The organism is Leclercia sp. EC_58 (genome assembly GCF_019584355.1).
Lineage (GTDB): Bacteria > Pseudomonadota > Gammaproteobacteria > Enterobacterales > Enterobacteriaceae > Enterobacter.
The window spans coordinates 2359982-2475324 of record NZ_VDAM01000001.1; the positions used below are offsets into that span (position 1 = coordinate 2359982).

The following is a 115343-nucleotide window of genomic DNA, read 5'->3' on the forward strand; positions in this document are numbered from 1 at the left end:
GACGCGCCGCCTGGGGGTAAAACACATTGTTAATCAGCTCCCCGCGCCAGATCTTATGGCTGGAGAGGTCTTCCATCACCATCACCGCCAGATCCGGGTCGAAGTGGTGGATTTTTACCGTGTGCTGCGGGCTGTGCTGATAGTGCTCCACCAGGGTTTGCGCTTCGAGGCGGGCGCGATCCAGCGTCAACGGCCAGGATTCCCCCACACAGCGCACGTAGGGCAGGGCCTGCTTTACGATGATGCGGCTGACGCCTGCGTTATCGAAAATTTTGAACACCAGATTGAGGTTACCGTCGCCTACCTCCTGCGCCTCCACCAGCGAGGTGGGATCGTCGAGGCCGCCAAACTGTTGGGCATACGCTACGGCGTCCTGAGCGGTAAAGGTATGGTATTGCGACATTGCCTGTTCCTCATCTGTTCCGGTAATAAAGACATTTGGACGTCTATACATCTGAATTTTATCCTGACACAATGTGCTACAACAACGCAACAGAGAATTAACGACATGCAGAGATTACAGACGACCAGCCTGCGGGTGACGGAAAATCAGCTATTTATTCTCGACCAACAGGCGCTTCCGCAGGAGAAACGCTGGCTGGATGCGACAACGGTAGAGGCGCTGGTGGGACATATTCACGCTCTGCGCGTGCGGGGCGCGCCGCTGATTGGGCTTTCTGCCAGCCTGCTGTTGGCGCTGCTGGCGGAAAACGGCCACAGCCGGGATGAACTGGCGGTGGCGCTGGAGACGCTGCGCGCCTCGCGTCCGACCGCGGTCAACCTGATGAACAATCTCGACCGTATGAAACTGGCGCTGTGGCAGGAGGATTTTGTCCCGGCGCTGGTGGCAGAGGCGCTGCGCCTGATTGAAGAAGACAGGCAGCTCTGCGACGCGATTGCCCATGCAGGCAGCGCGCTGGTGAAGCCCGGCAGCCGCCTGCTCACCCACTGCAATACCGGTGGCCTGGCGACCGCCGGTGTGGGCACCGCGCTGGGGGTGATTGCCCTTGCCCATCAGCAGGGCAAGGTCAGCAACGTCTGGGTGGATGAGACCCGTCCGCTGTTGCAGGGCGGCAGACTGACGGCCTGGGAGCTGGGTGAACTGGGCGTGCCGTATAGTCTTATCACCGATTCAATGGCGGCCAGCCTCATGGCGAAAGGCCAGGTGGACGCGGTGTGGGTGGGGGCGGATCGCATTGCCGCTAACGGCGATGTGGCGAATAAAATCGGCACCTACTCCCTGGCGGTGCTGGCGAAATTCCACGGTATTCCGTTCTATGTAGCCGCCCCGCAAACCACGCTCGATCCGAACTGCCCGAACGGGGAGGCGATCCCCATTGAACAGCGCGATGCCCGGGAAGTGACCGGCGTGGCGGGGAGCTTCGGTGCGGTGCAGTGGGCGCCCACTGACGCACAGGTCTATAACCCGGCGTTCGACGTCACGCCAGCGTCACTGATAAGTGGGTGGGTGCTGGATACGGGCGTGGTGCGGCCGGAAGAGGTGGCGAAGGGATTTTTTGGCAAGGGTGCGGTCTGAATAATGCCGGGTGGCGCTAACGCTTACCCGGCCTACAACCGTTTGTAGGCCCGTGCAAGCGCAGCGCCGCCGGGCAGGGCAATGGGCTACGGCAACCTCGGATAGCTATCTGCTATCGCGTCGCCCGTAAACTGCGCCACCCAACCTTCCGGGTTATCGAAAATCCGGATCGCGGTAAAGTTCGGTTCAGAGCCCATATCAAACCAGTGCGGCGTGCCGGCGGGCACCGAGATCAGGTCGTTTTTCTCGCACAACACCTGATACACCTGGTCCTCAATGTGCAGGCAGAACAGCCCGGCACCTTCGACAAAGAAACGCACTTCATCTTCACCGTGGGTGTGTTCATTGAGGAATTTCGCCCGCAGGGCCTCTTTTTGCGGATTATCCGCGCGCAGGCTGATGACATCCCAGCTCTGATAGCCCTTTTCCGCCACCAGCTTATCGATGGCGTGCTGGTAGGCATTAATGACCGTCTCCGGTGACGGATCGCGGCCCAGATCGCGGTCGGCTTCCCAGCGCTCAAAGCGAACGCCGCGGGCGTTCAGCTGCTGCTGGATCGCCTCAGCATCGGTACTGTGCCACTGCGGCTGGCTGGCTTCTTTATCTGAATAAATGGTCAATGCGCTCATGAAGGGATCTGCTCCGGATTGATGTCGTCAAATTGATGCACCTGATGGTGGTGGCTGGCACCGTCCTCATCGCCGCGAATCAGCTGCAGGGTGCGAAAACCGGCCTGTTCCGCAGCGTCCAGCTCCTGATGAATATCCGACAGGAAGAGGATCTGCGAGGGGGCTGCGCCAATCTGTGCCGCAATATTCTGATAAGACTGCACGTCGCGCTTGGCACCGATGTGGGTATCAAAATAGCCGCTGAACAGATGAGTAATATCACCTTCGTCGCTGTAGCCAAATAACAGTTTCTGCGCCGCCACGGAGCCGGAGGAATAAACATAGAGATCAATGCCCTGCGCTTTCCATTTTTCGAGAGAGGGCAGAACGTCCGGATAGAGATGGCCGGTGAAGTCGCCGTTGACGTAACCCTCCCGCCAGATGATCCCCTGCAACGCTTTTAGCGCTGTCGATTTGCGGTCTTCGTCCATAAAGGCGAACAGGGTGTCAATCAGATCCCGGGTGCTGGCCTGCGGCCGGGCAATCTCTTCGCGCAGATTGTCCAGAATGGTGTTGACCGGTTCGGCATACTGCTGGGCGTTGACAAAGGCCGCCAGCCGCTCGCGCGCATAAGGGAACAGGACATTGTGGACAAAACGAATATCGCTGGTGGTGCCTTCAATATCCGTCACAATCGCGCGAATCATACTCTCTCCAGTTGTCGTAAACGCATCTCGCACTCGAACAGGAATTCGAGGCCTTCAAGGTGACGCCGGGCTTCGGCCACGTCGCGTCCCCAGCAGGTTAAGCCATGACCGCGCAGAAGAAAACCATAATTCAGCGGACGTTCCTGGGCGTAATGGGCGATTCGCGAGGCCAGGGCGTCGATATCCTGGTCGTTATCAAACACGGCGATGGGCACCGTATCGAGGTGGCTGGTCTGGCCGCGGAGTGATTTCTGCATCTCAAAGCCGCTGAGGTATAGCTCCGGTGCTTTAACCAGCCGGGAGAGCACCGTGGCGTTAACCGTATGCACATGCAGCACCGCGTTAGCCTCCGGGAAGAGGCGATAAATCAGAGTATGCAGGCCAGTTTCTGCGGAAGGTTTACGCCCGGAGGGGGCGCGGTTGGTGGCGATCTCAACCTGCAGGAAGTCAGCGGGCGTCAGGCTGCCTTTGTCTTTACCGGATTCGCTGAGCCAGCACCAGGTGTCATCCTGCCGCACGGACATGTTGCCGCCGGTGGCGGGCGCCCAGCCTTTTGCGCCGATCCAGTGGCAGGCATCCACCAGGGCTGTGAGTTGCAGGTTGTCTGTCATCTTCCTTTATTACCTCTTCGGCCAGGAATATCATTATGATTTAGACGTCTAAGCGTCTTGATTGCCAAATACTAGCATCGTGTTATAGTGGCAGCAACATTTGTATTACATACAGGTCCGTCGATATGCGTAATAACCCCTTGATTCCGAAGAGTAAACTCCCAGCTCTCGGCACCACGATCTTCACGCAAATGAGTGCTCTGGCGCAGCAATGCAACGCCATTAATCTGTCGCAGGGTTTTCCTGATTTCGATGGCCCGGACTACCTTCAGCAACGTCTGGCTTATCATGTGGCGAACGGCGCAAACCAGTATGCGCCGATGACGGGGGCGCAACCGCTGCGCGAAGCGATTGCCGATAAAACCGTGGAACTGTATGGCTATCAACCGGATGCCAACAGCGATATCACCGTCACCGCTGGGGCGACCGAAGCCCTGTACGCCGCGATCACCGCCCTGGTGCGTACCGGCGACGAGGTGATCTGCTTTGACCCAAGCTACGACAGCTATGCCCCGGCGATTGAATTATCAGGTGGCGTGGTGAAGCGCGTGGCGCTCCAGCCGCCGCATTTTCGCCCGGACTGGCAGGCCTTCGCGGCGCTGCTGAGTGACAAAACCCGGCTGGTGATTTTGAATACGCCGCACAATCCTTCTGCCACGGTATGGCAGCAGGCGGATTTTGCCGCGCTCTGGCAGGCCATTGCGGAACGCGAAATCTATGTGTTGAGCGATGAAGTGTATGAGCATATCTGCTTTGCAGAAGCGGGGCATGCCAGCGTGCTGGCGCATCCACAGCTGCGGGAGCGGGCGATTGCCGTCTCATCGTTTGGTAAAACTTTCCATATGACCGGCTGGAAGGTGGGGTACTGCGTGGCGCCTGCGGCCATTAGCGCCGAACTGCGTAAGGTGCATCAGTTCCTGACTTTTGCGGTCAATACCCCGGCACAGCTGGCGATTGCCGATATGCTGCGTAACCAGCCGGAACACTACCGCGAGCTGCCGGACTTTTATCGTGCCCGTCGGGATCTGTTTATCGACGCGCTGCGAGACAGCCGGCTGGAGATTTTGCCCTGCGAAGGCACCTATTTCCTGCTGGCGGACTACAGTGCGATTTCCGATCTGGATGATGTCAGTTTCTGCAAATGGCTGACGAAAGAGGCGGGGGTAGCAGCTATCCCTCTTTCGGTATTCTGCGCCGACCCATTCCCGCATAAATTAATTCGTCTCTGTTTTGCTAAACAGGAAAGCACTCTGCTGGCCGCGGCAAAACGACTTTGCGCATTATAAGTCTGCGAACTAAATAACTGGATTCAATATGCCAGAATTATTAATTCTGGCATATTTATAATGACGCAGGTGATCATTACCAGCATTAATCATACTTAAAGCCATCTGAGCTGAGTTGCTCAATAAAACTCGAAAAAACCTTACTTGTTACTGAAGTGCGGTTATACATCATATAAATGTTCAGATCGGGCAGCGCAAAAGGAACGTTGACTTTTCTGAGCTTAAGGGTTTCGCGGTATTGGTTATAGGCAATTTCAGGGATGTAACCCAGCAAATTGGAAGAGCTGATCATGTTAATAAGCGAGAAGAAAGAGTCGCTACGGAAACCATATTTTCTATCCGGGAAATGTTGATGCGATTCTGCACGGAACTGGTTTATCCCAGATTCATTGGTCATGAAGTAGGTAAACTTCTCTTCGTTCAGCTGCTCTAAGGTTGCCGACTCGCCGATGCGGGGGTGCGTCTGCCGACAGACCAGCACAACGGGAACAGTGACGAAGTGACTACAGATAACCGAACGATTGTTTACAGGGGAAAAGGAGAAGACCAGATCGGCTTTGCGATAGGCCAGCAGATCGTCAGCGCTCTCTTTACACAATAACAGATCGTGGTACTCAATCTCATAATTGTGTTCACGAATCAGCAACTTCATGGATCCGAATAGCCGGTCCGGCGTCAGCACTTGCGGTGCGTATACCGCCAGGCTCTTTTTGAGCGCGGAGGAGTGCATGATGTTGATGGTTTGCTCAATCTGGTTCAGGTTCTCTTCCAGATGTTTATGCAGGTTAATGCCAACGGTGGTTGGGGTAATGCCTTTTCCCGCCCGGATGAAGAGCGGATCGTTAAGCTGGTTTCTCAACCGCTGCAAGGACTGGCTGACGGCGGAAGGAGTAATAAAAAGCGTCTCCGCAGCCTTACTGATACTAAGATGTTGATATATACACTCAAAAATCACCAGAAGATTTAAGTCAAATTTTTTGAGGTCATAAAGATTAGCCATAACTCGTCCTGATAAGCTGTTTGCCATAAGTGGCATCGATAATATAACTATAGAAGTTAGCCAGATATTCATCATCCATTAGAATGGCTGACTTAACGACGCTTGAATTTCTACTTAATATATCATGGTTGCAGATTAATTGAATAAACAAGCTGGCCCAGAAGTGAATAATTTTAGTCAAATAAAATGGGGGGGAATATTGATATTCCCCCTTGACTCTTTGTCAGGTGCTGGCACGCGTTAATTTGCGTTGCTCAGCATTCAGTAATCCTGCGGCTCCCTGTCATTTATTCCATTATTCATGTAATAGATAGCTGAAGGGACCGCGGCATCAAGAGCATCATTAATGGCTTCGTGACCTTTCAGCTTTTTTAAACGTAAGGATGTCGGGGCTGGGGGAGTGTTCAGGAACGTTTTACCGCTGGAATGAGCATAATCGCGCCAGGTGGTGGCAGAGCCTTTGGCGGCGAAAAGCGGTAACGGTGCGGGTTACTCTCCAGCATGGGCGAAAAATGGCGAGAGCGTGAGAGGCGCATTTTAAATGCTCATAAAATCAATAATAAAGAGATGATTAGATAAAACCTATCACAGCCATAGGTATTACAACGTCTATCCTAATTGCCCTTTGCTGGGGTGGGTGGTGTAATCCTCCTCGCTGTTACGGCCTTGCTAAAGGTCATGTAGAGCGCAACACATCGCCAGCGTGGCTGGCACCGAAAAGCCCTCGGGTTAGTCGGGTATCAGGGCCGCCGTCAAGGCGGCCTTTTTACTTTTTTAGTTCACGCAGTTTCTTGTGCAGGGTTGTTAGGTATCGCTGATTGATTTGATAATGCAAACGCATTGGCTCGGATCGGCAAAGTTAGGTACCTTACACCTCAACGAAAACACGGAGGAAGTACAGATGTCTTTAATTAATACCAAAATCAAACCTTTCAAAAACCAGGCGTTCAAAAACGGTGAATTCATCGAAGTTACCGAGAAAGATACCGAAGGTCGCTGGAGCGTCTTCTTCTTCTATCCAGCTGACTTCACCTTCGTCTGCCCGACTGAACTGGGTGACGTTGCTGACCACTACAGCGAGTTCCAGAAGCTGGGCGTAGATATCTACTCTGTCTCTACTGACACCCACTTCACTCACAAAGCATGGCACAGCAGCTCTGAAACCATCGCGAAAATCAAATATGCGATGATCGGCGACCCAACTGGCGCCCTGACCCGTAACTTTGACAACATGCGTGAAGATCAGGGTCTGGCAGACCGTGGTACCTTCATCGTTGACCCGCAGGGCATTATCCAGGCGGTAGAAGTTACAGCTGAAGGCATCGGTCGTGACGCATCTGACCTGCTGCGTAAAGTGAAAGCGGCTCAGTACGTTGCTTCTCACCCAGGCGAAGTTTGCCCGGCGAAATGGAAAGAAGGCGACGCGACCCTCGCACCTTCTTTAGACCTGGTTGGTAAAATCTAAGTCTGCAACGCCCGGCGGCGCTGCGCTTGCACGGGCCTACAAAACGTAGGCCGGGTAAACGAAGTGCCACCCGGCATTCAATGGGCGCATCCGCGCCCATTTCATTCCAGCACCATGATGCAAGTTGCACTCAGGCAGCCAGGATTAGGCCGCTTGCATGATGATGTTTTTTAAGCAGGAGATAAAGAATGCTCGACACAAATATGAAAACCCAGCTCAAAGCCTACCTTGAGAAGCTGACCAAACCTGTTGAGCTGATTGCCACGCTGGATGACAGCGCTAAATCGGCAGAAATCAAGGAACTGCTGGCGGAGATCGCCGACCTGTCCGAAAAGGTCACTTTTAAGGAAGATAACGCACTTGCGGTGCGTAAACCCTCTTTCCTGATCACCAACCCAGGTTCAACCCAGGGGCCGCGCTTTGCCGGTTCTCCGCTGGGACACGAATTTACCTCACTGGTGCTGGCCCTGCTGTGGACCGGCGGTCATCCGTCGAAAGAAGCGCAGGCATTGCTTGAGCAGATCCGCGATCTGGACGGTGATTTTGAGTTCGAAACCTATTACTCGCTCTCCTGCCATAACTGCCCGGACGTAGTGCAGGCGCTGAACCTGATGGCGGTGCTGAACCCGCGCATCAAACACACCGCCATCGACGGTGGGGTGTTCCAGAACGAAATCACCGATCGTAACGTGATGGGCGTTCCGGCGGTATTTGTGAACGGTAAAGAGTTTGGTCAGGGTCGTATGACGCTGGCTGAAATCGTCGCTAAAGTGGATACCGGCGCTGAAAAACGTGCGGCAGAAGAGCTGAACAAGCGTGATGCCTATGATGTGCTGATCGTCGGTTCCGGCCCTGCGGGTGCGGCGGCTGCGGTTTACTCTGCCCGTAAAGGTATTCGCACCGGTCTGATGGGCGAACGCTTTGGCGGCCAGGTACTGGATACAGTAGATATTGAAAACTACATCTCCGTACCTAAAACCGAAGGTCAGAAACTGGCTGGCGCCCTGAAAGCGCACGTCAGCGAATATGAAGTGGATGTGATCGACAGCCAGAGCGCCAGCAAACTGGTGCCTGCGGCGCAGGAAGGCGGCTTCCATGAGATTGAGACAGCGTCTGGTGCGGTGCTGAAAGCGCGCAGCGTCATCATTGCCACCGGTGCCAAATGGCGCAACATGAACGTGCCTGGCGAAGAGCAGTATCGCACCAAAGGGGTGACCTACTGCCCACACTGCGACGGCCCGCTGTTTAAAGGCAAACGCGTGGCGGTAATTGGTGGCGGTAACTCCGGTGTGGAAGCAGCTATTGACCTGGCCGGTATCGTGGAGCACGTTACGCTGCTGGAGTTCGCGCCGGAGATGAAAGCCGATCAGGTTCTGCAGGATAAAGTGCGCAGCCTGAACAACGTCGACATCATCCTGAACGCCCAGACCACCGAAGTGAAAGGCGATGGCAGCAAAGTGACCGGTCTTGAGTACCGCGACCGCGTGAGCGGCGATGTGCACAGCGTAGCGTTGGCCGGGATCTTCGTTCAGATTGGTCTGCTGCCGAATACTACCTGGCTGGAAGGCGCCATTGAGCGTAACCGCATGGGCGAGATCATCATCGACGCCAAGTGTGAAACCAGCGTGAAGGGCGTATTTGCGGCGGGCGACTGCACCACCGTACCGTACAAGCAGATCATCATCGCCACCGGCGAAGGGGCGAAAGCGTCACTGAGCGCCTTTGATCATCTGATTCGTACCAAAACAGCATAAGAACGTAAGACAACACCTGCACTGTAAAGAGGCTACCCTGAGGTAGCCTCTTTTTTTTATCTCACGACCAGCACCGGCACAAAGGCGTGGCGAATCACGCTGGAGGCGTTCGACCCCAGCAGATGGGTGGAGATTGAGGGGTTACGCGACCCGATCACCACGATATCGGCTTTCAGCTCGCTGGCCATCTCATTCACTACGTCACGCACATTACCAAAACAGACATGGGTTCTGAGTCGTGATGAGTCGATGCTGAAGTGGCCGATCATGGTCTTTAACCGGGCTTGTGCTTCTTTTTCGATATGCTCTTCAAAGCGGCGCATGTCCGCGGCGAAGCGATGCAATCCGAAGGTGGCAGATCCCGGTAAAACATGCAGTAAGTGAATAATACCATCCTGTTGCGCCAGGAATTCAGCATGGCGAATCGCCTTGTCGCTCAATTCCATCTCAAAAACATCCACCGGCATAATAATCGTCTGGTACATAACCGTTTCTCCCTGTTTATTTACGCTTAATCCATTAAAACACAAAATATAAGCAAATTCTGATAGCTGGCAGGCATTTTTTAATATCGTCCCGCTTGTTGCTGTTCTGCCGTCGCGCTTGCAGGCCAGGAATAATCCCAAAGCCGTGCATTTTCCCGGTATATCCCCGCTGATGGCTACCCTTTTAAGGTAAGCCCGCATTTTTTCTCTGAATCCGGAGGTCGAATGAAAGCATTGACGTATCATGGCCCACATAACGTTAAGGTTGAAACGGTACCCGATCCAGCCATCGAACAAGCTGACGATATTATCCTGCGCATCACCGCCACCGCGATCTGCGGTTCTGATCTGCACCTCTATCATGGGAAGATTCCGAAGGTGGAACATGGCGATATCTTCGGCCATGAGTTTATGGGGGAAGTGGTGGAGACCGGCCGAGAGGTGAAAAACCTCGCTAAGGGCGATCGCGTGGTCATCCCCTTTGTCATTGCCTGCGGCGACTGCTTTTTCTGCCGCATGCAGCATTATGCCGCCTGTGAAAATACCAACAGCGGGCGCGGTGCCTCCCTGAATAAAAAACAGATCCCACCTCCGGCTGCGCTTTTTGGCTATAGCCATCTTTACGGTGGTGTGCCCGGCGGCCAGGCGGAATATGTCCGCGTGCCAAAAGGCAACGTCGGCCCCTTTAAGGTGCCGCCGCTGCTGTCAGATGATAAGGCCCTGTTCATGTCGGACATCCTGCCCACCGCCTGGCAGGCCGCCAAAAATGCTCAGATCACTCAGGGCAGCAGCGTCGCGGTGTTTGGCGCCGGGCCAGTAGGCCTCCTGACCGTTGCCTGCGCACGTTATCTCGGGGCCGAGCAGATTTTTATTGTCGATCATCACGACTACCGACTACGCTTCGCCCAGGACCGGTACGGCGCTATCCCGATTAACTTTGATCGCGACGACGATGCCGCAGAAAAAATCATTGAGCAGACCCGGGGCCAGCGTGGGGTGGATGCGGTTATCGATGCGGTAGGTTTTGAGGCGAAAGGGAGCACCACGGAAACGGTGCTGACCAATCTCAAGCTCGAGGGCAGCAGCGGTAAAGCCCTGCGGCAGTGTATTGCTGCGGTACGGCGCGGTGGGATCGTCAGCGTGCCGGGCGTCTATGCCGGCTTTATTCATGGTTTCCTGTTTGGCGATGCCTTTGACAAAGGGCTCACCTTTAAAATGGGGCAGACTGACGTTCATGCCTGGCTGGGTGAACTGTTGCCGCTGATCGAGCAGGGGCTGCTCACGCCTGAAGAGATCGTCACCCACTATATGCCGTTTGAAGAGGCGGCTCGCGGGTATGAGATCTTTGATAAGCGTCAGGAAGATTGCCGGAAAATTATTCTGGTGCCTGGTGCACAAAGCGCGGAAGTGGCAAAAGAGCGGGTCACGGGGCTGGTCAACCCTATGCCTGGCGGCGTGATCTGATAGCGGAAGGCCGGAAAGAGGATGCCCGGGCATCCTCTGGGTTAAGCGCGTAAACGCTTATTCAGATGGGCTTAGCGCAGGTATTCGCCTGCCGCTTCAGGCTGCCAGAGCAGTTCCAGCACCTCCAGATGCGTGGCGGTACCGCCTGGCAGTTCCCAGTGGATAGTGTCGCCGGTACGCAGGCCAATCAACGCGGCCCCCACCGGTGCCAGGACCGACAGTTGCGTGCTGCTGTCGGTCATCTGCGCCGGGTAGACCAGCGTGCGGGTACGCACTTCTCCGGTGGTCAGATCGCGGAATTTCACCTGGCTGTTCATGGTGACCACGTCAGACGGCATGTCCTGCGGGGCACACATCTGGGCACGATCCAGTTCAGCGTTCAGGGCATCTGCGACGGGCAACGATGCAAAGGCCGGTTGCTCCAGCAGGCGGTCGATACGTTCAGCATCGAGTTCGTTAATGATAATGGTGGGTCTGGACATTATTTACTCCATGTCGTTAATGCTGCGACAACCGCAGAAGATGCCAAAAGAAAACCCTCGCCATCCGGTAGCGAGGGTTTAACGTTAACTGATAATACTGAGTCTGCGCCCGGGTTTGAAGTGATGGCTGTCACATTCATGGCGTGGATTGAGTTCCGGGCTGTCATCTGCCTCGATAGTATGAATTTTGTACGAAAAACGTGATCGTTCGTCGATTTGGATTATTCTTTTTATGCGCCCTTACAAAGTGAGCGCCGCTGATAAGCGTCGATAAACGACACATATTCATTCTTCATTTCATGCGGATTGCGTTACGCTGATCCTCTTGGGGCAGGGGGATGAGCGAAGCGTAATCCGTGCCTGCCGGTTTACATTCCAAACCTGTTCAGAGAGCGCTATGTACTTTTATCAACCTTCCCAGGGACACGGCCTGCCGCACGATCCACTCAATGCCATTGTTGGCCCACGTCCGATTGGCTGGATTGCCTCGTGCGATCCTGAAGGACGCCCCAATCTGGCCCCCTACAGCTTCTTCAACTGTTTTAATTACCATCCGCCCATCATCGGTTTTGCCAGCACCGGCTGGAAGGACAGCGTGCGCAATATTGTCGAGACCGGGGAGTTTGTCTGGAATCTCACCACCCGTGAGCTGGCCAGCGCCATGAATGAGACCTCTGCCAGCCTTGCGCACGGGGAGGATGAATTTTTACGTGCCGGGCTGACCAAAGCGGAGAGCCAGGTGGTGAAGGTGCCGCGCGTCGCCGAAAGTCCGGTCAATTTTGAGTGCCGCCTGTCCCAGTGTATCCAGCTGACTGCCGCCAGCGGCGCTCCGATCGATACCTGGCTGGTGCTGGGGGAAGTGGTGGGAGTCCACATTGACGAAAACCTGCTGCTGGACGGGATCTATCAGACGGCGAAAGCGCAGCCGGTGCTGCGCGCCGGTGGCCCGACGGCGTACTTCGCCATTAGCGAGGATCAACGCTTTGACCTGGTCCGCCCGGACGCGCGAAAAGGGTAAGATCTCAGTAACCGATTTTGTCGATCACGAACTGTTTGCCACAGTTGCCCGGATGCGGCTGTGGCACAAATGAGGAGGTTGCCAGCGGGGCGTTGATGCTGGCCGCGGTGAGGGAAAGCTGTACTTCCGTGAGATAGGCCGGATTACCGCTGCAACTGAGCTTGACGGCTTTCACCGTCGTCGGCCCCCAGCTTCTGGCGACGGCGGCGTCAAAAGCGCTGCGGGTGACGGTTTTGCCATAGTTGGCCGCGAGGAACTGCCCCAGCGGGCTGGCTTTGACTTCCTGGTTCATGCGCACCATGGTGCCGAAATAGGCGTCGGGATCGAACCCAAAGCAGACGCCGTGTTTGGCATATTCGTAACGTTCGAGGCAGGAGTTGCCACCTGCGCCGGGCATCACTTCGTTCAGCTTCGCGGCACCGGTCAGCGACAGGCCGGTCTCGGCGGCGTCGCATTTACGGCTGGCTTTTGCCTCCGGCATATTGGGAATGGGGCGGGTGGCGCAGCCATAGCGCATCCAGCGGCGATCGTCGACGCCGCGGGCGGCGATAGATTTCGGCAAGCCCGGCCACAGGCCATGAACGGTGAGGATCGTCGTTTTGTCGTCACGCTCTTTTTGCAGGCGGCACTCATCTGGCGCTGCGCGGTTGCGGTCATGCAGGCTCTGGCAAAAACCAGATTGCCATGAGAGCGCCAGCACATAGCGATCGAAATCCGCGTATTGCGTCGCCTGAAGCGGGGCGGCCTGCGCCGGGAAAGCGCACAGCGCAACTGCGGTTACGCTGACAGGCAAAACGAAATCCTTTCTGAACATGTCAATTCCTGATGGTTGAATGCAAAATATTGCTGGTGCTTATTAAAGCACAAAAAGCGCCCGCAGGCGCTTTATGCTATGGCGTGGCTTAGCCCACGGCGGTGCCAGGCACCAGTACTTCCGTGGCAATAATCACGATAATCAGTCCAACCAGCACCGGAACCGAGGTGCGTTTTACCACTTCGAACGGCGAAATCTTTGCCATCCCGGCAACGGCAACCACCACACCGGAAACCGGGGAGATGGTACGTCCCAGGTTAGAGGCCTGCAGCATCGGGATGGTGAGATAGGCCGGGTTAATACCGGACGAATGCGCCAGTTTCGGGATCATCTCCACGAAGGCGTAGAACGGCGCATTACCGGAGCCGGTGGTCATCGCCGCCAGCATGGTCAGAACGACCAGCACCATCATCAGGATGATACTCGCTGAACCAAACGAGGTGGCGATAGAGATCAGGCTCTGGATAAAGCCGATAGTGCTCAGCCCCTGGGCAAAGACCCCGGCCGCGACCAGCAGCATCACCACCCCGGCGAAGGCATCCGCCATGCCGCGGTACGCCACTTCCAGGCCGCTAAAGACCTTCTGCGTATTGAAGCCGCGAACAAATTCCAGCAGCGCGGCAATCAGCATGCAGAGCACCAGAATGGTGATGATATGCAGTTCCGGGCCCCATTTGCCGTCGAAAATCAGCACGCCGACGATGGGCGTAAACGGCAGAATGGCATAGAAGGAGGGGGCCGTGGTGGTGATTTCGCTGACGTCGAGGCGTTCGTGCGAGATGTTCTCTTTGTTATCGAGGTAGCGCTGCCAGAAGAAGTGCGCAATTGCCATGCCGATAATGGCGGCAATAGAGATTGGCAGGGTGGTTTTAAAGGCGAAATCGATCAGCGGCATCTCGGCGGCTTTAGCGGCCAGCACCACGTCACCGGAGGTGGGGGAGAGAATAATCGCTGCCGGGGAGGCACAGATGGCTGCCGCCGCACCGCGACTAATCCCCACGTTGACCATTACCGGGAACAGGGTTGCCATCAACAGTACGCCGAGGCCCGTCGCTGACGATACGGCCAGTGACATCAGGCAGGCGACAAAATAGGCGGCAATCATCAGCAGGTAAGGGGAGTTGATATAGCTCAGCGGCTTTGAGGCCAGCTTAACGACCATATCGTTGGCGCCGATGTGGGTCATATAGGCGGCAAAACCACAGAGCATCATGATCATCATCCCCAGATCGCCACCGCGGCTCATCAGCAGGATTTTGATGTATTCAATGATATCGGTTGCGGTGTAACCGGTGCTGGTGGCGCTGGATGGCAACACCTTGTGACCCATCAGGGCACTGACAATCAGCAGAGTCAGACCGCCGACAAACAGCACCCCGGTAGCGGAGTAACCCTTAATGATGTAGCGCGCGACGCCGACAATGACAACCACCCCGATCAGGAGCTCGATAAACGTTAGCATGGTTTCCTCTGTTTCCCGACGCCCCCAGAGCGAAGGATAAGTAGCAATGAAAATAAGGTGACAAAATGTGCCGAAATAATGGCCCGGTCTCGCTGACTAAAATCAATAAATCGGCTACTAGAGGGGCAATGTTTCCGATTTTGCTGTGGCCGGGCTCATTCTCTTCGCCGATGGTGCCTGCGCGTGTGCGCAAACGCGATTGCGGTACGAATGTTAAACCGTTATGAGGCTTGCGTCTGCGCTTTTTAAAATCGCTTGTGTAAAAGGTTTCACTGCCGGTTGTGCATAAATCGTCTCTGCTGCCGGAGAAAAAGCAGCGGGTTCAGACTGTCGTAAAAACACCCTGGTTTAACGCGGGTAATAATATTTACGCTCGTTAGCTGGATCTTTAAAAATAATTAAATGTAATTGCAGAATTATTGTCTGTTGTGGCTTTTGGGTGTGCCGGGAAATAGAGCGCTCAGGAAAGCAATAGCGGAAAAACGATATCAATGAAGGCTCTACTGGAAGAGGCTGTTCTGCGTGTGTGCGCTGCTGCAACGACCGCGGCTCCCCTGTTGCGCTGCGGTGCCGGGGCCGTAGCGGCTTACCAGGCTGTATTATCGATTTTAATTATTTCGGCGGTATATAAACTGCCGCCTCAGTATTAGTTTTGCTTAATTTCTGTTTAATTAATATCAGGTGCAAGCTATTTCCAGGATTTTATTATGCGGCGTTAATAATTAATAAAGTAAAAGGGCATACCTCGCGAATATCAATGAGCATATTCTGTGCGCAAACATGCAGTGAATATATAATTGGTAATAATATCGTGAGAGTTGTTAATAAATTTATTTTAATTTTTTCTGTTATTTTGGCTGAGGTCTCTTTTTCTACTGTAGCGACAGCACAAGACGTAACGTCCTCCGACAGTTGGGTGAGCACCTTTACGAATAATGTAAAACAAACCTGGCAAAAGCCGCAGCATTACGATCTCTATGTGCCTGCCATAACCTGGCATGCCCGCTTCGCTTATGACAAAGAGAAGACCGATCGCCACAATGAGCGCCCTTGGGGGGCAGGGTTCGGACAGTCACGCTGGGATGAAAAAGGTAACTGGCACGGCCTCTACATGATGGCGTTTAAGGATTCCTACAATAAGTGGGAGCCTGTAGCGGGTTACGGCTGGGAAAAAACCTGGCGTCCGCTATCGAATGATAAGGTCCATCTGGGGCTTGGCTATACCACTGGCGTGACGGCCCGCGATAACTGGAATTACATTCCCATTCCGGTGCTCTTGCCGCTGGCTTCTGTGGGATATGGCCCGGCAACCTTCCAGATGACCTACATCCCCGGCACCTATAACAACGGCAACGTTTACTTCGCCTGGATGCGGTTTCAGTTTTAACTGAAAAAACTTTACACGCTGGTGATTTAATAGCCAGTTATTGAATAGTAAAGGATAAAAATTGGGGAGGAAAAATTAACGCGACTTTTGTCACTTTTCTTCAAAAAGCCACTGGACAAAACCGCTAACAATTGTTGTACTGATACCCGACACAGCATTTGTGTCCAATTTTCATGTAAAGGTAATTTTGATGTCTAAGATTAAAGGTAACGTTAAGTGGTTTAATGAGTCCAAAGGATTCGGTTTCATTACTCCGGAAGATGGCAGCAAAGACGTGTTCGTACACTTCTCTGCAATCCAGAGCAATGGTTTCAAAACTCTGGCTGAAGGTCAGCGCGTTGAGTTTGAAATCACTAACGGTGCCAAAGGCCCTTCTGCTGCTAACGTAATCGCTCTGTAATTCAGACGAGACAGCAAGAATTCCAAAACCCGCTCATTGAGCGGGTTTTTTTCGTTTCAGCTCAGCTAAACATATACAGTTTCAGAAAGCTGGCGATTATCAGTATGCCCAGCATCACCGCCCCTGCGCTTGTCATTTTCTCTTTCATTCCCACGCCCTCTCAGTCAACTGCCTCAAGGGTGCCTGAGAAAAATTAAGCCAACATTAAGGGCCGCCTTTTTAATGCGCGTTAATCGCAGAAACTAACCAAAATGCGAGCGCGGTCATCATTAGCGAGCCCAGCAGATTGACCGCAATGTTCAGCAGCGCCCAGGCGGCGCGGCCATCCTGCAACAGGAACACCACTTCCGCCGAAAAGGTCGAGAATGTTGTGAGCCCGCCGCAGAAGCCGGTAGTGATCAATAATTTCCAGACCGGATCGATGTGGGTCATCCTGTTGAACCACGCCAGCCCCAGGCCAATGATAAAGGCACCCGTGAGATTCGCTGCCAGCGTGCCGAACGGGATTTGCTGATGCAGGGGGTTAAACCGCATGCTTAACAGCCAGCGCGCCACGCTTCCTGTGCCCCCACCGATAAAAACGGCTAAAAGTAGTTGAAACACGAACAATACCTGCTGTTTGATGTGTAGGGCTATGAGTGTAACGCCGTTTGATGCAGGGGGAAAATATGTACGTTGCGGTTGGACAATTTGCAGTAACAGCGGACTGGCAAAAAAATGCCGAAACCTGCGTGACGCTGATGGCGCAGGCGGCAGAGCAGGGGGCATCGCTGCTGGTGCTGCCCGAAGCGCTGCTGGCGCGCGATGATAACGATCCCGACCTCTCCGTAAAGTCCGCTCAGCCGCTCGACGGTGGCTTTATGACCCGTCTGCTGGAGGAGAGCGCGCATAATCACCTGACCACAGTACTGACCGTGCATGTTCCTTCAACCGCAGGCAGAGCGATTAACACCCTTGTCGCCCTGCGCGACGGCAGGATCGTTGCCCAGTACGCCAAACTCCATCTCTATGATGCGTTCAGTATTCAGGAATCCCGTCTGGTTGATGCGGGCTCGGTTGTGCCGCCCCTGATTGAGATCGACGGCATCCATCTGGGGCTGATGACCTGCTACGATTTGCGCTTCCCGGAGATGGCATTGAATCTGGCGCTGGCGGGAGCAGAAGTGTTGGTTTTACCTGCGGCATGGGTCAGAGGGCCGCTCAAGGAGCACCACTGGTCAACGCTGCTGGCGGCCCGGGCGCTGGACACAACCTGCTATGTGATCGCAGCAGGCGAGTGCGGCAATAAGAACATCGGTCAGAGCCGCATTATCGACCCCCTGGGCGTGACCATTGCGGCTGCGGCTGAAGGCCCGGCACTGTTGCTGGCTGAAATCGACCGTGAGCGTATCACCCATGCGCGCCAGCAGTTGCCGGTCCTGCGCAACCGACGTTTCGCGCCACCGCAATTATTGTGAGTTTTTTAAACAACGCTTGATTCACCTTGTTACAGATTGCTATTGTGTGCGGGCGCTAAATGACCGTTAATAAGGTCGGGTTTTTAAGGCGCGAAATGCAGCCTGTTTACGTCAAGAAGGTATCTATGGGTGAGATTAGTATTACCAAACTGCTGGTGGTAGCCGCACTGGTTGTCCTGCTGTTTGGTACCAAAAAATTACGTACGCTGGGCGGAGACCTGGGTGCTGCCATCAAAGGCTTTAAAAAGGCGATGAACGAAGATGATGCAACGGCGAAAAGAAGTGCCGATGCAGATATCACTGCCGAGAAGCTCTCTCACAAAGAGTAACGGCAACGCGTTAAAGCGTTTGATAAAAAAAACCGGCCTGTAAGCCGGTTTTTTTATGGGTGAACTGTAAACTTTTGTGACGGGTTTACTTCACTTCTTCGCCTTTCGCCTGCATATCGGCGTGGTAAGAGGAACGAACGAACGGACCGCAAGCAGCATGGGTGAAGCCCATTGCCATCGCTTCGGCTTTCATCTCGTCAAACTCTTCCGGACTCACGTAACGCTGCACCGGCAGGTGGTGACGGCTTGGCTGCAGATACTGGCCCAGCGTCAGCATGGTGACGCCATGACGACGCAGATCGCGCATCACTTCAATGATCTCTTCGTTGGTTTCACCCAGACCGACCATCAGACCCGATTTTGTCGGGATATCCGGATGGGCTTCTTTAAAGCGCTCCAGCAACTTCAGTGACCAGTTGTAATCTGCACCCGGGCGCACCTGACGATAGAGGCGCGGTACGTTTTCCAGGTTGTGGTTAAAGACATCTGGCGGGTTGGCGTTGAGAATTTCCAGCGCGCGATCCATACGGCCACGGAAGTCCGGAACCAGGGTCTCAATCTTGATGGATGGGCTTTTCTCACGGATGGCAGTGATGCAATCAGCAAAGTGCTGAGCGCCGCCGTCGCGCAGATCGTCACGGTCGACGGAGGTGATGACCACATAGCGCAACGCCATATCGGCAATGGTCTGCGCCAGTTTCTGGGGTTCATTGGCGTCCGGGGCAACAGGACGTCCGTGGGCAACGTCGCAGAATGGGCAACGGCGGGTACAGATAGCGCCGAGGATCATGAAGGTCGCGGTGCCGTGGTTAAAACATTCAGCGAGGTTCGGGCAGGAGGCTTCTTCACAAACGGAGTGAAGGCCGTTTTTGCGCATCGCCGCTTTGATTCCCTGAATACGCGAAGAGTCCGCCGGAAGTTTGATTTTCATCCATGCCGGTTTTCTTAACAGCGCTTCGCGCTCCGTAGCCACGTTTTTAACCGGGATTAGGGCCATTTTATCGGCATCGCGGTATTTAACACCGCGTTCCATCACAATGGGTTTACTCATAGCGTGCGTCTTCCAGTTGCGAATATCGAAGGAAAGCGTTTCAATTCAAGGGAATGTTGTATTTATCAACTATTTTTGAACGAACGACAGGCAGTATATCATTGATACGGACGATAAAGCAGCCTGCCCGGTCGCCAAATTGTAAAATAGTTGTTGTTTTAAGCCTTTTGTGCGGCATAACCCGGTTTTATAGATAAGAGTGAAGCTCAAAAAGCCTGGCGGATGATAGTAATCATATTTTCAAGGACCGGATCCCGCAGGCTCAGCTTGTTGTAATACAGCGAGATTTCAACGGATTCAGCATTGAGCGGGGCAAAGGGGATCTGGTCCACCGGCCAGCAGTGACGAACCTGGTCAAACAGGCGCTCCGGGATGATGCCCAGCAGGTCGCTGCTGCCAATCAGCGCGGCAATGGTAAAAATATTGTAACTACTAAAATTGACCAGACGTTCCGGGAAAATGTCATTAATGCGCTGGCGCAGCCCGTTGAGATTTTGACCCTCCATCAGCAGCAGCGTTTGCTCGTAGCGCTGGAGATTTTCAACCGTGGCAGGCTCGTGCAATGCCGGGTGATTTTTACGACAGACCAAAAGCAGCTTATCCGCAAAAAGTACATTACGGCTTAAGGCCCGGGCGTTCAGGGCGTTGCTGTCCACGATAAGGTCGGTCTGAAACTGGCTGAGCTGTGCCTCGGCGTCACTGACCGGGATATTACGCAGCATCAGCTGTGGCGCGTGGGTCTTCACGGCATGGTAGATCATCGGCATCACCAGGGCGCCCACGGAGGGGGTCGTACCAATAGTGATGATGCGCTGCTTATCGTAGCTGCCAGTTAAATCCAGCGCGCCGAGAATGGATTCCAGCCCCTGGCTAATGTACTCATGCAGGTGGGTGGCATAGGCGGTAGGCGTTACGCCCTGGCCTTTACGAATAAACAGGGGATCGGGAAGAATTGTCCGTAATTTTTGAATGGACTGACTAATTGCCGAGGGAGTGAGGTTCAGAATTTTCGCAGCATTAACGATCCCCTTATGAACATATACCGCCTCAAAAATCGTCAATAAGTTGAGATCGATATTACGTAAAGTCCGAAAAATTTGCGGTTTTGCATCACTTCCGGTTTCACTCAAGCGCTTTTCTGGAAGTTTATTATTATCCACGCTATCCCTCCGTATTTATTCACGATATAAATAATAGTTGAATTTAAATAATGTGCTTATTGGGTAATGACTCCAACTTACTGATAGTGTTTTATGTTCAGATAATGCCCGATGACCTTGTCATGCAGCTCCACCGATTTTGAGAACGACAGTGACTTCCGTCCCAGCCTTGCCATTACGCACCACGCCTTCAGTAGCGGAGCAGGAAGGACATCTGATGGAAATGGAAGCCACGCAAGCACCTTAAAATCACCATCATACACTAAATCAGTAAGTTGGCAGCATTACCCCGACGCTGGAAAACAGGTGAAACGCGAATGTGCAGACGTGTTGCAGGCTTTTTGAAAATATAGAAATCAGAGATTGTTGTAAAGGATAAATGGTATGAAATAAGAATGGCTCATCCAATAAATGAGCCAGACGGGGAGGAGAATTAAGCAGTAATATATTTGTGTGGTGGATTGTTTAGCAGTGCTAAAAAAGAGTTTACCAAATGTGGACGTGCAATCTCAGGCGTAATGTCATCAACCCACTGGCGCATTTGTGCCATTTCCATTCCCGCATAACCGCAAGGGTTAATACGCTGGAAAGGCGAAAGATCCATATTGATGTTTAATGCCAGACCGTGAAAAGAGCACCCCTTACGAATGCGCAGACCGAGTGAACATATTTTCCTTTCACCGACATAGACGCCGGGGGCGTCAGCCCGCGGGTGGGCTTCAATATCAAATTCAGCCAGCGTGTTAACCACCGTCTGTTCCAGCAGCGTTACCAGCTCGCGCACGCCGAGCTTCCTGCGTTTCAGGTTGAGCAGAACATACATCACCTGCTGGCCCGGCCCGTGGTAGGTAATCTGCCCGCCACGATCGCTCTGGATAACCGGAATATCGCCAGGCATCAACAGATGCTCAGCTTTGCCTGCCTGGCCCTGGGTAAAGACGGGGGGATGCTCTACCAGCCAGATCTCATCCGGCGTGTTCTCGTCACGTTTGTCAGTAAATTCATGCATAGCCTGGGAGACAGGCTCATAGGGCTGCAGCCCAAGCTGGCGAACGAGAAGGGTGTCCTGATACAAAACGATCTCTCCGAACGAAGGAACAAACTGTAGCGGGGAGTATATCACAGAGGGGAAGCAGGTTACCCGGCGATGCGGGTAACCGAAAGGCGTTACAGCACCATACGAACGATATCGATATTGCCGAGCTCTTCGTACAGGGTCTCGACTTGTTCAATATGCGTCGCCGTGATGGTGATCGACACGGAGTGGTAGTTACCTTTGCTGCTTGGTTTTACCGTCGGAGAGTAGTCACCTGGCGCATGGCGCTGTACCACCTCAACCACCTGATCAACCAGCTCAGGCAACGCCTGCCCCATTACTTTGTAAGTAAAAGGAGTAGGGAATTCAAGCAGTTCGTTAAGTTTGGTTTTCATGGGAGCTCCGGCAGTACGTCAAAAAAATAATAACTCCCACATCAGGTGGGAGTTATCAGGTTACATAGTATATGGGGACAGAAATCACACTTTCAAGTGTTCAATTCTTAACCAAACCAGTGATGGAACATCAATTTAATGTAATCAATGATTTTGCCGAAGAAATTGCCTTCAGGGATTTCATCCAGCACCACCAGTGGGCGCTGATCGATGGTTTTACCATCGAGCTGGAAGTTGATGGTGCCGACAACCTGGTTTTTCTTCAGCGGAGCGTGCAGCTCGCTGGCGTTCAGCACATAGCTGGCCTTCAGGTCTTTCATGCGTCCACGAGGGATGGTCAGGTAGAGATCTTTATCAACACCCAGGGAGGCACGATCGTTATCCCCGAACCAGACCGGCTCGGAAGCAAACTCTTTACCTGCTTTCAGCGGGTTAACGGTTTCGAAGAAGCGGAAGCCCCAGGTCAGCAGCTTCTTGCTCTCAGCCTCGCGTCCTTTAAAGGTACGACCGCCCATCACGGCAGAGATCAGGCGCATCTGGCCTTCAGTAGCAGAAGCGACCAGGTTGTAACCGGCTTTTTCAGTGTGGCCAGTTTTGATGCCGTCAACGTTCAGGCTGTTGTCCCACAGCAGGCCGTTACGGTTGGTCTGACGAATACCGTTAAAGGTGAACTCTTTCTCTTTATAGATGGTGTATTCGTTCGGTACGTCACGGATCAGCGCCTGACCAATCAGCGCCATATCGCGCGCAGAGCTGTACTGACCTTCAGCATCCAGGCCGTGAACCGTCTGGAAGTGGCTGTTTTTCAGACCCAGCGCGCTCACGTAGCTGTTCATCAGGCCGACAAAGGCATCCTGGCTGCCAGCGGCAAAGTCTGCCATCGCCACGCAGGCGTCGTTACCGGACTGCAGGTTGATGCCGCGGATTAGCTGAGAGACAGGAACCTGCATACCTGGTTTCAGGAACATCAAAGATGAGCCCTTAAATACCGGGTTGCCGGTGGCCCACGCATCGTTACCGATGGTGACCAGGTCGGTCTCTTTGAATTTGCCTGCTTTCATGGCCTGACCGATGACATAGCTGGTCATCATTTTGGTCAGGCTGGCCGGGTCGCGTCGTGCATCAGCGTTCTGTTCAGCCAACACTTTGCCGGAGTTGTAGTCGATCAGGATGTAGGATTCCGCGTCGATCTGCGGAACGCCCGGGATCATGGTCTTGATATTCAGGTCATCGGCGTGAGCAACAGAGAGCGTGGCTGCGCAAAGCGCCGTAGTGAGCGCCATGCGCTGCATAAAACGAGCGGAGAAAGTGGTCTTCATGGTCAGAACAACGACATCCGTGATGGAATTAAAAAAAGTGCCTTACTATAGCAAATGCTATACAGGCAGGCATCCGACTTTCAGCATGAGAATGTGTATCAACATGACAAATACTGACAATTCGGATACCGCCGATTATCATTTTGCAACAGCAATAAACGATTGTAACTGCGCCTCATTCTGCAGGCGCTGCTGCAACGCAGCGGCTTCAGATTTGCTGGCAAACGGGCCTAACTGGATACGCCAGACTGCGCCATTTTGCTCAACGCGACCCGGAACGCCAAACTGCTGGCCGAGACGCTGCTGATACTGTTGCGCACGTGCCTGATCGCTGACTGCGCCAACCTGCACGACAAAGCCACCGGCCTGGGCAGGGGCGGAAACGGGGGCCGTAACCGGCGCCTGAGTCGGAGCGGAAACTGGCGCAGTAACCGGAGCTGTCTGGTTCACCGGCGCGGTGACGACCGGCTGTGGCGCTGGCGGTTCGCTGCCTTCCAGTACACCTGGCGCAAGCGTGGTGGGTGCGCCGAGGAAACCGCTGCTGCTCACCGGTGCGCCCATGGTGTCTTCGCTTTTCAGCGTATCGTTACTGATGGGGCGCACGTCACCCTGCGGCGCAGGTTCGGAAACGGACGACGCGCTACCCATACCGCCGCTCAGATCGGGGCGCGCGGGCAGGGCATAAGTCTGTTTTGCCACGGTGGTACAGGCCATACCCGGGCCGGAGAGCGAGCCGTCCTGGGCGACAATAATCGGGTCGATCCGCACTTTGGTGTTGTTTGACGTGTTCAGGCGGTCGGCCGCGGCGCGCGAAAGCGAGATGACGCGATCGTTGCCGTAAGGGCCCCGGTCATTAATACGCACCACGATCATCCGGCCATTCGCCAGGTTGGTGATACGCGCATAGCTCGGGATCGGCAGGGTCGGATGCGCAGCCGTAAGCTGCATTGGATCAAACACTTCACCGGATGCGGTCAGGTTGCTTCCTGGCTCGGCATCATAAATAGCCGCCAGGCCTGCCTGACTGAAGCGGGAAAGATCCTGGACGATTTTGTAGCTTTTACCGTCTCGCTCGTAATCCTGGTTCGCGGTAGCGCTGAGCGGTTCAAAACGCGGATCGGCTCCGCTGATCTCAACCACCGGACCATTACATACTGCCGGCTGCGGCGGTGCGACGGTCGCTTGCTGCTGACCATCGTCACTTGTACAGGCTGCCAGTAAACTCACTGCGATGCAGATCCCAGACCACTGCTTACGCATTGCGTGCCCCTTATACGCTTTTTGACAACATTTTTCTGTGTGTGTGGATCGACATGACGATCCCGAACCCGGCCATCAGAACAATCAGGGCCGAGCCTCCGTAACTCACCAGGGGAAGCGGTACGCCTACCACCGGCAGAATACCGCTCACCATACCAATATTTACGAAAACATAAACGAATAAAATCAACATCAAGCCACCGGCCATCACGCGGCCAAAGGTGGTTTGCGCCCGGGCGGCTATCCACAATCCACGCATGATCAACAGCAGGTAGAGCGCCAGCAGGATCAGAATCCCCACCAAACCTAACTCTTCAGCAAGCACCGCAAAGATAAAGTCGGTGTGACGTTCAGGCAGGAACTCAAGCTGCGACTGTGTACCGTGCAGCCAGCCCTTACCTCGCAGGCCGCCAGAGCCGATTGCAATCTTCGACTGTATTATATGATAGCCTGCCCCGAGCGGGTCGCTCTCTGGATCCAGCAGCATCATCACGCGCTGGCGCTGATAATCGTGCATCAGGAAGAACCATAGAATCGGGATAAAGGCGGCGACCAGCACCACTGCAATGCCGATAAGCCGCCAGCTCAGGCCGGAAAGGAAGAGCACAAACAGGCCGGAGAGGGCGATCAGAATTGAGGTACCGAGGTCTGGCTGCGCCGCAACCAGCAGCGTCGGCAGGAAGATCAGCACCAGCGCGATAGCGGTGTTTTTCAGCGACGGCGGGCAGACGTCACGGTTAATGAAGCGTGCCACCATCAACGGGACGGCGATTTTCGCAATCTCCGAGGGCTGGAAGCGCACAATACCGAGGTCGAGCCAGCGCTGCGCGCCTTTCGAAATCGCCCCGAACGCATCGACCGCCACCAGCAGGATAATACAGAAGATATAAAGATAGGGTGCCCAGCCTTCGTAGACGCGCGGCGGGATCTGCGCCATCACCACCATGATGATCAGACCCATGGTGATCTGGCCGATCTTGCGTTCGGTCATCCCGAGGTCCTGGCCGCTGGCGCTCCAGATGACCAGAGCGCTATAAACCAGCAGCGCCAGCAGGATCAGCAGCATGGCCGGGTCGATGTGGATCTTGTCCCACAGCGATTTTTTATTCGGATTATCCGTCACGATTATTGGTCCTCCGCGCCGGCGGCAGCCGGGCTCTCGCTCGGCAGGTCAGTGTTGTTGTCACCCAGCATAATGTGGTCAAGGATCTGGCGCATAATGGTACCGACCGCCGGGCCGGCACCGCCGTTTTCCAGAATGATCGACACGGCAACCTGTGGGTTCTCATAAGGGGCAAACGCAATCATCAGCTTATGGTCACGCAGACGTTCAGCAATTTTGTGTGCGTTATAGGTTTCGTTCGCCTTCAGGCCGAAGACCTGCGCGGTACCGGATTTCGCTGCAATTTTGTACGGTGCGCCGGCAAAGTACTTATGCGCCGTCCCGTTCGCGCGGTTGGCGACGCCGTACATCCCGTCTTTGGCAATTTCCCAGTAACCGGAGTGAATGTCTCCCACCGGCGGTTCATGGGGCTGCGCCCACGGCACTTTTTTGCCATCTTCGACGGTGCTCATTAGCAGGTGCGGCACTTTCACCACCCCGTCGTTGATAAGGATCATCAGCGCTTTGTTCATCTGAATCGGGGTCGCGGTCCAGTAGCCCTGGCCGATACCTACCGGAATGGTGTCACCCTGATACCACGGCTTTTTAAAGCGTTTCAGCTTCCATTCGCGGGTTGGCATGTTACCGGAACGCTCTTCGGCCAGGTCGATACCGGTGTAATGGCCATAGCCAAATTTGCCCATCCATTCCGAGAGACGGTCGATGCCCATATCGTAGGCCACCTGGTAGAAGAAGGTATCCGCCGACTCCTCCAGCGATTTGGTGACATTCAGATGCCCGTGGCCCCACTTTTTCCAGTCACGGTAGCGTTTTTCAGAGCCCGGCAACTGCCACCAGCCCGGGTCGAAGAGGCCGGTATTGCGGGTGATCACCCCTGCGCTCAAAGCAGAGACCGCCACGTACGGTTTCACCGTTGACGCAGGCGGATAGACCCCCTGGGTCGCGCGGTTGACCAGCGGCGTATTCGGGTCGTTGAGCAGGCCAGAATAGTCTTTGCTGGAGATGCCATCCACAAACAGGTTCGGGTCATAGCTTGGGGTTGAAACCAGCGACAGAATGCTGCCGGTACGCGGATCGGTGACAATCACCGCCGCACGGCTGCCGGCCAGCAGGGTTTCGATATACTGCTGGAGTTTAAGATCCAGCGTCAGATAGATGTCATGTCCGGCCTGCGGCGGCACCTCTTTCAGCTGGCGGATCACCCGGCCCCGGTTGTTAACCTCAACCTCTTCGTAACCGGTCTGGCCGTGGAGAACGTCTTCGTAATAACGCTCAATACCCAGCTTGCCGATATCGTGCGTTGCCGCATAGTTGGCGAGCTTGCCATCTTTATCCAGCCTGTCGACATCTTTATCGTTGATTTTAGAGACATAGCCGATAACGTGGGTCAGGGCAGAGCCGTACGGATAGAAGCGGCGCTTGTAGCCTTTAACTTCCACGCCGGGGAAGCGGTACTGGTTCACGGCGAAGCGGGCCACCTGCACCTCGGTGAGGTTGGTTTTGACCGGGATCGAGGTAAAGCGGTGCGAGCGCGAGCGCTCTTTTTTGAAGGCGGCGATATCGTCATCAGTGAGATCAACCACGCTGCGCAGTGCATCAAGCGTCTGCTGCACGTTATCGACCTTCTCCGGCATCATTTCGATCTGGTAGATGGTGCGGTTCAGCGCCAGCGGCGTACCGTTGCGGTCATAGATGATGCCGCGACTGGGGGCGATAGGAACAAGTTTGATGCGGTTTTCGTTGGAGCGGGTCTGGTAATCAGTAAAACGGACAATCTGCAGATTATAGAGGTTGGCGATCAGCACGCCAGTCAGCAGCAAAATCCCCAAAAAGGCGACCAGCGCCCGGCGCACAAACAGCGCGGACTCAGCCGTATAGTCGCGAAAAGAATTCTGTAGTTTCATCCGCTGCTTAATTTATCCAGGACTTAATCATTACTCACGGTGATAAGGGTGGTTGGTTGTGATGCTCCACGCGCGATAGAGGCTTTCAGCAACCAGAACCCGAACCAGCGGGTGGGGGAGCGTCAGCGCGGAGAGAGACCAACTCTGCTCTGCTGCCGCTTTGCAGGCGGGGGATAATCCCTCCGGTCCGCCAATTAACAGGCTGACGTCGCGACCGTCCTGCTTCCAGCGTTCCAGCTCAACCGCCAGTTGCGGCGTATCCCAGGGTTTGCCCGGAATATCGAGAGTGACGATGCGGTTTTTACCGGCAGCAGCCAGCATCTGCTCACCCTCTTTATCGAGAATACGTTTGATATCCGCGTTTTTACCGCGTTTGCCCGCGGGGATCTCCACCAGCTCGAACGGCATGTCTTTTGGAAAACGACGCAGATATTCAGTAAACCCCGTTTGTACCCAGTCGGGCATTTTTGTACCGACGGCTACCAGTTGCAGCTTCACGCATTAACCCCAGAGTTTTTCCAGCTCATACAGGCGACGGCTCTCTTCCTGCATGACGTGGACAATCACATCGCCAAGGTCAACAACGACCCAGTCAGCGGTCGCTTCGCCTTCAACGCCGAGCGGCATCATGCCGGCAGCGCGAGACTCCTGAACCACATGATCGGCGATGGAGGCAACATGGCGCGTAGAAGTGCCGGTGCAGATAATCATGCAATCGGTGATGCTTGATTTGCCCTGAACGTCGATGGCAATGATGTCCTGACCTTTCAGATCATCAATTTTGTCGATAACAAAATCCTGGAGTGCTTTACCCTGCAAGTTTTCCCCCTGGGAGAGTGAGATTGAACAACTATAAATTCGTAGCCAGACAGTATACCTGAACTGGCTGCAGTGTCGGGACAAATGTCACCGGACGGGCATGAGAAGGCGGGTATCATCCCACCCTCAGCCGAAGATTGCATCGCCATTTTTGTAAAACAGTTTTTGTAAAACAGTGCTGGCGGGAAGTCTGGCAGCGGAGGATATCAGCCTGGACGGGGGTGTCAATGGCGAGAGCGCGAATGGCGCGCTTTTTCTCCCGGGCGCCAGTCAGTTGCTGCTTTTCTGATACAACCCCTGCTGTTGAATATAACGCAACACCGGCATCGGTAACATCTCATCACAGGGGAGCCCCTGCTGCAGACGCTGGCGGATAAGCGTGGCTGAGATATCAAACCAGGGCGTCTCCGCGAGGTAAATTTTGCCGGCAGGCTGGTTGTGCAGATCTTCAGATTGATAAGTGAGATGCTGTTCCAGCCACAGCTGATGCTGCTCCTCTTTCATCGCCAGGGGATAGCCTGGCCGACGGCAGACGATTAAATGGCTATTATCGAGGATTGTTTCGTACTGATACCAGCTCGGGAAATTGAGCAGCGAGTCCTGGCCGATAATAAAGGCCAGCGGCTTCTCCGGCCCCTGTTCGCGTCGCCACTCCTCTAGCGTCTGCGCCGTATAAGAAGGACTATCCCGGCGCAGCTCGCGCTCATCAAGAACAAACAGCGGTTTATCGGCGATCGCCAGCTCCAGCATCTGTTTGCGCTGGGCGGGGGTGGCCTCGGGCTGCGGGCGATGCGGCGGCACGTTGTTCGGCATAATAGTGACGCATTGCAGGCCAATCTGGTTGGCCAGGATCTCGACCGGTTTCAGATGCCCATAGTGGATGGGGTCAAAGGTGCCGCCATAGAGTGCCTGTAGAGAGTGCATCTCTTACCCTTCTATAAAAATGTCCGCCAGCGCCTTGTGGCACAGCAGCAGCGAGAGACTCTCCAGCTCAGACCAGATCGACTGACCGTAATCCTGCTTCAGGGTCAGCTCGGTGCGCGTCAGAAGCTGAACGGCCTGGCGCAGCTGTTCCGGACTCAGCCGGTTCAGGGCTTCGGTGGTCATAACGCGGCGGTTCTGCCAGACCCGGTGTTTATCAAACAGCGCGCGCAAAGGCGTATGCGCTGACTGACGTTTAAGCGTCACCAGCAGCAGCAGTTCCCGCTGTAAGGTTCGCAGCAGAATCACCGGCTCGCTGCCTTCGAGACGCAACTGCTGCAGGATATGCAGAGCGCGTTTGCTCTTAGCGGACAGCAGGGCATCGACCCAGTGGAAAGGGGTAAAGTGCGCCGCGTCGTTAACTGCCTGCTCAACGCGCGGTAAGGTCAGTTTGCCATCGGGCCAGAGCAGCGCCAGTCGCTCCAGGGCCTGGGCCAGGGCGAGCAGATTGCCTTCGTAACAGTAACAAAGGAGCTGATTGGCCGCGTCATCCAACTGCAGATTGCGCTGCTTTGCCCGGGCTGCCACCCATTTTGGCAGATGCGCCTGCTCCGGTGTCTGGCAGGTCACCAGCACCGAATGGTTTGCCAGTGCCGTAAACCAGGCGGCATTTTCCTGCGCTTTGGTCAGTTTGTTGCCGCGAACGAACAGCAGCAGATCGCTGTGCAGCAGGCTAACCAGCGTGGCAAGCTGTTCGTTGATCGCCGCGTTAGGGCCGTTTTCCGGGAGCTGGATAAGCAGCGTTTGCCGGGCAGCAAACAGGCTCATGGCCTGGCAAAGGGAGAAAATCTCCTGCCAGTCGGTGCTGTTATCCAGAGTGAAACTGTGGTGCTCCTCAAAGCCCTGAGAGGCCGCAAAGTGACGCACGGCGTCCTGGCTTTCCTGGAGCAGCAGCGGATCGTTTCCGAGAAGCAGATACGCCGCGCGCAGCCCTTCATTGAGCTGCGCGCGGAGTTGTTCAGGGTACAACCTGAGCATTACTGACCCAGCGTCGTGGAGACGCGCGAGGAGGATGCCGTTGGCTGAGCAGCAGGCTGAGCTTTCAGGTCATTCTCTTTTTCAGCAGTCTGGACGCTCGGCAGCTTACGGATCAGCTGTTCCGCCGCCTTGTCGTACATTTCGTTGATGATAATGGTCTGCTCAGCGTCTTTCGCCAGTGCCGTCTGCGGGTTATCGAAGAACGAACGGTAGACCTTGGTGCTGATAGGGTAAATATCGCTACCCGGGATCAGTACCGCAGCGTGCACTTCCATCACCATCTGGTATTCCGCAGTACGACCATCCTGGAAGATGGAGGCGGTATCCTGGCTCAGGGTAGAGCTCAGGATGCGGAACGATGGGATGTCCTGGCGCAGCGTACCTTTTTCGATCAGTTCAACGCCGTTAAGACGCAGCTGGTTACGAATGGCACGGCTAAGCGGACCATTTGGATCGCCCGAATCGAAAATCATCGTTTTCATCTGCTCCGGCACCTGTGTGGTGTTACGCAGATGCCAGCCACATCCGGCGGTGACCAGCACCGCCAGCGATAACAGTAATGTTGCCAGTTGTCGCACGCTTCCTCCCGCGCTTAGCCAACGACCAGGTTCAGCAGTTTACCAGGCACGTAGATCACTTTACGTACGGTAACGCCATCAAGATACTTCGCCACCAGAGTTTCCTGGCCAGCACGCTCGCGGACCTGCTCTTCGGTTGCATCAACCGGAACAGTAATCTTACCGCGGACTTTACCGTTGACCTGCACGACGACCAGCGTGGTGTTTTCCACCATTGCGGATTCATCAGCCACTGGCCACGGCGCATTGTCGATATCGCCTTCGCCGTTCAGCTCCTGCCACAGGGTGAAGCTGACGTGCGGGGTGAACGGGTTCAACATACGTACCACAGCCAGCAGCGCTTCACGCATGATGGCGCGATCCTGCTCGCCCTCCTGCGGGGCTTTCGCCAGCTTGTTCATCAATTCCATAGTAGCCGCAATTGCGGTATTGAAGGTCTGACGACGGCCAATATCATCGGTCACTTTGGCAATCGTTTTATGAACATCACGGCGCAGCGCCTGCTGATCTTCAGTCAGTGCCGCGGCGTTCAGTGCCGGAGCCTCACCCTGAGCGGTGTGCTCGTAAACCAGTTTCCAGACACGTTTCAGGAAGCGGTTAGCCCCTTCCACGCCGGACTCCTGCCATTCCAGAGTCATATCCGCCGGAGAGGCGAACATCATAAACAGACGCACGGTATCCGCGCCGTAACGCTCTACCATCTCCTGCGGATCGATGCCGTTGTTTTTGGACTTGGACATCTTGCTCATGCCGGTATAGACCAGCTCATGGCCTGCCGCGTCCTTCGCCTTCACGATACGGCCTTTCTCGTCGCGCTCAACGATCGCGTCTTTCGGCGAAACCCAGTTACGTTCGCCGTTTGCGCCCACGTAGTAGAAGGCATCTGCCAGCACCATGCCCTGACACAGCAGCTGTTTTGCTGGCTCGTCAGAGTTCACCAGGCCCGCGTCGCGCATCAGCTTGTGGAAGAAGCGGAAGTAGAGCAGGTGCATGATGGCGTGTTCGATACCGCCAATGTAGATATCTACCGGCAGCCAGTAGTTTGCGGCTTTGGAATCCAGCATCCCTTCCTGATGCTGCGGGCAGGTGTAACGCGCATAGTACCAGGAGGACTCCATAAAGGTGTCGAAGGTGTCGGTTTCACGCAGCGCAGGCATACCGTTTACGGTAGTCTTCGCCCACTCAGGGTCGGCTTTGATTGGGCTGGTGATGCCGTCCATGACCACATCTTCCGGCAGGATCACCGGCAGCTGATCTTCTGGCGTTGGCATAACGGTGCCATCTTCCAGGGTGACCATCGGGATTGGCGCGCCCCAGTAACGCTGACGGGAAACGCCCCAGTCGCGCAGACGGTAGTTAACTTTACGCTCGCCGACGCCCAGCGCGGCCAGTTTGTCAGCAATGGCGTTAAAGCCCTCTTCAAAGCTCAGGCCGCTAAATTCACCGGAGTTAAACAGGGTGCCTTTTTCGGTCAATGCCTGTTCAGACAGGTCAGGCTCGCTGCCATCTGCTGCCAGGATAACCGGCTTAATCGCCAGGTTGTATTTGGTGGCAAACTCGTAGTCGCGCTGATCGTGACCCGGAACGGCCATCACCGCGCCAGTACCGTATTCCATCAGTACGAAGTTGGCGACCCAGACCGGGATCGCTTCGCCCGTCAGTGGGTGTTTGGCATAGAAACCGGTGGCAACGCCTTTTTTCTCCATCGTTGCCATGTCAGCTTCGGCGACTTTGGTGTTGCGGCATTCGTCGATAAAGGTCGCCAGTTCCGGGTTGTTCTCTGCCGCTTTCTGCGCCAGCGGGTGACCTGCGGCCACGGCCAGGTAGGTCGCACCCATGAAGGTGTCCGGACGGGTGGTGTAGACGGTCAGCGGCTGATCGTAGTTTTCAACGTTGAAGGTGATCTCTACCCCTTCAGAGCGACCGATCCAGTTACGCTGCATGGTCTTCACGGTATCTGGCCAATGGTCCAGATTATCCAGATCGTTCAGCAGTTCGTCGGCGTAAGCGGTGATTTTGATAAACCACTGCGGGATCTCTTTGCGCTCAACTTTGGTGTCGCAGCGCCAGCAACAACCGTCGATAACCTGTTCGTTCGCCAGAACGGTCTGATCGTTCGGGCACCAGTTAACGGCGGAGGTTTTTTTGTAGACCAGCCCTTTTTTGTAGAGCTCGGTGAAGAATTTCTGCTCCCAGCGGTAATATTCCGGGGTGCAGGTCGCCAGCTCGCGGCTCCAGTCATAGCCAAAGCCCAGCATCTTGAGCTGGTTTTTCATGTAGGCGATATTGTCGTAGGTCCATGGCGCTGGCGCAGTGTTGTTTTTCACCGCGGCACCTTCTGCAGGCAGACCAAACGCATCCCAGCCGATTGGCTGCAGGACGTTTTTGCCCAGCATGCGCTGATAACGGGCGATCACATCACCGATGGTGTAGTTACGCACGTGGCCCATGTGTAGTCGGCCAGAAGGATAGGGAAGCATCGACAGGCAGTAATACTTCTCTTTGCTCTCGTCTTCGGTGACTTCAAAAGTGCGCTTCTCGTCCCAGTGTTGCTGGACTTTCGATTCTATCTCTTCCGGGCGGTATTGCTCTTGCATGGCAGCCAGTGGTCCTGTGTTCAATACAGCTACAAATGTAGCCAATGGATGTGGTAATTCAGATCCGCATAGCATAGCCCAAACGCCCGCGTCAAAACAGCCTTTACCACTAAAAGCGCCTTGCAGGAATTTACGTAGAGTGTGGATGACCTGACAAAGCGGGGCGCAAATAAGGTCTATCATTAGAGAGGTTTACTTACCCGGGAGGCAAAATGATGAACAAGGTTGCTCAATTTTACCGTGAACTGGTCGCCACATTGACAGAACGTCTGCGGAATGGTGAGCGTGATATTGATGCGCTCGTCGAGCATGCACGCGTTAAGGTGATGCAGACGGGTGAGTTAACGCGCACCGAAGTGGAAGAGGTGACCCGCGCGGTTCGCCGCGATCTGGAAGAGTTCGCCCGTAGCTATGGCGAAAGCCAGGACGAGGCCACCGACAGTGTATTTATGCGGGTGATTAAAGAGAGCCTCTGGCAGGAGCTGGCGGACATTACCGATAAAACCCAGCTGGAGTGGCGTGAGGTCTTTCAGGATCTGAACCACCACGGGGTGTATCACAGCGGTGAGGTTGTCGGGCTGGGGAATCTGGTGTGCGAGAACTGCCATTTCCACATGGCGATTTATACACCGGAGATGCTGCCGGTCTGTCCTAAATGCGGCCACGATCAGTTCCAGCGTCGGCCATTTGAACCCTAATGTTGTCGTAATATAAGCTGGCACGGTGATGCCAGCTTTTTCAGCACAAAAGTGGTGCGTGGCGTTAAGCGTAAAACGCCAGCCGTTCGGCTAATAAATCAACAAAGGCTTCACGGTTAATGTTTGTCATAACAGTGGTATTCGGCCTGTTATCCGTCAGGAAGTAATAGTCCACCACCGTCATTCCCTGAGTGTATTTCCCCTGCGTTTCCACGCCTACCCAGCGCTCCACGGTGGTAAATATCTCCGGTTTCAGTAGCCAGGCGATGGTACAAGGGTCATGCAAGGGTGCCCCCTGGAAACCCCATTTCTCGGTTTTATGGTACTCCATAAAGAAGTCGAGCAGCTCCGCCACGGTGGTTGCCACGGGATTGCCGATCCGGCGAAAACGTTCGATATCTTCCGCCATAATTTGCGCCTGATGCGTCACATCCAGCCCGGCCATGACCACCGGAATGCCGGACTGAAAGACGATCTCGGCCGCCTCTGGGTCAACAAAGATGTTGAATTCCGCCGCAGGCGTCCAGTTACCCAGCCCCATCGCACCGCCCATGATCACAATCCGGGCGATTTTCGCATGCAGCTCCGGGTGGCTGTTCAGCAGCAGGGCGACGTTGGTTTGCGGACCGGTAGAGACCAGCGTCACCGGCTCGGCGCTTTCGCGCAGTACGTTTGCCATCAGCTCCACTGCCGTGCATTCCTGCGGCGCAAAATCTGGCTCGGGCAGGGCAGGGCCGTCAAGGCCGCTTTCTCCGTGTACATTGTCGGCAATGATCAGATCGCGCATCAGGGGCTTAACTGCGCCGCCTGCCACCGGAATATCGCTGCGTTTCAGCAGGGTAAGCATGCGCAGCACATTGCGCAGGGTTTTGTCAGGGGTCTGGTTACCGGCAGAAGAGGTTACAGCCTTGAGGTCAAGCTCAGGTGAGGCGAGGGCAAGGACGAGTGCTATCGCGTCATCATGACCCGGATCGCAATCGAGGATAATGGGCAGTGCCATAGAAATCTCCATTTCTTAGTGTTGTTTGGCGACAAGGCTAACGCTGATGGCAGAGGCAGACGAGATAAAGAGATAAAAAGCGTGAAGCGGTGCGCAATCTGAGCGATTGCGCACCGGGGAGATTAATGCAGGATTTTGGCGAGGAAGTCTTTCGCGCGTTCAGACTGCGGGTTATTAAAGAACTCTTCTTTCGCCGAGTCCTCGACGATTTTACCCTCATCCATAAAGATCACGCGGTTTGCGACTTTACGCGCAAAGCCCATTTCGTGCGTGACCACCATCATGGTCATCCCTTCCTGCGCCAGTTGAACCATAACATCCAGCACTTCATTGATCATCTCCGGGTCAAGCGCGGATGTTGGCTCATCAAAGAGCATCGCGACGGGATCCATACAGAGCGCGCGGGCAATCGCCACGCGCTGCTGCTGGCCGCCGGATAACTGCGCCGGGAATTTATCAGCATGGGCGGAGAGACCCACGCGCTCCAGCAGTTTCAGCCCTTTCTCACGTGCGGCCGCCTTATCGCGCTTGAGGACCTTCACCTGCGCCAGGGTCAGGTTCTCAATGATCGACAGATGCGGGAAGAGTTCAAAGTGCTGGAACACCATCCCGACGTTGGAACGCAGCTTCGCCAGATTGGTCTTCTTGTCATTCACCCTGGTGCCGTTGACGATGATCTCGCCCTGCTGCACCGGCTCAAGACCGTTCACGGTTTTGATCAGCGTGGATTTACCCGAGCCGGACGGCCCGCACACCACTACCACTTCGCCCTTTTTCACTTCCGTGGAGCAGTCGGTCAGCACCTGAAAGTGCCCATACCATTTAGAAACATTTTTCAGGGAAATCATTACACTGTCCTTTTCTTCAGCCAGCTGACCAACAGCGACGCGCTTAAACTAATTGCAAAATAGACCGCACCTGCGAACAGGATCATCTCAACCTGGGTACCATCGCGCTCGCCGATGGTGGAGGCGGTACGGAAGAAGTCTGCCAGGCTCAATACATAGACCAGCGAGGTATCCTGGAACAGCACGATGCCCTGGGTGAGCAGCAGCGGAACCATGGCGCGGAATGCCTGCGGCAGAATGATGAGCTTCATCGACTGCCAGTGGGTCATGCCTAACGCCAGGGCGGCGCTGGACTGTCCGCGGGAGATACTCTGGATCCCGGCACGAATAATTTCTGAATAGTAGGCCGCCTCAAACATGGAGAAAGCCACCATCGCGGAGATCAAACGGATATCGGATTTCGGCGACAGGCCTAAAACGTTCTGCAGGAATCCAGGAACGATCAGGTAGAACCACAGCAGCACCATCACCAGCGGGATGGAGCGGAACACGTTGACGTAAGCGGTCGCAAACCAGGCCACAGGCTTAAAGCTCGACAGACGCATTACCGCCAGCAGGGTGCCCCAGACAATCCCGACAATCACCGCCGTCAGGGTAATCTTCAGCGTGATGATCAGGCCATCGATCAGGTAGGGCAGGGAGGGAACAATAGAGCTCCAGTCAAATTCGTACATTATTTGCCCCCCAGGTTGCCCGGCAGGCGAACTTTACGTTCAACCAGGTTCATCACCAGCATAATCACAGCATTAATCAATACGTAGGCCAGGGTAATGGCGGTGAAGGATTCCCACGCATGGGCGGAATAATCCAGCAATTTGCCCGCCTGCGCGGCCATATCCACCAGACCGATGGTGGAGGCGATGGCCGAGTTTTTCACCAGGTTCATCATCTCCGAGGTCATCGGCGGCACAATCACGCGGTAGGCGTTTGGCAGCAGGACGTAGCGGTAAGCCTGTGGTAGCGTAAGACCCATCGCCAGCGCCGCATTTTTTTGTCCCCGTGGCAGAGACTGAATAGCCGCACGCACCTGCTCGCACACGCGGGCGGCGGTGAACAGACCCAGACAGAGCATCGAGGAGACAAAGAACTGCACGTTTGGATCCAGTTCCGATTTGAACCACATGCCGATATCTTCCGGCAACAGTTCCGGGATGACCAGATACCAGGTAAAGAACTGCACGATTAACGGAACGTTACGGAACAGTTCGACGTAGCAGGTGCCAATGGAAGAGAGAAAACGGTTAGGCACGGTACGCAAAATACCGAACAACGAGCCGACAAGAAACGCAATAATCCAGGCGGTGATCGACAGCGCGACCGTGACCTGAAAACCGCTCCACAGCCAGCCAAGATAGGTGGTGTTGCCGAACGGGGCTTGCTGCAGGAAAATGCCCCAGTTCCAGTCAATTGACATAGTAAACTCCAGAAAAAAAAGGGTAGCAGCGCTACCCTCGAAGATTGGTGAGAAGCTTTAATATTCGCGCTGAGTGGGGAACGACCACTCAACGTTTAGTCTGTCCGCGCTTCCCGACAATCGAGAGGGCAGGAGAACCCGCCCCTTAGTGGTTCTAATTAGTTAAGTGCCTTGTCATTCGGTTCTTTAAACAGCGCTTTCATATCGTCAGACAGTTCAAAGTTCATGTTGAGATTTTTTGGTGGGATTGGGTTTTTAAACCACTTATCGAACCATTTCTCTGCTTCACCGGAGGTCTGAACCTGAGCGATGGTATCGTCGACGAGTTTCTTAAATTCCGCGTCGTCTTTACGCATCATGCAGCCGTAGGCCTCTTTGGATTGCGCGGTGCCGACGATTTCCCAGTTATCCGGTTTCTTCGCTTTAGCACGCTCACCCGCCAGCAGAGCATCATCCATCATAAACGCGACGGCGCGGCCGCTTTCCAGAGTACGGAAAGAGTCGCCGTGGTCTTTGGCGCTGATGATACGCATGTCCATTTTCTTCTCTTCATTCAGCTTATGCAGCAGAACTTCAGAAGTCGTCCCGGAGGTCACAACCACCGCTTTGCCTTTCAGGTCGGCGAAATCTTTAATATCGCCGCCTTTTTTGGTCAGCAGACGGGTACCCACCACGAAGATGGTGTCGGAGAAGGCAGCCTGTTTCTGACGCTCAAGGTTGTTGGTGGTGGAGCCACACTCAAAATCAAAGGTGCCGTTTTGCAGCAGTGGAATACGGTTTTGTGAAGTGATTGGGATCAGCTTCACTTCCAGATCCGGTTTGTTCAGCTTTTTCTTCACCGCGTCGACGATCGCGTTGGAGTAAGCCTGTGAGTAGCCCACGACTTTTTGCGTGTTGTCGTAGTATGAGAACGGAACAGACGATTCACGGTGGCCGACCACAATCACGCCGTTTTTCGCGATTTTTTCCAGGGTACCGCCCGCTGCCGGAGCAGCATCTTCAGCGTGTACGACGCCTGCGGACAATCCCATCACCAGCATTGCTGTGGCCAGTTTACGTAATTGCATATCCAACTCCTTTATTATCAGCGCCAGAGACGCATTGATATTCGGTGTGATGTTGTTATAGCTCGCGCGATACGAGTGCAGTGTTATACCTGTTTGTTAACATTTAGTTTGGCTTAATGTAAAGATTTTGCTGCGTTATTGTTTATTTTTGCGAAGCGCGCCGCACCATTCAGAGGCATAAATCTTCCGTTGCACCGTTTCGGTGCTACTGATGAGCTACGCTGGTGCGACCGGGTTGCACAGTAAGCCAAATCGCGTTTACGTAAATAGATAAAGCAATAGCCGTGCCAGAATTGTGTCGCAGTGAGAATTGGCGGGTGGCGGCTTCGCCTTACCCGGCCTACAAGATCGTAGGCCCGGCAAGCGTAGCGACGCCGGGCAAAGAGGGGAGGGAACTACTTGCGGCGCTGGCGCAGACTCATCAGCACTGCGCCAAAACCGAACAGTGCGGTGAGGATCCACAGCGGCCAGTTGCCGGTGCGGGCATAAGGGGTCAGCCCGGTCGTCGGCGTGACTTTTGCGGTCAGCACGTCGCGGGTGAATTGCGGCAGCATAGCCTGAATTTCACCCTGCGGACCAATCACGGCGGTAATGCCGTTGTTGGTGCTGCGCAGCAGAGGGCGCGCCAGCTCCAGGGAGCGCATCCGCGCCATCTGGAAATGTTGCCACGGGCCGATCGACTTACCGAACCAGGCATCGTTGGAGATGGTCAGCAGATAGTCGGTGTCCGGACGGAAATTATCCCGCACCTGCTCCCCGAGAATAATCTCGTAGCAAATGGCGGCGGTCAGCAGGAAGCCGTGGGCGCTCAGCTGAGGCTGAACGTACGAGCCCCGGCTAAACGAAGACATCGGCAGATCGAATAACGGCGCCAGCGGGCGCAGTATCGACTCCAGCGGCACAAACTCACCAAACGGCACCAGGTGATTCTTGTTGTAGCGGTTCGCCGACTCATAGCTGTAAGGATTATCTTTCCCCAGCGTGATGATGGTGTTGTAAGTGTCGTAGCGGTTCTGCTTGTTCAGACGCGCGTCAACGATCCCGGTGATCAGCGTAGAGTTTCGCGCCCGCAGCAGATCGTCCATCATGGTCAGAAAACGCTGCTGGTTGATCTCCAGATCCGGGATTGCCGACTCGGGCCAGATAATTAGCTGGGATTTGCCCATCTCTTTCTGGGTGGCATCCAGATAAATTTTCAGGGTGTTGATCAACTGACCTTCATCCCATTTCAGCGACTGGGGAATATTACCCTGCACCATCGATACCTGGGTGGCGCGTTCCGGCTCAAGGGTGAACCACTGGATATAACGCAGCGGGAAAGGAAGGGCAAAGAGGACCAGAGCGACTGCCAGCGCTCGCCCGTTGCGCTGCACCAGCGCCAACACCAGCAGGCCGCTGACTACCATCAGCAGGAAGTTAATCGCCTCGACGCCCATCACCGGCGCCAGGCCCTTCAGCGGGCCATCTATCTGGCTATAGCCGAACTGCAGCCACGGAAAGCCGGTCAGCACCCAGCCGCGCAGGAACTCGGTAATTTGCCATACCACCGGGGCGGCAATCGCCACCCGCAACCAGCTGGTTTTTGGCCACAGGCGCGACAAAATACCGGCAAACAGACCGGTATAGAGCGAGAGGTAGGCCGCCAGCAGCACCACGAGGAAAACATTCACCGGGCCTGGCATGCCGCCAAACTGGGCAATACTGACGTAAACCCAGTTAATACCGGAGCCAAACAGGCCCAGCCCCCAGAAATAGCCAATCGCCGCCGCCTGAACAGGGCGTCGGTTAAGGGTCAGCCCCTGAAGTCCCATCAGGGAGAGGAGGGCCGCTGGCCAGAAGTCATAAGGGGAAAAAGCCAGCGTACCGCTGGCTCCGAAGATCAGCGCCAGCAGCAGACGCGTGCGCTGGCGTTCAAGCAAGGGGGCAAATGCCATTTAAATCAATCATCCAGTGTGGGTTGCGGAGCATCGTCCGGCATTCTGACATGAACCTGAATAATACGTCGACTGTCGGCCATCGCCACCTTGAACTGATAGCCGTCAATTTCCACGGTTTCGCCACGCGCCGGCAGGTGACCAAAGGCCTGCATCACCAGACCACCGATGGTATCCACCTCTTCATCGCTGAAATGCGTGCCGAAGGTGTCATTGAAATCTTCGATAGGGGCGAGCGCACGCACGGTCCAGGTGTGGCGGCTCAACTGACGGAAGTCGATATCCTCTTCTTCGTCATATTCATCTTCAATTTCGCCGACAATCAGCTCAAGAATATCTTCGATGGTGACCAGGCCCGAAACACCGCCAAATTCATCGATAACAATCGCCATGTGGTAGCGCTGAGAGCGGAACTCTTTCAGCATGCGGTCTACCCGCTTACTTTCCGGAACAACCACCGCCGGACGTAACACTTTTTCCATGCTGAAGGCTTCGGCATCGCTGCGCATAAACGGCAGCAGATCCTTGGCCATCAAAATTCCTTCGATGTGGTCTTTGTCTTCGCTAATCACCGGGAAACGTGAGTGAGCGGATTCGATAATGACATCGAGGCACTCATCCAGGGTCTGGTTACGTTTCAGGGTAATCATCTGCGAACGGGGGATCATGATATCGCGAACGCGCTGGTCGGCGATGTCCATTACCCCTTCAAGCATCTCGCGCGTATCTTCATCGATAAGCTCGTTCTGCCCGGAGTCACGGATAAGCTCCAGAAGGTCATCACGGTTTTTAGGTTCACCGTGGAACAGCTGGCTCAGAAGGAGGGAGAAAAATCCTTTTTTGCTGTTTGGTGTGTCGCTACTGTGTGAATTGTCGTCGCTCATGGCGTTTGTTAAGGGTTCTCATGTTGGTCTGTTGACTGCCGTCGCGGACTTTTGTCATACGCAACGGCACATTATGCCAGTAAGGCGCAAACGCGCCCTACAGACTACTCTTTCTCGGCAATGTACGGATCCTCATAGCCCAGAGCAAGCATTATCTCTGTCTCAATGGATTCCATCTCTTCCGCTTCGTCATCTTCAATGTGGTCGTAGCCCAGCAGATGCAGGCTGCCGTGCACCACCATGTGCGCCCAGTGGGCCTCGAGGGGCTTCTGCTGTTCCTTCGCTTCCTGCTCAACCACCTGGCGGCAGATGATCAGATCGCCAAGCAGCGGCATTTCGATACCCGGCGGCGCTTCAAACGGGAAAGAGAGCACGTTGGTTGGCTTATCTTTCCCGCGATAGGTCAGGTTCAGGTCGTGGCTTTCTGCTTCATCCACCAGGCGAATCGTGACTTCTGACTCTTCCTGAAACTGCGGGATGACGGCATTCAGCCACGCCTGGAACTGGCTCTCTTCCGGCAGGCCGGAATTGTCTTCACAGGCCAGCTGTAAATCGAGGATCACCTGACTCATTTCTGCTCTTGCTCCTGGGCTTCGCGTTTACGTTCCGCGGCCTGTTCTGCTTTACGTTTTTGATCTGCGGCTTCCCACGCTTCATATGCCGTGACGATGCGGGCAACCACCGGGTGGCGCACCACGTCTTCACTGTGGAAGAAGTTGAAGCTGATTTCGTCCACTTCGGACAGGACTTCAATAGCGTGACGCAGACCCGACTTGGTGCTGCGTGGCAGGTCGACCTGGGTGATATCGCCGGTGATCACCGCTTTGGAGTTAAAGCCAATACGGGTCAGGAACATCTTCATCTGTTCGATGGTGGTGTTCTGGCTCTCATCCAGGATGATGAACGCATCGTTCAGGGTACGGCCACGCATATAGGCCAGCGGAGCCACTTCGATGACGTTACGTTCAATCAGTTTTTCGACCTTCTCAAAGCCGAGCATCTCAAACAGCGCATCGTACAGCGGGCGCAGGTAAGGATCGACCTTCTGGCTCAGGTCACCAGGCAGGAAGCCCAGCTTCTCGCCCGCTTCAACGGCCGGACGGGTGAGCAGAATGCGGCGGATCTCCTGGCGCTCAAGGGCATCTACGGCAGCAGCCACCGCAAGGTAGGTTTTACCAGTACCTGCCGGGCCGACGCCGAAGGTGATGTCATGATCGAGGATATTGGCGATGTACTGCGCCTGGTTTGGCGTGCGCGGCTTAATGACGCCACGCTTGGTCTGAATGTGGATAGCCTTGCCGAATTCCGGCACGCTCTCCGCGCTCTGCTCCAGCACTCGCGATTCTTTGATCGCCAGATGGATCTGTTCCGGCTCAATATCTTGGGTTTCACCGCGCATTGGCGCGGTATCAACGTACAGACTACGGAGGATATCCGCAGCGGCATTGACGCAAATTGCACGTCCGGTGAGTTTGAACTGGTTATCGCGACGATTAATCTCGATACCCAGACGTCGCTCCAGATGTTTGATGTTGTCATCAAACGGCCCGCACAGGCTCAGCAGGCGAGCGTTGTCTGCTGGCTCAAGGGTAATTTCACGTGTGTCTATATTCAAACCGTTCCTCTTAATGTCTCGGGTGTCATAGGGCAGTGGGTCTGTCTTATGAAAGTATTCACGCCACGGAATAAAGGCGCAAGCATTGCGAAGGATATGGGGGAGAGCAGGGGGAAATACAAGGCCTGCCAGAAACGACAGGCCCGAAGGATCACGGCTGATAAACGCTGACGCCGAGATCGTTTTCTTTACGGGTACGGGCAATCACCGATTCCGGCGACTGGGCGACGCGCAGGCCCATTTCATCTTCGGTGCGCACCAGTTTGCCACGCAGGGAGTTGGTCAGTACCTCGAGGATCTCAATATCGACGAACTTGCCCACCAGATCCGGCGTACCTTCGAAGTTCACCACGCGGTTGTTCTCCGTACGGCCAGAGAGCTCCATGATGCTCTTACGTGAAGTGCCTTCTACCAGTACACGCTGCACGGTGCCGAGCATCCGGCGGCTCCAGGCGTTGGCCTGCTGGTTGATGCGATCCTGCAGAATATAGAGACGCTGCTTTTTCACCTCTTCCGGCACGTCGTCAACCATATCGGCGGCAGGCGTCCCCGGACGCGCCGAGAAGATGAAGCTGTAACTTACGTCGAAGTTCACATCACCAATCACCTTCATGGTGCGTTCAAAATCGTCGTCCGTTTCACCCGGGAAGCCAACGATAAAGTCAGAGCTTATTTGAATATCCGGGCGCGCTTCACGCAGCTTGCGGATAATCGATTTATATTCCAGCACGGTGTGGGTGCGGCCCATCAGGTTCAGCACGCGGTCAGAACCACACTGGATCGGCAGATGCAGGAAGCTCACCAGCTCTGGCGTATCGCGGTAAACCTCGATGATGTCATCGGTAAATTCGATCGGGTGGCTGGTGGTAAAGCGGATGCGGTCGATACCGTCAATCGCCGCCACCAGACGCAGCAGTTCAGCAAACGAGCCGGTGCTGCCGTCATAGTTCTCGCCGCGCCAGGCGTTAACGTTCTGCCCGAGCAGGTTCACTTCGCGCACACCCTGTGCCGCCAGTTGGGCGATCTCAAACAGGATATCGTCGCAAGGACGGCTGACTTCTTCGCCGCGGGTATAAGGCACCACGCAGTAAGTACAGTATTTATTGCAGCCTTCCATGATGGAGACGAAGGCGGTCGGGCCATCTGCGCGCGGTTCCGGCAGACGGTCAAATTTTTCGATTTCCGGGAAACTGACGTCGATGATCGCCTTGCGCTGGCCGGTTCCGCGCACGGAGTTGATCATCTCCGGCAGACGGTGCAGGGTCTGCGGACCAAAAATAATGTCGACGTAGTGGGCTCGCTGACGAATCAGCTTCCCTTCTTGCGAGGCAACACAGCCGCCGACGCCGATGATGATATCCGGGTTTTTCTGCTTGAGGAGCTTCCAGCGACCTAACTGGTGAAAGACTTTTTCCTGCGCCTTCTCACGGATTGAGCAGGTATTCAGCAGCAGCACATCTGCCTCTTCCGCCACGTCGGTGAGTTGATACCCATGGGTGGCATCCAGCAGATCGGCCATCTTGGATGAATCGTATTCGTTCATCTGACAGCCCCAGGTTTTAATATGGAGTTTTTTTGTCATCGACTTGCTCATGCTCAGGATTGCAGGGCGCGTATTGTAATGCTTTGGTGCGGTTGTGACCAGTATGAAGGTTGTCAGCCTCAAGGCTACAAAAATCCGGTAAACTTAAGAGATTATCAAATAAGGACAAATGACCATGACTATCCAACAAGCCGGGATCGCCGTCGTCGGCGGCGGTATGGTCGGCGGGGCGCTGGCGCTGGGGCTGGCGCAACACGGGTTCGACGTAACCGTTATCGAACAGGCGCCACCTGCTGCTTTTGACGCGTCACAGCAGCCGGATGTACGCATTTCGGCGATCAGCGCCGCGTCAGTTGATCTGCTTCGCGGGCTGGGAGTATGGGACGCGGTGCTGGCCATGCGCGCGCATCCGTATCGTCGCCTGGAGACCTGGGAGTGGGAAAACGCCCACGTGGTGTTTGACGCCGCAGAGCTGAAACTCCCGCTGCTGGGTTACATGGTTGAAAATAGGGTGCTGCAACAGGCGCTCTGGCAGGCGCTGGAGGCGCATCCGCAGGTGACGCTGCGTGTACCTGCGTCGGTAAAGGCGCTCCACCGCCATAACGATCAGCATCTGATTGAGCTGGATAGCGGCGAGCAACTGGCGGTAAAACTGCTGGTTGGGGCCGACGGCGCAAATTCCCGGGTGCGCGAGCTGGCCGGGATCGGCATTCACGCCTGGCAATATCAGCAATCCTGCATGCTGATCACCGTCGCCTGTGAGAACGATCCGGGTGACAGCACCTGGCAGCATTTCACCCCGAACGGTCCGCACGCCTTTTTACCGCTGTTTGACCGTTGGGCATCCCTGGTGTGGTATGACACGCCAGCAAGGATCCGCCAGCTGCAGGGGCTCTCTATGGAACAGCTGCAGCGCGAAATCGCCCACCATTTCCCGTCGCGTCTGGGCAAGGTCACGCCGGTCGCTGCAGGGGCATTCCCCCTGACGCGTCGTCATGCGCTGAAGTATGCCCGCGAAGGGCTGGCGCTAGTCGGCGATGCGGCGCATACCATTCATCCGCTGGCGGGGCAGGGGGTTAACCTGGGCTATCGCGACGTAGAGGCGCTGCTGGACGTGTTAAGCAACGCCCGCAGTCACGGCGAAGCCTGGGCCAGCCATCAGGTGCTTAAGCGTTATCAGACGCGACGGATGGCAGATAACTTTATTATGCAGTCAGGGATGGATCTCTTTTACGCCGGGTTCAGCAACGATTTGGGGCCGCTGCGCATCCTGCGTAATGTGGGATTGATCGCGGCACAGCGCGCCGGTGGATTGAAACGTCAGGCGCTGAAGTACGCCTTAGGGCTCTAGACGTTCCGTAGGCGGGGTAAGGCGAAGCCGCCACCCGGCTTATTTAGTTCGGAAACGCAGAAAAGCAAAAAGCTCGCCGAAGCGAGCTTTTTTTATGTGGCTGGGGTGCAGGGATTCGAACCCCGGAATGCTGGTATCAGAAACCAGAGCCTTACCGCTTGGCGACACCCCAATTGCGTTAAACAAACAGCTTAACGACTTTTTAAATTGGCTGGGGTACGAGGATTCGAACCTCGGAATGCCGGAATCAGAATCCGGTGCCTTACCGCTTGGCGATACCCCAACAATTTTTTTGCTTTACCGACCGGAATCGATACAAGCTGATATGGTGGCTACGACGGGATTCGAACCTGTGACCCCATCATTATGAGTGATGTGCTCTAACCAACTGAGCTACGTAGCCAGACTGCATTCTTCGATGGCTGGGGTACCTGGATTCGAACCAGGGAATGCCGGTATCAAAAACCGGTGCCTTACCGCTTGGCGATACCCCAATAACCGCGGAGAACCGCAAAATCGAAGAAATATGGCTGGGGTACCTGGATTCGAACCAGGGAATGCCGGTATCAAAAACCGGTGCCTTACCGCTTGGCGATACCCCATCCGTGCAACGCTTACCTGGGAATGGTGCGGGAGGCGAGACTTGAACTCGCACACCTTGCGGCGCCAGAACCTAAATCTGGTGCGTCTACCAATTTCGCCACTCCCGCAAAAAAGATGGTGGCTACGACGGGATTCGAACCTGTGACCCCATCATTATGAGTGATGTGCTCTAACCAACTGAGCTACGTAGCCATCTTTTTTTCGCGTTACCTTATCGGCGTTGCGGGGCGCATTATGCGTATAGACCCTTGCAGCGTCAACACCTTTTTCAACGAAAATGTCTGGAATGTGACTGTTTGGTTAGGTTGCGAACAGCGTGGCCGATTATTCGGCAATTATTGGTTATTAATCGATTTTGTCCAGCGAAACGTGAGGCAAAAAAAGAGGCCCCGAAGGGCCTCATGACGATCTGGCTGATTACTTATAAGCGGACTGATGTACACCCACGGCACGACCTGATGGATCGTTCATGGTTTTGAAGGCTTCATCCCACTCAATGGCTTTCGCCGAGGAGCAGGCGACGGAAGGACCGCCAGGAACACACTCTGCTGCGCTTGGCAGCGGGAACAGCTCTTCGAAGATTTCACGGTACAGATAGGCTTCTTTCGAACCCGGCGTGTTGTACGGGAAGCGGAAGCTGGCGGTTTCCAGTTGCTGATCGGAAATCTGCTTCGCTGCCACTTCTTTCAGGGTGTCGATCCAGCTGTAACCTACGCCGTCAGAGAACTGCTCTTTCTGACGCCACGCCACGCTTGCAGGCAGGTAAGATTCGAAGCATTCGCGCAGAACGTGTTTCTCCATCTTGCCGTTGCCGCACATTTTGTCCTGCGGGTTGATACGCATGGCCACGTCGAGGAATTTTTTATCCAGGAAAGGCACGCGCGCTTCAACACCCCATGCAGACATCGCTTTGTTGGCACGGGCGCAGTCAAACATGTGCAGGGCCTGCAGTTTACGCACGGTCTCTTCGTGCAGCTCTTTGGCATCCGGCGCTTTATGGAAGTAGAGGTAACCGCCGAACACTTCGTCAGAACCTTCGCCGGAAAGCACCATTTTAATGCCCATCGCTTTGATTTTACGGGACATCAGGTACATCGGCGTTGACGCGCGGATGGTGGTCACATCATAGGTTTCAATGTGATAGATAACGTCACGGATCGCATCCAGCCCTTCCTGCACCGTAAAGTGAATTTCATGGTGCACGGTGCCCAGGTGGTTTGCCACTTCCTGCGCGGCTTTCAGGTCCGGGGATCCTTCCAGGCCGACGGCGAAGGAGTGCAGCTGCGGCCACCAGGCTTCGGAGCGCTCCTGATCTTCCACGCGACGTGCGGCATACTTTTTGGTGATCGCCGAGATAACAGACGAGTCCAGACCGCCTGAGAGCAGTACGCCGTAAGGCACGTCCGACATCAGGTGGCTTTTCACTGAATCTTCCAGCGCCTGACGCAGTTCGTTTTTATCGGTGACGTTGTCTTTAACGGCATCGTAATCGAACCAGTCGCGCTGATAGTACTGGCGAATTTCGCCATCCTGGCTCCACAGATAGCTGCCTGCCGGGAACTCTTTAATGGTGCGGCAGACCGGCACCAGGGCTTTCATTTCAGAGGCAACATAGAAGTTGCCGTGCTCATCATGGCCCATATAGAGCGGGATAATCCCGATATGGTCGCGGCCAATCAGGTATGCATCTTTTTCGCTGTCGTACAGCGCAAAGGCAAACATACCCTGCAATTCGTCAAGGAACTCCGGGCCTTTCTCCTGATAGAGGGCCAGGATCACTTCGCAGTCAGAACCGGTCTGGAAGGTGTAGCGATCGCCGTACTCCGCGCGCAGCGCCTGGTGGTTGTAGATTTCACCGTTCACCGCCAGCGCATGGGTTTTTTTCTCGTTATATAACGGCTGGGCACCGGCATTGACATCCACAATCGACAGACGCTCGTGCGCCAGGATGGCTTTATCGCTGGCGTAGACACCGGACCAGTCCGGGCCGCGATGGCGCATCAGACGGGACAGTTCCAGTGCTTTTTTACGCAGTTCGCCTGCGTCAGTTTTGATATCCAGTACGCCGAAAATTGAACACATAACCTTCTCCATTAACCCTGTTGCAGTGTGATGTTGCTTGCTTATGAAAATGCCGTAAAAGCGGAGGGGCGGCAAGCGATTTGCCGGGTAAAAAGAAAAAAGTGCAATACCTGTTGATGAATGTTGAAAAAAGCGTACGCCTTAAGCTGGATTATTGATGTTTATTCAGTAAAAGGCGTTTTTTATTAGATGGGTTTCTGTTTTTGATCAGCCAAAATGAAAAAACCACGTCCGGGGACGTGGTTTTGGGTTACAGGACATCAATTTCCGCGACCGAGGGGTAAATCCAGCTTGGTCGAAACGGCATCGAATCGATATCGTCCAGGGTGGATACCCCTGACAGCACCAGGATGGTTTCCAGCCCGGCCTGGAAGCCCGCCAGAATATCGGTGCGCAGGTTATCACCCACAATTACCGTATCTTCCGAGTGGGCCTGCATTGTGTTGAGTGCCGCACGAATGATCCACGGGCTGGGTTTACCGACATAAAACGGCATGCGGCCAGTCATCTTCTCGATACCGGCACAGAGCGCGCCACAGGCGGGGTAAAAGCCGCGGCCATGGGTATCCGGGTTGGTGGCGATAAAGCGGGCGCCGTTGGCGACAAAGAAGGCCGCCTTGTGCATCATCTCCCAGTTATAGGAGCGCGTTTCGCCAACGATAACAAAGTCGGGGTTGACGTCGGTGATGGTAAAGCCCGCTTTGTACAGTTCATGGATCAGTGCGCCTTCACCGACCACGTACGCTTTTTTGCCCTCCTGACGCTTCAGGAAGTCTGCGGTGGCCATTGCCGAGGTATAGAACACGCTGGCGGGCACATCGATACCGGCGGTGGCAAAACGGTTCGCCAGATCCTGCCCGGTCTGTGACGGAAAGTTGGTGAGCAGCACCAGCGGCATGCCCTTTTCCATGATGCCGTTAAGAAACTCTGCAGCGCCCGGCACGGCAACGTTGTCGTGCATCAGCACGCCGTCGATATCACAAATTACATTCTTAATGGTCATGGACTTCCCGACATCAAAAAAAGAAGGCGTCACTATAAAGCGCTGTCAGCTTTCCAGCAAACGCTGCAACAGGATACCGTTAAGCATGGCGCGTTTTACCAGGGCAAAAGCGCCAATCGCGGAACGGTCGTTCAGCGCGGAGCGAACAACCGGCAGGTTCTGGCGAAACGCCTTCAGCGCCTGGGTATTGATGCACCCTTCGATGGCGGGCAACAGCACTTTTTCAGCCTCGGTAATTTCACCGGCGATCACCACTTTTTGTGGGTTAAACAGGTTGATGGCGATGGCAATGGTTTTACCCAGATGACGGCCAACCTGCTCAATCACTTCACTGGCTAACGCGTCGCCTTTATTGGCCGCCCGGCAGATGGCGTTGATTTTACAGTCATCGAGCGTGACGCGGCTCTGATAACCCTGCTCCAGCAGATGACGGACTCGTTGCTCAATGGCGGCATTGGCAGCGACGGTTTCCAGACAGCCAAAGTTGCCGCAGTGGCAGCGCTCACCCAGCGGGTCAACCTGAATGTGGCCAATCTCGCCCACGTTACCGTTACGGCCAATAAAAATGCGGCCATTAGAGATAATACCGGCGCCCGTACCGCGGTGAACGCGCACCAGAATTGAGTCTTCACAATCCTGACTTGCACCAAAGTAGTGCTCCGCCAGCGCCAGGCTGCGGATATCGTGACCCACAAAGCAGGTCACGGCGAAACGCTTCTCCAGCGCGTCGATCAGCGCCCAGTTTTCGACCTGAATATGCGGCATATAGCGGATCACACCGCTTTCCGGGTCGACAAGCCCGGGCAGGATCACCGAAATGGCAATCAGCTCGCGGATTTTGCGCTGGCAGGATTCGATAAACAGCTCGATGGCGTTAAGCAGCGCATGTTCGAGGGTCTCCTGAGTGCGTTCCGGCAGGGCATAGTGCTCTTCAGCAATGGCCTTACTGCTCAGATCGTACAGCGTCAGGGTGGCGTCATGACGACCAAGGCGCACGCCGATGGCGTGGAAATGACGGGTTTCGGTAACAATCGAGATAGCGCGACGGCCTCCGGTGGAGGCCTGCTGATCCACTTCTTTAATCAGCCCGCGCTCAATAAGCTGACGGGTAATTTTCGTCACGCTGGCGGGGGCAAGCTGGCTCTGTTCTGCAATCTGAATCCGCGAGATAGGTCCGTGCTGGTCAATCAGTCGATAAACCGCCGCACTGTTCAGCTGCTTTACCAGATCAACGTTGCCAATTTGAGCTTGTCCGCCAGGTGTCATACTTTCGCTTACTCTGTAACGACCTCGTTACCATTAACGATGGTCTTGATGATTTTATAATCGTGTGTGAATGCGGTGAGGTTAGCGACCATCCCCGGTGCAATACTGCCCAGCTGTTTGTCTACGCCAATCGCGCGTGCCGGATAGAGCGTTGCCATACGCAGCACTTCATCGAGGGCAATGCTGCAATGTTCAACCAGATTGCGCACGCCTTCGATCATGGTCAGAGCCGAACCGCTTAACGTTCCGTTCTCATCCACACAGAGCCCATTCCGGTAGTATATTGTTTTACCAGCAAAAATGAACTGTTCAATATTTGCCCCTGCCGGTGCCGTGGCGTCGGTAACCAGGCAGAGTTTGTCACCTTTCAGGCGTTTAGCGTTACGCACGTTGGCATAATCGACGTGTAAACCGTCGGCAATGATGCCGCAGTAAACGTCCGGTTCGTCAAAGATTGCCCCGGCGAGACCGGGTTCGCGTCCGGTAATATAAGGCATGGCGTTATAAAGATGGGTCGCGAAGGTGATACCGGCGCGGAAGCCCACTTTGGCCTCTTTCAGCGTGGCGTTGGAGTGCCCTGCAGAGACCACAATACCTGCGCCCGCCAGCTTGCGGATCACTTCGGGATCGACCATTTCTGGCGCCAGGGTTACTTTGGTGATCACATCCGCGTTGGCACAGAGGAAATCAACCAGTTCATCGTCAGGTTTACGGACGTAATCAGGATTATGGGTGCCTTTCTTGACGATATTCAGCCACGGTCCCTCAAGGTGCAGACCCAGCGCCTGGTGTGGATATTTCGCCAGATATTCACGCATCACGCGAACGCCTTGCTTCATCAGGTCGTCGCTGGTGGTGATAAGCGTCGGCAGGTAGCTGGTGCAGCCCGATTTTTCATTAGCACGCTGCATAATTTCCAGCGTTTCAACGGTGACAGCGTCGGCGGTATCGTTGAACTGCACGCCGCCACAGCCGTTAAGCTGCACGTCGATAAAACCGGGGGAGATGATTGCTCCATTGAGCGAGCGTTGTTCAATGTCCGCTGGCAGTTCAGCCAGTGGGCAGACACGTTCAATCAGGCCATTGGCGATAACGATCGCATGGTCATCCAGAATTTCATGGCCGGTATAAATCCGACCGTGGGTTAAAGCGTACATAACGACCCCCGGTTTAAAAATAGCATGCCGTCTCTGCAGGCAGAGACGGCGTCACATTACAGACCTTTAATGTTTTCTGCTTCTAATTCGTTGAAATATTTCAACGTCTTCACTTTCAGTTCCATGGTAGACGGTTCATCGCATACCACAACCGCTTTCGGATGCAGCTGCAGGCAGCTGATGGTCCACATGTGGTTGACGTTGCCTTCTACCGCCGCCTGCAGCGCCTGCGCTTTCACGCTGCCCAGCACCAGAATCATTACTTCTTCCGCATCCAGCAGGGTACCCACGCCAACGGTCAGGGCATATTTTGGCACCTGGTTAACGTCACCATCAAAGAAACGGGAGTTTGCCACACGGGTGTCATGTGTCAGGGTTTTGATACGGGTACGGGAGGCCAGAGAAGAGGCAGGTTCGTTGAAAGCGATATGGCCGTCGTTGCCGACGCCACCCATGAACAGGTGGATTTTACCGTACGCGCGGATTTTTTCTTCGTAATGACGGCACTCTGCATCGATATCCGGTGCATTTCCATCCAGCAGATTAATATTTCCCGGTTTAATATCAATATGATCAAAGAAATTCCGGTGCATGAAGCTATGGTAGCTTTCCGGGTGATCTTTTGGCAGGCCAACGTATTCGTCCATGTTGAAGGTAACAACATGTTCAAAGCTAACCTGGCCCGCTTTATGCATCTCAACCAGTGCTTTATAGGCGGTAAGAGGTGTGCCACCGGTCGGCAGGCCGAGTACAAAAGGACGATCGGCTGTCGGTTTAAACGCATTGATACGTTGTACGATATGGCGAGCAGCCCATTTACCTACTTGTTCTGCGGTTGCCAGGGGGATCAGTCTCATTATTCACCTCTGAAGTTTTAGTAAAAGTTGGCGGATTGCTTGTCGGGGCATGCTATAAGCCTAACCTGGTTCACACCGAGAGGGGGCAATCCGTCTTGATTTTTCGTATCATAAAATAAGTTTTCCCTGTTTGCCAGTGCAGGGGAGGGGGATAAACAATATTTGGTGACAAAACTCACAAAAAGTACGCGTTTAATTTGCGATACGAATTAATTTTCCACACACTCTCAAAGCCAGTGAATCATCAACTGTATTTACAAGTTAGTGACACAATAAAAACACAGCTGAGAACATACCGTTATAGGGGTCTCATAGGGGGAACAAATTGAGCATTTTAGGTTACTTACAAAAGGTTGGCCGCGCCTTAATGGTGCCGGTCGCCACGCTGCCAGCGGCGGCAATACTGATGGGTGTCGGTTACTGGATTGACCCGGTGGGTTGGGGTGGAGACAACGCGTTAGCGGCGTTCTTCATTAAATCCGGTTCTGCCATTATCGATAACATGTCCGTACTGTTCGCCATTGGTGTGGCTTATGGTATGTCCAAAGATAAAGATGGCGCTGCAGCGCTGACCGGCTTTGTGGGCTTCCTTGTGCTGACCACGCTCTGCTCCCCGGCTGCGGTTTCTATGATCCAGAAGATCCCCGCCGACCAGGTGCCGGCTGCGTTCGGTAAGATCAGCAACCAGTTCGTGGGTATCCTGGTGGGTATCATCTCCGCTGAACTCTACAACCGCTTCAGTGGTGTTGAGCTGCCAAAAGCGCTCTCCTTCTTCAGCGGCCGTCGTCTGGTGCCGATCCTGACCTCCTTTGTGATGATCGTTGTGGCCTTCATCCTGATGTACATCTGGCCGGTGATCTTCGACGGTCTGGTGAACTTCGGTGAACAGATCCAGAAACTGGGTTCTGTCGGTGCGGGCGTCTATGCGTTCTTCAACCGTCTGCTGATCCCGGTCGGTCTGCACCACGCGCTGAACTCCGTATTCTGGTTTGACGTTGCCGGTATCAACGATATCCCTAACTTCCTCGGCGGCGCACAGTCCATCGAAGCAGGTAAAGCGGTTATCGGTATCACCGGTCGCTACCAGGCGGGCTTCTTCCCAATCATGATGTTCGGTCTGCCGGGTGCTGCGCTGGCTATCTACCACTGCGCGCGTCCTGAGAACAAAGCGAAGGTACTGGGTATTATGATGGCGGGCGCATTCGCGGCCTTCTTCACCGGTATCACCGAGCCGCTGGAATTCTCCTTCATGTTTGTGGCGCCTGTGCTGTATGTGATCCACGCCGTACTGACCGGTATCTCTGTATTCATTGCAGCAAGTATGCAGTGGATCGCGGGCTTCGGCTTCAGTGCTGGTCTGGTGGATATGGTGCTCTCTTCCCGTAACCCACTGGCGGTTCACTGGTACATGCTGATCCCACAAGGTCTGGTGTTCTTCGCTATCTACTACGTGGTGTTCCGCTTCACCATCACCAAATTCAACCTGATGACCCCGGGCCGTGAGCTGGCGGTTGCCGGTAGCGAAGCAGATGGTCAGGATGTGAATGTCAGTGCTGCAACCAATGAAGACGTTTCCGGTCTGGCGCGCCAGTACATCGCGGCAGTTGGCGGCTCTGATAACCTGACCGGTATCGATGCCTGCATCACCCGTCTGCGTCTGAACGTGAAAGACTCTTCTCTGGTCAACGAAGCGATGGCGAAGCGCCTGGGCGCATCTGGCGTCATTCGTCTGAACAAAACCAGCGTGCAGATTATCGTTGGCTTCGTGGCTGAGAAAATCGCCAATGCGATGAAAACTACCGGTCCTGTTGCCGCTGCTGAAGCGACATCTGCGCCAGCTGCCGCACCTGCGGCTGTTAAGCCACAGGCTGTTGCCAACGCGACCACCATCGCAGCACTGGTTTCGCCAGTCACCGGCGACGTAGTGGCTCTGGAGCAGGTTCCTGATGAAGCCTTCGCCAGCAAAGCTGTCGGTGATGGCGTGGCGGTAAAACCAACGGATAAAACCGTGGTCTCTCCGGCTGCCGGTACCATCGTTAAAATCTTCAACACCAACCACGCGTTCTGCCTGGAAACCGAGAAAGGCGCGGAGATCGTTGTCCACATGGGCATCGATACCGTAGCGCTGGGTGGTCAGGGCTTCAAACGCCTGGTCGAAGAGGGTGCGGAAGTGGTTGCGGGTCAGCCGGTCCTGGAGATGGATCTCGACTTCCTGAACGCCAACGCGCGCTCGATGATTAGCCCGGTTGTCTGCAGCAATATCGACGACTTCAGCGGCCTGGTCATTAAGGCGCAGGGTCAGGTTGTTGCCGGCCAGACGCCTCTGTATGAAATTAAAGGCAAATAAGTGCTCCTGAGTAAGCGTTAGTGCCTGAGCGGCGGGGATATCCCCGCCGCTTTTTTTTGCAGCAATCGCCCTCATAATTCTCTTCAGAGACCGTTTTTTGCGTAACTAAAGGTTGTCACTACGCCCGGCTTATAAGATCATATGCCGTTATACGTCGTTTACGCTTTGAGGAATCCACGATGAGTGAGGCTGAAGCCCGCCCGAGCAACTTTATCCGTCAGATCATTGATGAAGATCTGGCCACTGGTAAGCACACCACAGTTCATACCCGTTTCCCGCCGGAGCCGAACGGCTACCTGCACATTGGTCATGCGAAATCGATCTGCCTGAACTTCGGCATCGCGCAGGACTACCAGGGTCAATGCAACCTGCGTTTCGATGACACCAACCCGGTGAAAGAAGATATCGAATACGTAGAGTCCATTAAGAACGACGTGCAATGGTTGGGCTTCAACTGGTCTGGCGACATCTGCTACTCCTCCGACTATTTTGACCAGCTGTATGCTTACGCCGTAGAGCTGATCAACAAAGGTCTGGCCTACGTTGACGAGCTTTCCGCTGACGAAATCCGCGAATACCGCGGTACGCTGACCGCGCCGGGCAAAAACAGCCCGTACCGCGATCGCAGCGTGGAAGAGAACCTGGCGCTGTTTGAAAAAATGCGTGCCGGTGGCTTCGAAGAGGGTAAAGCCTGCCTGCGCGCTAAAATCGATATGGCCTCGCCGTTTATCGTGATGCGTGACCCGGTGCTGTACCGCATTAAGTTTGCCGATCACCATCAGACCGGCAGCAAGTGGTGCATCTACCCGATGTACGACTTCACCCACTGCATCAGCGATGCGCTGGAAGGCATTACTCACTCCTTATGTACGCTGGAGTTCCAGGACAACCGTCGTCTGTATGACTGGGTGCTGGATAACATCTCCATTCCGGTGCATCCGCGTCAGTACGAATTCTCTCGTCTGAATCTGGAATACACCGTGATGTCCAAGCGTAAGCTGAACCTGCTGGTGACCGACAAGCATGTTGAAGGCTGGGATGACCCGCGTATGCCAACCATCTCCGGTCTGCGTCGTCGTGGTTATACCGCCGCATCTATCCGCGAGTTTTGCAAACGCATCGGCGTGACCAAGCAGGACAACACCATCGAGATGGCGTCGCTGGAATCCTGCATTCGCGAAGATCTGAACGACAATGCGCCGCGTGCCATGGCGGTCATCGATCCGGTGAAACTGGTTATCGAAAACTACCCGCGGGGCGAAAGCGAGCTGGTGACCATGCCTAACCATCCGAGCAAGCCGGAGATGGGTAGCCGTGAAGTGCCGTTCAGCGCAGAGATCTGGATCGATCGTGCCGACTTCCGCGAAGAAGCGAACAAGCAGTACAAACGTCTGGTGCTGGGCAAAGAAGTGCGCCTGCGTAATGCCTACGTGATCAAAGCTGAGCGCGTTGAAAAAGACGCTGAAGGCAATATCACCACCATCTTCTGCACCTACGATGCCGAGACCCTGAGCAAGGATCCTGCCGATGGCCGCAAGGTGAAAGGCGTTATCCACTGGGTCAGCGCGGCACATGCGCTGCCGGTTGAGATCCGTCTGTACGATCGCCTCTTCAGCGTGCCAAACCCGGGTGCTGCTGAGGACTTCCTGGAGGTGATTAACCCGGAATCGCTGGTGATCAAGCAGGGCTTTGCGGAGCCATCCCTGAAAGAGGCTGTTGCCGGTCATGCGTATCAGTTTGAGCGCGAAGGTTACTTCTGCCTCGACAGCCGCTACGCCACTGCGGACAAACTGGTATTTAACCGTACCGTCGGACTGCGTGATACCTGGACGAAAGTCGGTGAGTAACTGATTATTTTTTGATAAACGCCGCGTATAGCGGCGTTTTTTTTGCCCCGCAAGCAAGCCATTAACCAACAATATGTTCGCGTTGCGAATTAATCCCATTTCTTAAAACGATTCGCTTTCTCTTCCCTTTCACAAATTCACGATAATAGCTATCGAACTGGCCTTGAAATAGCTATCTGTTAAAAATAAGCCGCTAATTACGTGCGTTATTTTAATTAAAAATTCTTTTCAGTTTTAATTGTTACAAATAGCAATCAAATATGTGCGCTTTGTCATAATCCTGACTTTTGATCGCTGAAAAGCATTGATAATTCGCGTCGCGAAAAATAGTCTACAGACAGGAGATGTAAGCGGGTATTTCTGGTTACCTCCATTTTTTTACTTTTTTGTTTTTCGCCGTTTAAGGCGCTTTAAATACGTCAAAGAGGATTAATTATGCGTACGTTCAGTGGCAAACGTAGTGCGCTTGCGCTGGCTATTGCCGGTGTAACAGCAATGTCAGGCTGGATGGTTTCTCCGAAAGCCCAGGCCGAAGGTTTTATTGATGATTCCACGCTCACGGGCGGTATTTATTACTGGCAGCGTGAACGTGACCGCAAAAATGTCGAAGCAGACAAATACGAAACTAACCTGGCTCACTCCACCTGGAACGCCAACCTTGATTTCCAGTCCGGCTATGCCGCCGACATGTTCGGTCTTGATCTCGCTGCGTTCACAGCCATCGAAATGGCGGAAAATGGCGACAGCGGCCACCCGAACGAAATTGCATTCTCCTCCAGCAACAAAGCCTATAAAGAGGACTGGTCCGGTGATAAGAGCGGGATCAGCCTGTATAAAGCGGCTGCTAAATTTAAATATGGCCCGGTCTGGGCGCGCGGCGGCTGGCTGCAGCCAACCGGTCAAACCCTGTTAGCGCCGCACTGGAGCTTTATGCCGGGTACCTATCAGGGTGCAGAAGCCGGGGCCAACTTTGACTACGGCGACAGCGGTGCGCTGAGTTTCTCGTACATGTGGACCAACGAGTACAAAGCGCCGTGGCACCTCGAGATGGACAAGTTCTATCAGAATGACAGAAAAACCCGCGTCGATTATCTCCACTCCTTTGGCGCGAAGTACGATTTCAAAAATAACCTGATTCTGGAAGCCGCGTTTGGTCAGGCCGAAGGTTACATCGATCAGTATTTTGCCAAAGCCAGCTACAAGTTAGATATCGTGGGCGGCCCGCTCTCGACCAGCTACCAGTTCTACGGCACGCGTGATAAAGCCGACAGCGGCACCGTGAATGATATCTACGACGGCACGGCATGGCTGCAGGCGCTGACCCTGGGTTATAAGGTCGGGCAGGTCGATTTACGTCTGGAAGGGACTTACGTTAAGGCGGAAGGGCAGCAGGGTTACTTCCTGCAGCGTATGACCCCAACCTACGCTTCGTCCAACGGTCGTCTGGACGTGTGGTGGGATAACCGCTCGGACTTTAACGCTAACGGCGAAAAAGCGGTCTTCTTCGGCGCGATGTATGACCTGAGCAACTGGAACCTGGCAGGCTGGAGTGTGGGCGCGTCTTATGTCTACGCCTGGGATGCAAAACCGGCAGACTGGCTGATCAACAGCGCGGGCCAGCGTGAAGATATCGCCTCTAACAAGATCAAAGAGTCTGCCTATAGTCTGGATGCGATCTACACCCTTCAGGACGGTCGCGCGAAAGGCACCATGTTCAAACTGCACTTCACGCAGTATGACAACCATTCCGATATCCCAAGCTACGGCGGCGGTTACGGCAACATCTTCCAGGATGAGCGAGACGTGAAGTTTATGGTTATCGCCCCGTTCACCATCTTCTGATGACACATCCGGCGGGGGATAACCCCGCCGACCGGAGACTGCTATGCTGAAAAAAATCGTACTGGTCGCGCTGGTGGCATCAGGACTGACCGCCTGCGCGCAACCTCAGACCCAGAAAGAAGACACCCGTCTGAAAGAGGCCTACAGCGCCTGTATCAATACCGCTGAAGGGTCGCCAGAGAAGATCGAAGCCTGCCAGAGCGTGCTGGACGTGCTGCGCCAGGAGAAGGCGCACGAGCAATTTGCGACACAAGAGACCGTTCGGGTTGCAGATTACCAGGCCTGTATCCAGGCGCGTAAAACGGGTAACAATCAGGACGTGACCAAAGACTGCGATAAAATCTGGCAGGAGATCCGCAATAACAACAGCAAGTAATCGGCTGTTTGCCACGCCCGGTGGCGCTACGCTGACACGGGCCTACAAATGCGTAGGTCTGTGTCAGTGAGGCGCCACCGGGCTTTTTACATAATGACAGGCAAAAAAAAGCCAACCGTCAGGTTGGCTCAGAGTATGCGGATGAATTATTTCGCGTCGTGCGCGTGGTCATCTTCGCGGCAGTCGCCTTCGGCACAGTGGCCATACAGGTAGAGACTGTGGTTGGTCAGACGAATGCCGTGACGTGCGGCAATTTCACGCTGACGTGATTCGATAGAGTCGTCGCTGAATTCGATCACTTTGCCGCAATCCAGGCAAATCAGGTGATCGTGGTGATGCTGCTGCGTCAGTTCAAATACGGATTTACCGCCTTCAAAATTGTGACGCGTCACGATGCCTGCATCGTCGAACTGGTTCAGTACACGGTAAACGGTTGCCAGACCAATCTCTTCGCCCATGTCGATCAGACGCTTGTATAAGTCTTCCGCACTGACATGATGGTTATCCGGACCCTGAAGCACTTCCAGGATTTTTAACCGTGGAAGCGTGACTTTCAGTCCGGCCTTCTTTAATGCGGTGTTGTTGTCAGTCATGCGGAATCTGTCCTGTTGCTAAACGATTCACTTCTAAAGAAGAAGTGACAGAAAATGCACCTGGGAAATGCGTCTCATTATAGAACTGCCATGACCTAATGAAAACTGCAAGTCTCAAGTAAAGTATGCTTATAAAAACGTGGTACCGCCAACAAACTTGTTACAGGGTGACCCGTTTGAACCTGGATCATTGTACAGGTATGGCAGGAAAAGTTAAAAATTTGTAGCAATTATTTTGATTGATATTACCTATCAATGCGGCGCAACTTTAACGTTGCGCCGCAGCATTTCAGGCGTTGAGGATATCGTCGAGATGCAGCTCTTCGCGAACCTGCTTAACCCATTTCTCTACGCGCTCAGCGGTCAGTTCAGGCTGGCGATCTTCGTCGATGGCGAGGCCCACGAAGTGATTATCATCGGCCAGACCTTTTGAGGCTTCGAAGTGGTATCCAGCAGTTGGCCAGTGACCAACGATCACGGCGCCGCGCGGCTCAATGATGTCGCGAATGGTGCCGAGAGCGTCGCAGAAGTACTCGGCATAGTCTTCCTGATCGCCACAGCCGAACAGGGCTACCAGTTTGCCGTTGAAATCGATCTCTTCCAGAGACGGGAAGAAGTCGTCCCAGTCGCACTGCGCTTCACCGTAGTACCAGGTAGGGATGCCCAGCAGCAGAATATCGTAACCTTCGATATCTTCTTTGCTGCTTTTCGCAATGTCATGCACATCGGCAACGTCTTTACCTAGCTGTTTTTGAATGTTTTTTGCGATATTTTCGGTATTACCCGTGTCGCTGCCAAAAAAAATGCCGATGATTGCCATGAGTAAAATAACCTCTTGAAACTTAATGGTATGGTGGCGCAATTTAGCCACGGATAAGGGCAATCATAGCAGAACAGAGAAGCCTGCGGAAACTGCAATCACCCAGGACTGCACTCTGTGCTACATGAAAGCAATAAGAAGGGGAGTTTTCTGACTTACGCTTTGCCGTGCCATTTCTCGAGCTGCGAAATCAGCATCTCTTCAATCAGCTCGCTGCGGCTGATATCACGGGCATTCGCCAGCTCGTTCAGCGCATCGACGGCTTCAGCGTTCAGTTTCAGCTCGACGCGTTTAAGCCCGCGGCTTTTATCGCGTTTAAGCTGATTGCGCTTATTGATGCGCAGCTGTTCATCACGCGAAAGCGGATTGGTTTTCGGTCGTCCCGGGCGACGCTCATTCGCGAACAGATCTAATGTCGTGCGGTCCGTGTGTTCTTTGGCCATGATTTTGAGACTTCGGGGGAAACAAGACACCCTGCTAATGCCCGGGCGATAAGCGCGCCATCATACATCACCGAAAACGGCACGCCAACGACTGGAGGCCCGCAGGCGACCAGTCGCTCTCTTTTTAATCAATTTGCCGTGTCAGCGAGGTAACGACGGATAGCGCGCAGCACCGCGTCCGGTTTTTCGGCATGAACCCAGTGTCCGGCCCCGGCAATCACATGCGCACGCGCCTGGGGGAATTGCGCCAGCAGCGCATCACGATACGCTTCGGTCACGTACGGCGAGTTGCCGCCGGTAATAAACAGCGTCGGGTGCGGCCACGCCGGCACCGGCTGCCAGCCGACGATCTGGTCATACTGATCCCAGAGCACCGGCACGTTAAAGCGCCACTCGCCGTCGACGAAGGATTTCAGCAGAAACTGCACCACGCCTTCTTCATCAAGATGTTCGCGCATGACCGCCGCGGCCTGCTGGCGGGTACTGACGCCAGCGTCCGTGACGGCGTTAATAGCGGCGAAGATCTCATCGTGGCGGCGCACGTCGTAATCCACCGGCGCCACGTCGATCACCACCAGGCCCGCAATGCGCTCCGGCGCAAGCGCTGTCAGCGCCATCACCGCTTTGCCACCCATGGAGTGACCAATCAGGATCGCTTTTTCAATATTATGCTCATTCAGCGTATCCAGCAGATCCTGGGCCATATCGGCGTAGGTCATCTGCGGCGAGCGCGGCGACAGGCCGTGGTTACGCATATCCACCTGCAGCAGCGCGTGATCCTGCACCAGATCCCGTGCCAGTACGCCAAGATTATCCAGACTACCAAACAGACCATGCACCAGGACGATGGGAGAATTATTGTGCGGCGATTGTGCAGATTGCGCTCGGGTATTCAATTTCATGGCAAAGTTCTTTTTTTACGTATGTCAGGTTAGGGTATCATGTTGACCATTCTGCCGCCCGGCTGCAAGGAAACAGTTAATTCTGACTTTTGCCGCCATTCTGGCTTGACGCTATCCGCTGTTGGGTTTTGACCTTATACTCCCAACGACTTGTATTCAGATAAGATATCGCACTGGATTAAGATGAAAACAATCGAAGTTGATGACGAACTCTATCAGTATATCGCCAGCCAGACGCGGCATATCGGTGAGAGCGCGTCCGACATTTTACGGCGCATGCTCAAAATGGCCGCCGCCTCGCAGTCTGCCGCTCCGGCCCTCAAAGAGACGCGCCAGCCCATTGCCGTCGCCCAGGAAAAGCCGCTGACGCAGGTAAAAGACAAAGTGCGTGCGATGCGCGAACTGCTGCTGTCTGACGAATACGCTGAGCAGAAGAAAGCAGTTAACCGCTTTATGCTGGTGCTGACTACACTCTATTCACTGGATAACAACGCGTTTGCCGATGCGACGGAGTCACTGCATGGTCGCACGCGTGTCTACTTCGCGGGTGACGAGCAAACGCTGTTACAGAATGGCAATCAAACTAAACCCAAGCACCTGCCTGGTACACCGTACTGGGTGATCACCAATACCAATACCGGACGTAAACGCAGCATGATCGAACACATCATGCAGTCGATGCAGTTCCCGGTGGAATTGATTGATAAGGTTTGCGGTACTATCTAACCCTTGCATCAGAAGGACCAGGCAATGGCAAATCACAATCGTGCGGGTCAACCTGCACAACAGAGCGATTTGATTAACGTCGCCCAGCTTACCGCACAGTATTACGTGCTGAAGCCGGAAGTGGGCAACGCAGAACACGCAGTTAAGTTTGGTACATCCGGGCACCGCGGCAGTGCGGTACGCCATAGCTTTAACGAGCCGCATATTCTGGCCATTGCTCAGGCCATCGCGGAAGAGCGTGCCAAAAACGGCGTCACCGGTCCGTGTTACGTGGGTAAGGATACACATGCCCTGTCAGAGCCAGCGTTTATCTCCGTACTGGAAGTGCTGGCGGCCAACGGCGTGGATGTCATCATTCAGGAAAACAACGGCTATACGCCGACCCCTGCCGTTTCTAACGCCATCCTGGTGCATAACCAGAAGGGCGGCGCGCAGGCTGACGGCATTGTGATCACGCCGTCCCACAACCCGCCGGAAGATGGCGGCATCAAATACAACCCACCTAACGGCGGCCCGGCTGACACTAACGTCACGAAAGTGGTGGAAGATCGCGCCAACGCGCTGCTGGCTGATGGCCTGAAAGGCGTGAAGCGCATCTCTCTGGACGAGGCGATGGCCTCCGGCCACGTGAAAGAGCAGGATCTGGTGCAGCCTTTCGTGGAAGGACTGGCGGATATCGTCGACATGGCGGCGATCCAGAAAGCGGGTCTGAAGCTGGGCGTCGACCCGCTGGGCGGTTCCGGTATTGAGTACTGGAAGCGTATTGCGGAGCACTACAAGCTGGATCTGACCATCGTTAACGATCATGTCGATCAGACCTTCCGCTTTATGCACCTCGACAAAGACGGCGCAATCCGTATGGACTGTTCATCCGAGTGTGCGATGGCTGGCCTGCTGGCGCTGCGCGACAAGTTCGACCTCGCCTTTGCCAACGACCCGGATTACGACCGTCACGGTATCGTCACCCCTGCGGGTCTGATGAATCCAAACCACTATCTGGCGGTGGCGATCAACTACCTGTTCCAGCATCGTCCACAGTGGGGCGCAGAGGTTGCCGTGGGTAAAACCCTGGTCTCCTCCGCAATGATTGACCGTGTGGTTAACGACCTGGGCCGTAAGCTGGTGGAAGTACCGGTTGGCTTTAAGTGGTTTGTTGACGGACTGTTCGACGGCAGCTTCGGCTTTGGCGGCGAAGAGAGCGCGGGCGCTTCCTTCCTGCGCTTCGACGGTACGCCGTGGTCTACCGACAAAGACGGCATCATCATGTGCCTGCTGGCGGCGGAGATCACAGCTGTCACCGGCAAGAACCCGCAGGAGCACTACGACGAGCTGGCCGCCCGTTTCGGTGCGCCGAGCTACAACCGTCTGCAGGCCTCAGCCACCTCCGCTCAGAAAGCGGCGCTCTCTAAGCTCTCACCTGACATGGTCAGTGCCAGCACCCTGGCAGGCGACCCGATCACCGCCCGTCTGACGGCGGCCCCGGGCAACGGTGCCTCAATCGGTGGTCTGAAGGTGATGACCGAGAACGGCTGGTTCGCGGCGCGTCCATCCGGTACGGAAGATGCGTACAAGATTTACTGCGAAAGCTTCCTTGGGGCGGAACACCGCCAGCAGATTGAGAAAGAAGCGGTAGAGATTGTCAGCGAAGTGCTGAAAAACGCATAACTGCGATTTGTGCGCCGGGCGGCACTGCGTTTGCCCGGCCTACAACGGCTTCGATCTTATAGGCCCGGTAGGCGCTAGCGCCACCGGGCTTTTTTATGCTCAAAGCATAAAGCGGTAGCCAATCCCTGTTTCGGTTAACAGGTGCTGTGGACGCGCGGGATCCGCTTCGAGTTTCTGGCGAAGGTGTCCCATATAGATGCGCAGGTAGTGACTATGCTCCACTGCATTCGGTCCCCAGACTTGGCTTAACAGCTGGCGCTGGGTGAGCACTTTACCGTGATTGTTGAGCAACACCGCCAGCAGGCGAAACTCGATGGGGGTCAGGTGGATTTCAGCCTCACCGCGCTGAATACGCCGCGAGGCCAGATCGACACGAATATCGGAAAAGGTATACACCGGGTCGACGGGGGCGGTAGTCGCGTGGCGGCGAAGGGCGACGCGCAGACGCGCCTGCAGTTCGCCAATGCCAAACGGCTTGCTGAGATAGTCGTCGGCACCGGCATCAAGTGCGGCAATTTTGTCGGTCTCCTCCATGCGCGCGGAGAGCACAATGATTGGCATCTGGCTCCACTGGCGTACCTCCCGGATAAAGTCGAGGCCGTCGCCGTCCGGCAGGCCCAAATCGAGGATCACCAGGTCCGGCTTGCGGGTGGCGGCTTCTATCAGGCCTCGTTGCAGCGTCCCGGCATCGTGTACGCGCAGCCCTTCACCTTCCAGCGCGGCACGCAGAAAACGACTGATGGCGAGTTCATCTTCAACAATCAGGACGTTAATCACAAATCCTCTGGAAGTTCATTCAGGTCGGGTGGCGCATCAAGCGGCAGTGTAACACAAAACCCGGCCCCGCCTTCGGGGCGATTATGGGCGGTAATGGTGCCGCCGTGCACCTCAACAATTGCCTGGCAGATAGCCAGCCCCAGCCCGACGCCGGGAATGGCGGACTCCTTATTCCCGCGAGCAAACTTATCAAAGATAGCCTCTTCCTGACCCGCCGGAATGCCCGGGCCGGAGTCCCACACCTCCAGCTGCAGCTGCTCGGGGGTGACGCTGGCGTCAATGCCGATTTGCGCTCTGCTGCCCGCATATTTCGCGGCGTTCTCCAGCAGATTAATCAGCACCCGCTCGAACAGCGGGCCGTCAACGTGGATCAGCGCCAGGGGATCGGACATCGCGAGCGCGATATGCCGACCACCCAGCCCCGGCTCCAGCGTTTTTAAGGCGCTGCCGATCACCTCTTCCAGCGTCAGCCACTCTTTTTTCAGGTTAAAGCCGCCGGACTGGATCCGCGCCATATCCAGCAGGTTGTTCACCAGCCGGGTGGTGTTCAGCACATGCTGGCGGATCTCGCTGGCCTGGATAGCGTGGCGGGAGCCTTCTGCCGCCAGGTCGAGGGTCAGGATCTCCGACTGGCCGAACAGCACCGTCAGCGGCGTGCGCAGATCGTGGGAGAGGGCGGCCAGAAGCGAGTTACGAATGCTCTCCCGCTCGCTGGCGAGCCGAGCCTGTTCTTCGCTGGCGGTGAGTGCCAGCCGCTCCAGCGCGCTCGCCACCAGCAGGGTAAAGGTCTCCAGCAGCCGCTGCTGCTCGGGGATCATCAGCTGGCGCAGGTTAGCCGGCTCGACAATCACTACCCCCTGACGCTGCAACGGCAGGATCTGATAGGGCACACCCGGGAGCGTGTCGGTGCCCGCACCCGCAGGCTGCCCTTTATCAAAGCTCCAGCGGACAATGGCCTCATCCCACGGGGTCATCCCCGAGACCGGGGTGGGCGGACACAGTTTGCCTTCGCGATCCGGGAGCAGGATCAGGCTGCGGGCGTTAAAAGTGGAGTGAATAAACTGCTGGCTGGTCTGGACGATATCCTGCGCCGTACGGCCCACCGCCAGCGCCTTCGACATCTCATACAGGTGGCGAGTGCGCTGCTCGCGATAGCGGGCGATCCGCGCCTGATAGCGCACCCCCGCCGTCAGGTTGCCGATAAGCAAACCTACCGCCAGCATCACGGCGAAGGTGAGGACGTACTGCACGTCCGACACCGCCAGGGTGCCGCGCGGGGCGATAAAAAAGAGATCGAAGCTGATGACGTTGATCACCGTCGCCAGCACCGAGGGCCAGCGGCCATAAAACAGGGCCACAAGCACCACCCCCAGCAGGTAGATCATCACCAGGTTAGCGGCATCAAAATCGGGTAGCCACTGGCTGGCGATAAAGGTGATCAGCGCGCAGAGCAGCACCGCCACCAGGCAGCCGCGCAGCTGGACCCGCCATTTATCGCTGAACGTCCGGTTATCCGGGGCCTTAGCAGGCAGGGCTGCGGGTTTGTCGTCCAGCGCGACGATCAGCAAATCGAGATCGGGGGCGCGCTGTGCCAGCTTGTCGGCAAAGCTCTCCCGGCTGAACCCGCGGCGACGGGCGCGCCTGCCGATAACAATTTTGCCGAGGTTATGCTCCCGGGCGTAGCGCAGGATGGCTTTCTCTTCCGCCTGTTCGGCCAGGGTGGCGGTTTCGGCGCCCAGCTCCTGCGCCAGACGCAGGGCACCAAGAATGGCGCGGCGCTGGTTCTCCGGCAGTCGGTGCAGCTGCGGCGTCTCCACGTAGACCGCATGCCAGACGCTGCCGAACTTCGCCGCCAGACGCGCGGCGGTGCGCACCAGCTTCTCGTTGCCGCTGCCGTGACCGATGCAGAGCAAAATCGCATCGCGAGTATGCCACACTTTCTCCTCGCCCTGACGGTCGCGCCAGGCTCGCATCTGATCGTCCACCCGGTCGGCGGTGCGGCGCAGAGCCAGCTCGCGCAGGGCGATCAAATTGCCTTTACGAAAGAAGTGCTCGATTGCCCGCTCAGCCTGCCCGGCGATATAGACTTTGCCCTCATGAAGACGCTGGCGCAGATCGTCCGGGGGAAGATCCACCAGCACCACCTCGTCCGCCGCGTCGAAGAAGGGATCCGGGACGGTCTCCCGCACCTGAATACCGGTGACGCCGCTGACCACGTCGTTGAGGCTCTCCAGATGCTGGACGTTGACGGTGGTAAAGACATCAATCCCGGCGTCCAGCAGCTCCTCGACATCCTGCCAGCGTTTGGGATGGCGCGAGCCCGGGGCATTGGTGTGCGCCAGCTCGTCCATCAGGATCAGCGCCGGGCGGCGGGCGAGGGCAGCGTCGAGATCGAATTCCGTTACCAGACGCCCGCGATGATGAATGCGGCGCGGCGGCTGGGTTGCCAGCCCCGCCAGCAGCGCGGCGGTCTCCTGGCGACCGTGGGTCTCCACCACGCCGATAAGAATATCGAGCCCCTGGGCGCGCAGACGCTGGGCTTCACTGAGCATGGCGAAGGTCTTGCCGACGCCCGCGCAGGCGCCGAAGAAAATTTTCAGCATGCCGCGATGGGGAGTGGCAGCCTGCTCCAGCAGTTTGTCCGGGTCCGGGCGCAGAGGCTCGTCAATCATTTACTCTTTCCTTAGCGCGTCCAGCGCCAGATTCAATTCAACAATATTGACCACTGGATTGCCCATCGCGCTGAATAATGGCTTTTGCGTATGTGCGGCCACCAGCTGGCTGAGCTGTTCGGCGCTGAGCTGACGCGCCAGAGCCACCCGTGGGATCTGCCAGGCGACGGCCTGCGGCGTCAGGCTGTAGTCCAGCCCGCTGCCTGACGCGGTCACCAGTTCAACCGGCACTGCCGGGCTCGCCTGCGGGTTAGCTGCACGCAGAGCCGCCACGCGGGCACGAACGGCGTCATCCAGCTCAGGGTTGCTGCCCGCCAGATTGCTGCCGCCCGAGGCCATGGGATTATACGGGCTCTCCGCCGTAGCGGAAGGACGCCCGTGAAAGTAACCCGCCGCGGTAAAGTCTTGCCCAATCAGTCGGGAACCGCGGATCTCCCCCTGCTGGTAGATAAGCGATCCGTTCGCCTGGTCGGTAAACCACCACTGACCCAACGCGGTGGTCACCAGCGGATAGAGCCCGCCGGTTATCAGGGCCAGCAGAATAAACAACAGTATAGCGGGACGTAACATAGCCATTTGATTTTCCTCTTAAACCAGCCCGAACAGGGTGAGCACAACGTCGATGGCTTTAATGCCGATAAACGGCACCACCAGCCCACCCAGACCGTAAATCCACAGGTTGCGGCGCAGCATGGCGGCGGCGGTGAGCGGCTTGTAGCTCACCCCTTTCAGCGCCAGCGGGATCAGAAAGATAATGATCAGCGCGTTGAAGATCACCGCGCTCAGGATGGCCGAGGCGGGGGAGTGCAGGTGCATCACATTCAGGGCGTTCAGTTGCGGATAAGTCGCGGCAAACGCCGCCGGAATAATGGCGAAATATTTCGCCACGTCGTTGGCGATACTGAAGGTGGTGAGCGAGCCCCGGGTCATCAGCATCTGTTTGCCAATATGTACCACCTCGATCAGCTTGGTCGGGTTAGAGTCGAGGTCGACCATATTACCCGCCTCTTTTGCCGCCTGGGTGCCGGAGTTCATGGCTACCGCCACGTCCGCCTGGGCGAGGGCCGGGGCGTCGTTGGTGCCGTCACCGGTCATGGCCACCAGCCGTCCTTCTCCCTGGTACTGGCGGATCAACGCCAGTTTGGCTTCCGGCGTCGCTTCCGAGAGAAAATCATCCACCCCCGCTTCGGCGGCAATGGCGGCCGCCGTCAGGCGGTTATCCCCGGTGATCATCACCGTTTTGATGCCCATTTTACGCAGCTGGGCAAAGCGCTCCTTGATGCCGCCTTTGACGATATCTTTCAGGGCAATCACCCCGAGAACGCTGGCTCCTTCCGCCACCACCAGCGGCGTGGCCCCCTGACGTGCGACGTTCTCCACCAGCGTATCGACCTGCGGCGGGAAATGGCCGTTATTGGCCGCAATATGGCGGCGAATGGCGTCCACCGAGCCCTTGCGGATCAGGCGGTCCTGAATATTGATGCCGCTCATCCGCGTTTGCGCCGTAAAGGGCACAAAGGTGGCATGCAGGCTTTGCACGTCGCGCTGGCGCAGGTTAAAGCGCTGCTTGGCGAGAATGACGATGCTGCGGCCTTCCGGGGTTTCGTCCGCCAGCGACGCCAGCTGGGCGGCGTCGGCCAGCGTTTGCTCATCCACGCCCGGGGCGGGCAGGAACTCAGAAGCCTGACGGTTGCCGAGGGTGATGGTGCCGGTTTTATCCAGTAGCAGCACGTCGACGTCGCCTGCTGCCTCGACGGCTCGCCCGCTGGTGGCGATAACGTTGGCCGCCAGCATCCGGCTCATGCCCGCCACGCCGATAGCCGACAGCAAGCCGCCAATGGTGGTCGGGATCAGGCAGACCAGCAGGGCCACCAGCACGGTGACGCTCACTGCCGTCCCGCCATAGGACGAGAAAGGCCACAGGGTGGCGGTCGCCAGCAGGAAGACGATGGTCAGCGCCACCAGCAGAATGGTCAGGGCGATTTCGTTTGGGGTTTTGCGCCGCTGGGCGCCTTCTACCATGGCGATCATCCGATCGAGGAAGGTTTCGCCAGGGTTGACGCTGCACTGGATCACCAGCCAGTCGGAAAGAATGCGCGTTCCGCCAGTGACCGAGGCAAAATCGCCGCCGGACTCACGGATCACCGGCGCGGACTCCCCGGTGATGGCGCTCTCATCCACCGAGGCGCCCCCTTCGATGACCTCCCCGTCGCAGGGGATAATGTCTCCGGCCTCTACCAGTACGATGTCGCCTTTGCGCAGCGTATCCGCTGGCACCGTTTCGCTGGCAGCACCATATTTCGCTTCGCGCAGCTTGCGGGCAAACGCGGTTTTCTGCACCCCTTTAAGGCTGTTGGCCTGCGCTTTGCTGCGTCCTTCCGCCAGCGCTTCGGCGACGTTGGCAAATAGCACGGTGAACCACAGCCACAGGCTGATCGCCGCGGTAAAGGTGGCGCTGCCTGACAGCCATCCGCCCGCCATCGCAAGGGCAAGCAGGGTGGTCAGCAGGCTCCCCAGCCAGACGATAAACATCACCGGATTGCGCCACTGCACGCGCGGATCTAATTTTTTTATCGCATCCATTAGCGCCTGGCGAACCAGAGCAGGCTCAAGCAGGGCCAGTTGCTTACGACTCATGAAGAATACTCCGTAAAATCAGCGTAAGGAGAGGTGTTCCGCAACCGGGCCTAATGCGAGGGCGGGAATAAAGGTGAGGGCGCCGACCAGCAGGACAGTACCGATCAGCAGGCCGACAAATAGCGCCCCATGTGTGGGCAAGGTGCCGCCAGAAACCGGCTGGCGGGTCTTGTTAACCAGCGATCCGGCGATGGCCATGACCGGAATAATCACCCCAAAGCGGCCGACCAACATGCAGAACGCCAGCAGGCAGTTCCAGAACGGCGAGTTGGCGCTCAGGCCCGCAAAGGCGCTGCCGTTGTTGTTGGCCGCCGACGACACCGCGTACAGCACCTCGCTGAAGCCGTGGATACCGGGGTTAAAGATGCCGCTGCGCCCGGCGTCGGTCATCAGCGCCAGCGCGGTGCCGAGCAGCACCAGCGCCGGGGTGATGAGGATCGCCAGCGCGGTCAGTTTCATCTCACGCACGTCGATTTTCTTACCCAGATATTCCGGGGTGCGGCCAATCATCAGCCCGGCGATAAAGACCGCCAGCAGCACAAACAGCAGCATGCCGTACAGGCCCGACCCGACACCGCCAAACACCACTTCACCAATCTGCATCAGCCACAGCGGGATCATGCCGCCCAGCGCGGTGAAGGAGTCATGCATGGCGTTGACCGCTCCGCAGGAGGCGGCGGTGGTGATCACCGCATACAGGCTGCTGGCGAGAATGCCAAAGCGGCTCTCTTTACCTTCCATGTTGCTGTTGCTGTCCGCGCCGAGCAGCATAAAGTGGCTGTTACCCTGCCACTCCGCCCACATCACCAGCGCCGCGCAGACCACAAAGATGGCGGACATGGTCCACAGGATCGTATGCCCCTGGCGCCGATCGCTGACCGACTCGCCAAAGGCAAAGCACAGTGCGGTGGGGATCAGGAAGATCGCCAGCATCTGCACGGCGTTGGTCAGCGCGGTCGGATTCTCAAACGGATGGGCAGAGTTAGCGTTAAAGAAGCCGCCCCCGTTGGTGCCGAGCATTTTGATCGCTTCCTGGGAGGCGACCGGCCCCATCGGCAGCAGCTGCCTGGCCCCCTCCAGCGAGGTGAAGGGCTGATAAGGCAGCAGGTTCTGCAATACGCCCTGCTGCATAAACAGCAGGGCGATAACCAGCGACAGCGGCAGCAACACCCACAGGGTGATGCGGGTCAGATCGACCCAGGCGTTGCCAAGCGTAGTGACATTCTGGCGGGAGAAGGCGCGGGTCAGGGCGAAGATCACCGCAATGCCGCTGGCTGCCGAGAGGAAGTTTTGCACCGTCAGCCCCGCCATCTGGCTGAAATAGCTCAGGGTGGTTTCACCGGCATAGGACTGCCAGTTGGTGTTGCTGACAAAGCTCACCGCGGTATTCAGCGCCAGATGCCATGAAAGCCCCGGGAGCTGCTGCGGATTGAGCGGCAGAGCGCCCTGAAGCATCAGCATGGCGAAGAGCACAACCAGGCCCACGCCATTCAACAGCAGAATAGCAAACAGGTAGTGACGCCAGTCCATCTCATCGGCGCGGATCCCGAGCAGGCGCAGTATCCCTGCGTCAATGGCCTGCACCCCGGGCAGCGGCAGGCCGTTAATCATGCGTGCCAGCCACATCCCCAGTGGCCGGGCGAGTATGAACAGCACCAGCAGAAAGCTGGCGATAAGCAGAAATCCCTGAGCGGCCATCAGAATGCCTCCGCGTTAAGCAGGGCATAAATCAGATACCCCAGTAACAGAAACACCAGCGCGATGCCCACAATTACACCTGCACTCACAATTCACCTCCGGGTGAGATTAGTCATGGTGCAAACGGTAAATTTTCTGGCGCAAAGATTTCGCAAAAATCAGACGGGGAGGTGTAAAAAAAGTATAAAAATGGCTAAGACCATAATTTAACTAATGGTTAGTATTAATTTAACTTTTATGTAACTAAATTACGAGATGAAGTGTAAAGATCCTTTTTTGAGGGCAAAAAAGTGGTCGGATGAGTAGTAAAATTACAGCCAAAGCGTTACTATTTTCAGCAGATAATCAGTTTTAATTTTCCGGAGCAGGTTTCCGGCCAGAAAGAGGGGAGAAAATGATGGAATTTTACAAAGCGTATCCGGCACATATCGTTTTTATTCGCCGCACTTTCGCTGTGTTAGCGGGTGTTCTGGCGTTACCAGTTATGCTTTTCTGGAAAGATCGTGCACGTTTTTACAGCTATCTGCATCGCGTATGGGCGAAGACCAGCGATAAGCCGGTGTGGATGGATCAGGCTGAAAAAGCCATTTGTGATTTTTATTAAGAAAGACTACACACAGCAATTGCAGTAACAAAAAAACCGCCACAGCAATGTGGCGGTTTTTTTTATCCCCAGGGATTCGCGGTCCGTTGGGCGGCCTTTTTTATTTCAGTATGGCTACACTTGTTAAAGCAAAGTATCCTCGGTGACTTGTAGATGTTACAGACGATAATACTGGAGTGTTATGGCCACCCATCTGGTCTGGTTTCGCGCCGATCTGCGCATCCACGATAACCTTGCGCTTGCCGCCGCCTGCCGCGACAAACATGCCCGCGTCCTGGCGCTTTTCATAGCCACGCCGCAGCAGTGGCGTGAGCACGCCATGGCGCCTCGCCAGGCCGCTTTTCTTCATGCTCATCTCAACGATCTGCAACAGCAGCTGGCCGACAGAAACATTCCGCTGCTCTACGCGCAGGTGGCTGATTTTGCCGCCCAGGGCGAAAAAGTGGCGCAGCTTTGCGCAGAGCATGAGGTCACCCATCTCTTTTATAACTACCAGTACGAACTGAACGAGCAACAGCGCGATCGCCAGCTGGAGCGCGCGTTGCAGGAGGTGATCTGTCAGGGGTTTGATGACAGCGTGATCCTGCCGCCGGGCAGCGTCATGACCGGCGATCATAAGATGTACAAGGTCTTTACGCCGTTTAAAAATGCCTGGTTGCGGCGGCTGAAAGAGGGACTGCCAGAGTGCGCGGCGGCACCTGCCGCCCGCGAGGGCGAAAAGGTGACCCCGGCGGCGCTGGATTTCGATTATCCGCAACAGCCATTCGATACCGACCTCTTTCCCGCGAGCGAGAAAGAAGCGATTGCCCGTCTGCGTCAGTTCTGCCAACAGGGGGCAGGGGAGTATGAGGCGCAGCGTGATTTTCCGGCTATCGAAGGGACCAGCCGTCTCTCCGCCTGCCTGGCGCTGGGGGTGCTTTCTCCTCGCCAGTGCCTGCACCGCTTGCTGGCCGAGCAACCCCAGGCGCTGGAGGGGGGGCCGGGGGCGGTATGGCTCAACGAGCTTATCTGGCGGGAGTTTTATCGTCATCTGATGACGTATCACCCTGATTTATGTAAATATCGGCCATTCATCCGCTGGACTGATAACGTCGAATGGCAGTCTGACGATGTGCAGCTGAAAGCCTGGCAAGAGGGGCAAACCGGCTATCCGATTGTCGATGCAGCCATGCGTCAGCTGAATGAAACCGGCTGGATGCACAACCGCCTGCGGATGATCACCGCCAGCTTTCTGGTAAAGGATCTGCTTATCGACTGGCGTGCCGGGGAACGTTACTTTATTTCACAGCTGATCGATGGTGACCTGGCCGCCAATAACGGCGGCTGGCAGTGGGCGGCATCAACCGGAACCGACGCCGCCCCCTATTTTCGTATTTTTAACCCGACAACCCAGGGACAGAAGTTTGATTCCGACGGCGTGTTTATCCGCCGCTGGCTGCCGGAGCTGGCCACCGTGCCGGACAAGGCCATCCACGATCCCTGGATCTGGGCGGACAAGCAGGGCGTCACCCTCGCGTATCCCCGCCCGGTTGTCGACCATAAACAGGCGCGCGTTGCCACGCTGGCCGCGTATGAAGCCGCCCGTAAAGCATAGGGAGTCATAATGAAAAACAGTGAACTGGAACGACTGATTAACGACAAACTGAACAGCGCCAGCTTCAGCGACTACGCACCGAATGGCCTGCAGGTGGAAGGGCGCGAAACTATTCAGAAGATTGTTACCGGCGTGACGGCAAGCCAGGCGCTGCTGGATGAAGCGGTGCGCCAGAAGGCCGATGCCGTTATCGTTCACCACGGCTATTTCTGGAAGGGGGAATCTCCGGTTATCCGCGGCATGAAGCGCAACCGTCTGAAGACCTTGCTGGAGAACGACATCAACCTCTATGGCTGGCACCTGCCGCTGGATGCACACCCGGAGCTGGGGAACAACGCCCAGCTGGCGGCGCTGCTCGGCATTAACATCATGGGCGAAATCGAGCCACTGGTGCCGTGGGGGGAACTCTCCATGCCGGTGCCGGGGCTGGAGCTGGCCTCGTGGATCGAAGCGCGGTTGGGGCGTCGTCCGCTGTGGAGCGGCGATACCGGGCCGGATGAGGTAAAACGCGTCGCCTGGTGTACCGGCGGCGGGCAGAGCTTTATTGACAGCGCGGCGCGTTTTGGCGTCGATGCGTTTATCACCGGCGAAGTCTCTGAGCAAACCATTCACTCCGCCCGCGAGCAGGGGCTGCATTTTTATGCGGCAGGTCACCATGCCACGGAACGCGGCGGCATTCGCGCGCTCAGCGAATGGCTGACAGAAAACACCGACCTGGATGTCACCTTTGTCGATATTCCTAATCCAGCCTGATGAGAGGTATCTAAGTGCAGCGAGCACGTTGTTATCTGCTAGGCGAAACCGCCGTGGTACTGGAACTGGAGCCGCCGGTGACCCTGGCGACGCAAAAACGGATCTGGCGCTTGACCCAGCGACTGGGTGAAATCCCTGAAGTGGTGGAAGCCATTCCGGGAATGAATAACATCACCGTGGTGCTGCGCAATCCCCACTCGGTGGCGCTGGATGCCATCGAACGTCTGCAGCGCTGGTGGGAAGAGAGCGAGGCGCTGGAACCCGACTCCCGCGCTATCGAGATCCCCGTGGTGTACGGTACCGCCGCGGGCCCCGATCTGGGCGAGGTGGCGCGGCACGCGGGGCTGACCGAGAAACAGGTCGTGGAACTCCATTCCTCCGCGGATTATGTGGTCTGGTTTTTGGGCTTTCAGCCGGGCTTTCCTTACCTGGGCGGGCTGCCTGAGCAGTTGGCTACGCCGCGTCGCGCCGAACCCCGGTTGCAGGTGCCGGCAGGCTCGGTGGGGATTGGCGGGTCGCAGACCGGTATTTATCCCTTAGCCACACCCGGAGGCTGGCAGCTGATTGGGCACACCTCTCTGCCGCTGTTCGATCCCGCTCGTGACGAGCCGGTGCTGCTGCGACCGGGCGATACCGTGCGGTTTATCCCGCAGAAGGAGGGGGTATGTTAAAAATTATTCGGGCAGGGCTCTATACCTCGGTGCAGGACGGCGGGCGCATCGGTTTTCGCCAGTCAGGGATCAGTTACTGTGGCGCGCTGGATAAACCGGCCTTGCAGATTGGCAATATACTTGTGGGCAATGACCCGGATGATGCCGCGCTGGAGATCACCCTGGGGCAATGTATCTTCGAATTTGAACAGGATGGCTGGTTTGCCCTGACCGGTGCGGGCTGTGATGCCCGGCTTGACGGGGCCGCGGTCTGGACCGGCTGGCGCCTGCCGGTGAAAGCCGGGCAGCAACTCACGCTCAATCGTCCCCGCCGCGGCATGCGCAGCTATCTGGCGATTGCGGGCGGAATTGATGTGCCGTCGATAATGAACTCCCTCAGCACCGATCTGAAGGTGGGTCTCGGCGGCCATGAAGGGCGGCTGCTGAAAGATGGCGATCGCCTGCAGGTTCGGGCCGGTGGACGCGAATTCCGTGAAGCCCAGGGCGTGAAACAGCTCCTTTGGAGTAACCGCGTGCGGGCCTTGCCGGGACCGGAATACCATGAGTTCGATCAGGCCTCCCAGGATGCGCTCTGGCGCCTGCCCTGGCAGCTCAGCCCACAGAGTAACCGTATGGGCTATCGCCTGCAGGGGCAAAAGCTGGCGCGCACCACCGATCGGGAGATGCTGTCGCACGGGCTACTCCCGGGCGTGATTCAGGTGCCGCATAACGGGCAGCCTATCATTCTGATGAACGATGCCCAGACCACCGGGGGCTATCCGCGGATCGCCTGCATCATCGAGGCCGATATGTACCATCTGGCGCAGGCCCCGCTCGGACAACCTATTCACTTTGTCCCCTGCACGCTGGAAGAGGCGCTGGAGGCGCGGCGCATCCAGAAGCAGTACATCGAACAGCTGGCGTGGAGGTTACATGATCGCGGTTGATTTAAATGCAGATTTAGGTGAAGGGTGCGGCAGCGATGCCGCACTGTTAAAGCTGGTGTCGTCAGCCAATATCGCCTGCGGATTCCATGCCGGCGATGCCGAAACCATGCTGGCCTGCGTGTGCGAGGCGCTAAAAAATGGCGTGGCCATCGGGGCGCACCCCAGCTTCCCGGACCGGGAAAACTTTGGCCGCACGGCCATGACCCTGCCGCCGGAGACGGTCTACGCCCAGATGCTCTACCAGATTGGGGCCCTGGCGGCGATCGTTCGTGCCGAAGGCGGGCAGCTGCGTCACGTGAAACCGCACGGCATGCTCTATAACCAGGCGGCAAAAGATCGCGACCTGGCGGATGCGATCGCCCGCGCTGTTTCGACCGTTGACCCGGATCTGATCCTGGTCGGGCTGGCGGGGAGCGAGTTGATCCGCGCGGGAACGCGCTATGGCCTAATCACCCGGGAAGAGGTGTTTGCCGATCGCGGATATCAGGCCGATGGCAGCCTGGTGCCGCGTACCCAGGCCGGGGCGCTGATCGCCGATGAAGATCAGGCTCTGGCGCAAACCCTGGAGATGATCCAGCACGGGCGGGTGAAGAGTATTACCGGTGAATGGGCAACGGTGCACGCGCAGACGGTGTGTATCCACGGTGACGGAGAACACGCGCTGGCCTTTGCCCGTCGCCTGCGTAGAGAATTTGAAGCAAACAATATAAAAATCAGTGCATAACGCACAACTGCAAACACCACAACAGGAAAACATCATGCCAGAGACGCTAACCCTCTGGCCACTCATCGGTATCGCGGTGATTGTGGTCGGGTTTCTTTTACGCTTTAACTCGGTGCTGGTGGTCATTGTCGCCGGGATCGTCACCGGCCTGGCGGCGCAAATGCCCATCGCCACCATTCTGGAAAAGCTGGGGGAGGGGTTCCTGAACACCCGTAACCTGCCTTATATCCTGCTGATTCCGCTGGCGGTTATTGGTCTGCTGGAGCGCCACGGCCTGAAAGAGCGGGCCCAGGCGTGGATCGCGAAGATCCACAGCGCTACCGCCGGACGGCTTTTGATCGTCTATCTCTTCGTCCGTGAAACGTCGGCAGCAATGGGGCTGACCAGCCTTGGCGGACATCCGCAGATGGTGCGCCCGCTGCTGGCACCGATGGCGGAAGGGGCGGCGGAGAAAAAGTATGGCGAGCTGCCGGGGGCGGTGCGCTATCGTCTGCGGGCGATGTCGGCAGCCACCGATAACGTCGGGCTATTCTTTGGCGAAGATATCTTTGTTGCCTTTGGCGCCATCATCTTTATGCATAACTTTATGCTGGAATCCGGCGGGATCCAGACGGAGCCGCTGCATATTGCCCTCTGGGGGATCCCGACCGCGCTCTGCGCCTTTGCGATCCACGCAACCCGCCTCTACCGCCTGGATAAGCATCTGGAGCGCGAGCTGGCCAAAGTTCAGGGGGCGGTAAAATGAACTTCCAGCAAAGCTATCTCTACTGGCTGGCAGGGCTGATCCTGCTCATCGTGGCGCTGATGTCGTTTCGTGATAAAGCCAACCCGCGACGTATTACCACCGGTCTGTTCTGGGGCATTTACGGCCTGCTGTTCCTGCTGGGGAACTGGACCTACGATCTGGTGGGCGACAAGCGCACCGTCCATATCGCAGTGGGTGTGGCAGTCGTGCTGCTGGCGCTGATTGCTGGTTTCGGCGGGGTGCGCCTGGGGAGTTACCATCAGCGCACGCCAGAAGAGCGTGAGAGCAGCGCGAAGCGTCTGGGCAATCGCCTCTTTTTACCGGCGCTGGCCATTCCGGTGGTGACGGTGGTGGGCGTGCTGATGTTCAACCACATCCCGGGCCTGCAGGAGACGCTGTTCGGGCCGGGTAACCACTCGACCCTGGTGACGCTCTTCTCCATGACCGTCGGCTCGCTGATTGGCCTGGCGATGGCGGTTAAAATGACCCATGAGAAAGTGCATCAGCCTTTGCAGGAGGCGCGCCGTCTGCTCGACTCCATCGGCTGGGCCTTTATTCTGCCGCAGATCCTGGCGACCCTTGGCCTGCTGTTTACCGCCGCCGGCGTGGGGGAGGGGATCTCTTACCTCACCCAGACGTACCTGGCAGTCGACAGCCGGTTTATTGCGGTAGCGGTCTATGCCGTGGGCATGGCGTTGCTGACCATGGTAATGGGTAACGCCTTCGCCGCCTTCCCGATTGTTACCGCCGGGATCGGTATTCCCATTCTGGTGCTGCAACACGGCGGCAACCCGGCGGTGATGGCGGCGATTGGCATGTTCTCCGGCTACTGTGGCACCCTGATGACGCCGATGGCGGCCAACTTTAATATTGTGCCCGCCGCGCTGCTGGAGTTACCCGATAAAAACGCGGTCATTAAAGCGCAGGTCCCCACCGGGGTATTGCTGCTGATCGCTAACGTCTTCCTGCTCTACTTCCTGATGTTCCTGTAAGGAGAAATGATGCGAACCGTATTGATCACCGGCTTTGAGCCGTTTGGCGGCGAAACCCTTAACCCCTCATGGGAGGTGGTAAAGCAGCTTGATGGCGCAATTATTGACGACTGCCGCGTGGTGGCGCGGCAGTTGCCCTGCGTGTTTGGCGAGTCGTTATCGGTGCTGAACGCGGCCATTGACGCGCTACAGCCCTCCGTTGTACTGGCGGTAGGGCAGGCCGGGGGCCGGGTGGATGTCACCGTTGAGCGGGTAGCGATCAACGTTGATGATGCCCGTATCCCGGATAACCACGGACAACAGCCGGTGGATGTGGCCATCGTTGAGGGCGGCCCGGCGGCCTGGTTCAGCACGCTGCCCATTAAAGCGATGGTGGCGGCGCTGCGTGAATCAGGTATTCCTGCTTCGGTTTCGCAGACGGCGGGGACATTCGTCTGCAACCACGTGATGTATGGCGTGCTGCACAAGCTGGCCGACCGCCCGGAGGTGAAGGGCGGATTTATCCATATTCCTTACCTGCCCGAGCAGGCGGCGGCGCACCCTGGCGCCCCGAGCATGGCGACGCAAACCGTGAAGCAGGCGCTGGAGATCGCCATTACGGTGGCGCTGCGCCAGGAGGCGGATATTAAAGTGGTGGGCGGCGCAACGCACTAACAAGGAGTCATCATGCCAGAAGGACCAGAGATCCGCCGGGCGGCGGATAGCCTGGAGGCGGCGATAAAAGGCAAACCGCTCACCGACGTGTGGTTTGCTTTTCCTCAGTTAAAACCGTTTGAATCCCGGCTTATCGGCGAGACGGTCACACATCTGGAGACGCGCGGTAAAGCGTTGCTCACTCACTTTTCTAACCAGCTGACGCTCTACAGCCATAACCAGCTGTATGGCGTCTGGCGGGTGGTTGAGACCGGCCAGGAGCCGCAGACCACTCGGGTCCTGCGCGTTAAGTTACAGACCGCGGATAAAACCATTCTGCTCTTCAGCGCCTCGGATATTGAGATGCTCTTGCCGGAGCAACTCACTACCCATCCCTTCCTGCAGCGGGTGGGGCCGGATGTGCTCGATTTACGCCTGACGGCAGAGGAGGTAAAAGCGCGGCTGCTGTCGGCAAAATTCCGCAACCGGCAGTTTTCCGGGCTGCTGCTGGATCAGGCGTTTCTGGCTGGTTTAGGCAACTATCTGCGGGTCGAAATTCTGTGGGAGGTGGGGCTGGCGCCGCAGCATAAAGCGTCACAGCTCACTGAAGAACAGCTCGACGCGCTGGCGCATGCGCTACTGGCGATCCCGCGTCTGTCGTATAACACTCGCGGGGTGGTAAATGACAAGAAGCATCACGGGGCATTATTCCGCTTTAAGGTGTTTCATCGGGCGGGGAAAAAGTGCGAGCGGTGCGGCGGGGTGATTGAGAAAACGACGCTCTCTTCCAGACCGTTTTACTGGTGTCCTGAGTGCCAGATGTAAAAAAGCCGGGTAGCACTAATGCGAACCCGGCCTGCTTAGGCCCAGCAAGCGTAACGCCGCCGGGCATCGCTTTTAGCGGTTTGTCACGTCAGACTCGAAATTACGCTGCTCGTAGCCGGTATAGAGCTGACGAGGACGGGCAATTTTCATGCCTTCGGTGTGCATTTCGTTCCAGTGTGCAATCCAGCCCACGGTACGCGCCATCGCGAAGATAACGGTAAACATGGAAGATGGGATGCCCATCGCTTTCAGGATGATACCGGAGTAGAAATCGACGTTCGGGTAAAGTTTCTTCTCGATGAAGTACGGGTCGTTCAGCGCGATGTGTTCCAGCTCCATCGCCACCTGCAGCAGATCATCTTTGGTGCCCAGCTCTTTCAGCACTTCATGGCAGGTTTCACGCATCACGGTTGCGCGCGGGTCATAGTTTTTGTAAACACGGTGACCGAAGCCCATCAGACGGAAGGAGTCATTCTTATCCTTCGCACGACGGACGAATTCAGGAATATGCTCAACGGAGCTGATCTCTTCCAGCATCTTCAGTGCCGCTTCGTTCGCGCCGCCGTGTGCCGGTCCCCACAGGGAGGCAATACCTGCTGCGATACAGGCGAACGGGTTCGCGCCAGAGGAGCCAGCGGTACGTACGGTAGAGGTGGAGGCGTTCTGCTCGTGGTCAGCGTGCAGGATCAGGATACGATCCATTGCGCGTTCCAGAACCGGGTTCACTTCGTACTCTTCACACGGCGTGGCGAACATCATACGCAGGAAGTTACCGGCGTAAGAGAGGTCGTTGCGTGGATAAACAAACGGCTGTCCGATGGAGTATTTGTAACACATCGCTGCCATGGTTGGCATTTTGGACAGCAGACGGAACGCGGCGATATCGCGGTGACGCTGGTTATTTACATCCAGGGAGTCATGGTAGAACGCGGCCAGCGCACCGGTGATCCCGCACATTACCGCCATTGGGTGTGAATCGCGGCGGAAGGCGTGGAACAGACGGGTAATCTGCTCATGGATCATTGTGTGACGGGTGACGGTGGTTTTGAACTCATCGTACTGTTCCTGAGTCGGCTTTTCGCCGTTCAGCAGGATGTAGCACACTTCCAGATAGTTGGAGTCAGTCGCTAACTGGTCGATGGGGAAACCGCGGTGCAACAGGATACCTTCGTCACCGTCGATATAGGTGATTTTGGACTCGCAAGATGCGGTGGAGGTAAAACCAGGGTCAAAGGTAAACATACCTTTAGAACCAAGACTACGGATATCAATAACATCCTGACCGAGCGTGCCTTTTAGCACATCCAGTTCAATAGCAGCGTCACCATTTAGGGTGATTTTTGCCTTAGTATCAGCCATTTACGGTCTCCTTAGCGCCTTATTGCTTAAGACTGCCCATAACCGGATTTGCATTCAGCTGATTTATCATTGTTACCAGTTTGTTATTTGGCTCGCCGCTCAGCTCACGAGGAGAAACCAGGGTACAGAGCAATGGCGCTAGCAGGTAAACAAATGAGAAACCAGAGAAATAACAGCAAATCAGTGTTTGTTCAGTCCGAATTTTTCAAACCTGTATATCACTAATAACTGTCCTGATAACTTCGGTCAATACCATCACACTGTTACATAACTTATTCTCAGGTGAAAGAGAGACCTCATAACTTTTGCGCATTATATGCCTTTTCTGGTGATGTTTGTAACAATAATGTTTAACATTTGTCAAATCAGATGATTAAAAATTAAAAAGATGTTGTTATCGTGACCCTGATCACTGTTCCAGAGAAAACCCGACAAACTGTATGTAGGTTAATTGTAATGATTTTGTGAACGGCCTATACTGCCGCCAGGTCTCCGGAAAACCCTGCAATCCCGAGCCAACCAGCGTTGTAACGTGTCATTTGAGCATCTGGAAGCAATGTTTTGCATGACGCACAGTTATATAAAAGGCACGCTGTCTGACCCGCATCGCAGTCCGGAGGAAGGAAACTATAAGAAGAGCATGTGGGCGTTATTCATGATAAGAAATGTGAAAAAACAAAGACCTGTCAATCTGGATCTCAAAACGATCCGATTCCCCGTAACGGCAATAGCGTCCATCCTTCATCGTGTATCCGGTGTGATCACGTTTGTCGCGGTGGGTATCCTGTTATGGTTACTGGGTACCAGCCTCTCGTCTCCGGAAGGATTCCAGCAGGCCGCCAACATCATGAACGGTTTCTTTGTGAAATTTATCATGTGGGGCATCCTCACCGCGCTGGCCTATCACGTTGTTGGCGGCATCCGCCATATGCTGATGGATGTCGGCTATCTGGAAGAGACCTTCGAAACCGGCAAACGTACCGCTAACATCTCCTTTGTAATCACTGTCGTGCTTTCACTTCTCGCAGGAGTTCTCGTATGGTAAGCAACGCCTCCGCATTAGGACGCAACGGCGTACATGACTTCATTCTGGTCCGTGCTACCGCTATCGTTCTCACCCTCTACATCATCTACATGATCGGTTTCTTTGCCACCAGCGGCGATCTGACCTGGGAAATCTGGACTGGCTTCTTCGGGTCTGCCTTTACCAAAGTGTTTACCCTGCTGGCGCTCTTCTCCATTCTGATCCACGCGTGGATTGGCATGTGGCAGGTACTGACCGACTACGTTAAATCAATGGCGATTCGTCTCGCGCTGCAGCTGGCTATTGTCGTTGCACTGGTGGTTTACGTTATTTATGGATTTGTTGTGGTGTGGGGTGTGTGATGAAACTTCCAGTCAGAGAATTTGACGCTGTAGTGATTGGCGCCGGCGGCGCAGGTATGCGCGCGGCGCTGCAAATTTCCCAGAGCGGCCAGACCTGTGCGCTGCTCTCTAAAGTGTTCCCGACCCGTTCCCATACCGTATCTGCGCAGGGTGGCATCACCGTTGCGCTCGGTAATACCCATGATGATAACTGGGAATGGCATATGTACGACACGGTGAAAGGCTCCGACTATATCGGTGACCAGGACGCCATTGAATATATGTGTAAAACCGGCCCGGAAGCGATTCTGGAGCTTGACCACATGGGTCTGCCTTTCTCCCGCCTGGAGAACGGCACCATCTATCAACGTCCGTTTGGCGGCCAGTCGAAGAACTTCGGCGGCGAGCAGGCGGCACGTACAGCGGCAGCGGCCGACCGTACTGGTCACGCCCTGTTGCATACCCTGTACCAGCAGAACCTGAAGAACAAAACCACCATCTTCTCCGAGTGGTATGCGCTGGATCTGGTGAAAAACGAAGATGGCGCCATCGTCGGTTGTACCGCCCTGTGCATTGAAACCGGTGAAGTGGTTTACTTCAAAGCCCGTGCCACCGTGCTGGCGACCGGCGGCGCAGGCCGTATTTATCAGTCCACCACGAACGCCCATATCAACACCGGTGACGGCGTCGGTATGGCTATCCGAGCTGGCGTGCCGGTGCAGGATATGGAGATGTGGCAGTTCCACCCAACCGGTATCGCCGGTGCGGGCGTGCTGGTAACAGAAGGCTGCCGCGGTGAAGGTGGTTATCTGCTGAACAAACATGGCGAGCGCTTCATGGAGCGTTATGCCCCGAATGCGAAAGACCTGGCGGGTCGTGACGTGGTGGCGCGTTCCATCATGATCGAAATCCGTGAAGGTCGCGGCTGTGACGGCCCGTGGGGCCCACACGCGAAGCTGAAACTTGACCATCTGGGTAAAGAGGTTCTGGAATCCCGTCTGCCGGGCATCCTCGAACTCTCCCGTACCTTCGCTCACGTCGACCCGGTTAAAGAGCCGATCCCGGTAATCCCAACCTGCCACTACATGATGGGCGGTATTCCGACCAAAGTGACCGGCCAGGCGCTGACCGTGAACGAGCAGGGCGAAGATGTGGTGATCCCTGGCCTGTTCGCGGTAGGCGAAATTGCCTGCGTATCCGTACACGGCGCCAACCGTCTGGGCGGCAACTCTCTGCTCGACCTGGTGGTGTTTGGTCGTGCGGTCGGTCTGCATCTGCAGGAGTCCATTGCCGAGCAGGGGCCACTGCGTGATGCCACCGAAGCAAATATTGAAGCCTCGCTGGAGCGTCTCAACCGCTGGAACGGCAACCGTAACGGCGAAGATCCGGTGGAAATCCGTAAAGCGCTGCAGGAGTGCATGCAGCACAACTTCTCGGTATTCCGTGAAGGTGACGCGATGGCCAAAGGTCTTGAGCAGCTGAAAGCGATCCGCGAGCGTCTGAAAAATGCCCGTCTGGACGACACCTCCAGCGAGTTCAACACCCAGCGCGTTGAGTGCCTGGAGCTGGATAACCTGATGGAAACCGCATACGCAACGGCGGTCTCTGCAAACTTCCGTACCGAGAGCCGTGGCGCCCATAGCCGCTTCGACTTCCCGGATCGTGATGATGAAAACTGGCTGTGCCACTCCCTGTATCTGCCAGAGACGGAATCCATGACGCGACGCAGCGTCAATATGGAACCGAAACTGCGTCCGGCGTTCCCGCCGAAGATTCGTACTTACTAATGCGGAGACAGGACAATGAAACTCGAATTTTCAGTTTATCGTTATAACCCTGATGTTGATGACGCTCCGCGTATGCAGGATTACACCCTGGAAGCGGAAGAAGGCCGTGACATGATGCTGCTGGACGCCTTAATGCAGCTGAAAGAAAAGGATCCGACACTGTCGTTTCGTCGTTCCTGCCGTGAAGGGGTGTGTGGCTCCGACGGTCTGAACATGAATGGCAAAAACGGTCTGGCCTGTATCACGCCAATCTCGGCGCTTAACCGTCCGGGACAGAAGATTGTCATCCGCCCTCTGCCAGGACTGCCGGTCGTGCGCGATTTGGTGGTGGACATGGGGCAATTCTATGCACAATATGAGAAGATTAAGCCTTACTTATTGAATAATGGGCAAAATCCACCCGCTCGCGAGCATTTACAGTCGCCAGAGCAGCGTGAAAAACTCGATGGCCTGTATGAGTGTATCCTCTGTGCATGTTGTTCGACCTCTTGCCCGTCGTTCTGGTGGAACCCGGACAAGTTTATCGGCCCGGCTGGCCTGCTGGCAGCGTACCGCTTCCTGATTGACAGCCGCGATACCGAAACCGACAACCGCCTGGAAGGGCTGAGTGATGCTTTCAGCGTATTCCGCTGCCACAGCATCATGAACTGCGTCAGTGTATGTCCTAAGGGGCTGAACCCGACGCGTGCTATCGGCCACATTAAGTCGATGTTGTTGCAGCGCAGTGCGTAAGTAACAACGCCGGATGGCGCTGCGCTTATCCGGCCTACGATTTTGTAGGCCCGGTCAGCGTAGCGCCACCGGGCAATTTGCAGAAACCTTTAAAAACTGCCAGTTAAGTAAATAATCGAGACGTTCAGCGCAAGACAAGGCGCGGTTGAACGAATCCCCTGGAGCATAGTGAACTATGTGACTGGGGTGAGTGAAAGCCGCAACGCAGTCGCAGCCGGAACGACGAAGATTATTTAGACAGTTTCTAAAGGTTCCTTCGCGGGCCAAAGTAAAAGAGCTCGCAGGTGAACCCCGGCACGTACACGTGGTGTGCGTGGTAGTTTCTACGGCGAAAGTAAGCATAAAAATGCTTAAGGGATCACGATGCAGAACGGCGCAATGAAAGCCTGGCTGGACTCTTCATTCCTCTCTGGTGCAAACCAAAGCTGGATTGAACAGCTCTATGAAGACTTCTTAACCGACCCTGACTCAGTGGACGCTAACTGGCGTTCCATGTTCCAGGAGTTACCTGGAACGGGTGTCAAACCGGATCAATTTCATTCCAAAACACGTGATTATTTCCGTCGTCTGGCGAAGGATGCCTCACGTTACTCTTCCGCTATCTCCGACCCTGACACCAATGCGAAGCAGGTTAAAGTCCTGCAGCTGATTAACGCCTACCGCTTCCGCGGCCACCAGCACGCAAATCTGGATCCGCTGGGACTGTGGAAGCAGGAGCGCGTGGCTGATTTAGATCCGGCATATCACGATCTGACCGAAGCGGATTTCCAGGAAACCTTCAACGTTGGCTCTTTCGCTATCGGCAAAGACACCATGAAGCTGGGCGATCTGCTGGAAGCGCTGAAGCAGACCTACTGCGGCTCCATCGGTGCAGAGTATATGCACATCACCTCTACCGAAGAGAAACGCTGGATCCAGCAGCGTATCGAATCCGTTGCCGGTAAATCCACCTTCAATGCCGACGAGAAAAAGCGTTTCCTGAACGAACTGACCGCAGCCGAAGGGCTGGAGCGTTATCTCGGTGCGAAATTCCCGGGCGCAAAACGCTTCTCGCTGGAAGGCGGCGATGCGCTGGTGCCGATGCTGAAAGAGCTGATCCGCCACGCGGGCAACAGCGGTACCCGCGGAGTGGTGCTGGGCATGGCGCACCGTGGTCGTCTGAACGTGCTGATCAACGTGCTGGGTAAAAAGCCGCAGGATCTGTTCGACGAATTCGCCGGCAAACATAAAGAACACCTCGGTACCGGTGACGTGAAGTACCACATGGGCTTCTCATCGGATATCGAAACCCAGGGCGGCCTGGTTCACATGGCGCTGGCGTTTAACCCGTCGCACCTTGAGATCGTCAGCCCAGTGGTTATCGGCTCCGTGCGCGCCCGTCTGGATCGTCTGGACGAGCCAAGCAGCAACAAAGTGCTGCCAATCACCATCCACGGCGATGCGGCAGTCACCGGGCAGGGCGTGGTTCAGGAGACCCTGAACATGTCGAAAGCGCGGGGTTACGAAGTGGGCGGTACCGTTCGCATCGTCATCAACAACCAGGTGGGCTTCACCACCTCTAACCCGCTGGACGCACGTTCTACCCCATACTGCACCGACATCGGTAAGATGGTTCAGGCACCAATTTTCCACGTGAACGCCGATGACCCGGAAGCGGTCGCGTTCGTGACCCGCCTGGCGCTGGATTTCCGTAACACCTTTAAGCGCGATGTGTTCATCGACCTCTTCTGCTATCGCCGTCATGGCCATAACGAAGCGGACGAGCCGAGTGCAACCCAGCCGCTGATGTACCAGAAAATCAAAAAACATCCGACCCCGCGCAAAATCTATGCTGACAAGCTGGAAGCGGAGAAGGTTGTCACCCTGGAAGATGCCACCGAGATGGTCAACCTCTACCGCGACGCGCTGGATGCCGGCGAATGCGTGGTAAAAGAGTTGCGTCCGATGAACATGCACTCCTTTACCTGGTCGCCATACCTCAACCACGAGTGGGATGAGAGCTACCCGAACAAGGTAGAGATGAAGCGTCTGCAGGAGCTGGCAAAACGCATCAGCACCGTACCTGAAGCGATCGAGATGCAGTCCCGCGTGCAGAAGATCTACGCTGACCGTCAGGCAATGGCCTCAGGCGAGAAGCTCTTTGACTGGGGCGGAGCAGAGAACCTGGCGTACGCCACCCTGGTTGATGAAGGTATTCCGGTCCGTCTGTCTGGTGAAGATGCGGGCCGCGGCACCTTCTTCCACCGTCATGCGGTGATCCATAACCAGACCAACGGTTCAACCTACACCCCGCTGCAGCACGTGCACAACGGCCAGGGCCAATTTAAGGTCTGGGACTCCGTGCTCTCTGAAGAAGCAGTGCTGGCATTCGAATACGGTTACGCCACCGCAGAACCGCGTACCCTGACCATCTGGGAAGCGCAGTTCGGCGACTTCGCCAACGGTGCGCAGGTGGTTATCGACCAGTTCATCTCTTCCGGTGAGCAGAAGTGGGGCCGTATGTGTGGCCTGGTGATGCTGCTGCCGCACGGCTACGAAGGGCAGGGCCCGGAGCACTCCTCCGCACGTCTGGAGCGTTATCTGCAGCTCTGCGCCGAGCAGAACATGCAGGTTTGCGTACCGTCTACCCCGGCACAGGTTTATCACATGCTGCGTCGTCAGGCGCTGCGCGGGATGCGCCGTCCGCTGGTGGTGATGTCGCCGAAATCGCTGCTGCGTCACCCGCTGGCGGTCTCCAGCCTGGAAGAGCTGGCAAACGGCACCTTCCTGCCGGCCATCGGTGAAATTGACGAACTGGATCCGCAGGGCGTTAAGCGTGTCGTGATGTGTTCTGGTAAGGTTTATTACGACCTGCTGGAACAGCGCCGTAAGAACGATCAGAAAGATGTCGCCATCGTGCGTATCGAACAGCTTTATCCGTTCCCGCATCAGGCGATGCAGGAAGTGCTGAAACAGTACGCTCACGTACATGATTTTGTCTGGTGCCAGGAAGAGCCGCTCAACCAGGGCGCATGGTACTGCAGCCAGCATCATTTCCGTGAAGTGATTCCATTTGGGTCTGCTCTGCGTTATGCAGGTCGCCCGGCCTCCGCCTCTCCGGCGGTAGGGTATATGTCCGTTCACCAGAAGCAGCAACAAGATCTGGTCAATGACGCGCTGAACGTCGATTAATTAAAGGATACATAATGAGTAGCGTAGATATTCTTGTTCCCGACCTGCCTGAGTCCGTAGCAGATGCAACCGTCGCCACCTGGCACAAAAAACCAGGCGACGCGGTAACCCGCGACGAAGTGCTGGTAGAAATCGAAACTGACAAAGTGGTACTGGAAGTACCGGCTTCAGCGGATGGCATTCTGGATGCAGTCCTGGAAGATGAAGGTACGACGGTAACCTCTCGCCAGATCCTTGGTCGCCTGCGTGAAGGCAACAGCGCGGGCAAAGAGTCCAGCGCTAAGTCTGAAGAGAAAGCCTCTACGCCGGCCCAGCGCCAGCAGGCTTCTCTGGAAGAGCAGAGCAACGACGCGCTGAGCCCGGCGATCCGTCGCCTGCTGGCTGAGCACAGCCTCGACCCGGCGGCCATTAAAGGCACCGGCGTTGGCGGCCGCCTGACCCGCGAAGATATCGACAAACACCTGGCGAAAGCGCCGTCTGAAGCGAAAGCAGAAGCCAAAGCGCCTGAAGCTGCACCAGCAGCACAGCCTGCTCTGGGCGCACGCAGCGAAAAACGCGTACCGATGACCCGCCTGCGTAAGCGCGTGGCCGAGCGTCTGCTGGAAGCGAAAAACTCCACCGCGATGCTGACCACCTTCAACGAAGTGAACATGAAGCCAATCATGGACCTGCGTAAGCAGTACGGTGACGCCTTTGAAAAACGTCACGGTATCCGTCTGGGCTTTATGTCCTTCTACGTGAAAGCGGTTGTTGAAGCGCTGAAACGCTACCCGGAAGTGAACGCATCTATCGATGGCGATGATGTCGTTTATCACAACTACTTCGACGTGAGCATGGCCGTTTCTACCCCGCGCGGCCTGGTGACCCCGGTTCTGCGTGATGTGGATACCCTGGGCATGGCTGACATCGAGAAGAAAATCAAAGAGCTGGCAGTGAAAGGCCGTGACGGCAAGCTGACCGTAGATGACCTGACTGGCGGTAACTTCACCATTACCAACGGCGGTGTATTCGGTTCGCTGATGTCTACCCCGATCATCAACCCACCGCAGAGCGCGATCCTTGGCATGCACGCCATTAAAGACCGCCCGATGGCGGTAGACGGTAAAGTGGAGATCCTGCCAATGATGTATCTGGCGCTCTCCTACGATCACCGTCTGATCGATGGCCGCGAGTCCGTGGGCTTCCTGGTGGCGATTAAAGAGCTGCTGGAAGATCCGACCCGTCTGCTGCTGGACGTCTAGTTTTTCGCGGTACTGCCCGGCGGCACCTGGTCTGCCGGGCCTACAAAAGCATGACCTAACGATTACCCTGAAGGATGGATAGAACACATGAACTTACATGAATATCAGGCAAAACAGCTGTTTGCCCGGTATGGCTTACCGGCTCCGGTGGGTTATGCCTGCAATACCCCTCGTGAAGCAGAAGAAGCCGCCTCTAAAATCGGTGCGGGTCCATGGGTAGTGAAATGTCAGGTTCACGCTGGCGGCCGCGGTAAAGCGGGCGGTGTGAAAGTCGTTAACAGTAAAGAAGAGATCCGCGCTTTTGCGGAGCACTGGCTCGGCAAACGTCTAGTGACCTACCAGACAGACGCGGGCGGCCAGCCGGTTAACCAGATCCTGGTTGAAGCGGCAACCGATATTGCTAAAGAACTCTACCTCGGCGCAGTTGTAGACCGTAGCTCCCGTCGCGTGGTGTTCATGGCCTCTACCGAAGGCGGCGTGGAAATCGAAAAAGTGGCGGAAGAGACGCCGCATCTGATCCATAAAGTCGCTATCGATCCGCTGGCAGGCCCAATGCCTTACCAGGGTCGTGAGCTGGCATTCAAACTGGGTCTGGAAGGCAAACTGGTGCAGCAATTCACCAAGATCTTCATGGGCCTGGCAACCATCTTCCTGGAGCGCGATCTGGCGCTGATCGAAATCAACCCGCTGGTGATCACCAAGCAGGGCGATCTGATCTGCCTCGACGGCAAACTGGGCGCTGACGGCAACGCGCTGTTCCGCCAGGCTGACCTGCGCGAAATGCGCGACCAGTCTCAGGAAGATCCACGTGAAGCGCAGGCTGCACAGTGGGAACTGAACTACGTGGCACTCGATGGCAACATCGGCTGCATGGTTAACGGTGCGGGCCTGGCAATGGGCACCATGGACATCGTTAAGCTGCACGGCGGCGAGCCGGCAAACTTCCTGGATGTGGGCGGCGGCGCAACCAAAGAGCGCGTGACCGAAGCATTCAAAATTATTCTCTCCGATGACAACGTGAAAGCCGTTCTGGTTAACATCTTCGGCGGTATCGTACGTTGCGACCTGATCGCTGACGGTATCATCGGCGCGGTAGAAGAAGTGGGCGTGAACGTCCCGGTTGTCGTTCGTCTGGAAGGTAACAACGCTGAACTCGGCGCGAAAAAACTGGCTGACAGCGGCCTGAATATTATTGCAGCGAAAAGTCTGACGGATGCAGCTCAGCAGGTTGTTGCCGCAGTGGAGGGGAAATAATGTCCGTTTTAATTAATAAAGATACCAAGGTTATCTGCCAGGGCTTCACCGGTAGCCAGGGTTCATTCCACTCTGAGCAGGCGATTGCCTACGGTACGCAGATGGTTGGCGGCGTAACGCCAGGTAAAGGCGGCACCACCCATCTGGGCCTGCCGGTGTTCAACACCGTCCGTGAAGCGGTAGAAGCGACTGGCGCAACGGCCACCGTAATCTACGTTCCGGCGCCGTTCTGCAAAGACTCCATCCTGGAAGCGATCGATGCAGGCATCAAACTGATTATTACCATCACCGAAGGTATCCCGACCCTGGATATGCTGACCGTGAAGGTGAAGCTGGACGAAGCGGGCGTGCGCATGATCGGGCCAAACTGCCCGGGCGTGATTACCCCAGGCGAATGCAAAATCGGCATCATGCCGGGTCACATTCACAAGCCAGGTAAAGTGGGCATCGTTTCCCGCTCTGGTACCCTGACCTATGAAGCGGTTAAGCAGACCACCGACTACGGTTTCGGCCAGTCCACCTGCGTGGGCATCGGCGGCGACCCGATCCCGGGCTCTAACTTCATCGACATCCTGAAGCTGTTCCAGGAAGATCCGCAGACTGAAGCGATTGTGATGATCGGTGAAATCGGCGGTAGCGCGGAAGAAGAAGCGGCTGCTTACATCAAAGATCACGTGACCAAGCCAGTTGTTGGCTATATCGCGGGTGTGACCGCGCCGAAAGGTAAGCGTATGGGCCACGCAGGCGCCATCATCGCGGGCGGCAAAGGCACTGCGGATGAGAAATTCGCTGCGCTGGAGGCCGCAGGCGTGAAAACCGTGCGCAGCCTGGCTGACATCGGTGAAGCACTGAAATCCATCATTAAGTAAATCCTCTCTGCTCCCCGTGCGGGGAGCTTTGACATAATAAATGTCCGTTTCGACATGGTTGGCCATCGCAAGATGGCCTTTTTTTTGCGCGACAGTGTTTCCGCGTGGATAGAGAGGCGGGCAGGGCGGATGAAAGTTAAGCGAACGGGCGTGAAAATATTTTGCGGTCGTCGAATTGAAACAAATTAGCAACACACGGGTGTTAAATTATAGATTATTAAAAGTAAAATATTTGTGATAATAATTTTTGATAAAACCTATACGGAAAATTACTGTGAACCATCTGACATTAGCAGCACAGGGTTATTAAAAAATTGCTTCGCTGCCTGCGTTAATTTAAATCACCTTTATTTATAATCCCCGTTTTATTTGATAACCATCAAGCGAATATTAAAACATATCATTAACATCATTTTCATTGCATTTACCACGCGGAAACACCCTTAACACGTTCAGGCATTATTGATTTATATCAATATTTAATGCCTGGAAAAGAGCGTCAAAAGGCGCTAAATTGTTCCCGATCAAATTGGTCGGAAAGTGGTAATTTTGCTAAATATTGATCGCTGTCGTAAATCGTAAAAGACTTCTATTAAAAACCTGTTTATTGTAAGGGTTTTGCAGCGTAATATATTTGCGGGATCAATTTCAGTTTTTATTAACGCATCTGTAACCTTTCATCATCGCTTTTTTCCTCCTGCGAGGATTAAGTAACGAAGAAAGGGGGCTGATAATTTTTGGGGCATGTGTGTGGATCCTTCTCTAACGGGATTCACTCTCGGAGTCTTCATGCGATGAGCAAGGAGTCATAATGTTAGACGTAGTCGAACTGTCGCGCTTACAGTTTGCCTTGACCGCGATGTACCACTTCCTGTTTGTGCCGCTGACGCTCGGTATGGCGTTCCTGTTGGCCATCATGGAAACGGTTTACGTCCTCTCCGGCAAACAGATTTATAAAGATATGACCAAGTTCTGGGGCAAGTTGTTTGGTATCAACTTTGCACTGGGCGTGGCAACCGGCCTGACCATGGAGTTCCAGTTCGGGACTAACTGGTCTTATTATTCCCACTATGTCGGGGATATCTTCGGGGCGCCGCTGGCCATTGAAGGTCTGATGGCTTTCTTCCTCGAATCCACCTTTGTAGGTCTGTTCTTCTTTGGTTGGGATCGTCTGGGTAAAGTCCAGCATATGTGCGTAACCTGGTTGGTGGCCCTGGGCTCTAACCTCTCCGCATTGTGGATCCTGGTCGCCAACGGCTGGATGCAGAACCCTATCGCGTCTGATTTCAACTTCGAAACCATGCGTATGGAGATGGTCAGCTTCTCCGAGCTGGTGCTGAACCCGGTCGCACAGGTGAAATTCGTTCACACTGTGGCCTCCGGCTATGTCTGCGGCGCGATGTTCGTGCTGGGCATCAGCGCCTACTACATGCTGCGTGGTCGTGACTTCGCCTTTGCTAAGCGCTCTTTCGCCATCGCGGCGAGCTTCGGTATGGCGGCTATCCTCTCCGTTATCGTGCTGGGTGATGAATCCGGTTACGAAATGGGCGACGTGCAGAAAACCAAACTGGCAGCGATCGAAGCAGAGTGGGAAACCCAGCCTGCACCGGCCGCCTTTACCCTGTTTGGTATCCCCGATCAGGATGCGCAGGAAAACCACTTTGCTATTCAGATCCCTTATGCGTTGGGCATCATTGCCACCCGCTCTGTGGATACGCCGGTTATCGGTCTGAAAGATCTGATGGTGCAGCATGAAGAGCGTATCCGTAACGGGATGAAAGCCTACTCGCTGCTGGAAGAACTGCGTTCCGGGACCAGCGATCAGTCTGTTCGCGACCAGTTTAACGACGTGAAAAAAGACCTTGGCTATGGCCTGCTGCTGAAACGCTATACCCCGAACGTCTCTGACGCGACGGAAGAGCAGATCCAGATGGCGACCAAAGACTCGATTCCGCGCGTGGCGCCGCTCTACTTCGCCTTCCGTATCATGGTGGGTTGTGGTGTGCTGATGCTGCTGATTATCGCCGCCTCCTTCTGGTCGGTCATTCGTAACCGTATCGGTGAGAAGAAATGGCTGCTGCGCACCGCGTTGTATGCGATTCCGCTGCCGTGGATTGCCATTGAATCTGGCTGGTTTGTTGCGGAGTATGGCCGTCAGCCGTGGGCTATCGGTGAGGTGCTGCCAACTGCGGTGGCGAACTCCTCTCTGACCGCAGGCGATCTGATTTTCTCAATGTTGCTGATTTGCGGCCTCTACACCCTGTTCCTGGTGGCTGAACTGTTCCTGATGTTCAAGTTTGCGCGCCTTGGCCCAAGCAGCCTGAAAACCGGTCGCTACCATTATGAGCAGTCCACCGTTGCTTCTCAGCCTCAATACGAGCAGTCCACCGTGACTACTCAGCCGGCACGGTAAGACAGGAGTCGTCAAATGATCGATTATGAAGTATTGCGTTTTATCTGGTGGCTGCTGGTCGGGATCTTACTGATTGGTTTTGCGGTCACTGACGGTTTCGACATGGGGGTGGGCATGCTCACCCGCTTCCTCGGTCGTAATGATACCGAGCGTCGAATTATGATTAACTCCATCGCCCCACACTGGGACGGTAACCAGGTGTGGCTCATCACCGCAGGCGGCGCACTGTTTGCTGCCTGGCCGATGGTCTACGCAGCTGCGTTCTCCGGCTTCTATGTGGCGATGATTCTGGTGCTGGCATCCTTGTTCTTCCGTCCGGTCGGTTTTGATTACCGCTCGAAGATCGAAGACACCCGCTGGCGTAACCTGTGGGACTGGGGCATCTTTATCGGTAGCTTCGTGCCGCCGTTGGTGATCGGCGTGGCGTTCGGCAACCTGCTGCAGGGCGTGCCGTTCCACCTCGATGAATATATGCGCCTCTACTACACCGGTAACTTCTTCCAGCTGCTGAATCCGTTTGGTCTGCTGGCAGGGGTCGTCAGCGTGGCGATGATCATTACTCAGGGGGCAACCTACCTGCAGATGCGTACCGTGGGCGAGCTGCACCTGCGCTCTCGCGCCGTCTCGCAGATGGCGGCTCTGGTGACGCTGGTTGGCTTTGCGCTGGCAGGTTTGTGGGTGATGTTTGGTATCGACGGTTATGTTGTGACTACTGCGATTGACCATAGCGCACCGTCTAACCCGCTGACCAAAGAGGTGGCTCGCGAGGCTGGCGCCTGGCTGGTGAACTTCAATAACACACCGATCCTGTGGGCGATTCCGGCTCTGGGCGTCGCGCTGCCGGTGCTGACCATCCTGACCTCCCGCGCGGAGAAAGGGGCACTGGCGTTTGTCTTCTCTTCACTGACGCTTGCGTGCATCATCCTGACAGCCGGTATCGCGATGTTCCCGTTCGTGATGCCATCCAGCACGATGATGAATGCCAGCCTGACGATGTGGGATGCAACCTCCAGCCAGATGACCCTTAATCTGATGACGTTTGTGGCTGCCGTGTTCGTACCGATTATTCTGGCTTACACCGCCTGGTGTTACTGGAAAATGTACGGTCGTATCACGAAAGAACATATTGAAAGCAATACTCACTCTATGTATTAAGGAAGGAGCTGAATATGTGGTATTTCGCATGGATTTTAGGAACGCTTCTGGCCTGTGCATTTGGTGTGATTACCGCCCTTGCGCTTGAGCACGTTGAAGCGTCCAAAGCCGGTGAAGAAAAACACTGATGATCACGTATCTCTACGCGATTATGGACAAGCGCCCGTTAAGGGCGCTTTCCTTAGTGATGGCCTTACTGCTGGCGGGCTGCATTTTCTGGGACCCGTCGCGCTTCGCAGCGAAGACCAGCGAGCTCGAGATCTGGCACGGTTTTCTTATTATGTGGGCGGTATGTGCAGGCGTAATCCACGGGGTGGGATTTCGTCCGAAAGCCGTACACTGGCAGGGTATTTTTTGCCCGCTGATTGCTGATGTGATCCTGCTGTTGGGCCTGTTTTTCTTTTTCAACTGAATAAGAACTATCCGTTAATATTATGGGCTTACCCGGGCCCATAAAAATTTACTCTCTGTTTACTTTCCCCCATTCCAAACCACCATTCCCGCGCGTATAGTAGCGAAGTTTAAAAGCTCTAACCTTTTTTGCATTACCGGGATGTAAAGTGAATACAACGCTATTTCGATGGCCGGTTCGTGTCTACTATGAAGATACGGATGCCGGTGGTGTGGTTTATCACGCCAGCTACGTTGCCTTTTATGAACGAGCACGCACTGAAATGCTGCGCCATCATCACTTTAGCCAGCAGGTTCTGTTGGCGGAGCGAGTTGCCTTCGTGGTACGCAAGATGACGCTGGAGTATTTTGCGCCTGCCAGACTCGACGATATGCTCGAAGTCCAAACAGAAATAACATCAATGCGCGGAACCTCACTGGTTTTCACGCAGCGGATCGTCAATGCAGAGAACACGGTACTGAACGAAGCTGAAGTCCTGATTGTCTGTGTTGATCCACTCATCATGAAGCCTCGTGCGCTTCCTAAGTCTATTGTCGCGGAGTTTAAGCAGTGACTGACATGAATATCCTTGATTTGTTCCTGAAGGCAAGCCTTCTGGTTAAACTTATCATGTTGATTTTGATTGGTTTTTCAATCGCATCCTGGGCCATCATCATTCAGAGAACCCGTATCCTCAATGCGGCAGGCCGCGAAGCGGAAGCCTTTGAAGACAAGTTCTGGTCCGGTATCGAACTTTCCCGTTTGTATCAGGAGAGCCAGGGCCGTCGTGAAAACCTCTCCGGCTCCGAGCAAATCTTTTATAGCGGTTTTAAAGAGTTTGCCCGTTTGCACCGCGCCAATAACCATGCGCCGGAAGCGGTGGTTGAGGGGGCATCCCGTGCGATGCGTATCTCGATGAACCGTGAACTGGAAACGCTGGAAACGCATATTCCATTCCTGGGTACCGTTGGCTCCATCAGTCCCTATATCGGTCTGTTTGGTACGGTCTGGGGGATCATGCATGCCTTTATCGCCCTGGGTGCGGTAAAACAGGCGACGCTGCAAATGGTTGCACCAGGTATCGCTGAAGCGCTGATCGCGACTGCTATTGGTCTGTTCGCGGCAATTCCAGCGGTTATGGCGTATAACCGTCTGAACCAGCGCGTGAACAAACTGGAACTGAACTACGACAACTTCATGGAAGAGTTCACTGCGATTCTGCACCGCCAGGCGTTTACCAGCACCGAGAGCAACAAGGGGTAAACCATGGCCAGACAGCGTGGACGGGGTCGTCGCGAACTGAAGTCCGAAATCAACATTGTACCGCTGCTGGACGTGCTGCTGGTGCTGCTGCTGATCTTTATGGCGACAGCACCCATCATCACCCAGAGCGTTGAGGTTGATCTGCCGGATGCGACAGAATCTCAGGCTGTAAGCACCAATGACGATCCGCCGGTCATCATTGAGGTATCCGGAGTAGGGCAGTACAGCGTGGTGGTGGAAAAAGATCGTATGGATCAACTGCCGCCGGAGCAGGTCATTGCCGAAGCGCAACGACGCCTGCAGTCCAATCCGAAAACGGTCTTCTTAATCGGTGGTGCGAAAGACGTGCCTTACGATGAAATAATTAAAGCGCTGAACCTGTTGCATAGCGCGGGCGTTAAGTCAGTCGGCTTGATGACGCAGCCTATTTGATTATCTGCGTACACAACAGAGTTTTTGGGAACCCATAGTGTCAAAGGCAACCGAACAAAACGATAAGCTTAAACGGGCGATAATTATCTCGGCGGTGCTGCATGTCATTCTTTTTGCAGGACTGATCTGGAGTTCGTTCGATGAGCATCTGGATGCCGCTGCCGGAGGTGGTGGAGGTTCATCCATCGATGCTGTCATGGTCGATCCCGGCGCGGTCGTTCAGAACTATAACCGTCAGCAGCAGCAGCAGGCGAGTGCAAAGCGCGCTGAAGAGCAGCGTAAAAAGCAGGCGCAACAGCAGGCGGAGGAGCTACGTGAAAAGCAGGCCGCCGAGCAGGAGCGCCTGAAGCAGCTTGAGAAAGAACGTTTGCAGGCGCAGGAAGCGGCGAAAGAGCAGGCGGAGCAGCAAAAACAGGCTGAAGCCGCCGCCAAGAAAGCGCAGGAGCAGCAGAAGCAGGCGGAAGAGGCGGCAGCCAAAGCCGCAGCGGAAGCGAAAGCGAAGGCAGATGCTCAGGCAAAAGAAGCTGCTGAAGCCGCCGCAGCCGCAGCGAAAAAAGCCGCAGCCGATGCCCAGAAACAGGCTGAAGCTGAAGCCGCAAAAGCAGCGGCTGACGCCAGGAAAAAGGCAGAAGCGGAAGCAGCTAAGAAAGCCGCCGCCGAAGCCCAGAAAAAAGCGGAAGCAGAAGCAGCCAAACAAGCCGCCCAGGAAGCCGAGAAAAAAGCGGCTGCCGAAGCAGCGAAGAAAGCGGCTGCTGCGGAAAAAGCCGCGGCAGCTGAAAAGGCTGCTGCAGAAAAAGCCGCAGCCGAGAAGAAAGCCGCAGCAGAAAAAGCGGCTGCAGAAAAGAAAGCGGCTGCCGATAAAGCTGCTGCTGACAAAGCTGCCGCCGCGAAAGCCGCTGCCGCTAAGAAAGCCGCAGCAGAAAAAGCGGCCGCATCGGACGTTGACGACCTGTTCGGTGACTTAAGCTCAGGTAAGAATGCGCCGAAAGGCACCAACAGCGGTAGCGCAGGTGGCACTTCTCCTGCTAAAGGAAGTAAGCCAGGGCAAGGCGGTGCATCTCAGGCTGAGATTGCGTCGTATATTGCACAGGTACAGGCCGCCATTCGTGGGCATCTGTACGACTGGGATAGCTATCGCGGGAAAACCTGTACGCTTCGGGTAAACCTGGCCGCGGACGGAACCATCCTCAGCGTGAAAAAAGAGGGGGGCGACGAGGCCTTCTGTCAGCAGATGTTATCTGCAACCAGCAGGATGACGAAGTTCCCGAAACCGCCTTCACAGGCTGTGTATGAAACGTTCAAAAATGCACCGCTGGACTTCAAGCCTTAAGTTTTAATTTCCCTGTGCAAACGGGGAAAAACAGGCCAGGTTTAGTCTTAGCGTTCTGGTAGTTTTGTTTATTTGGGTTTGTTAACATTCTGCTAAATTATGCGGGTAAGGTTACCCGGATATGGGAGATATGATGAAGCAGGCATTACGTGTTGCAATGAGTTTCTTAATGCTGTGGGCAGCGGTGCTGCACGCAGAAGTGCGTATCGAGATCACCCAGGGGGTGGATTCGGCACGTCCGATTGGTGTGGTTCCGTTCCAGTGGAAAGGGCCAGGCGCTGCGCCGGAAGATGTGGGCGGCATTGTTGCCGCTGACCTGCGCAACAGCGGTAAATTCAACCCATTAGATCGTTCTCGTCTGCCACAGCAGCCGGGCACTGCTGCAGAGTTACAGCCGGCGGCATGGTCTGCGCTCGGTATTGACGCAGTGGTGGTGGGTCAGGTTACCCCTAACCCGGACGGCGGTTACACCGTCGCCTATCAGCTGGTAGATACTGGCGGCGCACCGGGCACCGTGCTTGCACAGAACACCTATAAAGTGAACAAGCAGTGGCTGCGCTATGCGGGTCATACGGCAAGTGATGAAGTGTTCGAGAAGCTGACCGGCATCAAAGGCGCATTCCGCACCCGTATCGCTTACGTTGTACAGACCAACGGCGGCCAGTTCCCGTATGAGCTGCGCGTCTCTGACTACGATGGCTACAACCAGTTCACCGTTCACCGTTCACCACAGCCGCTGATGTCTCCGGCCTGGTCTCCGGACGGCTCTAAGCTGGCCTACGTAACCTTCGAAAGCGGTCGTTCGGCGCTGGTTATCCAGACGCTGTCTAACGGCGCGGTACGCCAGGTTGCCTCTTTCCCACGTCACAACGGCGCACCAGCATTCTCGCCTGACGGTTCTAAACTGGCGTTTGCCCTGTCTAAAACCGGTAGCCTGAACCTGTACGTGATGGACATCGGCTCTGGCCAGATCCGCCAGGTAACTGATGGTCGCAGCAACAACACTGAACCAACCTGGTTCCCGGACAGCCAGAACCTGGCCTTTACCTCTGACCAGGCGGGTCGTCCACAGGTCTATAAAGTTAATATTAATGGCGGTGCACCACAGCGTATCACCTGGGAAGGTTCTCAGAACCAGGACGCCGACGTGAGCGCTGATGGTAAATTTATGGTAATGGTCAGCTCGGCCGGTGGTCAGCAGCACATTGCTAAACAAGATCTGGGCGGGGGCGGCGTACAAGTTCTGTCGTCGACTTTCCTGGATGAAACGCCAAGTCTGGCACCTAACGGCACTATGGTTATCTACAGCTCTTCTCAGGGGATGGGATCCGTGCTGAATCTGGTTTCTACCGATGGGCGTTTCAAAGCGCGTATTCCGGCAACTGATGGACAGGTAAAATCACCTGCCTGGTCGCCGTACCTGTAATAATAATTAATTGAATAATATAGGAATCATAGAAATGCAACTGAACAAAGTGCTGAAAGGGCTGATGATCGCTCTGCCTGTTATGGCAATCGCAGCGTGTTCTTCTAACAAGAACGCCAGCAACGACCAGAGCGGCGAAGGCATGATGGGTGCCGGCACCGGTATGGACGCAAACGGCAACGGCAATATGTCTTCTGAAGAGCAGGCGCGTCTTCAGATGCAACAGCTGCAGCAGAACAACATTGTTTACTTCGATCTGGACAAGTTCGACATCCGTTCTGACTTCGCTGCGATGCTGGATGCGCACGCTAACTTCCTGCGTAGCAACCCGTCTTACAAAGTCACCGTAGAAGGTCACGCGGACGAACGTGGTACTCCTGAGTACAACATCTCCCTGGGTGAGCGTCGTGCTAACGCCGTTAAAATGTACCTGCAGGGTAAAGGCGTTTCTGCTGACCAGATCTCCATCGTTTCTTACGGTAAAGAAAAACCTGCAGTACTGGGCCACGACGAAGCGGCTTACTCCAAAAACCGTCGTGCCGTACTGGTTTACTAAGAGAATTGCATGAGCAGTAACTTCAGACATCATCTGTTGAGTCTGTCGTTACTGGTTGGTATAGCGGCCCCTTGGGCCGCTTTTGCTCAGGCACCAATCAGTAGTGTCGGCTCAGGCTCGGTAGAAGACCGGGTCACCCAACTCGAGCGTATTTCTAATGCTCACAGCCAGCTTTTAACCCAACTTCAGCAGCAGCTCTCTGACAACCAAACCGATATTGACTCACTGCGCGGACAGATCCAGGAAAGCCAGTATCAGCTCAATCAGGTTGTGGAGCGTCAGAAGCAGATCATGTTGCAGATTGATAACCTGAATAATGGCGGCGCAGCAGCGCAACCGGCAGCAGGGGATCAGGGTGCTGCGGCAACGCCTCAGGCTGACACATCAGCCTCGACCGCTGCGCCTGTGCAGAGCGGTGATGCGAATACTGATTACAATGCGGCAATTGCCCTGGTGCAGGATAACTCGCGCCAGGACGAGGCGATGGCGGCGTTTCAGAACTTCGTGAAGAAATACCCGGATTCGACTTATCAGCCAAACGCAAATTACTGGCTGGGACAGTTGAATTACAACAAGGGTAAAAAAGACGATGCGGCATTCTATTTTGCCTCAGTCGTTAAAAATTACCCGAAATCACCGAAAGCACCTGACGCGATGTATAAGGTCGGTGTGATCATGCAGGACAAAGGCGACACCGCAAAAGCGAAAGCCGTTTTCCAGCAGGTAGTCACAAAGTTCCCGGGCACCGAAGGGGCAAAACAAGCGCAAAAACGCCTTACTGCGATGGGATGATTGCCGCATGACCAGAAATCGCTTTATTTCTGGTCTTGCCGCATAATTCGTAAGCAGTTAAGTGATATTCATCAAAATTTTAGTTGCGCAGAATTCTTAAATCAGTAATATATGCCGCCGTTGCCAAGGGATATCAAACACCCCAGAAGCAGCCGAAATAGTGGGTCGTTAGCTCAGTTGGTAGAGCAGTTGACTTTTAATCAATTGGTCGCAGGTTCGAATCCTGCACGACCCACCACTACTTAAGTAGAAAGCAGTAGGTTAGCGTGAAGGATAACGTTGCGTCAGCAACGGCCCGTAGGGCGAGGCGAAGCCGAGTCATCCTGCACGACCCACCACTAACTAAGTAGTAAGTAGTATCCAGCGTAGTATCGGGTGATTAGCTCAGCTGGGAGAGCACCTCCCTTACAAGGAGGGGGTCGGCGGTTCGATCCCGTCATCACCCACCACTCGGGTCGTTAGCTCAGTTGGTAGAGCAGTTGACTTTTAATCAATTGGTCGCAGGTTCGAATCCTGCACGACCCACCAATTTTACTATCGTACTCAGATAGTAAACGTGAAGGATAACGTTGCGTCAGCAACGGCCCGTAGGGCGAGGCGAAGCCGAGTCATCCTGCACGACCCACCAATTTTAAATTGGTACCGAGTAATAATCTTCGAAGTCAGCACCCGAATGGGTCGTTAGCTCAGTTGGTAGAGCAGTTGACTTTTAATCAATTGGTCGCAGGTTCGAATCCTGCACGACCCACCACTTCGAAGAAAAGCAGTACATCCCGCAAGGGGTCGTTAGCTCAGTTGGTAGAGCAGTTGACTTTTAATCAATTGGTCGCAGGTTCGAATCCTGCACGACCCACCAATTTTACTATCGTACTCAGATAGTAAACGTGAAGGATAACGTTGCTTTAGCAACGGCCCGAAGGGCGAGGCGAAGCCGAGTCATCCTGCACGACCCACCAATGTAAAAAGGCGCCCTAAAGGCGCCTTTTTGCTATCTGTTATTCCAGAATTAAAAATGCGCGGGTTTACGTAGGTCGGGTAAGCGAAGCGCCACCCGACAAATGCTGCCCGCACGCTTTTTGATGTGACTTTCCCTCTCAGATTCGCTATCTTGTTTAGTATACAAAACACAATTGCCGTCACTTTGGTTATCATCGCTAAAGCATGGCAAATTTGTTAAGCCTGTAAAACGAGAAGCCAAAATGAGTGTGATGTTTGATCCAGAAGCCGCTATCTATCCTTTCCCACCAAAGCCTGCCCCGCTGAGCCTGGACGAAAAGCAGTTTTACCGTGAGAAAATTAAGCGTCTGCTCAAAGAGCGTGATGCGGTTATGGTGGCCCATTACTATACCGATCCTGAAATTCAGCAGCTTGCAGAAGAGACGGGCGGTTGTATCTCGGACTCGCTGGAGATGGCGCGCTTTGGTGCTAAGCATCCTGCTTCGACGTTGCTGGTGGCCGGGGTCCGTTTTATGGGCGAAACGGCCAAAATCCTCAGCCCGGAAAAAACGATTCTGATGCCGACCCTGAATGCGGAGTGCTCGCTCGATCTGGGCTGTCCGATCGACGAGTTTACCGCCTTCTGTGATGCCCACCCTGACAGAACGGTCGTCGTCTACGCCAATACCTCTGCGGCGGTTAAAGCACGCGCCGACTGGGTTGTCACCTCCAGTATCGCCGTTGAACTGATCGAGCATCTCGACAGTCTGGGCGAGAAGATTATCTGGGCACCGGATAGACATCTTGGCAATTACGTCCAGAAACAGACCGGAGCGGATATTCTCTGCTGGCAGGGCGCCTGTATCGTCCATGATGAATTCAAAACGCAGGCACTGGCGCGCATGAAGGGGCTCTACCCGGATGCGGCCATTCTGGTTCACCCGGAATCCCCGCAGGCGATCGTTGATATGGCGGATGCCGTCGGCTCAACCAGCCAGCTGATCGCTGCCGCGAAGAGGCTGCCGCATCGCCAGTTGATTGTGGCGACCGATCGCGGCATCTTCTACAAAATGCAGCAGGCGGTGCCAGAGAAAGAGCTGCTGGAAGCACCGACCGCAGGCGAGGGGGCAACCTGTCGCAGCTGCGCGCACTGTCCGTGGATGGCCATGAACGGGCTCAAAGCGATTGCAGACGGTCTGGAGACGGGCGGAGTCACCCATGAAATCCATGTTGATGCCGCGCTGCGAGAGGGGGCGTTAATTCCGCTTAACCGAATGCTGAATTTTGCGGCTACACTACGTCCTTAAACCACGTAAACGTAACGCTCAGGGGAAAAGATGGATTTTTTTAGCACGCAAAACATTCTGGTACATATACCGATTGGCGCTGGCGGCTATGACTTGTCATGGATTGAAGCGGTCGGGACGATTGCAGGTCTGCTCTGTATCTGGCTCGCCAGTCTGGAGAAAATCGTCAACTACGCGTTTGGCCTGGTGAACGTTACGCTGTTCGCCATTATCTTCTTCCAGATCCAGCTGTATGCCAGCCTGCTGCTGCAGCTGTTCTTCTTTGGAGCCAATATCTACGGCTGGTACGCCTGGTCCCGGCAGAACAGCCAGCAGGAGGCGGAACTGCAGATCCGCTGGCTACCATTGCCGAAGGCAATCGGCTGGCTGGCTGCCTGCGTGGTAGCCATTGGCCTGATGACGGTCTATATCGACCCGGTGTTCGCCTTCCTGACCCGCGTAGCGGTCTCGGTGATGAATACCCTGGGGCTGAATGTCACCATGCCAGAGCTGCAGCCTGACGCCTTCCCGTTCTGGGATTCATGCATGATGGTTCTGTCGATTGCTGCCATGATCCTAATGACCCGTAAATATGTCGAAAACTGGCTGCTGTGGGTGATTATTAACGTGATAAGCGTGGCGATCTTTGCCCTGCAGGGCGTCTACGCCATGTCGCTGGAGTACATGATCCTCACCTTCATCGCCCTGAACGGTAGCAGGATGTGGATTAACAGCGCGCGTGAACGGGGTTCACACGCGCTGGCACGTTAATGGTGATGATGGGCGTGACCGGACGGGATCTCATTGAGGTGGCAGTCCGGTCCGTTACAGGGGGTGTATTCCATCTGAATGGTGCTGTGCGCAATGGCGTAATGGTGCTCCAGAAAGTGCTGAATACGCCCCAGTAACGCATCATGATCGTGAGGCGGGATAACCTGAACATGCAGCGTCATCAGCGGTTTTTCTCCCACCATCCAGACGTGTACATGATGCACATCGCGCACTTCAGGAATGGAGCGCGTTAAGTTGCGCTTCAGCGCCGGGATATCCAGCGTCGCCGGGGCCCCTTCCAGCAGCTCATTGACGCTCTCCTGCAGAAGCCGCCAGGCACTGCGTAACACCAGGCACGAGACCAGAATCGACAATATCGGGTCGATGGGCGTCCAGTCGGTCCAGAGGATCACCAGCGCCGCAACGATGGCCCCCACCGACCCCAGCAGATCCCCCAGCACATGCAGCGCTGCTGCCCGCACGTTGAGATTCTTTTCTCCACTGCCGCGATGCAAAATCCAGAACGCCAGGATATTAGCGATAAGCCCGGCCACGGCCACCACCATCATGGTGACACCCGCGACAGGCTGCGGATGGCGGAAACGCTGGAAGGCTTCCCAGACGATTAAAATCGTGATCAAGACCAGCGCGATGGCGTTGACGAAGGCGGCGAGGGTCGTGAGACGTAGCCAGCCAAAGGTGCGTCCGTGGCTTGGCGGGCGGCGGGCGAATACCACCGCCAGCAGCGCAAACAGCAGCGCAGCGGCGTCCGTTAACATATGACCCGCATCGGCCAGCAGCGCCAGCGAGCCGGAAACCAACCCGCCAATCACCTCAATGACCATAAAGGTGGCGGTGACGCCGAACGCCAGCGTTAAGCGTTTAGCATTTTCATCCTGTGAAGAAGGGGCGTGCGAGTGGGAGTGCGCCATGAATACTTTCCCGGTAAATTATTATTGTAAGTGTAGAGTTTTTAACATTTTGCACAAAAAATAAAGGAGAGCCGTAGCTCTCCTTCATCATAACTGCATTACCCTTAATTACTGAGTAGTGCCGTCAGTTTTTTGTTCTTGCGGGGTTCTTTCGGAATCAACTTTGCCGGATTGATCCGGGCATTTACCGTCTTTACACATTGAATTCTTGTGCTGATCGTCTTTGGTCATGCCGTCATTACCCATCTTACTTGGGTCATCATTACCCATGACTGAGTTAGTGCCGCCAGTGGTTGAACTGTTGCCGGTACCATTGGTCACCCCGGTGCTGCCGGAGTTCGTACCATCTGAGTTCAGCATAGAACCTGTGCCAGTCCCTGTACCCGTACCTGTTGTGCCGGTACCGGTAGTGCCGGTGGTGCCGGTTGTACCAGAACCCGTGTTAATCTGGCTGTTGCCGGTATTGTTTGGAGCAATATTCTGGCGTGCATCAGGCGCAACGGCCCCTGCATCAGCGGCGGCATTCGCCTGGCCATTATTGGTGTTAGAGCCGGTGGCGCTATCAGCAGCCAGGGCTGCACCGCTCGCCATCGTGAGCGAAGCTGTCAGGAAAAGGGTTGCGAGTTTAGTCATTTTCATCATGCTGCTCCTGTTCTGGTCGTTATGTTCTGGATAACTTCTTTCCACAGTGCATATGCGAAATCGATATACTGCTCAGTGGTTAAAGATGCCATGATCCCTACTTAGGTCAGTATGGAATCGCGATAAAGTTTATAAATGCAGTGCATACAGTTAAAAAGTTTAGGGTGTATCTCGTTTTTCGCTACTTTGTTGCGTTTTTTAAGCGAATTCCAGGATTTATCTGTGCCTAGTGTAAAAGTGAGTTTACACTTCCTGACTGACAAGATAGATTGGATGGATTGCATTCATTTATAAAAGTATGGCAACGCTGGAACGAACATGAATTATCAGAATGACGATTTACGTATTAAAGAGATCAACGAGTTATTACCTCCTGTAGCGCTCCTTGAGAAGTTTCCCGCCACCGAAAACGCCGCCAACACCGTTTCTCATGCCCGTAAAGCGATCCACAAGATCCTGAAAGGTAATGACGATCGTCTTCTGGTGGTGATCGGTCCGTGCTCCATTCACGATCCTGCGGCGGCAAAAGAGTATGCGGCGCGACTGCTGACCCTGCGCGAAGCGCTGAAGGATGAGCTGGAAATCGTCATGCGCGTCTACTTTGAAAAGCCACGCACCACCGTAGGCTGGAAAGGGCTGATTAACGATCCGCATATGGATGGCAGCTTCCAGATCAACGACGGCCTGCGCATCGCCCGTAAGCTGCTGCTGGACATCAACGACAGCGGTCTGCCTGCGGCGGGTGAGTTCCTCGATATGATCACCCCGCAATATCTCGCTGACCTGATGAGCTGGGGCGCTATTGGCGCGCGTACCACCGAGTCTCAGGTTCACCGCGAGCTGGCGTCAGGGCTCTCCTGCCCGGTGGGCTTTAAAAATGGCACCGATGGCACCATCAAAGTGGCGATCGACGCCATCAATGCTGCCGGGGCGCCGCACTGCTTCCTCTCCGTCACCAAATGGGGTCACTCCGCCATTGTGAACACCAGCGGGAACGGCGACTGCCATATCATTCTGCGCGGCGGCAAAGAGCCTAACTACAGCGCGGCGCACGTCGCCGAAGTGAAGGCGGGCCTGGAAAAAGCCGGTCTGGCGGCGCAGGTGATGATCGACTTCAGCCATGCCAACTCCAGCAAGCAGTTCAAAAAGCAGATGGATGTAGGCACCGATGTCTGCCAGCAGATTGCCGGCGGTGAAAAGGCGATTATCGGCGTGATGATTGAAAGCCACCTGGTGGAAGGCAATCAGAATCTGGAAGGCAGCGAGCCGCTGGTTTACGGTAAGAGCGTCACTGATGCCTGCATCGGCTGGGACGATACCGAAACGGTGCTGCGCCAGCTGGCGAATGCGGTGAAAGCCCGTCGCGGCTAAAAAAAATGCCGGATAAGCATCCGGCATTCAGAACACAGAGCCCGGTCATCGCGACCGGGCTTTTTTATTACTTGGCTTTACCCTGGTTCGCAACGGCCGCAGCTTTAGCCGCGATTTCGTCAGCGTTACCCAGATAGTAGTGCTTGATTGGTTTGAAGTTTTCGTCGAACTCGTACACCAGCGGCACGCCGGTTGGGATGTTCAGCTCGAGGATCTCGTCTTCACCCATGTTGTCCAGGTATTTCACCAGCGCGCGCAGGGAGTTACCGTGCGCAGCGATGATGACGCGCTCACCGCTTTTCAGGCGTGGCAGAATAGTTTCGTTCCAGTAAGGAACAACGCGATCGATGGTCAGCGCCAGGCTTTCGGTGGTTGGCAGTTCAGCATCGGTCAGTTTCGCGTAACGCGGATCGTGGCCCGGGTAACGCTCGTCATCTTTGGTCAGCTCTGGTGGGGTGACCGCGAAGCCGCGACGCCACTGTTTAACCTGCTCGTCACCGTATTTCTCTGCGGTTTCGGCTTTGTTCAGACCCTGCAGCGCGCCGTAGTGACGCTCGTTCAGCTTCCAGGACTTCTCAACCGGCAGCCAGGCCTGATCCAGTTCATCCAGCACGTTCCACAGGGTATGGATGGCACGTTTCAGCACGGAGGTATAAGCAAAATCGAAGCTGAAGCCTTCGTCTTTCAGCAGTTTGCCCGCTGCTTTCGCTTCGCCAACACCTTTTTCGGACAGGTCAACATCATACCAACCGGTAAAACGGTTTTCGTTGTTCCACTGGCTTTCGCCATGACGTACCAGAACCAGCTTAGTTACAGCCATATTTTACTCCTCCAGAACAAGCATTATTTGAATGATAACAATTCTCATTATATTGCTGCGGCTGAGCCGCGGGCAACGCTTAACCCTAACCATAGCGAAAATAGTGTCGCAGTGTAAGATGCTTGTGAATGAGGGGTTGTGATTTTGTCCGTAACTGGCGCTATTTTCAGCAAGATGGATAAAAAAAGCCCTCCGGCAGGAGGGCTCATTTTTATTGCGCAATAAAGTGATATTCGGTGACGCTGATGTACTCTTCGCCAGGGCGCAGTATGCAGTCAGGCTGCGGCCATTCCGCGTGATTCGGGCTGTCGGGTAAGAACTCACTCTCCAGCGCCAGACCTTGCCAGGCCCGGTATTCTCCATCTTCGCGCGCCGGGGTACCTTCGAGGAAGTTGCCAGAATAGAATTGCAGGGCAGGGGCGGTGGTATAGACCGTCATCTGCAGCTTTTCATCGGCAGACCAAAGATGCGCCGCGGGCTGGTTCAGATCGCCCTGGGCATCAAGCAGGAAAGCATGATCGTAACCGTTCACCTTGCGCTGGTGGTCATCCGCAAGGAAATCCTGGCTGATGGCTTTGGTGGTGCGGAAATCAAAGCTGGTACCGGCAACGTCTTTTAACCCTTCCTGCGGGATCCCCATCTCATCCACAGGCAGATAGCGTTGCGCCAGCAGTTGCAGGCGGTGCTGGCGCACGTCGCTGCAGCTGCCGTCGAGGTTGAAATAAGCGTGGTTGGTCAGGTTGACCGGACAGGGCTTATCCACGGTGGCGCGATACTCAATGGCGATACGGTTATCATCCGTTAAGCGGTAACGCACACTCGCCGCACAGTTACCCGGAAAACCTTGATCGCCGTCCGGCGAGTCGAGCGCCAGCAGCGCTTCGGCGTCGTTCTGCTGCATAATGCGCCAGCGACGTTTATCAAATCCATTCGGGCCGCCGTGCAGCTGGTTTTCGCCCTGGCTTGGCAGCAGGTCATAGCGCACGCCGTCCAGTTCAAAGCGGCTTTTGGCGATACGGTTGGCATAACGGCCTACCGAGGCGCCCAGGAAGGCCGTTTGCTCCACATACTGCTCAGGCGAGGCACAGCCGAGCAGGGTTTCGCGGACGCTGCCGTCGGTCATCGGGACGCGGGCGGAGAGCAGCGTCGCACCCCAGTCCATCAGCGTGACGACCATCCCTGCTTCGTTGCGCAGGGTGATCAGGCGATACGGCAGGCCGTCAGGGGCGAGAACAGGTGTTTCGTTTAGCACTGGCCAGCTCCTTGTGATGCATTACAAACATAGAAAGTCTCTTTGATACCGGTTTTGGCTTCATACTGTTGTTCCACGGCTTGCTGAACAACCGGCACCAGTTCCTCCGGTACCAGCGCCACCACGCAGCCGCCGAAGCCGCCGCCGGTCATACGCACACCGCCTTGATCGCCAATGGCGGATTTCACAATCTCAACCAGGGTGTCGATCTGTGGCACGGTGATTTCGAAGTCGTCGCGCATAGAGGCATGCGACTCGGCCATCAGCTCACCCATCCGTTGCAGATCGCCTTTCTCCAGCGCAGCTGCTGCTTCTACGGTACGGGCGTTTTCGGTCAGGACGTGACGAACACGTTTTGCCACTACCGGGTCCAGCTCGTGGGCCACTTTATTGAACTCGGTGAGCGAGACATCACGCAGTGCAGACTGCTGGAAGAAGCGCGCGCCGGTTTCACACTGCTCACGGCGAGTGTTGTACTCGCTGCCCACCAGGGTGCGTTTGAAATTACTGTTGATGATGATCACCGCCGCGCCTTTCGGCAGGCTGACCGCTTTGGTGCCCAGCGAGCGGCAGTCGATCAGTAACGCGTGGCCTTTTTTGCCCAGCGCCGAGATCAGCTGATCCATGATGCCGCAGTTACAGCCGACGAACTGGTTCTCTGCTTCCTGGCCGTTAAGGGCAATCTGCGCGCCATCCAGCGGCAGGTGATAGAGCTGCTGGAAGACCGTGCCGACGGCCACTTCCAGTGAGGCGGAGGAGCTCAGGCCCGCACCCTGTGGGACGTTGCCACTGATCACCAGATCCGCGCCGCCAAACTCCTTGTTACGTTTTTGCAGATGCTTCACCACGCCGCGGACGTAGTTAGACCACTGCTGGCTGTCGTGGGCAACAATCGGCTCATCCAGCGAAAATTCGTCGATCTGGTTGTCATAATCCGCTGCCATCACGCGCACCTTGCGGTCGTTGCGTTTCGCGCAGCTGATCACCGTCTGGTAATCAATGGCGCAGGGCAGGACAAAACCGTCGTTGTAGTCGGTATGTTCGCCGATGAGGTTAACGCGGCCTGGCGCCTGGATTGCGTGAGTGGCGGGATAACCAAATTTTTCAGCAAACAGGGCGTGGGTTTTATCTTTCAGACTCATTGTTATTCTCCGGATTCGCGAAAATGGACATCACTCACTGCACGCAGACGCTCTGCGGCCTGCTCCGCCGTCAGGTCACGCTGGGTTTCTGCCAGCATCTCGTAGCCCACCATAAACTTACGTACGGTGGCGGAGCGCAGCAGCGGCGGATAGAAGTGGGCGTGCAGCTGCCAGTGTTGATTCTCTTCGCCGTTAAACGGTGCGCCGTGCCAGCCCATGGAATAGGGGAAGGAGCACTGGAACAGATTGTCATAGCGGCTGGTCAGTTTTTTCAGCGCCAGCGCCAGATCGCTGCGCTGGACGTCGCTCAGATCGGTTAACCGCAGAACGTGGGCTTTCGGCAGCAGCAGGGTCTCGAATGGCCATGCCGCCCAGTATGGCACCACCGCTAACCAGTGTTCGGTTTCCACGACGGTGCGGCTGCCATCAGCCAGCTCGCGCTGAACATAGTCCAGCAGCATGGGCGACTGTTGCTCAGCGTAATAGGCTTTTTGCAACCGATCTTCCCGCTCCACTTCGTTAGGCATGAAGCTATTGGCCCACACCTGGCCGTGGGGATGCGGGTTGGAGCAGCCCATCGCCGCGCCTTTGTTCTCGAAGACCTGAACCCAGGGATAGGTCTGTCCCAGTTCGGCGGTCTGCTCCTGCCAGGTTTTCACCACTTCGGTCAGCGCCTCTACGCTCAGCTCCGGCAGGGTTTTGCTATGATCCGGCGAGAAGCAGATCACCCGGCTGGTGCCGCGCGCGCTTTCGCAGCGCAGGAGCGGATCGTCACTCTGCGGGGCGTCCGGCGTATCGGTCATCAGGGCGGCAAAGTCGTTGGTAAAGACGAAGGTGCCTTTATAGTCCGGGTTGATATCGCCGGTGACGCGGGTATTCCCCGGACAGAGGAAACAGTCCGGATCGTGCTGGGGCAGCCTCTCGCTGGACGGGGTCTCCTGCGCGCCCTGCCAGGGGCGTTTGGCGCGATGCGGAGAGACCAGGATCCACTGCCCGGTTAATGGATTAAAACGACGATGCGGGTGATCGACGGGGTTAAATTGGGTCATGACAGGTCCTTAGTCCGGATAGCCCTGGGGGTGGCGAGACTGCCAGCGCCAGGTATCCTGTGCCATTTCGTCAAGCGTGCGGGAGACACGCCAGTTAAGCTCTTTATCCGCCTTCGATGCATCGGCCCAGTAGGCGGGCAGATCGCCGTCGCGACGCGGGGCAAAGTGATAGCTCACCGGTTTGCCGCAGGCGGCGCTGAAGGCATTCACCACATCCAGCACGCTGCTGCCGACGCCTGCGCCGAGGTTGTAAATGTGAACGCCCGGTTTATCAGCCAGCTGCTGCATGGCAGCCACGTGCCCGTCGGCGAGATCCATCACGTGAATGTAGTCGCGAACGCCGGTGCCGTCCGGGGTAGGGTAGTCGTTGCCGAATACTGCCAGCGAATCACGACGGCCTACCGCGACCTGGGCAATGTACGGCATCAGGTTATTAGGAATACCCTGCGGATCTTCGCCCATATCTCCTGACGGATGCGCACCCACCGGGTTGAAATAGCGCAGCAGGGCGATACTCCAATCCGGCTGTGCTTTTTGCAGGTCGGTCAGGATCTGTTCCACCATCAGCTTGCTCTTGCCGTACGGGCTTTGCGGCGTACCGGTCGGGAAGCTTTCAACATAAGGGATTTGCGGCTGGTCGCCGTAGACGGTGGCGGAAGAACTGAAGATCAGGTTTTTGACGCCCGCCGCGCGCATGGCAGAGACCAGACGCAGCGTGCCGTTGACGTTGTTGTCGTAATATTCCAGCGGCTTCGCCACGGACTCGCCCACTGCTTTCAGGCCAGCAAAGTGGATCACCGTATCAATGGCGTGATCGTGCAGGATCTCAGTCATCAGCGCTTCGTTACGAATATCGCCTTCGACAAAAGCAGGCTGCTTACCGGCCAGGCGCTCCATAACCGGCAGCACGCTGCGTTTACTGTTGCACAGGTTATCAAGGATGATGACGTCATGGCCATTTTGCAGCAGTTGCACACAGGTATGACTTCCTATGTAACCGCTACCACCTGTTACCAGAACTCGCATATTTCGCTCCATTAGGCTTATGGTATGAGATAATCCTAGCATAACAGAGAGCAGGAAAGTGTGACATGGGATAAAATAGTGGAATCGTTTACACTGCACAAAACGCAGCTGCTCTCCGGCTAAAAAAGGATTGTAGATCAAAGCGCTCGGGGTGGGATGTTGCAGGTTGTCCGAAAAAGAGCGGGGGCATAGCCCCCGTCAGGATGTCAGATGCGGCCAACCTGGTAGCGATAGCCGTCGCCGTCGGCGACAAATTCCAGGCGGTGGGTGATACAGGCGGGCGCGTCTTCGGCATGGTGAGAAACAAACAGCAGCTGCGTTTCACCTTCGCTAATCAGGACATCCACAAAACGGCGAATGAGCTGGCGGTTGAGGGGATCCAGCCCCTGCAGCGGCTCGTCGAGGATCAGCAGCGTCGGGTGTTTCACCAGCGCGCGCACGATCAACGCCAGTCGCTGCTGGCCCCAGGAGAGGCTGCTGAAGGGGGCATCTGCAACCCGGTTGTCCATCCCCAGAATATCCAGCCACTGCTGCGCCAGCTTGTGCTGCCGGTCCGACACCGCCTGATAAATCCCGATGGAGTCGAAATAACCGGACAGGATGACGTTGCGTACCGTGGTGCTGACGCGGTAATCGAGGTGCAGGCTGCTGCTGACGTAGCCGATATGTTTTTTAATATCCCAGATGGTTTCGCCGCTGCCGCGACGGCGGCCAAAGAGGGTGAGATCGTTGCTGTAGCCCTGCGGGTGATCCCCGGTAATGAGGCTCAGCAGGGTCGATTTACCGGCGCCATTAGGGCCGACAATCTGCCAGTGCTCGCCGGGATTTACCGTCCAGCTTAACTGATTGAGGATCGGACGATCGTTATAGGAGACCATGCCGTTATTCAGCACAATCCGCGCCTCGCCCTCCGGCAAACCGTGACGCGCAGACGGCGCATCCGGTTCGGGCAGGGTAACCCCGTTCAGTTTTTCGCTGTGCGCAAGCTGGGCAATCAGGGCCTGGTTAAGCAGGGTCGCTTTATCCCCCACCGCCGTCAGGGTGCAGTCGGCCAGCACCCCCGCGTTTTGCACAAAATCGGGGATCTCGTCAAAACGGTTCAGGACCAGCACCAGGGTATAGCCCTGCTGATTAAGCGAGGCCAGCAGATCCGCCAGCTGGCTGCGGGATTGCACGTCGAGGCCGTCAAAAGGTTCATCCAGGATCAGCAGGTCGGGGTCGGCCATCAGAGCCTGGCACAGCAATGTTTTGCGGGTTTCGCCGGTAGAGAGGTATTTAAAACGTCGGTCCAGCAGGTGAGCGATGCCGAACTGTTCCGCCAGCTGGCGGCAGCGGGCCACATCTTTGATCTCGTCCTGAATGATTTCGGCAGCCGTTCGGCCAGTATCGTCCTCATCGGGGCTGAGCATATCGGTGTTGTTACGCTGCCACTCGTCGCTGACCAGTTTCTGCAGTTGCTCGAAGGAGAGGCGGGTCACGCGGGTGAAACTGCTCTGGCGTTCGCCCTTCAACAGCGTCAGCTCGCCAGCCAGGGCGCGGGCGAGGGCAGATTTGCCGCTGCCGTTACTGCCCACAAAAGCCCAGCTTTCACCACCATTCAACGTAAAATCAGCGAGGGTGAGCGTACGCGTGTCGCTAAGACGAAACGTGCCTTGCGAAATTTGCAATGATGACATGATTTATCCCATTTTCTGCAGCAATAAGCCTCAGGGATAACCTACTGTTGGCACACATGTCAATGCGCTTAGCACAACGTGGCGATAATCACCCGGTCGGCATTAAAATATGCGGTCGCCTCAGCACCTTCTTCTAAATCCTGGCTCTGGGCCGCAGGTACGGTGGCGCAGAGCGTCTGGCCGTCGGGCAGGGTCATCAGCACTTCACACTGCTCGTCGCCACGGTCGATATGGTTGATAACTCCCTGTAGCTGGTTATCCGCCTGTTTTGCCGCCTCACTCTCCAGCGTGATGTTGACCCAG

109 protein-coding genes, 12 tRNA genes and 1 pseudogene (2 of these 122 running past the window's edge) are annotated in these 115343 nt (G+C 55.6%); 55 read left to right on the forward strand and 67 right to left on the reverse strand.

Annotated elements, in window-relative coordinates:
- On the reverse strand, positions 1–403 hold the 5' end (the start) of the coding sequence (gene mtnK / locus FHC51_RS11530) for an S-methyl-5-thioribose kinase (protein WP_220435589.1). It extends 797 nt beyond the left edge of the window; only the first 403 of its 1200 coding nucleotides appear in the window; the start codon lies at positions 401–403; the stop codon falls past the left edge of the window.
- 105 nt (positions 404–508) lie between these two features.
- Between mtnK and mtnA the strand changes: the two genes are divergently transcribed.
- Positions 509–1537, forward strand: coding sequence for an S-methyl-5-thioribose-1-phosphate isomerase (mtnA, locus tag FHC51_RS11535; RefSeq protein ID WP_220435590.1), 1029 nt, complete (start codon positions 509–511; stop codon positions 1535–1537).
- Positions 1538–1623: 86 nt separating this feature from the next.
- On the opposite strand, the gene FHC51_RS11540 is transcribed toward mtnA, so the two are convergent.
- Genes FHC51_RS11540 through FHC51_RS11550 form a run of 3 tightly spaced genes read right to left on the reverse strand, consistent with a single transcriptional unit; the run spans position 1624 to position 3463 of the window.
- Positions 1624–2166 carry an acireductone dioxygenase gene (locus FHC51_RS11540; protein ID WP_220435591.1) on the reverse strand — a complete coding sequence of 181 codons (543 nt, stop codon included), beginning with the start codon at positions 2164–2166 and terminating at the stop codon, positions 1624–1626.
- Positions 2163–2852, reverse strand: a complete 690-nt coding sequence (gene mtnC / locus FHC51_RS11545; protein ID WP_114387680.1) for an acireductone synthase — start codon at positions 2850–2852, stop codon at positions 2163–2165. Before mtnC ends, FHC51_RS11540 begins: the two co-directional genes overlap by 4 nt.
- Positions 2849–3463: a methylthioribulose 1-phosphate dehydratase gene (locus FHC51_RS11550; RefSeq protein WP_220435592.1), complete on the reverse strand. Its 615-nt coding sequence runs from the start codon at positions 3461–3463 to the stop codon at positions 2849–2851. Before FHC51_RS11550 ends, mtnC begins: the two co-directional genes overlap by 4 nt.
- Before the next feature lie 125 nt (positions 3464–3588).
- On the opposite strand from FHC51_RS11550, the gene FHC51_RS11555 reads away from it, so the two are divergent.
- Complete coding sequence (locus tag FHC51_RS11555; protein WP_220435593.1) at positions 3589–4749, forward strand: pyridoxal phosphate-dependent aminotransferase; 1161 nt, start codon at positions 3589–3591, stop codon at positions 4747–4749.
- An 85-nt stretch (positions 4750–4834) separates the two neighbouring features.
- Here the strand turns inward: FHC51_RS11555 and FHC51_RS11560 are convergent, their stop codons facing one another.
- Complete coding sequence (locus tag FHC51_RS11560) at positions 4835–5749, reverse strand: LysR family transcriptional regulator (protein WP_220435594.1); 915 nt, start codon at positions 5747–5749, stop codon at positions 4835–4837.
- A 901-nt stretch (positions 5750–6650) separates the two neighbouring features.
- Between FHC51_RS11560 and ahpC the strand changes: the two genes are divergently transcribed.
- A complete protein-coding gene (gene ahpC / locus FHC51_RS11565) occupies positions 6651–7214 on the forward strand; it encodes an alkyl hydroperoxide reductase subunit C (RefSeq protein ID WP_103178649.1) in 564 nt (187 codons plus the stop codon).
- A 188-nt stretch (positions 7215–7402) separates the two neighbouring features.
- Positions 7403–8968 (forward strand): alkyl hydroperoxide reductase subunit F, encoded by a 1566-nt coding sequence (ahpF, locus tag FHC51_RS11570; RefSeq protein ID WP_103824191.1) that lies wholly within the window; start codon positions 7403–7405, stop codon positions 8966–8968.
- A 56-nt stretch (positions 8969–9024) separates the two neighbouring features.
- Here ahpF and uspG read toward each other — a convergent pair whose 3' ends face one another.
- Entirely contained in the window at positions 9025–9453 is a 429-nt protein-coding gene (uspG, locus tag FHC51_RS11575; RefSeq protein WP_103824192.1) for a universal stress protein UspG, read from the reverse strand.
- 225 nt (positions 9454–9678) lie between these two features.
- On the opposite strand from uspG, the gene FHC51_RS11580 reads away from it, so the two are divergent.
- Positions 9679–10917, forward strand: a complete 1239-nt coding sequence (locus FHC51_RS11580; protein WP_114315638.1) for a zinc-dependent alcohol dehydrogenase — start codon at positions 9679–9681, stop codon at positions 10915–10917.
- 71 nt (positions 10918–10988) lie between these two features.
- Here FHC51_RS11580 and rnk read toward each other — a convergent pair whose 3' ends face one another.
- Complete coding sequence (gene rnk / locus FHC51_RS11585) at positions 10989–11399, reverse strand: nucleoside diphosphate kinase regulator (RefSeq protein WP_103178653.1); 411 nt, start codon at positions 11397–11399, stop codon at positions 10989–10991.
- A 397-nt stretch (positions 11400–11796) separates the two neighbouring features.
- Here rnk and FHC51_RS11590 point away from each other — a divergent pair, with 397 nt between their 5' ends.
- Positions 11797–12417, forward strand: a complete 621-nt coding sequence (locus FHC51_RS11590) for a flavin reductase family protein (RefSeq protein ID WP_220435595.1) — start codon at positions 11797–11799, stop codon at positions 12415–12417.
- Positions 12418–12421: 4 nt separating this feature from the next.
- On the opposite strand, the gene rna is transcribed toward FHC51_RS11590, so the two are convergent.
- Positions 12422–13231 carry a ribonuclease I gene (gene rna / locus FHC51_RS11595; RefSeq protein WP_220435596.1) on the reverse strand — a complete coding sequence of 270 codons (810 nt, stop codon included), beginning with the start codon at positions 13229–13231 and terminating at the stop codon, positions 12422–12424.
- A gap of 88 nt (positions 13232–13319) precedes the next feature.
- The gene (dcuC, locus tag FHC51_RS11600) at positions 13320–14693 is read right to left on the reverse strand and encodes an anaerobic C4-dicarboxylate transporter DcuC (RefSeq protein ID WP_103824196.1); all 1374 of its coding nucleotides are present in this window, start codon (positions 14691–14693) and stop codon (positions 13320–13322) included.
- A gap of 811 nt (positions 14694–15504) precedes the next feature.
- Between dcuC and pagP the strand changes: the two genes are divergently transcribed.
- Both pagP and cspE read left to right on the forward strand, forming a co-directional pair.
- Positions 15505–16080: a lipid IV(A) palmitoyltransferase PagP gene (gene pagP, locus FHC51_RS11605; protein WP_370463891.1), complete on the forward strand. Its 576-nt coding sequence runs from the start codon at positions 15505–15507 to the stop codon at positions 16078–16080.
- Between the two features lie 190 nt (positions 16081–16270).
- Complete coding sequence (cspE, locus tag FHC51_RS11610; RefSeq protein ID WP_002439184.1) at positions 16271–16480, forward strand: transcription antiterminator/RNA stability regulator CspE; 210 nt, start codon at positions 16271–16273, stop codon at positions 16478–16480.
- A 219-nt stretch (positions 16481–16699) separates the two neighbouring features.
- Here cspE and crcB read toward each other — a convergent pair whose 3' ends face one another.
- Positions 16700–17083, reverse strand: a complete 384-nt coding sequence (gene crcB / locus FHC51_RS11615; protein WP_156238055.1) for a fluoride efflux transporter CrcB — start codon at positions 17081–17083, stop codon at positions 16700–16702.
- 65 nt (positions 17084–17148) lie between these two features.
- Here crcB and FHC51_RS11620 point away from each other — a divergent pair, with 65 nt between their 5' ends.
- Positions 17149–17937 (forward strand): deaminated glutathione amidase, encoded by a 789-nt coding sequence (locus tag FHC51_RS11620; protein ID WP_220435597.1) that lies wholly within the window; start codon positions 17149–17151, stop codon positions 17935–17937.
- A 125-nt stretch (positions 17938–18062) separates the two neighbouring features.
- Positions 18063–18266 (forward strand): twin-arginine translocase subunit TatE, encoded by a 204-nt coding sequence (gene tatE, locus FHC51_RS11625; RefSeq protein ID WP_103178659.1) that lies wholly within the window; start codon positions 18063–18065, stop codon positions 18264–18266.
- Between the two features lie 85 nt (positions 18267–18351).
- On the opposite strand, the gene lipA is transcribed toward tatE, so the two are convergent.
- From lipA to leuS, 15 genes and pseudogenes are all read right to left on the reverse strand, one after another.
- Complete coding sequence (lipA, locus tag FHC51_RS11630) at positions 18352–19317, reverse strand: lipoyl synthase (RefSeq protein ID WP_103824200.1); 966 nt, start codon at positions 19315–19317, stop codon at positions 18352–18354.
- A 206-nt stretch (positions 19318–19523) separates the two neighbouring features.
- Complete coding sequence (locus FHC51_RS11635) at positions 19524–20477, reverse strand: YbeF family transcriptional regulator (RefSeq protein ID WP_220435598.1); 954 nt, start codon at positions 20475–20477, stop codon at positions 19524–19526.
- A gap of 77 nt (positions 20478–20554) precedes the next feature.
- Positions 20555–20653, reverse strand: a pseudogene (locus tag FHC51_RS11640) (IS1 family transposase); the annotation flags it as partial.
- Between the two features lie 257 nt (positions 20654–20910).
- Positions 20911–21552 (reverse strand): lipoyl(octanoyl) transferase LipB, encoded by a 642-nt coding sequence (gene lipB / locus FHC51_RS11645; RefSeq protein ID WP_220435599.1) that lies wholly within the window; start codon positions 21550–21552, stop codon positions 20911–20913.
- Positions 21553–21644: 92 nt separating this feature from the next.
- Positions 21645–21908 carry a DUF493 family protein YbeD gene (ybeD, locus tag FHC51_RS11650; RefSeq protein WP_003022706.1) on the reverse strand — a complete coding sequence of 88 codons (264 nt, stop codon included), beginning with the start codon at positions 21906–21908 and terminating at the stop codon, positions 21645–21647.
- Positions 21909–22015: 107 nt separating this feature from the next.
- Positions 22016–23227, reverse strand: coding sequence for a D-alanyl-D-alanine carboxypeptidase DacA (dacA, locus tag FHC51_RS11655; protein ID WP_103823602.1), 1212 nt, complete (start codon positions 23225–23227; stop codon positions 22016–22018).
- Positions 23228–23365: 138 nt separating this feature from the next.
- Positions 23366–24487, reverse strand: a complete 1122-nt coding sequence (gene rlpA, locus FHC51_RS11660; protein ID WP_114387668.1) for an endolytic peptidoglycan transglycosylase RlpA — start codon at positions 24485–24487, stop codon at positions 23366–23368.
- A gap of 10 nt (positions 24488–24497) precedes the next feature.
- Entirely contained in the window at positions 24498–25610 is a 1113-nt protein-coding gene (gene mrdB / locus FHC51_RS11665; RefSeq protein WP_114387667.1) for a peptidoglycan glycosyltransferase MrdB, read from the reverse strand.
- A gap of 2 nt (positions 25611–25612) precedes the next feature.
- On the reverse strand, positions 25613–27514 hold the full coding sequence (mrdA, locus tag FHC51_RS11670) for a peptidoglycan DD-transpeptidase MrdA (protein ID WP_103823599.1): 1902 nt from the start codon (positions 27512–27514) through the stop codon (positions 25613–25615).
- A 30-nt stretch (positions 27515–27544) separates the two neighbouring features.
- Positions 27545–28012: a 23S rRNA (pseudouridine(1915)-N(3))-methyltransferase RlmH gene (gene rlmH / locus FHC51_RS11675; protein WP_103823598.1), complete on the reverse strand. Its 468-nt coding sequence runs from the start codon at positions 28010–28012 to the stop codon at positions 27545–27547.
- Positions 28013–28015: 3 nt separating this feature from the next.
- Positions 28016–28333: a ribosome silencing factor gene (gene rsfS, locus FHC51_RS11680; protein ID WP_103178668.1), complete on the reverse strand. Its 318-nt coding sequence runs from the start codon at positions 28331–28333 to the stop codon at positions 28016–28018.
- 270 nt (positions 28334–28603) lie between these two features.
- The gene (gene nadD, locus FHC51_RS11685) at positions 28604–29257 is read right to left on the reverse strand and encodes a nicotinate-nucleotide adenylyltransferase (protein WP_220435600.1); all 654 of its coding nucleotides are present in this window, start codon (positions 29255–29257) and stop codon (positions 28604–28606) included.
- A gap of 3 nt (positions 29258–29260) precedes the next feature.
- Positions 29261–30292, reverse strand: a complete 1032-nt coding sequence (gene holA / locus FHC51_RS11690; RefSeq protein ID WP_220435601.1) for a DNA polymerase III subunit delta — start codon at positions 30290–30292, stop codon at positions 29261–29263.
- Positions 30292–30870, reverse strand: coding sequence for an LPS assembly lipoprotein LptE (gene lptE / locus FHC51_RS11695; protein WP_103823594.1), 579 nt, complete (start codon positions 30868–30870; stop codon positions 30292–30294). The genes holA and lptE overlap by 1 nt, the downstream gene beginning before the upstream one ends.
- Positions 30871–30884: 14 nt before the next feature.
- The gene (leuS, locus tag FHC51_RS11700; RefSeq protein ID WP_220435602.1) at positions 30885–33467 is read right to left on the reverse strand and encodes a leucine--tRNA ligase; all 2583 of its coding nucleotides are present in this window, start codon (positions 33465–33467) and stop codon (positions 30885–30887) included.
- Between the two features lie 215 nt (positions 33468–33682).
- Here leuS and FHC51_RS11705 point away from each other — a divergent pair, with 215 nt between their 5' ends.
- The gene (locus tag FHC51_RS11705; protein ID WP_103823619.1) at positions 33683–34165 is read left to right on the forward strand and encodes a zinc ribbon-containing protein; all 483 of its coding nucleotides are present in this window, start codon (positions 33683–33685) and stop codon (positions 34163–34165) included.
- Between the two features lie 64 nt (positions 34166–34229).
- On the opposite strand, the gene rihA is transcribed toward FHC51_RS11705, so the two are convergent.
- The 10 genes from rihA to miaB form a co-directional block, all read right to left on the reverse strand.
- Complete coding sequence (gene rihA / locus FHC51_RS11710; protein WP_220435603.1) at positions 34230–35165, reverse strand: pyrimidine-specific ribonucleoside hydrolase RihA; 936 nt, start codon at positions 35163–35165, stop codon at positions 34230–34232.
- Positions 35166–35287: 122 nt separating this feature from the next.
- Positions 35288–36013, reverse strand: coding sequence for an amino acid ABC transporter ATP-binding protein (locus FHC51_RS11715; RefSeq protein WP_103178677.1), 726 nt, complete (start codon positions 36011–36013; stop codon positions 35288–35290).
- Entirely contained in the window at positions 36013–36687 is a 675-nt protein-coding gene (gltK, locus tag FHC51_RS11720) for a glutamate/aspartate ABC transporter permease GltK (protein WP_103823590.1), read from the reverse strand. Before gltK ends, FHC51_RS11715 begins: the two co-directional genes overlap by 1 nt.
- The gene (gltJ, locus tag FHC51_RS11725) at positions 36687–37427 is read right to left on the reverse strand and encodes a glutamate/aspartate ABC transporter permease GltJ (protein WP_103178679.1); all 741 of its coding nucleotides are present in this window, start codon (positions 37425–37427) and stop codon (positions 36687–36689) included. Before gltJ ends, gltK begins: the two co-directional genes overlap by 1 nt.
- Before the next feature lie 158 nt (positions 37428–37585).
- Positions 37586–38494, reverse strand: a complete 909-nt coding sequence (locus FHC51_RS11730) for an amino acid ABC transporter substrate-binding protein (protein ID WP_168192006.1) — start codon at positions 38492–38494, stop codon at positions 37586–37588.
- Positions 38495–38889: 395 nt separating this feature from the next.
- Positions 38890–40428 (reverse strand): apolipoprotein N-acyltransferase, encoded by a 1539-nt coding sequence (gene lnt, locus FHC51_RS11735; protein WP_220435604.1) that lies wholly within the window; start codon positions 40426–40428, stop codon positions 38890–38892.
- Between the two features lie 5 nt (positions 40429–40433).
- A complete protein-coding gene (corC, locus tag FHC51_RS11740) occupies positions 40434–41312 on the reverse strand; it encodes a CNNM family magnesium/cobalt transport protein CorC (RefSeq protein ID WP_114315621.1) in 879 nt (292 codons plus the stop codon).
- A gap of 104 nt (positions 41313–41416) precedes the next feature.
- Positions 41417–41884, reverse strand: coding sequence for an rRNA maturation RNase YbeY (ybeY, locus tag FHC51_RS11745; RefSeq protein ID WP_220435605.1), 468 nt, complete (start codon positions 41882–41884; stop codon positions 41417–41419).
- Positions 41881–42927: a PhoH family protein gene (locus FHC51_RS11750; RefSeq protein WP_103178684.1), complete on the reverse strand. Its 1047-nt coding sequence runs from the start codon at positions 42925–42927 to the stop codon at positions 41881–41883. The genes ybeY and FHC51_RS11750 overlap by 4 nt, the downstream gene beginning before the upstream one ends.
- Before the next feature lie 151 nt (positions 42928–43078).
- Complete coding sequence (gene miaB, locus FHC51_RS11755) at positions 43079–44509, reverse strand: tRNA (N6-isopentenyl adenosine(37)-C2)-methylthiotransferase MiaB (RefSeq protein ID WP_220435606.1); 1431 nt, start codon at positions 44507–44509, stop codon at positions 43079–43081.
- Positions 44510–44645: 136 nt separating this feature from the next.
- On the opposite strand from miaB, the gene ubiF reads away from it, so the two are divergent.
- Positions 44646–45821 carry a 3-demethoxyubiquinol 3-hydroxylase gene (gene ubiF, locus FHC51_RS11760; protein ID WP_220435607.1) on the forward strand — a complete coding sequence of 392 codons (1176 nt, stop codon included), beginning with the start codon at positions 44646–44648 and terminating at the stop codon, positions 45819–45821.
- A 97-nt stretch (positions 45822–45918) separates the two neighbouring features.
- On the opposite strand, the gene FHC51_RS11765 is transcribed toward ubiF, so the two are convergent.
- The 12 genes from FHC51_RS11765 to nagB all read right to left on the reverse strand — a co-directional run bounded on the left by FHC51_RS11765 (position 45919) and on the right by nagB (position 52789).
- A tRNA-Gln gene (locus FHC51_RS11765) sits at positions 45919–45993 on the reverse strand.
- A 36-nt stretch (positions 45994–46029) separates the two neighbouring features.
- Positions 46030–46104: transfer RNA gene (locus FHC51_RS11770), tRNA-Gln, on the reverse strand.
- A gap of 43 nt (positions 46105–46147) precedes the next feature.
- Positions 46148–46224: transfer RNA gene (locus FHC51_RS11775), tRNA-Met, on the reverse strand.
- 16 nt (positions 46225–46240) lie between these two features.
- Positions 46241–46315: transfer RNA gene (locus FHC51_RS11780), tRNA-Gln, on the reverse strand.
- Positions 46316–46348: 33 nt separating this feature from the next.
- Positions 46349–46423 (reverse strand) — tRNA-Gln (locus FHC51_RS11785).
- 23 nt (positions 46424–46446) lie between these two features.
- Positions 46447–46531: transfer RNA gene (locus FHC51_RS11790), tRNA-Leu, on the reverse strand.
- A gap of 8 nt (positions 46532–46539) precedes the next feature.
- Positions 46540–46616: transfer RNA gene (locus tag FHC51_RS11795), tRNA-Met, on the reverse strand.
- Between the two features lie 225 nt (positions 46617–46841).
- Entirely contained in the window at positions 46842–48506 is a 1665-nt protein-coding gene (asnB, locus tag FHC51_RS11800) for an asparagine synthase B (RefSeq protein ID WP_103823584.1), read from the reverse strand.
- Positions 48507–48756: 250 nt separating this feature from the next.
- Positions 48757–49509, reverse strand: coding sequence for an HAD-IIA family hydrolase (locus FHC51_RS11805; protein WP_103181044.1), 753 nt, complete (start codon positions 49507–49509; stop codon positions 48757–48759).
- Between the two features lie 45 nt (positions 49510–49554).
- Complete coding sequence (locus tag FHC51_RS11810) at positions 49555–50775, reverse strand: N-acetylglucosamine repressor (protein WP_156238071.1); 1221 nt, start codon at positions 50773–50775, stop codon at positions 49555–49557.
- Between the two features lie 8 nt (positions 50776–50783).
- Positions 50784–51932 (reverse strand): N-acetylglucosamine-6-phosphate deacetylase, encoded by a 1149-nt coding sequence (gene nagA / locus FHC51_RS11815; RefSeq protein ID WP_114315618.1) that lies wholly within the window; start codon positions 51930–51932, stop codon positions 50784–50786.
- 56 nt (positions 51933–51988) lie between these two features.
- Entirely contained in the window at positions 51989–52789 is an 801-nt protein-coding gene (gene nagB, locus FHC51_RS11820; protein WP_114387658.1) for a glucosamine-6-phosphate deaminase, read from the reverse strand.
- 325 nt (positions 52790–53114) lie between these two features.
- Here nagB and nagE point away from each other — a divergent pair, with 325 nt between their 5' ends.
- From nagE to chiQ, 4 genes are all read left to right on the forward strand, one after another.
- Complete coding sequence (nagE, locus tag FHC51_RS11825) at positions 53115–55136, forward strand: N-acetylglucosamine-specific PTS transporter subunit IIBC (RefSeq protein ID WP_220435608.1); 2022 nt, start codon at positions 53115–53117, stop codon at positions 55134–55136.
- 179 nt (positions 55137–55315) lie between these two features.
- The gene (gene glnS / locus FHC51_RS11830; RefSeq protein ID WP_220435609.1) at positions 55316–56983 is read left to right on the forward strand and encodes a glutamine--tRNA ligase; all 1668 of its coding nucleotides are present in this window, start codon (positions 55316–55318) and stop codon (positions 56981–56983) included.
- Between the two features lie 435 nt (positions 56984–57418).
- Complete coding sequence (gene chiP / locus FHC51_RS11835; protein ID WP_220435610.1) at positions 57419–58825, forward strand: chitoporin; 1407 nt, start codon at positions 57419–57421, stop codon at positions 58823–58825.
- 43 nt (positions 58826–58868) lie between these two features.
- Positions 58869–59201, forward strand: coding sequence for a ChiQ/YbfN family lipoprotein (gene chiQ / locus FHC51_RS11840; RefSeq protein WP_197080134.1), 333 nt, complete (start codon positions 58869–58871; stop codon positions 59199–59201).
- A gap of 146 nt (positions 59202–59347) precedes the next feature.
- Here the strand turns inward: chiQ and fur are convergent, their stop codons facing one another.
- The 4 genes from fur to ybfF form a co-directional block, all read right to left on the reverse strand.
- Positions 59348–59794 carry a ferric iron uptake transcriptional regulator gene (fur, locus tag FHC51_RS11845; RefSeq protein WP_010428651.1) on the reverse strand — a complete coding sequence of 149 codons (447 nt, stop codon included), beginning with the start codon at positions 59792–59794 and terminating at the stop codon, positions 59348–59350.
- Positions 59795–60083: 289 nt separating this feature from the next.
- Positions 60084–60614 (reverse strand): flavodoxin FldA, encoded by a 531-nt coding sequence (fldA, locus tag FHC51_RS11850; RefSeq protein WP_168192007.1) that lies wholly within the window; start codon positions 60612–60614, stop codon positions 60084–60086.
- Positions 60615–60769: 155 nt separating this feature from the next.
- Positions 60770–61057 (reverse strand): LexA regulated protein, encoded by a 288-nt coding sequence (gene ybfE, locus FHC51_RS11855; RefSeq protein ID WP_103823578.1) that lies wholly within the window; start codon positions 61055–61057, stop codon positions 60770–60772.
- A gap of 128 nt (positions 61058–61185) precedes the next feature.
- Complete coding sequence (gene ybfF, locus FHC51_RS11860) at positions 61186–61959, reverse strand: esterase (protein ID WP_114315613.1); 774 nt, start codon at positions 61957–61959, stop codon at positions 61186–61188.
- A gap of 183 nt (positions 61960–62142) precedes the next feature.
- Here ybfF and seqA point away from each other — a divergent pair, with 183 nt between their 5' ends.
- Together seqA and pgm are read left to right on the forward strand one after the other, a co-directional pair.
- A complete protein-coding gene (gene seqA / locus FHC51_RS11865) occupies positions 62143–62685 on the forward strand; it encodes a replication initiation negative regulator SeqA (protein ID WP_220435611.1) in 543 nt (180 codons plus the stop codon).
- Between the two features lie 24 nt (positions 62686–62709).
- The gene (pgm, locus tag FHC51_RS11870; RefSeq protein WP_114387656.1) at positions 62710–64350 is read left to right on the forward strand and encodes a phosphoglucomutase (alpha-D-glucose-1,6-bisphosphate-dependent); all 1641 of its coding nucleotides are present in this window, start codon (positions 62710–62712) and stop codon (positions 64348–64350) included.
- Between the two features lie 99 nt (positions 64351–64449).
- Here the strand turns inward: pgm and kdpE are convergent, their stop codons facing one another.
- The 6 genes from kdpE to kdpF are packed head-to-tail and all read right to left on the reverse strand — an operon-like array spanning position 64450 to position 72223.
- The gene (gene kdpE / locus FHC51_RS11875; protein WP_220435612.1) at positions 64450–65127 is read right to left on the reverse strand and encodes a two-component system response regulator KdpE; all 678 of its coding nucleotides are present in this window, start codon (positions 65125–65127) and stop codon (positions 64450–64452) included.
- A complete protein-coding gene (gene kdpD / locus FHC51_RS11880) occupies positions 65124–67799 on the reverse strand; it encodes a two-component system sensor histidine kinase KdpD (protein WP_220435613.1) in 2676 nt (891 codons plus the stop codon). Before kdpD ends, kdpE begins: the two co-directional genes overlap by 4 nt.
- Positions 67800–68375, reverse strand: a complete 576-nt coding sequence (kdpC, locus tag FHC51_RS11885; RefSeq protein ID WP_220435614.1) for a potassium-transporting ATPase subunit KdpC — start codon at positions 68373–68375, stop codon at positions 67800–67802.
- A 12-nt stretch (positions 68376–68387) separates the two neighbouring features.
- Positions 68388–70436, reverse strand: coding sequence for a potassium-transporting ATPase subunit KdpB (gene kdpB, locus FHC51_RS11890; protein ID WP_220435615.1), 2049 nt, complete (start codon positions 70434–70436; stop codon positions 68388–68390).
- An 18-nt stretch (positions 70437–70454) separates the two neighbouring features.
- Entirely contained in the window at positions 70455–72134 is a 1680-nt protein-coding gene (kdpA, locus tag FHC51_RS11895; RefSeq protein ID WP_220435616.1) for a potassium-transporting ATPase subunit KdpA, read from the reverse strand.
- Positions 72134–72223, reverse strand: a complete 90-nt coding sequence (gene kdpF, locus FHC51_RS11900; protein WP_103823569.1) for a K(+)-transporting ATPase subunit F — start codon at positions 72221–72223, stop codon at positions 72134–72136. The genes kdpA and kdpF overlap by 1 nt, the downstream gene beginning before the upstream one ends.
- Positions 72224–72531: 308 nt before the next feature.
- Here kdpF and FHC51_RS11905 point away from each other — a divergent pair, with 308 nt between their 5' ends.
- The 10 genes from FHC51_RS11905 (at position 72532) to nei (ending at position 80601) form a co-directional block, all read left to right on the forward strand.
- Entirely contained in the window at positions 72532–72738 is a 207-nt protein-coding gene (locus FHC51_RS11905) for a YbfA family protein (RefSeq protein WP_103181047.1), read from the forward strand.
- Between the two features lie 181 nt (positions 72739–72919).
- A complete protein-coding gene (gene phrB, locus FHC51_RS11910; protein ID WP_220435617.1) occupies positions 72920–74332 on the forward strand; it encodes a deoxyribodipyrimidine photo-lyase in 1413 nt (470 codons plus the stop codon).
- A 9-nt stretch (positions 74333–74341) separates the two neighbouring features.
- Complete coding sequence (locus tag FHC51_RS11915; RefSeq protein ID WP_103823567.1) at positions 74342–75085, forward strand: type 2 GTP cyclohydrolase I; 744 nt, start codon at positions 74342–74344, stop codon at positions 75083–75085.
- A 14-nt stretch (positions 75086–75099) separates the two neighbouring features.
- On the forward strand, positions 75100–75756 hold the full coding sequence (gene pxpB, locus FHC51_RS11920) for a 5-oxoprolinase subunit PxpB (RefSeq protein ID WP_103823566.1): 657 nt from the start codon (positions 75100–75102) through the stop codon (positions 75754–75756).
- Complete coding sequence (gene pxpC / locus FHC51_RS11925) at positions 75750–76682, forward strand: 5-oxoprolinase subunit PxpC (protein ID WP_114387650.1); 933 nt, start codon at positions 75750–75752, stop codon at positions 76680–76682. Before pxpB ends, pxpC begins: the two co-directional genes overlap by 7 nt.
- Complete coding sequence (gene pxpA / locus FHC51_RS11930) at positions 76672–77406, forward strand: 5-oxoprolinase subunit PxpA (RefSeq protein WP_220436685.1); 735 nt, start codon at positions 76672–76674, stop codon at positions 77404–77406. Before pxpC ends, pxpA begins: the two co-directional genes overlap by 11 nt.
- A gap of 34 nt (positions 77407–77440) precedes the next feature.
- Entirely contained in the window at positions 77441–78151 is a 711-nt protein-coding gene (locus FHC51_RS11935) for a DUF969 domain-containing protein (protein ID WP_220435618.1), read from the forward strand.
- On the forward strand, positions 78148–79143 hold the full coding sequence (locus tag FHC51_RS11940) for a DUF979 domain-containing protein (protein WP_114387649.1): 996 nt from the start codon (positions 78148–78150) through the stop codon (positions 79141–79143). Before FHC51_RS11935 ends, FHC51_RS11940 begins: the two co-directional genes overlap by 4 nt.
- A 9-nt stretch (positions 79144–79152) precedes the next feature.
- A complete protein-coding gene (pcp, locus tag FHC51_RS11945) occupies positions 79153–79797 on the forward strand; it encodes a pyroglutamyl-peptidase I (protein ID WP_220435619.1) in 645 nt (214 codons plus the stop codon).
- 12 nt (positions 79798–79809) lie between these two features.
- The gene (nei, locus tag FHC51_RS11950; protein ID WP_220435620.1) at positions 79810–80601 is read left to right on the forward strand and encodes an endonuclease VIII; all 792 of its coding nucleotides are present in this window, start codon (positions 79810–79812) and stop codon (positions 80599–80601) included.
- A gap of 72 nt (positions 80602–80673) precedes the next feature.
- Here the strand turns inward: nei and FHC51_RS11955 are convergent, their stop codons facing one another.
- Positions 80674–81960: a citrate synthase gene (locus FHC51_RS11955; protein WP_103823560.1), complete on the reverse strand. Its 1287-nt coding sequence runs from the start codon at positions 81958–81960 to the stop codon at positions 80674–80676.
- Between the two features lie 640 nt (positions 81961–82600).
- On the opposite strand from FHC51_RS11955, the gene sdhC reads away from it, so the two are divergent.
- The 26 genes from sdhC (at position 82601) to pnuC (ending at position 105130) form a co-directional block, all read left to right on the forward strand.
- Complete coding sequence (sdhC, locus tag FHC51_RS11960) at positions 82601–83005, forward strand: succinate dehydrogenase cytochrome b556 subunit (RefSeq protein ID WP_168194524.1); 405 nt, start codon at positions 82601–82603, stop codon at positions 83003–83005.
- Complete coding sequence (gene sdhD / locus FHC51_RS11965; protein WP_103178717.1) at positions 82999–83346, forward strand: succinate dehydrogenase membrane anchor subunit; 348 nt, start codon at positions 82999–83001, stop codon at positions 83344–83346. Before sdhC ends, sdhD begins: the two co-directional genes overlap by 7 nt.
- Positions 83346–85112 carry a succinate dehydrogenase flavoprotein subunit gene (gene sdhA / locus FHC51_RS11970; RefSeq protein WP_103178718.1) on the forward strand — a complete coding sequence of 589 codons (1767 nt, stop codon included), beginning with the start codon at positions 83346–83348 and terminating at the stop codon, positions 85110–85112. The genes sdhD and sdhA overlap by 1 nt, the downstream gene beginning before the upstream one ends.
- Positions 85113–85127: 15 nt before the next feature.
- Positions 85128–85844 (forward strand): succinate dehydrogenase iron-sulfur subunit SdhB, encoded by a 717-nt coding sequence (sdhB, locus tag FHC51_RS11975; RefSeq protein WP_103178719.1) that lies wholly within the window; start codon positions 85128–85130, stop codon positions 85842–85844.
- A gap of 363 nt (positions 85845–86207) precedes the next feature.
- Entirely contained in the window at positions 86208–89015 is a 2808-nt protein-coding gene (sucA, locus tag FHC51_RS11980; protein ID WP_220435621.1) for a 2-oxoglutarate dehydrogenase E1 component, read from the forward strand.
- 14 nt (positions 89016–89029) lie between these two features.
- Entirely contained in the window at positions 89030–90256 is a 1227-nt protein-coding gene (odhB, locus tag FHC51_RS11985) for a 2-oxoglutarate dehydrogenase complex dihydrolipoyllysine-residue succinyltransferase (protein ID WP_103178721.1), read from the forward strand.
- Between the two features lie 87 nt (positions 90257–90343).
- Positions 90344–91510, forward strand: coding sequence for an ADP-forming succinate--CoA ligase subunit beta (sucC, locus tag FHC51_RS11990; protein ID WP_032617084.1), 1167 nt, complete (start codon positions 90344–90346; stop codon positions 91508–91510).
- Positions 91510–92379, forward strand: coding sequence for a succinate--CoA ligase subunit alpha (gene sucD, locus FHC51_RS11995; protein ID WP_032617085.1), 870 nt, complete (start codon positions 91510–91512; stop codon positions 92377–92379). Before sucC ends, sucD begins: the two co-directional genes overlap by 1 nt.
- 811 nt (positions 92380–93190) lie before the next feature.
- On the forward strand, positions 93191–94792 hold the full coding sequence (gene cydA, locus FHC51_RS12000) for a cytochrome ubiquinol oxidase subunit I (protein ID WP_114387645.1): 1602 nt from the start codon (positions 93191–93193) through the stop codon (positions 94790–94792).
- A 15-nt stretch (positions 94793–94807) separates the two neighbouring features.
- On the forward strand, positions 94808–95947 hold the full coding sequence (cydB, locus tag FHC51_RS12005) for a cytochrome d ubiquinol oxidase subunit II (protein ID WP_103823556.1): 1140 nt from the start codon (positions 94808–94810) through the stop codon (positions 95945–95947).
- Between the two features lie 14 nt (positions 95948–95961).
- Positions 95962–96075 (forward strand): cytochrome bd-I oxidase subunit CydX, encoded by a 114-nt coding sequence (gene cydX / locus FHC51_RS12010; RefSeq protein WP_006177208.1) that lies wholly within the window; start codon positions 95962–95964, stop codon positions 96073–96075.
- Positions 96075–96359 (forward strand): cyd operon protein YbgE, encoded by a 285-nt coding sequence (ybgE, locus tag FHC51_RS12015; protein ID WP_103178726.1) that lies wholly within the window; start codon positions 96075–96077, stop codon positions 96357–96359. The genes cydX and ybgE overlap by 1 nt, the downstream gene beginning before the upstream one ends.
- A gap of 148 nt (positions 96360–96507) precedes the next feature.
- A complete protein-coding gene (gene ybgC / locus FHC51_RS12020; protein ID WP_032617092.1) occupies positions 96508–96912 on the forward strand; it encodes a tol-pal system-associated acyl-CoA thioesterase in 405 nt (134 codons plus the stop codon).
- Entirely contained in the window at positions 96909–97601 is a 693-nt protein-coding gene (tolQ, locus tag FHC51_RS12025) for a Tol-Pal system protein TolQ (protein ID WP_072036639.1), read from the forward strand. The genes ybgC and tolQ overlap by 4 nt, the downstream gene beginning before the upstream one ends.
- A 3-nt stretch (positions 97602–97604) precedes the next feature.
- Complete coding sequence (tolR, locus tag FHC51_RS12030) at positions 97605–98033, forward strand: colicin uptake protein TolR (protein ID WP_039029343.1); 429 nt, start codon at positions 97605–97607, stop codon at positions 98031–98033.
- 37 nt (positions 98034–98070) lie between these two features.
- Positions 98071–99363, forward strand: coding sequence for a cell envelope integrity protein TolA (tolA, locus tag FHC51_RS12035; protein WP_220435622.1), 1293 nt, complete (start codon positions 98071–98073; stop codon positions 99361–99363).
- A gap of 133 nt (positions 99364–99496) precedes the next feature.
- Positions 99497–100789: a Tol-Pal system beta propeller repeat protein TolB gene (gene tolB / locus FHC51_RS12040; protein WP_156240144.1), complete on the forward strand. Its 1293-nt coding sequence runs from the start codon at positions 99497–99499 to the stop codon at positions 100787–100789.
- Between the two features lie 34 nt (positions 100790–100823).
- Positions 100824–101345 (forward strand): peptidoglycan-associated lipoprotein Pal, encoded by a 522-nt coding sequence (gene pal, locus FHC51_RS12045; protein ID WP_032617096.1) that lies wholly within the window; start codon positions 100824–100826, stop codon positions 101343–101345.
- Between the two features lie 9 nt (positions 101346–101354).
- Positions 101355–102137, forward strand: a complete 783-nt coding sequence (gene cpoB, locus FHC51_RS12050; RefSeq protein WP_220435623.1) for a cell division protein CpoB — start codon at positions 101355–101357, stop codon at positions 102135–102137.
- Positions 102138–102299: 162 nt separating this feature from the next.
- Positions 102300–102375: transfer RNA gene (locus FHC51_RS12055), tRNA-Lys, on the forward strand.
- A 135-nt stretch (positions 102376–102510) separates the two neighbouring features.
- A tRNA-Val gene (locus FHC51_RS12060) sits at positions 102511–102586 on the forward strand.
- A 3-nt stretch (positions 102587–102589) separates the two neighbouring features.
- A tRNA-Lys gene (locus FHC51_RS12065) sits at positions 102590–102665 on the forward strand.
- Between the two features lie 147 nt (positions 102666–102812).
- Positions 102813–102888, forward strand: a tRNA-Lys gene (locus FHC51_RS12070).
- A 29-nt stretch (positions 102889–102917) separates the two neighbouring features.
- Positions 102918–102993: transfer RNA gene (locus FHC51_RS12075), tRNA-Lys, on the forward strand.
- A gap of 343 nt (positions 102994–103336) precedes the next feature.
- Positions 103337–104380 (forward strand): quinolinate synthase NadA, encoded by a 1044-nt coding sequence (gene nadA, locus FHC51_RS12080; RefSeq protein ID WP_220435624.1) that lies wholly within the window; start codon positions 103337–103339, stop codon positions 104378–104380.
- 30 nt (positions 104381–104410) lie between these two features.
- Positions 104411–105130, forward strand: a complete 720-nt coding sequence (gene pnuC, locus FHC51_RS12085; RefSeq protein WP_220435625.1) for a nicotinamide riboside transporter PnuC — start codon at positions 104411–104413, stop codon at positions 105128–105130.
- Here pnuC and zitB read toward each other — a convergent pair.
- Positions 105127–106062, reverse strand: a complete 936-nt coding sequence (zitB, locus tag FHC51_RS12090; RefSeq protein WP_220435626.1) for a CDF family zinc transporter ZitB — start codon at positions 106060–106062, stop codon at positions 105127–105129. The two genes, pnuC and zitB, sit on opposite strands and share 4 nt — an antisense overlap.
- 108 nt (positions 106063–106170) lie before the next feature.
- Positions 106171–106701, reverse strand: coding sequence for a protein YbgS (locus FHC51_RS23235; RefSeq protein ID WP_114387639.1), 531 nt, complete (start codon positions 106699–106701; stop codon positions 106171–106173).
- Positions 106702–107022: 321 nt separating this feature from the next.
- On the opposite strand from FHC51_RS23235, the gene aroG reads away from it, so the two are divergent.
- Positions 107023–108075 carry a 3-deoxy-7-phosphoheptulonate synthase AroG gene (gene aroG, locus FHC51_RS12100; RefSeq protein WP_103178735.1) on the forward strand — a complete coding sequence of 351 codons (1053 nt, stop codon included), beginning with the start codon at positions 107023–107025 and terminating at the stop codon, positions 108073–108075.
- Positions 108076–108142: 67 nt separating this feature from the next.
- Here aroG and gpmA read toward each other — a convergent pair whose 3' ends face one another.
- The 7 genes from gpmA to modE form a co-directional block, all read right to left on the reverse strand.
- The gene (gpmA, locus tag FHC51_RS12105) at positions 108143–108895 is read right to left on the reverse strand and encodes a 2,3-diphosphoglycerate-dependent phosphoglycerate mutase (protein ID WP_103823548.1); all 753 of its coding nucleotides are present in this window, start codon (positions 108893–108895) and stop codon (positions 108143–108145) included.
- Positions 108896–109106: 211 nt separating this feature from the next.
- Complete coding sequence (gene galM / locus FHC51_RS12110; protein ID WP_220435627.1) at positions 109107–110147, reverse strand: galactose-1-epimerase; 1041 nt, start codon at positions 110145–110147, stop codon at positions 109107–109109.
- The gene (gene galK / locus FHC51_RS12115; RefSeq protein ID WP_220435628.1) at positions 110141–111289 is read right to left on the reverse strand and encodes a galactokinase; all 1149 of its coding nucleotides are present in this window, start codon (positions 111287–111289) and stop codon (positions 110141–110143) included. The genes galM and galK overlap by 7 nt, the downstream gene beginning before the upstream one ends.
- A gap of 2 nt (positions 111290–111291) precedes the next feature.
- The gene (gene galT / locus FHC51_RS12120; protein ID WP_220435629.1) at positions 111292–112338 is read right to left on the reverse strand and encodes a galactose-1-phosphate uridylyltransferase; all 1047 of its coding nucleotides are present in this window, start codon (positions 112336–112338) and stop codon (positions 111292–111294) included.
- Between the two features lie 9 nt (positions 112339–112347).
- Positions 112348–113364, reverse strand: coding sequence for a UDP-glucose 4-epimerase GalE (gene galE / locus FHC51_RS12125; RefSeq protein ID WP_220435630.1), 1017 nt, complete (start codon positions 113362–113364; stop codon positions 112348–112350).
- A gap of 206 nt (positions 113365–113570) precedes the next feature.
- On the reverse strand, positions 113571–115040 hold the full coding sequence (modF, locus tag FHC51_RS12130) for a molybdate ABC transporter ATP-binding protein ModF (RefSeq protein WP_220435631.1): 1470 nt from the start codon (positions 115038–115040) through the stop codon (positions 113571–113573).
- Positions 115041–115108: 68 nt separating this feature from the next.
- Positions 115109–115343, reverse strand: partial view of a molybdenum-dependent transcriptional regulator gene (modE, locus tag FHC51_RS12135; RefSeq protein WP_114315590.1) — the 3' portion only. 554 nt of this gene lie beyond the right edge of the window; only the last 235 of its 789 coding nucleotides appear in the window; the start codon falls outside the window, past its right edge; its stop codon occupies positions 115109–115111.

Bases quoted from the DNA above. Each gene is read 5' to 3' on its own strand.
- mtnA (WP_220435590.1), top strand. From the start codon at position 509: ATGCAGAGATTACAGACGACCAGCCTGCGGGTGACGGAAAATCAGCTA.
- FHC51_RS11540 (WP_220435591.1), bottom strand. From the start codon at position 2,166: ATGAGCGCATTGACCATTTATTCAGATAAAGAAGCCAGCCAGCCGCAG.
- mtnC (WP_114387680.1), bottom strand. From the start codon at position 2,852: ATGATTCGCGCGATTGTGACGGATATTGAAGGCACCACCAGCGATATT.
- FHC51_RS11550 (WP_220435592.1), bottom strand. From the start codon at position 3,463: ATGACAGACAACCTGCAACTCACAGCCCTGGTGGATGCCTGCCACTGG.
- FHC51_RS11555 (WP_220435593.1), top strand. From the start codon at position 3,589: ATGCGTAATAACCCCTTGATTCCGAAGAGTAAACTCCCAGCTCTCGGC.
- FHC51_RS11560 (WP_220435594.1), bottom strand. From the start codon at position 5,749: ATGGCTAATCTTTATGACCTCAAAAAATTTGACTTAAATCTTCTGGTG.
- ahpC (WP_103178649.1), top strand. From the start codon at position 6,651: ATGTCTTTAATTAATACCAAAATCAAACCTTTCAAAAACCAGGCGTTC.
- ahpF (WP_103824191.1), top strand. From the start codon at position 7,403: ATGCTCGACACAAATATGAAAACCCAGCTCAAAGCCTACCTTGAGAAG.
- uspG (WP_103824192.1), bottom strand. From the start codon at position 9,453: ATGTACCAGACGATTATTATGCCGGTGGATGTTTTTGAGATGGAATTG.
- FHC51_RS11580 (WP_114315638.1), top strand. From the start codon at position 9,679: ATGAAAGCATTGACGTATCATGGCCCACATAACGTTAAGGTTGAAACG.
- rnk (WP_103178653.1), bottom strand. From the start codon at position 11,399: ATGTCCAGACCCACCATTATCATTAACGAACTCGATGCTGAACGTATC.
- FHC51_RS11590 (WP_220435595.1), top strand. From the start codon at position 11,797: ATGTACTTTTATCAACCTTCCCAGGGACACGGCCTGCCGCACGATCCA.
- rna (WP_220435596.1), bottom strand. From the start codon at position 13,231: ATGTTCAGAAAGGATTTCGTTTTGCCTGTCAGCGTAACCGCAGTTGCG.
- dcuC (WP_103824196.1), bottom strand. From the start codon at position 14,693: ATGCTAACGTTTATCGAGCTCCTGATCGGGGTGGTTGTCATTGTCGGC.
- cspE (WP_002439184.1), top strand. From the start codon at position 16,271: ATGTCTAAGATTAAAGGTAACGTTAAGTGGTTTAATGAGTCCAAAGGA.
- FHC51_RS11620 (WP_220435597.1), top strand. From the start codon at position 17,149: ATGTACGTTGCGGTTGGACAATTTGCAGTAACAGCGGACTGGCAAAAA.
- tatE (WP_103178659.1), top strand. From the start codon at position 18,063: ATGGGTGAGATTAGTATTACCAAACTGCTGGTGGTAGCCGCACTGGTT.
- lipA (WP_103824200.1), bottom strand. From the start codon at position 19,317: ATGAGTAAACCCATTGTGATGGAACGCGGTGTTAAATACCGCGATGCC.
- ybeD (WP_003022706.1), bottom strand. From the start codon at position 21,908: ATGAAAACCAAACTTAACGAACTGCTTGAATTCCCTACTCCTTTTACT.
- dacA (WP_103823602.1), bottom strand. From the start codon at position 23,227: ATGAAGACCACTTTCTCCGCTCGTTTTATGCAGCGCATGGCGCTCACT.
- rlpA (WP_114387668.1), bottom strand. From the start codon at position 24,487: ATGCGTAAGCAGTGGTCTGGGATCTGCATCGCAGTGAGTTTACTGGCA.
- mrdA (WP_103823599.1), bottom strand. From the start codon at position 27,514: ATGAAACTACAGAATTCTTTTCGCGACTATACGGCTGAGTCCGCGCTG.
- nadD (WP_220435600.1), bottom strand. From the start codon at position 29,257: ATGCACTCTCTACAGGCACTCTATGGCGGCACCTTTGACCCCATCCAC.
- holA (WP_220435601.1), bottom strand. From the start codon at position 30,292: ATGCTCAGGTTGTACCCTGAACAACTCCGCGCGCAGCTCAATGAAGGG.
- leuS (WP_220435602.1), bottom strand. From the start codon at position 33,467: ATGCAAGAGCAATACCGCCCGGAAGAGATAGAATCGAAAGTCCAGCAA.
- FHC51_RS11705 (WP_103823619.1), top strand. From the start codon at position 33,683: ATGAACAAGGTTGCTCAATTTTACCGTGAACTGGTCGCCACATTGACA.
- rihA (WP_220435603.1), bottom strand. From the start codon at position 35,165: ATGGCACTGCCCATTATCCTCGATTGCGATCCGGGTCATGATGACGCG.
- FHC51_RS11715 (WP_103178677.1), bottom strand. From the start codon at position 36,013: ATGATTTCCCTGAAAAATGTTTCTAAATGGTATGGGCACTTTCAGGTG.
- gltK (WP_103823590.1), bottom strand. From the start codon at position 36,687: ATGTACGAATTTGACTGGAGCTCTATTGTTCCCTCCCTGCCCTACCTG.
- gltJ (WP_103178679.1), bottom strand. From the start codon at position 37,427: ATGTCAATTGACTGGAACTGGGGCATTTTCCTGCAGCAAGCCCCGTTC.
- FHC51_RS11730 (WP_168192006.1), bottom strand. From the start codon at position 38,494: ATGCAATTACGTAAACTGGCCACAGCAATGCTGGTGATGGGATTGTCC.
- lnt (WP_220435604.1), bottom strand. From the start codon at position 40,428: ATGGCATTTGCCCCCTTGCTTGAACGCCAGCGCACGCGTCTGCTGCTG.
- corC (WP_114315621.1), bottom strand. From the start codon at position 41,312: ATGAGCGACGACAATTCACACAGTAGCGACACACCAAACAGCAAAAAA.
- ybeY (WP_220435605.1), bottom strand. From the start codon at position 41,884: ATGAGTCAGGTGATCCTCGATTTACAGCTGGCCTGTGAAGACAATTCC.
- miaB (WP_220435606.1), bottom strand. From the start codon at position 44,509: ATGACAAAAAAACTCCATATTAAAACCTGGGGCTGTCAGATGAACGAA.
- ubiF (WP_220435607.1), top strand. From the start codon at position 44,646: ATGACTATCCAACAAGCCGGGATCGCCGTCGTCGGCGGCGGTATGGTC.
- asnB (WP_103823584.1), bottom strand. From the start codon at position 48,506: ATGTGTTCAATTTTCGGCGTACTGGATATCAAAACTGACGCAGGCGAA.
- FHC51_RS11805 (WP_103181044.1), bottom strand. From the start codon at position 49,509: ATGACCATTAAGAATGTAATTTGTGATATCGACGGCGTGCTGATGCAC.
- FHC51_RS11810 (WP_156238071.1), bottom strand. From the start codon at position 50,775: ATGACACCTGGCGGACAAGCTCAAATTGGCAACGTTGATCTGGTAAAG.
- nagA (WP_114315618.1), bottom strand. From the start codon at position 51,932: ATGTACGCTTTAACCCACGGTCGGATTTATACCGGCCATGAAATTCTG.
- nagB (WP_114387658.1), bottom strand. From the start codon at position 52,789: ATGAGACTGATCCCCCTGGCAACCGCAGAACAAGTAGGTAAATGGGCT.
- glnS (WP_220435609.1), top strand. From the start codon at position 55,316: ATGAGTGAGGCTGAAGCCCGCCCGAGCAACTTTATCCGTCAGATCATT.
- chiP (WP_220435610.1), top strand. From the start codon at position 57,419: ATGCGTACGTTCAGTGGCAAACGTAGTGCGCTTGCGCTGGCTATTGCC.
- chiQ (WP_197080134.1), top strand. From the start codon at position 58,869: ATGCTGAAAAAAATCGTACTGGTCGCGCTGGTGGCATCAGGACTGACC.
- fur (WP_010428651.1), bottom strand. From the start codon at position 59,794: ATGACTGACAACAACACCGCATTAAAGAAGGCCGGACTGAAAGTCACG.
- fldA (WP_168192007.1), bottom strand. From the start codon at position 60,614: ATGGCAATCATCGGCATTTTTTTTGGCAGCGACACGGGTAATACCGAA.
- ybfE (WP_103823578.1), bottom strand. From the start codon at position 61,057: ATGGCCAAAGAACACACGGACCGCACGACATTAGATCTGTTCGCGAAT.
- ybfF (WP_114315613.1), bottom strand. From the start codon at position 61,959: ATGAAATTGAATACCCGAGCGCAATCTGCACAATCGCCGCACAATAAT.
- seqA (WP_220435611.1), top strand. From the start codon at position 62,143: ATGAAAACAATCGAAGTTGATGACGAACTCTATCAGTATATCGCCAGC.
- pgm (WP_114387656.1), top strand. From the start codon at position 62,710: ATGGCAAATCACAATCGTGCGGGTCAACCTGCACAACAGAGCGATTTG.
- kdpD (WP_220435613.1), bottom strand. From the start codon at position 67,799: ATGATTGACGAGCCTCTGCGCCCGGACCCGGACAAACTGCTGGAGCAG.
- kdpC (WP_220435614.1), bottom strand. From the start codon at position 68,375: ATGGCTATGTTACGTCCCGCTATACTGTTGTTTATTCTGCTGGCCCTG.
- kdpB (WP_220435615.1), bottom strand. From the start codon at position 70,436: ATGAGTCGTAAGCAACTGGCCCTGCTTGAGCCTGCTCTGGTTCGCCAG.
- kdpA (WP_220435616.1), bottom strand. From the start codon at position 72,134: ATGGCCGCTCAGGGATTTCTGCTTATCGCCAGCTTTCTGCTGGTGCTG.
- FHC51_RS11905 (WP_103181047.1), top strand. From the start codon at position 72,532: ATGGAATTTTACAAAGCGTATCCGGCACATATCGTTTTTATTCGCCGC.
- phrB (WP_220435617.1), top strand. From the start codon at position 72,920: ATGGCCACCCATCTGGTCTGGTTTCGCGCCGATCTGCGCATCCACGAT.
- FHC51_RS11915 (WP_103823567.1), top strand. From the start codon at position 74,342: ATGAAAAACAGTGAACTGGAACGACTGATTAACGACAAACTGAACAGC.
- pxpC (WP_114387650.1), top strand. From the start codon at position 75,750: ATGTTAAAAATTATTCGGGCAGGGCTCTATACCTCGGTGCAGGACGGC.
- FHC51_RS11935 (WP_220435618.1), top strand. From the start codon at position 77,441: ATGCCAGAGACGCTAACCCTCTGGCCACTCATCGGTATCGCGGTGATT.
- FHC51_RS11940 (WP_114387649.1), top strand. From the start codon at position 78,148: ATGAACTTCCAGCAAAGCTATCTCTACTGGCTGGCAGGGCTGATCCTG.
- pcp (WP_220435619.1), top strand. From the start codon at position 79,153: ATGCGAACCGTATTGATCACCGGCTTTGAGCCGTTTGGCGGCGAAACC.
- nei (WP_220435620.1), top strand. From the start codon at position 79,810: ATGCCAGAAGGACCAGAGATCCGCCGGGCGGCGGATAGCCTGGAGGCG.
- FHC51_RS11955 (WP_103823560.1), bottom strand. From the start codon at position 81,960: ATGGCTGATACTAAGGCAAAAATCACCCTAAATGGTGACGCTGCTATT.
- sdhC (WP_168194524.1), top strand. From the start codon at position 82,601: ATGTGGGCGTTATTCATGATAAGAAATGTGAAAAAACAAAGACCTGTC.
- sdhD (WP_103178717.1), top strand. From the start codon at position 82,999: ATGGTAAGCAACGCCTCCGCATTAGGACGCAACGGCGTACATGACTTC.
- sdhA (WP_103178718.1), top strand. From the start codon at position 83,346: ATGAAACTTCCAGTCAGAGAATTTGACGCTGTAGTGATTGGCGCCGGC.
- sdhB (WP_103178719.1), top strand. From the start codon at position 85,128: ATGAAACTCGAATTTTCAGTTTATCGTTATAACCCTGATGTTGATGAC.
- sucA (WP_220435621.1), top strand. From the start codon at position 86,208: ATGCAGAACGGCGCAATGAAAGCCTGGCTGGACTCTTCATTCCTCTCT.
- odhB (WP_103178721.1), top strand. From the start codon at position 89,030: ATGAGTAGCGTAGATATTCTTGTTCCCGACCTGCCTGAGTCCGTAGCA.
- sucC (WP_032617084.1), top strand. From the start codon at position 90,344: ATGAACTTACATGAATATCAGGCAAAACAGCTGTTTGCCCGGTATGGC.
- sucD (WP_032617085.1), top strand. From the start codon at position 91,510: ATGTCCGTTTTAATTAATAAAGATACCAAGGTTATCTGCCAGGGCTTC.
- cydA (WP_114387645.1), top strand. From the start codon at position 93,191: ATGTTAGACGTAGTCGAACTGTCGCGCTTACAGTTTGCCTTGACCGCG.
- cydB (WP_103823556.1), top strand. From the start codon at position 94,808: ATGATCGATTATGAAGTATTGCGTTTTATCTGGTGGCTGCTGGTCGGG.
- cydX (WP_006177208.1), top strand. From the start codon at position 95,962: ATGTGGTATTTCGCATGGATTTTAGGAACGCTTCTGGCCTGTGCATTT.
- ybgE (WP_103178726.1), top strand. From the start codon at position 96,075: ATGATCACGTATCTCTACGCGATTATGGACAAGCGCCCGTTAAGGGCG.
- tolR (WP_039029343.1), top strand. From the start codon at position 97,605: ATGGCCAGACAGCGTGGACGGGGTCGTCGCGAACTGAAGTCCGAAATC.
- tolB (WP_156240144.1), top strand. From the start codon at position 99,497: ATGAAGCAGGCATTACGTGTTGCAATGAGTTTCTTAATGCTGTGGGCA.
- pal (WP_032617096.1), top strand. From the start codon at position 100,824: ATGCAACTGAACAAAGTGCTGAAAGGGCTGATGATCGCTCTGCCTGTT.
- cpoB (WP_220435623.1), top strand. From the start codon at position 101,355: ATGAGCAGTAACTTCAGACATCATCTGTTGAGTCTGTCGTTACTGGTT.
- nadA (WP_220435624.1), top strand. From the start codon at position 103,337: ATGAGTGTGATGTTTGATCCAGAAGCCGCTATCTATCCTTTCCCACCA.
- pnuC (WP_220435625.1), top strand. From the start codon at position 104,411: ATGGATTTTTTTAGCACGCAAAACATTCTGGTACATATACCGATTGGC.
- zitB (WP_220435626.1), bottom strand. From the start codon at position 106,062: ATGGCGCACTCCCACTCGCACGCCCCTTCTTCACAGGATGAAAATGCT.
- FHC51_RS23235 (WP_114387639.1), bottom strand. From the start codon at position 106,701: ATGAAAATGACTAAACTCGCAACCCTTTTCCTGACAGCTTCGCTCACG.
- aroG (WP_103178735.1), top strand. From the start codon at position 107,023: ATGAATTATCAGAATGACGATTTACGTATTAAAGAGATCAACGAGTTA.
- gpmA (WP_103823548.1), bottom strand. From the start codon at position 108,895: ATGGCTGTAACTAAGCTGGTTCTGGTACGTCATGGCGAAAGCCAGTGG.
- galK (WP_220435628.1), bottom strand. From the start codon at position 111,289: ATGAGTCTGAAAGATAAAACCCACGCCCTGTTTGCTGAAAAATTTGGT.
- galT (WP_220435629.1), bottom strand. From the start codon at position 112,338: ATGACCCAATTTAACCCCGTCGATCACCCGCATCGTCGTTTTAATCCA.
- galE (WP_220435630.1), bottom strand. From the start codon at position 113,364: ATGCGAGTTCTGGTAACAGGTGGTAGCGGTTACATAGGAAGTCATACC.
- modF (WP_220435631.1), bottom strand. From the start codon at position 115,040: ATGTCATCATTGCAAATTTCGCAAGGCACGTTTCGTCTTAGCGACACG.